The organism is Streptomyces sp. NPDC019531, assembly GCF_044903305.1.
Classification (GTDB): domain Bacteria; phylum Actinomycetota; class Actinomycetes; order Streptomycetales; family Streptomycetaceae; genus Streptomyces.
On record NZ_JBJDQL010000019.1, the window covers coordinates 57,672 to 154,294 of the forward strand.

The window sequence follows — 96,623 nt, forward strand, 5'->3', positions numbered from 1 at the left end:
TGCCCCCGGCCGACCTCAGGGTTTACGCCCGCCTCTGTGGCACCACCCTGGCCCGTGCCCACGCCCGCGGCGGCGACCGTATCGCCATCGCCGCGTATCTGGGCACTGCCGACACCTTCGACCAGGCCGTGGCCGACTTCGCCCTCACGTACACGACCCAGACCACGACCGACCACGCGACTCTGTCGGCGGCCATCGCGGCGGGGGTCGTCAGGGCGGCGCCGGGGGAGTAGGAGGGTGCAGGGGGAGTTGGAGGGCGCGCCCAGGCTCCGGTGACGTAGGCGTCCAGCAGCGCCCACGTCACCCGTACCGCTCCACCAGCCCCCGCACATAGGCCTCCAGCCGCCCGGCCAGTACCCCCGGTGTCAGCTCGGTCCTTCCGAGTTCGCGCCACGGTCCGGCCAACTTCGCCGCGTCGGGGCAGTAGGCGAGGGCGTCGAGGAGCCGCCAGTACAGGTGGTCCGGTCCGTCCGCGAGCCGGCGGCCGCCGTGTGCCTCGTACCGCTCCCGGAAGCCCAGGCCGTGTTCGGGGCCGTGCAGCAGGGCGAGGGCCGTCGAACAGTGGGCGACGTCGAGGTCGGCCGGCCCCCACGAGGTCTCCACCCAGTCGACCACCCCGCTGATCCGCAGCCCCTCGCCCGCCCCGGTGAACAGCACGTTGCCGGGGTGGAAGTCCCGGTGCAGGAAGCACCCCTCGTACGACGGCGGGTCCTGGCGGATCACGTCCACGGCACGCTCCCACAGCTCCCCTTGGACTCCCCGCACCCGCTCCGGACCCGTCCACGCCTGGTAGGTCCGCGGCCGTTCCTCGGGAACGACCCGGTGGATGCGTACGAGTTGGGCCGCCAGCAGGTCCAGGCGCCGTTCCAGGTCCTCCTCGTCGACCCGTACCCGCCCGGGCAGCCGGGACATCAACAGAGAGGGATGGTCGCAGTGTTCGGCCGTGGCGTCGAGGGCGACCGGTTCGGGGGCCGGAATGCCGTCATCGGCGGTGAGCAGACCGAGTACGGACGCCTCGCGGTTCAGCAGCCCGGGCGCGTGGTGCCGGAAGAAGGGCTTCACGAACGACCGCAGGACCAGCTCGGAGCCGTCGTCGAGGGTGAGCCGACGCATCTGGGAGCTCCAACCCCCGGACAGGAAACCGGTGTCGACGACCGAACGGCCCTCGGGCAGCTGCTTGGCCACCCAGCCCCGGGTCGCCGTCCAGCCCCGGTCGCCGAGCCCGGTCAGCAGCGCGATGACCAACGATCGTCGGGATTCCCCGTGATCGCGCAGCCAGGCCCCCAACTGGTGGTCGGCCTCCGGCAGTTCGAACCGCGTGAACTGGGACCGGAAGGCCAGCGCCTCCTGCACGGCCTCGGTCACCTCCGGCGGGATCACCGCGTCCGTACCCGGCACCGCGAGCACCGCCCGACCCTCGTACGCCCGCAGCACCTCAAGGGCCGGAGACCGCCGCCAGCTGGCCGGCTGCCGGATGATCCCGCTGAACTCCCCGTCGCCACGCCCGAACTGCATGTCCCAGGCCTCGGCCGCGTACACGGCGGGCGCACACAGCCCGAGGGCCGCGATCCGCTCGCCGTAGTGAAGGGCGAGGTCCGCCACGGTCTGCCCGCTCATGCTGAAACCGACCAGCACCAGCGACCCGTCCGCCGGAGCGTGCGCGTCGATCACCGAGACCGCCTGCTCGAACCGTCCGCGCAGGCTCAACTCGGCGAGTTCACCGGAGCTTTCGCCGTGCCCGGAGAAGTCGAAGGCGAGCGCGTGGCAGCCGTGCGCCACGAACTCGTCGAGCAGCGGCAGGAATCGCTCCTTGCCGCTGTTCCCGGCTCCGTGCAGCAGCACGGCGATCGGGGCCCCGGCCGGGCCGCCGCCGTACACGCCGCTGAGGCGCTCACCGTCGTGTTCGTGCGTGAAGGGCTCGGGCATGCCGTCGACTCCAGAGTGCGGGGAAAGAGCTTTGCGCAGGGCAGGCGTCACCCCGCCCCTCCGGGGCTACTCTTCTACACCACACCCACGCACACGGAGGCCCGTCATGGGCACCATCGTCATTTCCGGGACCGTCGTCCTGGTCGTCCTGGGCTTCGGAAACCACACCTGGTGGCTCGTCGCCGTCGCCCTGCTCTTTGTGTACATGCAGTACGGCCGGGGCGGCGCTTCGGCGTCCTCGTCGGGCGGGTCGTCCGGGGGTTCTTCGGGAGCCGGCAACTACCGGGCGTACCGCGACCGCCGGGACAAGCAGGCCAAGTGGGACCGGCGTTACCGCCGTGAGCGTCCTCTGGAGTCCCGTCGGCAGGCACACGAGGGGAAACAGTAGGAGCTCACAGACCCGGCGCACCCCACACCGGGAACCACCGGTTCAGATCCGGTTCGATCCGCAGATCGTCCGTGAGCGCGGCCTTCACCCGCAGTTCCAGCGGGTTGTCACGGCGCTGCTCCTCACCGGGCAGGGGCGCGAACGGGTAGAAGGAACCGCGCTTGTAGAGGTAGACCAGCGCGAGGGACCGGCCCTGGTCGTCCTGGAACCCGGCGAGCGAGCACAGCAGTTGCGGCCCGAAACCGTTGGCCTCCATCGAACTGTTCACCGCGTGCAGGTCGTTGACCAGCTGCGACAGCTGGTCCGGGGTGCGCTCGGAGACCAGCCAGGAGTAGCCGAAGCCGTCCCGCCGCAGCTCCACCGGCGGGCCGTCCCGGTCGGCGTCCGCGGTGAGCAGGGCCTGGACCTCCCGGTGCGTCTGCTCGAAGGCCGCCCCCTCGACCGTGGCGAAGCACACCGCCCCGCGTCCGGTCGGGGTGAACGAGGCGGCCGCCTCCAGCGTCACGGCCGCCGACGGCAGCGCGAAGAGCTGGTCGAGATCGGGCGCGACGGGCTTGGTGCGCCCGAGCAGGATGTCCAGCAGCCCCATACTCAGCCCGCCTCACCTTTCCCGGGCGTCGCCGCCTCCCCCAACTCCGCGGAGATCCGCCCCAGTTGCTCCAGCCGCTGTTCCAGGGACGGGTGGGTCGAGAAGTACCGCTCGATGCCGGGTTCCTTGCCGGTGGCCGGGGTGAAGTAGAAGGCGTTGAAGGCCTGGGCGGTACGCAGGTCCTTGGTGGGGATGCGGGCCAGCTCCCCGGAGACCTTGGTGAGCGCGGAGGCGAGCGCCGAGGGCCGGCCGGTGAGATGGGCCGCGGCCCGGTCCGCCGCCAGCTCCCGGTACCGGGACAGGGCTCTGATCAGCAGGAAGCTGAGCGCGTACACGGCCGCCGACACGCCCATCACGGCGGCGAAGATCACGGCGGTGTTCTGGTCCCGGCGCCCGCCGCCGAACAGCTGGCTGTAGAAGGCGAAACGCACGATCAGCCCCGCGATCACGCCCAGGAACGAGGCGATGGTGATCACGGCGACATCCTTGTGCGCCACATGCGACAGCTCGTGCGCGAGAACACCCTCCAGCTCGGCGGGGTCCAGCCGCCTGAGCAGCCCGGTCGTCACACACACCACGGCGTTGTTCGGATTGCGTCCGGTGGCGAACGCGTTCGGCATATCCATCGTGGACACCGCGACCACGGGCTTGGGCATGTCCGCGATGGCACACAACCGGTCGACCACGGCATGCAGTTCGGGATACTCCTCGCGCTCCACGACCCGCCCGCGCATCGCGAACATCGCGATCTTGTCGGAGAACCAGAACTGCGCCACGAACATCACGGCGATCAGTCCCACGACCAGAAGCCAGGACTTCAACAACACGATCAACGCGGCGAAGAACGCCACGTACAGGAGCCCGAGCAGGAACATGGTGACCGTCATCCGCACGGTCAGCCGCCGGTCGCTCCGGAAACGACTCCGCATCTGCATCACCCCGCAGTCAGGCACTCGCCCCACCGTCCAGTGTGCACCCGGCCCGACCCATGAAGCGGTCGCGATCAGCCCTGGGGCCGGCAAAGGTTCAGGCCTTGAGGCCGGCCTCCCACATACGCCTCTTCAGCACATAGTCACTGAACAGATGCCGCACCCGTCCCAGCAGCTCACCCACCTCGGCCGCCCCGGGCGGCACATCCGCCGTCGGGTGCCAGCGCTGCACGGACTGCCGGGCCCAGTGCCGCAGCCTGTCGTCCGGATCGTCGACCAGCGCGACCGCGGCCCGCAGCCGTACGAGCCCGCCGTGCGCGGTGAGCAGCCGGAACGCGGAGACCCGCGTCTGGCGGGCCCGCTCCACCGCCAGCCGCTCCAGCAGCCACCCGTCGTCCAGCATCCGCGCGGACGGCACCAGCGCCAGGGTCGCCTCCCGGACCACGCCGGGCGCGGGATCGTCGAGCAGCGCCCGCAGCCGCCGTACGTCCAGCACGTCCAGCGCCCGCAGTCCGCCCACGGCCCGCGCCCTGACCAGCGGATCCGGATGCGAGGTCAACGCCCACAGAGCCTCGGCGTCACTCCGGTCCCCGCACTCCGCGAGTCCGCTCACCACCCCCGCCGACAGCTCGGAGCCGGGATCGGCACACCGACGGCGGTACCACGCCACGGGATCGCCCCCGGACTGCCGTACGACATACCGCGCACAGGCCCGCACCACCCCGGCCCGGTCGCCGAGAAACCCGACCGCTCCCCGCGCCCGGCCCGCCGCAGCGCGGTCACCCCGGCCGACCGCACCCGCGGGTTCCGCGCGGTGAGCAGCGGTTCGAGTACGTCGTCGTCCGCGGCGTCCTCCGCCACGGTGGCCAGGGCGGCCTCCGCACAGAGGCCCTGGACGACCGTGTCGTCGTCCCGGGCAGCGCTGCGGGCCAGCTCGGCCGGAGAGAGGACCCCTTCCTCGACGGCGATCCGGTGGGCGAAGCGGCGTACGGTGCGGTCGGCGTGGGTGAGAAGCGGAAGGAGTGCCTCGCGATCCGCCGAGCGCAGCGCCTTGTCGACCAGGCCGACGGCGAAGTCCCCCCGGTGCCGGACGCCGATCCGCAGGACGAGCGGGGCCAGCGTGGCTGCGGTCTCCACGGTGACCGCCTCCGCCCACCGCAGTCGCGCCCGGTCCCGCACCGGTTCGGCCCAGTCCGCGCACCGCACCACCACCAGCGGCAACAACTCCGGCCGCCCCGCGACCTCCCCCAGCGCCCGCTTGCGGATCCGCCCGTCGCGGTGGCACAGGGCGAGCGCGAGCCGCGCGTCGGAGAGCGGTTCGCCACGCCGGAGGTCATCGGCCAGGGTGCGTCCGTGTTCGGTCCGCTGCCAGGCCGGCAGCCAGGTGCCGTCGGCCGGGGACCGGACGCTCTGCCGTACCGCTTCGTCCAGGGCGATCCAGACAGCCGGGTCGGCCGCACCGAACATGGCCTCCCGCAGGACGGCCCCTTCGGCGAGGCGTATCGCTGCCTGTGTCCCGTTCCAGATACTGCTGCGCACGTCCGCCCCCGGCCTGCCTCGATGTGTCCGGCGATCCTAGGCCGCCGTATCCCACCGGGTCGCGCGATTTACCTGCTCAGCCCGCGGGTCACGGACGGAAGCCGGCGTATCCCAGCAGCAGGATGAGCACCGCCACGGTCCCGAAAACCATCGCCGTCGACCGCCACGACGAGCGGCGTGGCGCCCTCGGCTCCGGGTCGGCGCGGAACGGCTGCGGCCGAGGCGGGTTCTCCTTCCAGCGGGCGGCGAGCATCCGGGCCCGGGCGGAGGGCTCCTTGAGCTCGGCCCCGTCGGCCCACTTGATGTCGAACTCCCGCTCGCTCTCGTCCTGCTCGGACATCCCCGCAACCCCCGTCAGCCTTCTCGAACAGCCGTACAAGAGGAGATTACGACGGCGCCCCCGCCCCTGAGAATCAGGAACGGGGGCGCCGCCGTACGGCTCACGCGTCGATCACACGTCGAAGTACAGCTCGAACTCGTGCGGGTGCGGGCGCAGCTGCAGCGGGGCGATCTCGTTCGTCCGCTTGAAGTCGATCCACGTCTCGATCAGGTCCGGCGTGAAGACGTCGCCCTGGAGGAGGAACTCGTGGTCGGCCTCAAGGCGGTCGAGGACGGCCGGGAGGGAGGTCGGGACCTGGGCGACGCCCGCGTGCTCCTCGGGGGCCAGCTCGTAGAGGTCCTTGTCGATCGGCTCGGCCGGCTCGATCTTGTTCTTGATGCCGTCGAGGCCCGCGAGCAGCAGGGCCGAGAAGGCCAGGTACGGGTTGCCGGAGGAGTCGGGCGCGCGGAACTCGACGCGCTTGGCCTTCGGGTTGGAGCCCGTGATCGGGATACGCATGGCCGCGGAGCGGTTGCGCTGCGAGTACACCAGGTTGATCGGCGCCTCGAAGCCCGGCACCAGACGGTGGTACGAGTTCACCGTCGGGTTGGTGAAGGCCAGCAGCGACGGGGCGTGCTTGAGGATGCCGCCGATGTAGTAGCGGGCGGTGTCCGACAGGCCCGCGTAGCCGGCCTCGTCGTAGAAGAGCGGCTGGCCGCCGGTCCACAGGGACTGGTGGACGTGCATGCCCGAGCCGTTGTCACCGAAGATCGGCTTCGGCATGAAGGTCGCGGTCTTGCCGTTGCGCCAGGCGACGTTCTTCACGATGTACTTGAAGAGCTGGAGGTCGTCGGCCGCGGCGAGCAGCGTGTTGAACTTGTAGTTGATCTCGGCCTGGCCGGCGGTGCCCACCTCGTGGTGCTGGCGCTCGACCTGGAGGCCGGACTTGGCCAGCTCCAGGGAGATCTCGGCACGCAGGTCGGCGAAGTGGTCGACCGGCGGGACCGGGAAGTAGCCGCCCTTGTAGCGGACCTTGTAACCGCGGTTGTCCTCCAGCGCACCGGTGTTCCAGGCGCCCGCCTCGGAGTCGATGTGGTAGAAGGACTCGTTCGACGAGGTGGCGAAGCGCACCGAGTCGAAGACGTAGAACTCCGCCTCGGGGCCGAAGTACGCGGTGTCGGCGATACCCGTCGACGCGAGGTAGGCCTCGGCCTTCTTCGCCACGTTCCGCGGGTCACGGCTGTACTGCTCGCCGGTGATCGGGTCGTGGATGAAGAAGTTGATGTTCAGCGTCTTGTCGCGGCGGAAGGAGTCGACCCGGGCGGTCGACAGGTCCGCGCGCAGCGCCATGTCGGACTCGTGGATGGCCTGGAAGCCACGGATCGACGAGCCGTCGAACGCGAGCTCCTCGTCCGGGTCGAACGCCTCGACGGGCAGCGTGAAGTGCTGCATGACGCCCGGCAGGTCGCAGAAGCGGACGTCGACGAACTTGACGTCCTCGTCCGCGATGAACTTCTTGGCCTCGTCGGCGTTCTGGAACATCCAGCTCCTCCTACTCCCGGCCCGTTCCGTGCCGGGGTGGTAGTTCGTTCGTGCGGCCAGTGCGGTGGCACACGCTGTCCACGACCCTAGGGACGGGTGGTTTCTCGGGCGTGACCCATTTGTTTCGCACAAGTTAACCGGACATCGTCGGCCCCGCCCCACCTGTCCGTATCCCGAAACGGTGGCAGTACCGTGGACGCGTGGACAAGAGGGATGCAATCGGATCGTGGCTCTCCGGCCCCCGCGCGGCCGCCGAGGATGCCGGTGTCGACTTCGGATACCGCGGACAGCAGCTCGGCCTGCCGGAGGAGGGGCCCGGGGCGATCGCCCGCCCCGGCCGACGGCTCGGCGCACTCGCCGTGGACTGGGCGATGAGCGTCCTGATTGCATCCCAGTTGATCACTCAGAGCTACGGCGATCCGTCGACCTCGAACTGGTCGCTGCTGGTCTTCTTCGTGATGGGCGTCCTCACGGTCGGCACCATCGGCTTCACCCCCGGCAAGCGCCTCTTCGGCCTGCGTGTGATCGCCCTCGACACCGGCCGCGTGAACCCGGTGCGCGCTCTGCTGCGCACGGTCCTGCTCTGTCTCGCCCTCCCGGCCCTGATCTGGGACCGCGACGGCCGGGGACTGCATGACCGGCTGGCGAAGACCGCGGAAGTACGCATCTGACGAGGTCCCGCGCCTTTGTCGGGTCCTGACAGCTTTGTCGGGTCCTGACAGCCGCCGCGTCGAACATGCGCGGCGGCTGACTATAAGTCAGTCGTTCCGGCTCCTAGCGTCGAGCACCCAAGCAACCTCCCCCGTTGCGAAGGGACGCGCCGGACCGATGAAGAGATCCGTCCTTGTCACCGCCCTCACCGCCGCTCTGCTGAGCGGCGGCCTCGTATCCCAGGCTCCCGTCACCGAGGCCACCGAGGCCACGTGCACCGCCGCCGACGCGGACGTCTACACACCCCCCGCCAGCGTGCCGTCCACCCCGGGCACCGTGCTGGCCTGCCGCCCGGTCACGCTCAGCCAGGTGCCGGGCGGCGTCGCCATGTCCGCCTGGAAAGTGCTCTACAGCTCCACCGACAACCAGGGCCGCCCCACCGCCGTCTCCGGCACCCTCGCCGTCCCGGCGGCACCCTGGACCGGCCCCGGTGCCCGCCCCGTCGTCGCCTTCCACCCCGGCACCCTCGGCCTCGGCCCTCAGTGCGCCTTCTCCAAGCAGCTCGCCGGGGCCTACCAGGACGAGTACGAGGGCGACAACATCGCCGCCCTGCTCAAGGCCGGGTACGCGGTCGCCGCGACCGACGGTCCCGGCTATCTCGACGGCCAGACGCACCGCTATGTCGCCGGCACCGACTCCGGCCACGCCCTGCTCGACATCGCGCGCGCCGCCCCCGCCGTGCCGGGCAGCGGTCTGTCCCGGCAGGCCCCGGTCGGACTGTGGGGCTACTCCGAGGGCGGCGCGGCCAGCCTCTGGGCGGCCCAGCTGGCGGCGCGCTACGCACCCGAGCTGAACGTCGTCGGGGACGCGTCGGGCGGCATCCCCGGTGATCTCAAGGAGGTGGCGGCCGGGCTCGACGGCGGCGCCTTCTCCGGCTTCCTCGCCGACGCGGCCATCGGCATCCAGGCCGCCTACCCGACCCTGCCCTTCGACTCGCTCCTGAACGACCTGGGCCGGGAGGCCGTGCAGACCGCCAAGTCCGTCTGCCTGGCCGGCACGGTCACCGGCCTCGCGGGCAAGAGCATCAAGGACTTCACCACGGCCGGCCTCACCCTCGACCAGCTCTACCAGCAGCGCGGCAGCGACGGCCGCACCTGGGGCCAGGTCCTGGACGCCCAGAAACTCGGCGGGGGCCTCGGCGGCTACGGCATCACCTTCCCCGTCCTCCAGTACCGCGGCGCCCTGGACGAGGTCATCCCCACCGCCACCGAGGACGCCGTCCGCACCGCCTACTGCGCCGCGGGCGTGAAGACCGCCTGGAAGATCTACCCCGGCGACCATCTGCTCACCGACAACCAGGCCGTCGGCGACGTCGTCTCCTGGCTCGGCGACCGGTTCGCGGGCCGGGCGGCTCAGGGCGACTGCTGATGCCCCACGTCTTTTACGACGATGAGGGCGCCCGGATCCCTCCGGGCGCCCTCATCGTCGTACGGGAGAAATCAGCGGGCCTTGCCGCCGCCCTTCGGCAGCTTCATGCCCTTGGGCATCGGGCCCTTCGGCAGCGGCATGTTGCTCATCAGGTCGCCCATCGCGCGCAGCCGGTCGTTGGTGGCGGTCACCTGAGGGCCGGTCAGGACGCGCGGCAGCTTGAGCATCGTGGTGCGGACCTTCTTGAGCTCGACCTGGCCCTCGCCCGTGCCGACGAGGATGTCGTGCACCGGCACGTCCGCGACGATGCGGTTCATCTTCCGCTTCTCGGCGGCCAGCAGGCTCTTGACCCGGTTCGGATTGCCCTCCGCGACCAGCACGATCCCGGCCTTGCCGACGGCCCGGTGCACCACGTCCTGGCTGCGGTTCATCGCCACCGCGGGGGTCGTCGTCCAGCCACGGCCGATGTTGTCCAGCACGGCCGCCGCGGCGCCCGGCTGCCCCTCCATCTGCCCGAACGCGGCCCGCTCGGCCCGGCGTCCGAAGATGATCGCCGTCCCGAGGAAGGCGAGCAGGAAGCCCAGGATGCCGAGGTAGACCGGGTGACCGATCAGGAAACCGATCGCGAGAAAGACACCGAGGATGAGGATGAAGACACCCGCGAGCACCAGGCCGATCTTCTTGTCGGCCTTGCGGGTCATCTTGTACGTCAGGGCGATCTGCTTCAGTCGCCCGGGGTTAGCGGCATCGGCCGCACTGTCACTTCTCGCCATGCCCCGAAGTCTACGTGGCCCCGGAGGCGCCGACGACGGCAGTGTCCGCCGTCGAAGAGGGAGGGCTCAGGAGCGGGCGCTGAACGTCCCGGCGGACGTCTGCTCCAGGACACGCTGCGCCTCGACCCTGTCCTTGGCGCGGCGGCGGTCCTCCAGGACGGACGTCCAGGCGTTGCGGCGGGCGGTCCGCTGACCGCTGCTCATGAGCACGGACTCGACGGCACGGAGTGCATCGGTGAACGACGGGATCGCGGTGGCGCGAACGGGCGCGGCCTGCATGATGGAGGTCCCCTCGGGAGCGGCGGCTCTGGTGAGTGGTGCACGGGCTGTACAGCCAGGGTCACTGAATGGTGTTACCAGGGCGTGACCGACCGGTCAAACGCCCATGAAGCCTGGGCGGTCGGCCCGAAAACACCGACGCGGCCCCGACAGGCCCCCTATCTGCGGGGACGTCCGGGACCGCGTCAATTGGCCACTACCGAGCGGTAGTTGCTTGTGCGCAGGTTCACACGAGCAAGGTGGCACTCCGTGCCATCAGACCGCCTGGGAAGCCACGTACGCGCCGCCCCGCTGCGGAGCAGCTGATTGACGCAGCTCCACGGCCATCTGGTAGAGCCGGCCGGCCCGGTAGGAGGACCGGACGAGGGGGCCCGACATCACACCGGAGAAGCCGATCTGATCGGCCTCCTCCTTCAGCTCCACGAACTCGTGCGGCTTGACCCAGCGCTCCACGGGGTGGTGGCGGACGCTCGGACGCAGGTACTGCGTGATGGTGACCAGCTCGCAGCCGGCGTCGTGCAGCTGCCGGAGCGCCTCGCTCACCTCCTCGCGCGTCTCGCCCATGCCGAGGATCAGGTTGGACTTGGTGACCAGGCCGAAGTCGCGGGCCTCGGTGATGACCTTCAGGGAGCGCTCGTAACGGAAGCCGGGGCGGATCCGCTTGAAGATCCGCGGGACCGTCTCGACGTTGTGCGCGAAGACCTCGGGGCGCGACTCGAAGACCTGCTGGAGCAGCTCCGGCACGGCGTTGAAGTCGGGGGCCAGCAGCTCGACCTTGGTGCGGCCGGCCTCACGAGAAGACGTCTGCTCGTGGATCTGCCGGACCGTCTCGGCGTACAGCCAGGCGCCGCCGTCCTCCAGGTCGTCGCGGGCGACGCCGGTGATGGTGGCGTAGTTCAGGTCCATGGTGACCACGGACTCACCGACGCGGCGCGGCTCGTCACGGTCCAGCGCCTCGGGCTTGCCGGTGTCGATCTGGCAGAAGTCGCAACGCCGGGTGCACTGGTCGCCACCGATGAGGAAGGTCGCCTCGCGGTCCTCCCAGCATTCGTAGATGTTGGGGCAGCCGGCTTCCTGGCAGACCGTGTGCAGACCCTCGCTCTTCACGAGCTTCTGCATCGCGGTGTACTCGGGACCCATTTTCGCCCGTGTCTTGATCCACTCGGGCTTGCGCTCGATGGGGGTCTGGGCGTTACGGACCTCCAGGCGCAGCATCTTGCGTCCGTCGGGGGCGACTGCGGACACGACCGGCTCCCTAGCGATTGATTCTTCGGCGTGCTCAAGGGTACGCCCGTTGATTTGAAAGCCTGCGGGGGTGTTCAGGCCGCCGGTGTCTTCTCGATCACCCTCGGCTTCAGGTCCGCGTTCTCCAGTACGACTTTCAGGTGCCGCTCCACAACGGGCAGCACCTCGGCGATGGTCACGTCCCGGCCGAGCTCGCCCGCCAGGGAGGCGACACCGGCGTCGCGGATGCCGCAGGGGATGATCCGGTCGAACCACTTGTTGTCCGGGTTCACGTTCAGCGCGAAGCCGTGCATCGTCACACCCTTGGCGACACGGATGCCGATCGCCGCGATCTTGCGGTCCTCGCGCCGCTGGCCCGCGTTGGACGGGGCGTACTCCGGGCCGTTCATACGGGGGTCGAACTCCTCGTCCGTGAGCCGGGGGTCGAAGTCCAGGGAGAGTCCGCCGATCGCCGGACGCCGCTCGACGGGGTCACCGAGGACCCACACCCCGCTGCGGCCCTCGACCCGGGTGGTCTCCACGCCGAACTCCGCGCAGGTGCGGATCAGGGCCTCCTCCAGGCGCCGTACGTGCGCCACCACGTCCACCGGACGCGGGAGCTTCTGGATCGGGTAGCCCACCAGCTGGCCCGGGCCGTGCCAGGTGATCTTGCCGCCGCGGTCGACGTCGACGACCGGGGTGCCGTCGAGGGGGCGCTCGCTGTCCGCGGTGCGCCGGCCCGCCGTGTACACAGGGGGGTGTTCGAGCAGCAGGACCGTGTCGGGGATCTCGTCCTCGAACCGCGCCGCGTGCACCCGGCGCTGCTCGTCCCACGCCACCTGGTACTCGACCGCGTCCGCACCGAACCCCATGCGGACGAACCGCAACCCACTCACGGCAAGCGCCTCCCTAGAAGGTCGTAAGGCACGAAGGGTGCCTACGCCACTGTACGTCCGGCCCGCAGGCGTCAGCTCCGGGGCCAATCCTCACACGATCGGATGAACGAACGTCGAAGTGTGCGATCGTCTGCTCACTCTCCGCTACATTCGCGCCGTTCGCAGAGGCCATAAGGGCTGCTCACAGGCAATCCGGGCCAGTCAACGGCCTGGAAGGCAGGAGACCGCACCGCAGATGACGGAACGACCCGCGCAGCGCACGCCCAACCGACAGCTCGCCGCGCTCATCGCAGAAGCGGGGTTCTCCAACGCGGGTCTCGCCCGACGCGTGGATCAGCTCGGACTCGAACACGGGCTGGATCTCAGATACGACAAGACATCCGTCACCCGGTGGCTGCGCGGGCAGCAGCCCCGGGGCACCACGCCCGCCCTCATCGCCGAGGTCTTCACCCGCCGTCTCGGCCGCCGGCTCTCCGCGCAGGACCTGGGCCTCGACGCCTGCGCGCCCGTCTACGCCGGACTGGAGTTCGCCGCGGGTCCCGAGGAGGCCGTCGACATCGTCAGCGGGCTGTGGCGCAAGGACTCCGGCAGCCACGCCGAGCTGCGCAAGATCGCCTTCACCCCGGCCGGCCTGGTCGTCCCCAGCCGCGACTGGCTGATCGGCCGCCCCGACGACGGGGTCGCCCGCGGTGAGCCCGCGGTCCGGGTCCCCCTCCCGGGCCGCCCGGTCCTGCCCCGGCAGCGGGGTCAGGCCGAGCGCGGGCCCGGCCAGAAGGTCACCGGGGGCGACATCGCCGCGCTCGGCTCGGTCGGCGAACTCTTCCGCACCCTCGACGACCAGTACGGCGGCGGGCACGCCCGGCAGGCGCTGGTGCGGTATCTGGAGCACGAGTGCGAGCCGATGCTGCGCGGCACGTACGGGGAGACGACCGGGCGCAGGCTGTTCGCCGCGGCGGCGGACCTGACCCGGCTCGCGGGCTGGACGTCGTACGACATCGCCGCGCACGGGCTCGCCCAGCGGTACTTCGTGCAGGCGCTGCGGCTCGCGCAGGCGGCCGGGGACCGGGCGTACGGGGCGTACGTCCTGGTCACGATGAGCCGGCAGGCCGTGTATCTGGGGCACGGCCGGGAGGCGATCCAGCTGGCCCGGGTGGCGCAGCAGGGGGTCGGCACGAACGCGCCACCGGTCGTGCAGGCGCTGCTGCACTCGGCGGAGGCGCGGGGGCACGGGGTGCTGGGGGAGGTGCGCGTGTGCACGGCGTCGCTGGTCCGCGCGGAGCGGGCGCTGGAGGCGGCGCGGCCCGGCGACGAAGTCCCGCACTGGGCGCGGTTCTTCGACGAGGCGCAGCTGGCGGACGAGTTCGGTCACTGTCACCGGGATCTGCAGCAGTTCCGGGCGGCGGCGCAGCACGCCGAGCGCTCGCTTCAGCTGCGGGCGCCCGCGTATGCGCGCAGCCGGCTGTTCTGCCGGGTGGTGCTTGCCTCCGCGCGTCTGGGGCTGGGTGAGCTGGACCAGGCCTGTGCATTGGCCGCGGAGGCTGCCGGACAGGCGGCGGAGATGCGGTCGGTGCGGGCGGTGGAGTATGTGCGGGACTTCGAGCGGCGGTTGGAGCCGTACAAGGATGCGGCGCCGGTGCGGAGTTATCGCGACAAGGTCGCCGCACTGCAGTAGGCCGTCTCGCCGTAACTCCGTACCGTTGTATGCCGAGTGCTGCGCCGTCGTGGCTTGTCGCGCCCGCGCGGCGGAGCCGCATATGGATACAGCCCCGCGCCCCTCAAGGGGCGCGGGTGACCGTCATGCTGCCTGAGCTGTTGGAGTCGGGTCTGCTCGGTGTGCTCCCAGGTCCGTCAGGATTGCCGTCGATGCCCGGTGCGCCGAGTGCAACGCCCCCTGCACCGTGCTCGTGTCGCGGTGGTCGCCGCAGACGTACAGGCCGGCCAGCAGGCGTACCGGGCGGCGCAGGTCGTGTGGGGGGCGCATGGAAGGGACCGCTTCTCGGGTGTGGTGGACCGCCAGCGTCTCCCAGCGGTGCGTCGGAGTGCCGTAGAGGCGGGCCAGGTGGGTGCGGACGGCCGTGTCCAGGTCCGGTGGCGGGTTTCCCAGGACCGTCGACGACACCAGCACCCGTCCCGCGGGGGCCCGGCTCGGGTCGACCTCGCTGATCACCGTTGTGTGGGCCACCGGGCCGCCCCGGTCCGCGTCCAGCAGCAACGCGGCACCTGTGCGCGGCGGTTCGTCCGTCGTGTGGTGGACGACCGTCACCGGGTGGAAGTCCGGCACCCGCAGACCGGGGAGCAGCTCGGCCGCCGCCCGTGCGTCCGTCGCCAGCAGCACCGCCCGGCACTGGATCTCGCCGTGCTCCGCCGTGGTCACCGATGTCGTCGCGACGGACGTGACCCGCACCCCCGTGTGCACGGTCCCCGTCGGCAAGGCCTGGGCGAGCAGCTCCGGAAGCATCTCGGCGCCGCCCTCCGGCACACACAGCCGCCCGCTCGCGAAGGATCGCAACGCGAGGTCCGCGCACCGGCTGGACGTCGTCAGCGCGGGGTCGCAGAGCAGGGCCGCGAGCAGTGGACGCAGGAAGCCGTCGATCGTGCGGGCCGGCAGCCCCCGGGTCGCGAGCGACTGCCCGGCGGGCAGTTCGGGACGGGCCAGGAGCCGTTCCACGGGCATGTTCGCGAGCCGGCTGAGCGCGGCCCCGAGCCGGGCCTGATCGACCGCGCCCCCGAGCGGCGCGACCCCGCGGGCGCCCCTGGCCCCGGCCGCCGACGCCGATCCCGGCACGGCTCCCCGAGGGGCGCTCGCCAGGGCGCGCACCGCGTGCAGCGCGCCCCTTGCGCTCCCCGCGCCCGCCGGAGCGTCCACCCGGTGGTGACGCCCGTCGCCGTGCAGCAGGACCGCCGGTGCGAAGGGGCGCAGCACGAGCCCGTCGAGCCCGGGGGTCAGCCGTAGTTCGGGGTACGCCGTGGACAGCAGCTGTCCGATCCGGTCGAGCCGGAAGCCGTCGACCTTCTCCGTCGCCATGCGGCCGCCCACACAGGGGGCGCCCTCCAGCACCGCGACGGTCATTCCTGCGCTGGTCAGCCGATGCGCCGCGGAGAGCCCGGCGACCCCGGCTCCCACGATCACGACATCCGCCTGGTACGCGGGCTCAAGCACGTGCCCCTCCTCGACGTTGCGCGGCAGGTGGGGACGTGATGCCCCCAACAGGCCCCGGGGATACCCGAGTTCGGGTCGAGGGTAGGGCCGTGATCGGTCAGGAACAGTCGCGCATCGACAGGGCACGGTCGCACACCGGTCGCATGTCGTCACAGACGGTCGCCAACGTCGTACGACATCACGCGCGGCCGTCACCGACGTCGGGCCGTGACCTCACGCCGCCGCCCGGATCGCGCCGTCGATGTCCGGGAACGCGAACGTGAACCCCGACTCCAGCAGCCGCGTCGGACGCACCCGCGCGCTGCCCAGCACGTCCCCGGCCATCTCGCCGAGCACGCCCCGCAGCACCGGCGCGGGCACCGTGAAGAGCGTGGGCCGGTGCAGTACCCGCCCCATCGCCTCGGTGATCTCACGGTTCGTCAGGGGGTGTGGCGCGGTGAGGTTGAACGGTCCGGACAGTCCGTCGGTCTCCAGGAGATGACGGATCGCGGCCACCTCGTCGTGCAGCGCGATGAACGACCAGTACTGCCGTCCGTCGCCCAGCCGGGCGCCGAGCCCCGCCTTGAACAGCGGGAACAGCCGGCCCCAGGCCCCGCCACCACGGCCCACCACCAGACCGGTGCGGGTGAACACGGTCCGTACGCCGGCCTGTTGGGCGGGCGCGGCCGCCCCCTCCCACTCCACGCACAGTTCGGGCAGGAAGCCCTCCCCGGCGGGCGAGTCCTCGTCGACGACCCGGTCGCCGGTCTCGCCGTAGTACCCCATCGCGCTGCCGTTCACGAAGACCCGCGGCGGCTCGTCCAGCGAGGCGACCGCCTCGGCGAGGGCCTTGGTGCCGAGCACCCGGCTGCACCGGATACGGGTCTTGTACGCATCCGTCCAGCGCCGCGAACCGACGCCCGCACCGGCGAGGTTGACCACGGCGTCGCACCCGGCGAGCCCGGCCGCGTCCACCTGTCCCGCCTCGGGGTCCCAGCGCACCTCGTCCTCGCCGCTTGGCTCCCGGCGCACCAGCCGCACCACCTCGTACCCGTCCGCGGTCAGCGACCGCACCAGAGCCGAGCCGATCAGTCCGGACGCCCCTGCCACCGCGATTCTTGAAAGTTGCATGACCTCATCCTGCCTGGTGGGTGCGTAAGAGCGATGTCTGGTTCCGGTACCCCAGTCATAGGGTGACGGTCATGTCCCAGCTGTCCATACGGTCCGCCCTGCCCGACGACGAAGAGGAGCTGGCCCGCCTCGACCGGGCCGAGTGGTCGCCCCTGCACGAGGTCCTGCCCCGGCAGCAGCCGCCGTACCGGCCCTTCTTCGACGAGCGCCACCTCCCCGACGACTGCCTGGTCGCCGAGGCCGACCGGCGCATCCTCGGATACGTCCGTCTCGGCTTCCCCACCGGGCTCGACGCGAACGCCCATGTGCGCCAGATCCAGGGCTTCGTCGTCAGCGCACAGGCCCGCGGCCGGGGCGTCGGCCGGGCCCTGATCCGCGCGATCACTCAGGAGGCCCGCCGCCGCGGCGCCCGCCGCCTCACCCTGCGCGTCCTCGGCCACAACATCCCGGCCCGCGCGCTCTACGAGTCCGAGGGCTTCGCGGTCGAGGGGATCCTGCCCGAGGAGTTCCTGCTGGCGGGGGAGTACGTCGACGACGTGCTCATGGGGCGCCGTCTCTGACGACCTGGTCGGCCGCGGCGGTCGTACGGCGTCTGCGCACCACCAGAAAGAGCGCGCACCCCGCCACGAGCAGTGAGACAAGGAAGAACACGGGCACGGGAGCCTCCACGAAACGACGAAAAGGGAACCGGCCCTCTCATCATCCGCGAGGCCGCCCCGCTAGGAGGTGACCAGCTCGCCCGTGTCCACCGGATCCGTCGAGTCCGCCGCCTTCTGGGCGTCGCCGGCGACCTCGTCGGCGGTCAGGACGTAGCCCGTCTCGTCGTCGGAGGTGGAGCGGGCGAAGACCACGCCGTAGACCTTGCCCGAGGTGGTCAGCAGCGGACCGCCGGAGTTGCCGGGGCGGACGGTCGAACGGATCGAGTAGATCTCGCGGGTGACGATGGCGTCGCTGTAGATGTTCTGCCCGTTCGCCTTCACCCGGCCCGCCACCGTGGCCGCCTGGAGGTTCAGATCGCCGTCCTGCGGATAGCCGGCGACGACCGCGGAGTCGCCCCGCGCCGCGCTGTCGTCGAAGCGCAGGACCGGCGCCCGGAGCTCCGGCACGTACAGCACGGCCACGTCCTTGTCCGGATCGAAGAGCACCACGCGTGCCTCGTACGCCTGCCCGACCCCGCCGATCCGCACGCTGGGCGCGTCGATACCGGCCACCACGTGGGCGTTGGTCATCACATGCTGCGGCGCGTACACGAAACCGCTGCCCTCGCGGCCCTGGGTGCCCGAGGCACCCTCGATCTTGACCGTGCTGAGCTTCGCCGCGTTGGTGGCGGCCGCCGTGACGCTGTCGCCGGTGGGCTTGGCGACCTCGGCCGTCGACTCGTTCTCGAACGGGTTGAAGACCTGCGGGAAGCCCGCCTCGGTGAGCGCGGAGGTGGCCCGCGAGAACCAGGAGGGAGTCGTGTCCGGCATCGAGTCCTGGACGGCGCCGAGCAGCGCCGAGTCCCGGATGGCCGTGGTGACCAGCGGGGACGAGGAGGCGCCCAGGACACTCGCGGCGACCCACGCCACGATCAGCACCGCCACCGAGTTGGCGACGGCCCCGCCGACCCCGTCGGCCACCCGCAGCGGCCCCTGGTCCAGTTCCCGGCGCAGCCTGAGCGCCAGCCGCCCCGCCAGCTCGTGTCCCACCGCCGCCGGGACCAGCACCGTCAGCACCGCGGTCACCGTCGCGGACGTGCTCCCCGGTGCCACCAGATCCATCATCCACGGCAGCACCCACACGCCCACGACCGCGCCGCCCACGAACCCGGCGAGCGAGACACAGCCGGCCACCAGGCCGCGCCGGTAGCCGGAGGCCGCGTAGGCGGCGGTCACCAGCAACAGCAGGATGTCGAGCAGGTCCACGTGGCCGCCTTTCTCTCAGATCCCTTAGTACGCGGGCGAGGGGCTCAGTGATCAGTCACGCGCGCGCGTGCCGCCCGGAACCGGCCACGCGCGCGTGCACCTGGGAAAACGCCGCGGACCAGGACGATGGTTCCACCGGGTGGCACACCACACATCGCGGACGGAGGAGATCCGGCCGACAGTGGAACCATGCGTGTCCGAAGATCGCGGGGGGCGCGAGGACGGCGGGCGGCCCGAATACGCCACGCGGTCCGCACAGGCCTCTCGGCCTCCGTGCGGCCCGCGACCTTCCTACGACGGTTCGCGGCACGGCCCCCGGGGCGTGCCACCCGGCTACCGCGCCCCCTCGTACTGCTGCTGGCCTGTGTGCCAGGACTCACCGCCGTCCTCGTCCTGGCACTGTGCGCCACCGGTGTCGAGCGCACGGCCGCGGCCGGACCCGCGCGGACCGCCGCGGCGGCCCGGCACGGACTCGCCCCGCACACCGCGGCCCGGCCGCACATCGTGCCGAGGCAGGTGTGGGCGAACGGCACCGGCGAGGCGAACAGCGCCGCCCGCACCCCGCCGCCCCCGCGCTACGACGACAAGGTGGTCGCGGTCTTCGTCCACCACACCGACTCGCCCAACGACTACGACTGTGCCGACGCGCCCCGCATCATCCGCTACCTGGCGGAGGGCCAGACCGGCACCCGGGACTGGGACGACATCGGCTACAACTTCCTCGTCGACCGCTGCGGCACCATCTACGAGGGCCGCGCGGGGGGCGTCGACCGTCCCGTCACCGGTGCCCACACCCAGGGCTTCAACCACCGCACGGCCGGCATCGCCGCCCTCGGCACCTTCACGGCCGGTGTCACCGTCCCACGGGAGATGACCGAGGCGATCGCCGCCCTGGCAGCCTGGAAACTGGGCCTCGCGGACATCGACCCGCGCGCCACCGTCCGGCTGACCTCCAGCAACAGCCTCAGCCGGTACGCCGCCGGCACCACCGCGGGCCTGCCCGCCCTCGCGGGCCACGACGACGGCTACACGACGACCTGCCCGGGCGCCGCCCTCAGCGCGCTGCTGCCACAGATCAGGGAACGAGCGGCCCGGTTGCAGGGCAGGACGTGACCCGCCGAGCCGGACGTCACCTGCGCCCGAGATAGACCCGCAACGCCCGCTGGAGCACCTTGCCCTGGATGCCCACCGGCCGTTCCCACTCCCCGAAGTACTCGACGACCCGGCCGCCCGCCCCCGTCTTGAAGCGGAGCCGGCCCAGCAGACGGTCCCCGGTGAGGGAGGGCGTGACGGAACGCAGGTCGTACGTCTCGCCGCCGGCCGCCCGCGCATCGCACAGCATCCGCCACAACAGCGCGCTGCTGGGCCGCAGTTCCCGCCCCCGGCGGCCGGACGCGGCGTAGGAGTGCCAGACCCGGGAGCCGACGTTGATCATCAGCGCGGCGGAGAGCACCTCGCCGTCGTACTCGGCGAGATAGAGCCGCAGCCGGTCGGAGTCCTCGGCGTTCAGCGCCTCCCACATGCGCCGGAAGTACTCCGGAGGCCGGGCCCGGAAGCCGTCGCGGGCGGCGGTCGCGGCGTAGAGGCGGTAGAAGTCGGGCAGGTCGGCGGCGGTGCCCCAGGAGACCCGGACGCCCGCCGACTCGGCCGTGCGCAGGGACTGCTCGAAGTGGGGTGCGAGAGCCTCCCGCAGTTCGTCCACCGAGCGGTTCGTGAGCGGTATGTGACAGCCGTAGCGCGGCTGGCCGGGGCCGAAGCCGCTGTCCTCGTTCTCCGCGCACCGCCGCCATCCGAGCTGCCGCAGCCGCTCTCCGGTGTCCAGGGCGTACCCGTCGACACCGGCGGCGGGCAGGTCGCGCAGATGACGGGCGTCGGGGTCGGCGAGGCCCGCCGTCACGGTGTCCGCGTCCCAGTGGCGCACGACGACCGGCGGCCCGATCCGGACCGAGAACGCCCCCTGCTGCTCCAGATGCGCGACCAGGGGATCCAGCAGGCGTTCCGGGCGCGGGGCGCGCCAGTCGATCGCGGGCCCGTCGGGGAGGTAGGCGAGAAAGCGCCGGGTGCCGGGCAGCGGCCGGTACAGCACGAGTGCCGTCGCGAGCATCGTCTCGCCCTCGAACCAGCCGACGCTCTCCGCGAGCCAGTCGGGCTTCACGTCGGCCCACTCGGGAATCTGGAGATGGCTCGCGTCGGGGTGCAGCCGCAGGTGGGCGAGATGGTCCTCGCGCGTGATCTCGCGCACGTACGGGCTGGTCATGGGCGGGGTGCTCCTGTTCGGGGCGGCCACGGTAAGCCGGGGGCCACGGCGCTGGTCAAGAGTCCGAGGCCTCACAGGTTTCTCGTAGGCCACTCAAGGATCACGCCGAAGCGGCCGCCCTATCGTCATGCACACGCACTGACTGGAGGTGGGGAAGAAATGAACAGCAGTCACACCGACACCACGGAGAAGACCACCGGCTGGACCGGGAGCGCCCGCGGTCCCTGGGCGGTCGTCTGCGCCGTCGCGGCCGTGCTCCTCGGCCCGGCCGCCGTCACCGCGAACGCCCTCGACCAGGCCAACGCGGCCCCGATGCACCACGCGGTGAGGGCCGACCAGACGCAGGCCTACATCCCGACGGACACAACCCGCCGCCGGTCCACGACGACGGCCTGAGCGGCGTGCGGGCGGCTGGGCCGGGCGCGTCCGACGGGCGGATGGTTCGGGCCGGGAGTGCCCGGCGCGCGGGCGGGTGGCCGGGCGGGGAGGTGTCCGACGGGCTGGTGGCCGGGCCGGTAGGCGTCCGGCTGACGGATGGTCGGGCCGGAATGTCCGGTGGGTGGGTGGCCGGGCGGGTCTCAGTCCCTGAACCGCTCCCACAGCTTGGGACAGCGCTCCGTCAGCACCCGGCGCTCTCCAGGTCGACCGGCCAGCGCCGAGTGGCTCGGAGGCCGCGGGCGGGATGCCCAGGTCGGGTGCGATGGTCTCGGTGAGCTGTTCGTAGGGCCTCGTCGGCCTGCAGGCGGGTGGCCGGGCCGGGAGTGTCCGCTAGGGCGGACGGCCGGACGCGGAGGTGTCTCGCGGATGGGTGGCCGGGCCGGGAGTTGTCCGGCTGACGGATGGTCGGGCCGGGAGTGTCATACGGACAGGCGGTCGGACGCGGAGGTGTCCCGCGGGCGGGCGGCCGGACGGGGAAGCCGACCGGCGGGCGGACGGCCGGACGCGGAGGTGGCGTGTGGGTGGTCCGGCCGGGTCTCAGCTTCTGAACCGCTCCCACAGTTTGGGATAGCGCTCCGCCAGTGCCTGGTCGCTCTCCAGGTCGACCGGCGTGCCGAGCGGCTCGGAGGCCGCGGGTGGGATGCCCAGGTCGGGTGCGACGGTCCCGGTGAGCTGTTCGTAGGCCTCGTCGGCCGAGTAGCCCAGTTCCTCGCCGTCGCCGTCGATCTCCTCGTCGAAGTCGGCCAGGATGTCGGCGAGCGAGTCGGGGTCGTGCACCGCGCCCTCGTACACCTCGCGGCCCTGGCCGATCAGCCAGCACCGGAAGAAGTCGAAGGCGTCGTCGCTCGCCCCGTCCAGCAGGATCCAGGCGGCGCCCCACAGGTCCCAGGTGTACGCGCGGTTGTAGCGGGCCTCGAAGTGACGGGCGAAGTCGAGGACCATGTCCGGGTCCAGCGCCAGGAGCCGGTCCACGAGCAGGTCGGCCTGCTCCTCGGGGTCACCCTCGGCGGCCTCGCGGGTGGCGTCCACCAGCTCCCAGAACTCCGTCTCGTCCATCACGGGTCCAGCATCGGGCCTCGCGCGGTGGGGCGCACGTGGAGTGCGGCGGATTGTTATGTCCCGTACAGACGGCCCAGTCGTGTCGCGTCGTCGACGAAACGCGCCCGCAGGCTCTCCGGCGCCAGCACCTCCACCTCCGGTCCGAGCCCCGTGAGCTGCGAGTGGGCGACCTTCTCGGACTCCACGGGGAGCGTCACGGTCAGCCATCCGTCCTCGTCCGGGGTGCCCGCCGCCGCCAGCGCCTCCCGGGCGGAGGCGGGATCGACGGCGTACGGCAGTCTCCGCACCCCGTCGCCGGAGAGCCGCACCACCGCCTCGGCCCGCAGGATCGACCTCGCGAACTGCTCGGCCCGCTCCGCCCAGAAGCCGGGCAGGTCGAACTCCTCGTCCCGTACGAAACGGTCGGCGCCGGCCTCCACCGCCGTGAACCGGTCGATCCGGTACACCCGGAAGGAACCGTTCTCCACGACCCGTGCGCACACGTACCAGACCCCCGCCTTGAGGACGAGCCCGTACGGCTCCAGCTCCCGCTCCACCTCGGCCTCCCGGCTCCGATAGCGCGCGGTGACCCGTCTGTCGTCCCACACCGCGTCCGCGACGGCGGGCAGCAGCCCGGGCACCTTGGGCTCGGTGAACCAGTTCGGCGCGTCGAGATGGAAGCGCTGAGCGGCCGTACGGGAGGCGTCGCCGAGGGAGGGCAGGAGAGCGGCCGACACCTTCAGCCGGGCGGCGGAGGCCGCGTCCTCCAACCCCATCTCGCGCAGCGCCCCCGGCACACCGGAGAGGAACAGCGCCTCTGCCTCGCCCCGCGCCAGCCCGGTCAGCCGCGTCCGATACCCGCCGATGAGCCGATACCCCCCGGCCCGCCCCCGGTCGGCGTACACCGGAACTCCCGCCTCCGACAACGCCTGCGCGTCCCGCGTCACCGTCCGCTCCGACACCTCCAGCTCCCGCGCCAGCTCGGCGCCGGTCATGGAGGACCGGGACTGCAGAAGCAGCACCATCTTGATCAGGCGGGCAGCGCGCATGGGGCCATGATGCCCGGGGCCACTGACAGCGAAGGGGTACGGCGGCCGCCGTACCCCTCCATCGAAGCTCAGGCCCTTACAGCCCGTACTTCTCGCGTGCTTCCTTCACCGCCGTCGCCTTGACCTCGCCGCGGCGGGCCAGCTGGGCCAGGGCCGCGACAACGACCGACTCGGCGTCGACGCCGAAGTGGCGGCGGGCGCCCTCGCGGGTGTCGGAGAGGCCGAAGCCGTCCGCGCCGAGCGAGGACCAGTCCTGCTCGACCCACTGCGCGATCTGGTCCGGGACCTGGCGCATGTAGTCGGAGACCGCGAGGACCGGGCCGTCCGCGCCGTGCAGTGCCTGGCGGACGTACGGCACCCGCTCCTCACCGCGCAGCAGGGCCGCGTCCGCCTCCAGGGCGTCCCGGCGCAGCTCCGTCCAGGAGGTGGCGGACCAGATGTCGGCCGCGACCCCCCACTCCTCGGCGAGCAGCCGCTGGGCCTCCAGGACCCAGTGGATCGCCGTACCGGAGGCGAGCAGCTGGATGCGCGGGGCGTTGGCCGCGGCCACGCTGATGCCCGCCGACTCGACCGTGTTGAAGCGGTACAGGCCCTTGACGATGCCCTCGTCGATGCCGGGCCCGGACGGCTTCGCCGGCTGCGGGATCGGCTCGTTGTAGACGGTCAGGTAGTAGAAGACGTTCGGGTCCTCACCGGGGGCCGCCTCGCCGTACATCCGGCGCAGACCGTCCTTGACGATCGTCGCGACCTCGTACGCGAACGCCGGGTCGTACGACAGCGCCGCCGGGTTGGTCGCCGCGATCACCGGCGAGTGACCGTCCGCGTGCTGCAGGCCCTCGCCCGTCAGCGTCGTACGGCCCGCGGTGGCGCCGACGAGGAAGCCTCGGCCGAGCTGGTCGCCGAGCTGCCACATCTGGTCGGCCGTGCGCTGCCAGCCGAACATCGAGTAGAAGATGTAGAACGGGATCATCGCCTCACCGTGCGTGGAGTACGCGGTGGACGCGGCGATGAAGTCGGCCATCGAACCGGCCTCGGTGATCCCCTCGTTGAGGATCTGGCCGTTCTCGGCCTCCTTGTAGTACATCAGCTGGTCACGGTCGACCGGCTCGTACGTCTGGCCCTTGGGGGAGTAGATGCCCAGGGACGGGAAGAGGCTCTCCATGCCGAAGGTGCGCGCCTCGTCCGGGACGATCGGCACCCAGCGCTTGCCCGTCTCCTTGTCGCGGACCAGGTCCTTGATCAGACGGACGAAGGCCATGGTGGTGGCCACGTTCTGGGAGCCGGAGCCCTTGTCGAAGGAGGCGAACGCCTTCTCGGCGGGGGCCGGCAACGGCGCCACCGGGTGGACCCGGCGGGCCGGGGCGGGACCACCGAGAGCGGCCCGGCGCTCCTGGAGGTAGCGCACCTCGGGGGAGTCGGCGCCCGGGTGGCCGTAGGGAACGACCCCGTCGACGAACTGGCTGTCCGAGATGGGCAGTTCGAGCAGGTCCCGCATCGTCCTGAACTCGTCCACCGTCAGCTTCTTCATCTGGTGGTTGGCGTTCTTCGACGCGAAGCCCTCGCCGAGGGTGTGGCCCTTGACCGTCTGGGCCAGGATCACGGTCGGCGCGCCCTTGAACTCGACTGCGGCCTTGTAGGCGGCGTACACCTTGCGCGCCTCGTGGCCACCGCGGGAGAGGTGGAAGCACTCCAGGATCTTGTCGTCGGACAGCAGCTTCGCCATCTCGACGAGCGCCGGGTCCTTGCCGAAGAAGTCCTGGCGGATGTAGGCGGCGTCGCGCGTCTGGTACGTCTGCACCTGCGCGTCGGGTACCTCGCGGAGCCGTCGTACGAGAGCGCCCGTGGTGTCGAGCCGGAACAGCTCGTCCCAGGCGTTGCCCCACAGCGTCTTGATGACGTTCCAGCCGGCGCCGCGGAACTGGGCCTCCAGCTCCTGCACGATCTTGAAGTTCGCGCGGACCGGGCCGTCGAGGCGCTGGAGGTTGCAGTTGATGACGAAGGTCAGGTTGTCGAGACCCTCGCGGGAGGCGAGCGCGAGTGCCGCCGTGGACTCCGGCTCGTCCATCTCGCCGTCGCCGAGGAAGGCCCAGACGTGCGAGGCGGAGACGTCCTTGATGCCGCGGTTGGTCAGGTAGCGGTTGAAGCGCGCCTGGTAGATCGCGGAGAGCGGGCCGAGGCCCATGGAGACCGTGGGGAACTCCCACAGCCAGGGGAGGCGGCGGGGGTGCGGGTACGACGGGAGGCCGTCCCCGCCGGACTCGCGGCGGAAGTGGTCGAGGTGATGCTCGTTCAGCCGGCCGTCGAGGAAGGCGCGGGCGTAGATGCCGGGGGAGGCGTGGCCCTGGATGTAGAGCTGGTCGCCGGACCCGTCGGCCTCCTTGCCCTTGAAGAAGTGGTTGAAGCCGGTCTCGTAGAGCCAGGCCGCGGAGGCGAAGGTGGCGATGTGGCCGCCGACGCCGTATTTGGAGCCGCGGGTGACCATCGCGGCCGCGTTCCAGCGGTTCCACGCGGTGATCTTCCGCTCCATCTCCTCGTCACCGGGCGCGGACGGCTCGGCGGCGGTGGGGATGGTGTTGACGTAGTCCGTTTCGAGGAGCTTCGGCAGCGCGATGCCGTTGCCCTCCGCCCTCTCCAGCGTGCGGCGCATCAGGTACGCGGCACGGTGCGGGCCGGCCGCCTTGGCGACCGCGTCCAGCGAGGCCTGCCATTCGGCGGTCTCCTCGGGGTCCCGGTCGGGGAGCTGGTCGAGCTCGCTCGGCTGGATGGCGTAGGGGTCGGTCATGTCGCCGCCTTCCTCAGTCGAAGGGGTTCCCTCAATCAGGCAGGGTTTCGGGGGTGCCCTTTGTCTTTGGCAGGACAGGGCGGAGGGCCCCGGTAAGGGCCCGTCGGCGACTCTAACCCCCTGATCGATGATCGATCAAAGGGTTGAAGGGCAAAACCTCTCTATTGCGAGAAAGTAGGCACGGGGTGTCTCCACGGAAGACACCGGGTGCCGTGTTTTCGAAGAGTTTTCGCAGGTGAGCATGGGTCTGCTCGGCTGCTCAGGCCCGCGGCGCGCAGCCCAGGACATGCGCCTTCACGATCTCCGGGATCCGCGGGTCCCGGCGCTTGAACGCCGCCACCAGCTCCTCGTGCTCCTCCGCGTACGACTGCTGGACCGTGCCCAGCCAGCGGATCGACAAGGCCGTGAAGACCTCGATGCCCAGACCCTCCCAGGTGTGCAGCAGCACGGAGTTGCCCGCCGCCCGCACCAGCTCACGGTGGAAACCCACGGTGTGCCGCACCTGCCCGGTCCCGTCCGACTCCCGGTCCGCCTCGTACAGCGCGAGAACATGCGGCTCCAGCGCCGAGCAGTCCTGCGCCAGCCGCTCCGCCGCCAGCTCCGCCGCGATCGCCTCCAGACCGGCCCGGACCGGGTAACTCTCCTCCAGGTCGGCCGCCGTCAGGTTCCGCACCCGTACGCCCTTGTTCGGCGCGGACTCGATCAGCCGCAGCGACTCCAGCTCGCGCAGCGCCTCCCGCACCGGCGTCTGACTGACCTCCAGCTCGGTGGCGATACGGCGCTCCACGATCCGCTCACCCGGCTGCCAGCGCCCGCTGACGATTCCCTCCACGATGTGCTCGCGGATCTGTTCGCGCAGCGAGTGGACGACGGGCGCGGTCATGAGGGCTCCTTAAGGGCGTTTGACGTTTAGACAATAAGGCCGAGGGCCCGTCCGGGAGGGGCGCACGGGGGCGCTTTCATGCAGGTGAGACGAGGCTTACACGCTCCCAGCCCCACGACTTCTGTCAAGAGACGGAACCCCGCGGCCCTGAGAAGTGTCGCGTTCCTCAGGGGTTCCCACGCGGGGCGCCCCTTCGCACCACAGGGGGACGCATGCACATCGGGGGACGACGGGGACTGGCCGTCGCGGCCGTGATCGGCGCGATCGTCGGCTTGGCCGGCTGCGGACAGCCGGCCGCACGGGCGACGGCCGAGGCGACACCGAGCCGCACCGAAGCGATCACCAACATGGCGGGTCCGACCCAGGGCGGCGGCGCCGCCTGTGTGTTCGTCAAACCCGACGGCGCCCAGAAGTTCGGCCATGTCGGCTGGGGCTTCAGGGTCCCGGGCACCGGCCGCTGGGTCTACGGCGCCGTCGAGAACCCCAGCGGCAAGTTGTACACCCCGCCGGGCGGCGACATCGGAGCCTGGCACGCCGAGGGGTCGTACAAACGCATGCTCAGCGAGATGTCCACGGACGCGCACTACCCCGGCACCTCCGAACACCCCTACAGCCGTTACCGCTGCACGAAGTCCTCGACGCACGCCGTGAACAACGCCCGAGCCATGATCCGTACGGTCGAGGCCCGCGGGTTCCTCGTCGGGGTCGACCCGAGGACCGGCAAGCTCACCTCGCGGGACTGCCTGGACGCGACGTACGACGTTCTGAAGGCCTACCGAACTTGGCATCTGACCCGCGCGCCCAAGCTGTCCGTCCCCAACGTGTGGGTGGAGGAGCTGTGGGGCTGGTCGGACAGGCCGTTGACACCCAGGTGAGGAAAGGCCGGTGCCCCCGACCGGAAACCGGACGGGGGCACCGTACGAGTGCCTTACAGACCGAGCTCGACCTCGAACTCGCCCGCCTCCAGGATCGCCTTGACCGCGGTCAGGTAACGGGCCGCGTCGGCGCCGTCCACCAGACGGTGGTCGTAGGAGAGGGTCAGGTAGGTCATGTCGCGGATGCCGATGACCGTGCCCTCCTCGGTCTCGATGACCGCCGGGCGCTTGACCGTGGCACCGATGCCGAGGATCGCGACCTGGCCCGGCGGCACGATGATCGTGTCGAAGAGCGCGCCGCGCGAACCGGTGTTGGAGATGGTGAAGGTCGCGCCGGACAGCTCGTCGGGCGTGATCTTGTTGGCGCGGACCTTGCCGGCCAGCTCCGCCGTGGCCTTCGCGATGCCGGCGAGGTTGAGGTCGCCCGCGTGCTTGATGACCGGGGTCATCAGGCCCTTCTCGGAGTCCACCGCGATACCGATGTTCTCGGTGTCGAAGTAGGTGATCGTGCCTTCGCCCTCGTTGATCTTGGCGTTGATGGGCGCGTGCGCCTTCAGCGCCTGGGCCGCGGCCTTGACGAAGAACGGCATCGGGGAGAGCTTGACGCCCTCGCGGGCCGCGAAGGAGTCCTTGGCCCGGCCGCGGAGCTTCATCAGACGCGTGACGTCGACCTCGACGACCGAGGACAGCTGCGCCTGCTCGTGCAGCGCCTTGACCATGTTGTCGCCGATGACCTTGCGGATGCGCGGCATCTTGACGGTCTGGCCACGGAGGGGGGAGGCCTCCAGGGTCGGCGCCTTCTTGGCGGCGGCGGCAGCCGGAGCGGCAGCGGCGGGAGCCGGAGCAGCTGCGGCGGCCTTCGCGGCCTCGGCGGCGGCGATGACGTCCTGCTTGCGGATACGGCCACCGACGCCGGTGCCGTTGACGGCGGCGAGGTCGACGCCGTGCTCGGCGGCGAGCTTGCGCACCAGCGGGGTCACGTAGGCGCCGTCGTCACCGGAGGTCGCGGCAGGAGCCGGGGCCGGGGTGACCGGGGCGGGCGCCGGGGCCGGAGCGGCGGGCGCCGGGTCGGGAGCCGGAGTCGTCTGCTGCTGCGGGGCCGGAGCCGAGGGCGCCTGCGGGGCCGGAGCCGGAGCCGGAGCCGGAGCGGGCGCCGGAGCCGCGGGGGCGGCCGGGGCGGGAGCCGGAGCGGGAGCCGGGGCCTCGGCAGCCGGAGCCGGAGCGGCGGGGGCCGGGGCAGCGGCCGGAGCCGCACCCGGAGCGCCGATGACGGCGAGCTTCGCGCCGACCTCGGCGGTCTCGTCCTCGCCGACCACGATCTCCAGCAGGACACCGGCGACCGGCGCCGGAATCTCGGTGTCCACCTTGTCGGTGGAGACCTCGAGCAGGGGCTCGTCCTCCGCGACCTCCTCGCCGACCTCCTTCAGCCACCGGGTCACGGTGCCCTCGGTGACGGACTCGCCGAGCGCGGGCAGGACGACGTCCGTGCCCTCGGCGGAGCCGCCGCCGGAGGCGGCCTCGGCGGTGGGAGCGGGCGCGGGGGCGGCCTGCTCGGTGGACGGGGCGGCCGCGGCCGGCTCGGGGGCGGGCTCGGCGACCGGCTCGGCGGCCGGAGCCGGGGCAGCGGCGGGGGCGCCGGTGCCGTCGTCGATCACGGCCAGCTCGGCGCCGACCTCGACCGTCTCGTCCTCGGCGACCTTGATGGAGGCGAGGACGCCGGCGGCGGGGGAGGGGATCTCGGTGTCGACCTTGTCGGTCGACACCTCCAGCAGGGGCTCGTCGGCCTCTACGCGCTCACCCTCGGCCTTGAGCCAGCGGGTGACAGTGCCCTCGGTGACGCTCTCGCCGAGCGCCGGAAGGGTTACGGAAACCGCCATGGTTTCGGTTGCTCCTTACGAATTGCGGAAGTCTGAGTACGTCGCTTCGTCGACCGAGGGTCAGTCGTGCGAGTGCAGCGGCTTGCCGGCCAGGGCCAGGTGGGCCTCGCCGAGCGCCTCGCTCTGCGTCGGGTGGGCGTGGATGAGCTGCGCGACCTCGGCGGGCAGCGCCTCCCAGTTGTAGATCAGCTGGGCTTCGCCGACCTGCTCGCCCATGCGGTCGCCGACCATGTGGACGCCGACCACGGCACCGTCCTTGACCTGGACGAGCTTGATCTCGCCCGAGGTGTTCAGGATCTTGCTCTTGCCGTTGCCCGCGAGGTTGTACTTCAGAGCGACGACCTTGTCCGCGCCGTAGATCTCCTTGGCCTTGGCCTCGGTGATGCCCACGGAGGCCACCTCGGGGTGGCAGTAGGTCACCCGCGGAACGCCGTCGTAGTCGATCGGAACGGTCTTCAGACCGGCCAGACGCTCCGCAACCAGGATGCCCTCGGCGAAGCCGACGTGCGCGAGCTGGAGGGTGGGGACCAGGTCACCGACGGCGGAGATGGTGGGCACGTTGGTGCGCATGTACTCGTCGACCAGAACGTAGCCGCGGTCCATGGCGACGCCCTGCTCCTCGTAGCCGAGACCGGCGGAGACGGGCCCGCGGCCGACGGCCACCAGCAGCAGCTCGGCCTCGAACTCCTTGCCGTCGGCGAGGGTGACCTTGACACCGTCCTGGGTGTACTCGGCCTTCGAGAAGAACGTGCCCAGGTTGAACTTGATGCCGCGCTTGCGGAACGCGCGCTCAAGAAGCTTGGAGGAGCTCTCGTCCTCAAGGGGGGCGAGGTGCTTGAGGCCCTCGATGATCGTGATGTCGGTCCCGAAGGACTTCCAGGCGGAGGCGAACTCGACGCCGATGACACCGCCGCCGAGGACGATCGCGGACTTCGGCACACGGTCCAGGACGAGGGCGTGGTCCGAGGAGATGATCCGGTTGCCGTCGATTTCCAGGCCCGGCAGCGACTTCGGTACTGAGCCGGTGGCGAGCAGGATGTGGCGGCCCTGAATGCGCTGGCCGTTGACATCGACCGACGTGGGGGAGGAGAGCCGCCCCTCACCCTCGATGTACGTCACCTTGCGGGAGGCGACAAGCCCCTGAAGCCCCTTGTACAGGCCGGAGATCACACCGTCCTTGTACTTGTGGACCCCCGCGATGTCGATGCCCTCGAAGGTGGTCTTCACACCGAACTGCTCGCTCTCGCGGGCCTGGTCGGCGATCTCGCCCGCGTGCAGCAGGGCCTTGGTGGGGATGCACCCTCGGTGCAGGCAGGTGCCGCCGACCTTGTCCTTCTCGATCAGGGCGACGTCCAGGCCCAGCTGCGCCCCGCGCAGGGCCGCGGCGTAACCGCCACTACCACCGCCGAGGATCACTAGGTCGAAAACGGTGCTGGCGTCGTTCGCCACGTCACGTCCTCCATGCATGTGCGCCGTACGCCGGTCTCCAGTGACCGCGCGGCGGCTGGTGTCCGGCCGCTCTTTCTTCGGCCCTGTGTGGGGGCCCTGTCCTGCCGAGCCCCATCTTCGCACTTGTCAGCACTGAACGAGACGCCGGGCCGGGGTGTGAGACACCACACGCTCACATGAGAAGGACAGCTCCGGTGAGACTTTCAACAGGGGCCACGGTGAGACACCCACGGGCGCGGGGCCATATCGATATGCGGCTCCGCGGCGTGGGCGCGATCAGCTCTCATGCTCGCAGTGGGACGAAGGCCGCGGTGAGACACCCACGGGCGCGGGGCCATATCGATATGCGGCTCCGCGGCGTGGGCGCGATCAGCTCTCATGCTCGCAGTGGGACGAAGGCCGCGGTCGGACACCCAGGGGCGCGGGGAACTGCGCGATCAGCCCCCACGCCCCTGCACCCGCCGTACGACCGATGGCACCGAGCTATCAGGCGGACGTCACCCCAGGTCCCCGGCGCCCACAAGCTCCGCCAGCCGCACCAACGTACGCACGGCAGACCCCGTCCCGCCCTTCGGCGTGTATCCGAACGGCCCCCCGTCGTTGAACGCCGGCCCCGCGATGTCGAGGTGCGCCCAGGTGATCCCCTCACCCACGAACTCCCGCAGGAAGAGCCCGGCGACCAGGCCACCGCCCATCCGCTCACCCATGTTCGCGATGTCGGCGGTGGGAGAGTCCATCCCCTTGCGCAGATGCTCCGGCAGCGGCATCGGCCAGGCAGGCTCCCCGACCTCCTCCGCGGCCTCGTACACCGCCGTACGGAACGCGTCGTCGTTGGACATGATCCCGAACGTCCGGTTCCCCAGCGCCAGCATCATCGCGCCGGTCAGCGTCGCCACATCCACGATCGCGTCCGGCTTCTCCGCCGACGCGGCCCACAGGGCGTCCGCCAGCACCAGCCGGCCCTCGGCGTCGGTGTTGAGCACCTCCACCGTCTTGCCGCTGTACATCCGCAGCACGTCACCGGGCCGCGTCGCCGAACCGGACGGCATGTTCTCGGCCAGCGCCAGCCACCCGGTCACATTGACCTCAAGGCCCAGACGCGCGGCGGAGACCACGGCCGCGAACACCGCCGCCGCCCCGCTCATGTCGCACTTCATCGTCTCGTTGTGGCCCGCCGGCTTCAGCGAGATACCGCCCGAGTCGTACGTGATCCCCTTGCCGACCAGCGCGAGATGCTTCTTCGCCTTGGACGAGGTGTACGACAGCTTCACCAGCCGCGGCCCCGACGTCGACCCCGCGCCGACGCCGAGGATGCCGCCGTAGCCGCCCTTCTCCAGGGCCTTCACGTCGAGCACCTGCACCTTGAGGCCGTGCTCCTTGCCCGCGGCCTGCACGATCGAGGCGAAGGCCTCGGGGTTCAGGTCGTTCGGCGGCATGTTGATGAGGTCGCGCGCGCGGTTGAGCTCCTCGGCGACCGCGACGGCCCGGGCGAGCGCGGCCTTGTACGCGGCGTCCCGCGGCTTGCCGCCCAGCAGTACGGCCTCGGCGAGCGGCGCCTTGCCGTTCTTGGCCTTGGCGGCGTTGTCCGAAGGCGCGGTCCCCTTGTAGGCGTCGAAGGAGTACGACCCGAGCAGTACGCCCTCGGCGACCGCGCCGACGTCGGCGGCGTCGCCCAGCGGCAGCACGAACGCCGCCTTCTTGGAGCCGGCCAGGGCGCGGGCGGCGATACCGGCGGCCTTGCGCAGCGCCTCCGCGGCGAAGGCGGAGTCCTTCTCGGGCTCGGCGCCCAGGCCCACCGCCACCACGAGGGGGGCCTTGAGGCCGGACGGCGCGGGCAGCTTCGTCACCTCGCCCTCGGCGCCGGAGGCACCGAGGGTCTCCAGGACGCCGGCGAGCCTGCCGTCGTAGGCCTTGTCCACGGCCTCGGCGCCGGGTGCCACGGCCGGGCCCTTCGCGCCCTTGGCGACACCGATCACGATCGCGTCGACCCGCAGGCCGGGCGCCGCGGAGGTGCTGAGAGTGAGAGCAGTCACGGTGGTGAATTCTCGCTTCCGATGTGAAGTTGCTGGGGTCGAAAAGGGTGGGTCGACCGGGCCCGACGGCCGACCCTGTTTCTTGTCGAATACGGATCCCGATCGGGGCCTTCACCCCTGCCGGCTACCACCCGGGACGAGCCTACGCTCGGGTCGGCCGTCGATCATTCCCGCCGGTGTTCACCTGCCGGTGGCAGCGTGGCCACTTCTCGATCCCCGTCCCCGGTGAGGTGGGTCACACTCGTCTGGTTCCGGCGAGCCTACCGCTCGCCTCTTTGCATCATTTCCACAGAACCCCCTTGCTTTGAGCGCAAGGGGGTGTTTTTTGGGGAGGGGACGACCCATGGCACACAGAAAGCGTTGGAGAACCACTGCCGCCTTGATGGCCGCCGCGGGGCTGATGGCCCTCGGAGCGGGCACTCCCGGAGCCTCGGCGGCCGAGGAGCCGCGCATCGACCTGAGAGTGCTGGTGGTGGACAACGGCGACAGCCCGGTCGAGGCCATCACCGCCCAACTGGACAGCACCGGCGTCCCGTACACCACGATCGACCTGAACGACACGACCCGCCCGACCGTCACCGCGGCCTTCCTCAGCGACACCGTCGACGGCACGCCGCGGGCGAAGTTCCAGGGCGTGGTGCTGCCCAACGAGGCCCCGTTCGGCACGGGTTCGGCCGAGCAGACCGCCCTGGAGGCGTACGAGACGACGTACGGCATCCCGCAGGTCGACGCCTACACCTGGGCGCACCCGGAGGTGGGCCTGGACTACAGCGCGTACGCCGGGACGCTGGACGGGCGGGAGGCGGACGTCACCGCGGCCGGCGGGGCGGGGTATTTCGGCTATCTCGACGGTGCTTTCGCCTTTGAGGACAACTCCGCCTCGGTACAGGAGAGTTACGGCTTCGTGGCGACGCCTCGAACCGGCTTCACCAGCTATGTCGACACCGCAGTGCCCGGCGGATCGGGCCGCGGCAGCCTGGTCGGTGAATACGCCCACGACGGGCGCCGCGAACTCGTCGTGACCTTCGCGTACAACCAGTACCAGGAACAGTTCCGGTTACTTGCCCGCGGCATTGTCGAATGGCTGACTCAGGGCGTACACCTCGGACAGAGCCGCAACTATCTTGCTGTGCATGTCGATGACGTCTTCGCGCCCGACAGTCGCTGGGACACCGAACGCAACTGCACACCCGGCGACTTCGACTGCGTGGGCGGTGACGGTGAGGGGACCACGCCGATCCGTATGACCGCGGCCGACGCCCAGTACGCGGCGCAGTGGCAGCAGGAGCACGGCTTCACGTTCGACATGGTCTTCAACGCCGGTTCCGGCGAGGAGTGGAAGGAGGAGAACGGCGGCACGGACGCCCTCGCCGACCAACTGCTCGCGGACAAGGCGCAGTACAGGTGGGTCAACCACACCTACACGCACCAGTACCTCGGCTGCGTCCAGGACACCACCACCGTGCCGTGGAGCTGTGCGAAGAACGCCGACGGCTCGACCCAGTACATGAGCCAGGCCGACATCTCGTCGGAGATCTCGAACAACTACGACTGGGCGCTCGCCCACGGACTTCCGGTCGACCGCTCCGAGCTGGTCACCGGCGAGCACTCGGGCCTGAGGAGCCTGCCCCAGCAGCCCGACGACAACCCGAACCTGGCCGGGGCGCTGGCTGCCAACGGTATCGAGTGGACCGCCTCGGACAACTCCCGTGAGCCCGCGCAGCGTTCGGTCGGCACCAGCACCCTGACCGTGCCGCGCTACCCGATGAACGTCTACTACAACACCGGCACCGACGCCGAGATGGTCGACGAGTACAACTGGATCTACACCTCGGCGGCCGACGGCGGCAGCGGCATCTGCGAGAACAACCCGACGTCCACCTGCCTCGACGACCCGCTCGACGCGGCCACCGGCTACGACGAGTACATCGTCCCGCAGGAGGCCCGCACCGCCCTCGGGCACGTCATCTCGAACGACCCGCGCCCGCACTACGCCCACCAGTCCAACCTGGCCGAGGACCGCATGCTGTACCCGGTCCTCGACACGGTGCTGGCCGACTACCAGGCGCTGTTCGCCGACAACACCCCGGTACAGAACCTCGCGCAGGCCGCCATCGGCACCGAGCTGCAACGCCGTGGCGCCTGGAAGGCAGCCGTCGACGGGGGGAACGTCACGGCGTACCGGATCGGAAACATCGTCACCGTCACCGCACCCTCCGGGACGCGGATCCCGGTGACCGCACCGGAAGGGACCACCCAGCAACTCCTTCTCGGCACCGCCGCGTTCGGGACGCCGTACGCGGGGCAGCGCTCGGCCTGGACCACGCCGGAGCTGCTTCAGGACGCTCTCACGCTGAACCTGCCTGCCTGAAGCACAGCGCAGCACAGCACGCACCCCGGTCCCCCACGGCCGGGGTGCGCTCCGAGCCGACGTTCCATTGGGGGGAACGCGCATGACGCGCAACGGCCGTCACGTCACCATGCTCACCGAAGGTACCTACCCGCATGTCCACGGCGGGGTCAGCACCTGGTGCGACCAGCTCGTCAAGGGCATGCCGGAGGTGGACTTCCACCTCGTCTCGCTCACCGGCAGCGGTCGCGAACCCGTGACCTGGGAGCTGCCGCCCAACGTCTACCGGCACACCTCCGTGCCGACCTGGGGCCCGCGCCCGGGACGCGCCCGCGCCCCGTACGGCAGGGCCCGTCGCCGTTTCGTCGACTCCTACGAGCGCTTCCTGCTCTCCTTCCTCGACCCGGAATCGCACTGCGACTTCGGCGAGGCCCTGTACGAGCTGGCTCAACTCGCCCGCGACGGGAGCCTGTCGGCGGCCCTGCGCACGGAGACCGCGCTGCGCTCGCTAATGTGGATCTGGACGATGCCGCATCTGCGCACAGCGGACGCACGCCCCACGGTCCACGACGCCCTCACCGCGACCGACCTTCTGGAACACGCCCTCAGGCCGCTGGGCGTCCGTATCCCCGAGGACTCGGTCGCGCACGCCGTCAGCAGCGGATTGGCGACGTTGCCCGCCCTCGCCGCTCACCACCTCGACGGCGTACCGTTCCTGCTTACCGAGCACGGCATCTACCTGCGCGAGCGCTACCTCGACCACCAGGGCGACACCCGGCGCTGGCCCGTGAAGGCCTTCATGCTCGGCTTCTACCGTGAACTCAATTCACACGGGTACAAGGCCGCCGACCTGATCACACCCTGCAACCAGTACAACCGCCGCTGGGAGGAGCGCGGCGGCGCCGACGCCGAGAAGATCCGCACGGTCTACAACGGCGTCGACCCCGCGGCCTTCCCGCACGCGGGCCCCGAGCCCGACGTCCCCACCCTCACCTGGTGCGGCCGTGTCGATCCCATCAAGGATCTCGAAACGCTGCTACGCGCGTACACCCTGGTCCGCGCCGAGATCCCCGAGACCCGTCTGCGGCTCTTCGGCCCGGTCCCGCCCGGCGGCGAGGCCTACCACACCCGCCTGGAGAAGCTCGCCGCCGAACTCGGCGTCCGCGACGGACTGACCTTCGAGGGCCGCATCAGCGAGGTCTGGCGGGCCTACGCGGCCGGCCATGTCGTCATGCTGTCGTCCATCTCCGAGGGCTTCCCGTTCTCCATCATCGAGGCCATGTCCTGCGGCCGTACGACGGTTTCGACCGATGTCGGCGGGGTCCGCGAGGCCGTCGGCGACACCGGTGTGGTGGTGCCACCGCGCGAGCCGGAGAAGATGGCGGCGGCCGCGCTGAGCCTCCTTCGCGACGACGAACGGCGCCGGAAACTGGGCGAGTTGTCCCGGCAGCGGGTCATCGACCGCTTCACGCTCCGCCGTTCCGTGGATGCTTTTCGGACGATCTACCAGGAGCTCGCGGGCCGGCCCGAGGTCTACGAGCCCACCCTGGAGACGGTCGCCGACTGGACCCTCGAACTGCGCGACCCCTGGTACGCGGCGGTCGCGACGGACGGAACCGACTGGTGAGCGGAAGCGTCCATCTGCCTCCGGGCGCCCGTCCGCAGGCCCCGCCGGCGATCCCCCGGCAGCGCACACCCAGCTGGGCCGGGCCCGATCCGCTCGACGAACTCGCCGAGCGCCTGCGCGACTTCGTGGCCGCGGCGGTCCACCCGGACGAGATAGCCGCCCTGCTGGAGTCCGACGGCCTCTCCGACGACCAGATACGCGAGCGGTACGGCGTGAAGAACTCCTTCGCGCTCGCCGAGGAACTCTACGAACGGGTCGACCGTGACTACCCCGAGCCCGAGGGCCCGGTCCACGACCCCTGGCAGGTGGGCCTGTTGGGCTGCCTTCTGCGCGGAGTCGTCTTCGCCCTCCCCGGCCTCGGCTACGTCCTCGGCGCCCCGCTCCTCGCCGGCCCCGAGGACGACCTGGGCCTCCCGGCGGGCACGGTCCCCCTCCTCGCGAGCGCCCTGTGCGGCTGGACCTGGAACCAGGGCCTGGCCCACCGGGCGTACTCCTGGCTGGGCCTGGGCGACACAGCGGCAGCCCGCCGCGCCCTGCTGACCGGCGCCCCGGCGGGCATGCTCCTGGGATCCCTGGTCGCGTGGGCTGTCGGAGTCAACGGGGGCGCCACCGCGGTGGCCTTCGCGGCCGGCCAGTCCGTCTATCTGGGCGCAGCCACGATCCTCCTGGTGATGGGCCGTGAACGAGCCTTGCTGGCAGCCCTGTTGCCGATGCCGGCAGGAACGGTCCTGGCCTGGGCCCACCCCGTACCCGCCACGGCAAGAGTCGCTCTGCTGCTGGGCTCGTTGGCGACGGTGGCGGTCCTCGCCTTCCTGGAAGTCGCCCCCGCTGCAGGCGCCCTTCAGGGGCGCGGGGCTGTATTCAATGTGCGGCTACCGCCGCGTGGGCGCGACAAGCCCCCACCGCCCCGCAGACGGCAACCAACCGCGGGCCCCCGACTCACCGCCTCCCTCCCCTACGCCCTCTTCGGACTCGGCAGCGGAGTCCTCGTAGTCCACGCCGCCCTCGGCGACGCCCCCGCCGCCGTCGTGCTCACCCTTAGCATGGGCCCGGCGGAATGGCTCCTGTACCGCTTCCGCAGCGGCAGCCTCACCGGCCTCCGCACCAGCAGCACGGCGACCGCGTTCTGGCGCCGCACGGCCGTCACCGTCGTCCAGTGCCTGACCGCCTACCTGCTGATCCTCCTCGCCCTCAGCCTCGCCACCTCCGCCCTGCGGCCGGAGGCCCCGCGCCTGGCCGGTCTCCTCCTCCTGGGCGTCCTGCTGTGGACGGCTCTGCTGCTCCAGTCCTTCGGCGCGGTCCGCGGTGCCACCGCGGTCCTGTGCGCCGCAGCCGTCGCCCGGACCCTCGCCCTCGTCACCCACGCGGCGAGCCCGCAGGTGGTCGGCCCGGTCGTGTACGGCACGGCGGCAGCCGTCCAAGCCGCCCTGGTCTGCGCCCTGTTGGGAAGGGCGACCGCCCACCGATGAGCGAACTGCTGGTCCCGTACTACGAGCACCCGTCCGTCCGCCCCGCCGAGTGGGCGGCGATCGTCGCGGCCGCCCCCCGTCTCCACGGGGTCGTCCTCAACCCCGCCAGCGGCCCCGGCGAACGCCCCGACAAGGCCTTCGCCGAGATCGCCGCCCGGCTCAGGGAGGCGGACGTCCGGGTGCTCGGCTACGCCGACACCGACTACGGCCGCCGCCCCCGCCCCGAGGTCGTCGCCGACCTCGCCCGACACCGCGACTGGTACGGCGTGGACGGCGCCTTCCTCGACCAAGTCGCCGTGGGTCGCGAGGAGTTCACCCACTACCAGCAGCTGGCCAAGGCCGCCTGGCGCATGGGCTGCGACACCCTGGTCCTCAACCACGGCACCCTGCCCGACCCCGCCTACGCCCGCATCGCCGACGTCCTGGTCACCTTCGAGGGCTCCTGGGCGTCGTACCGCCGCCTCGCCCCCCAGCCGTGGCGGGGCGGCACGAACGTCCGGCTCTGCCATCTCGTCCACGGCGTCCCGGCCGGCGTCGACCTGGCCGAACCGGCCCGCGCGCGAGGGGCCTCGGTGCACTGCGCGGTACCGGGCACAGGAGATCATCCCTGGGGTACGTTGCCGCACGCCCTGGAGCCCACTCCTTGAAACGCCCTCTCCTGCTCCTCACCCTGCTGCTCCTGGTGGCGGGATGCTCGACCACCCCCGACTCCGACTCCGGGCCCGGCGCCTCCCGGTGGCAGCCCCGCCCCGGCGTCGCCTGGCAGTGGCAGCTGACCGGCCGCATCGACACCTCCGTCGACGTGCCGGTGTACGACATCGACGGCTTCGACCAGTCCAAGGCGGTGGTGTCCGCACTGCACCGCGAGGGCCGCAAGGTCATCTGCTATCTCTCCACGGGCGCGTGGGAGGACTGGCGGCCCGACGCCGACAAGTTCCCCAAGTCGGTGATCGGACGCGGCAACGGCTGGGACGGGGAGCGCTGGCTCGACATCCGCCGCACGGACGTGCTGGAACCGCTGATGGCGGCCCGCTTCGACATGTGCCGCGAGAAGGGGTTCGACGCGGTCGAGCCCGACAACATGGACGGCTACAGGAACCGCACCGGCTTCAGGCTGACGGCGGCGGACCAGCTCCGCTACAACCGCCTGATCGCGAAGCTGGCCCATGCGCGCGGAATGTCGGTCGGCCTGAAGAACGACCTGGACCAGATCCCCCAGCTGGTCGACGACTTCGACTTCGCGGTCAACGAGCAGTGCGCGCAGTACGACGAGTGCGGGGACATGGAGCCGTTCGTCAAGGCGGACAAGGCGGTCTTCCACGTCGAGTACGAGCTCCCCACCAGCCGCTTCTGCGCAGAGTCCCGCCGCCTGAAGCTGAGTTCGATGCTGAAGAAGTCCGAACTCGGGGTATGGCGCAAGGCCTGCTAGAGGCTCATCGAGAGGACCACCAGCGCCGTCGTCGCCGCCGTCTCCGCCAGCCCCCCGAACACATCCCCGGTCACCCCGCCGAAACGGCGCGTGCAGTGCCGCAGGAGAAGTTCGGCCACCGCGACGGCGGCGGCGACCGCGAGGACCGTACGGGCGAGGTCGTACGACCCGAAGAGCGCCCCCGCTCCGGCCGCCCCCAGCGTCGCCGCGGCGGCCACCAGCACCGCGCCCCCGGCCGGCACGACACCCGCCACCGCCGCCCCGAGCCCCTCCGGACGCGCCGCCGGCACCCCGGTACGGGCCGCCAGGGTCAGGGCCAGACGTGCGGCCGTCGCCGAGACCACCGCCGCCACGGCGCCGCGGGCCCATGAGTCGCCGTACACCTGGGAGAGGGCCGCCACCTGGGCGAACAGGACGAAGAGGAGGGTGATGACCCCGAACGGGCCGATGTCCGACTGCTTCATGATCCGCAGCGCGTCCTCGGCGGGTTTGCCGCTGCCGAGGCCGTCGGCGGTGTCCGCGAGGCCGTCGAGGTGCAGGCCCCTGGTGAGGATCGCGGGTACCACCACCGTGGCGATCGCGGCGAGCAGGTCGGAGGCGCCCAGCAACAGGAACAGGAGGCCCACTGCGGCCGACAGACCGCCCAGCACCACCCCGACCAGCGGAGCGCACAGCATGCCGCCCCGTGCCGCCTCGCGGTCCCAGCGGGTCACCTTCACCGGGAGCACGCTGAGCGTGCCGAAGGCGAAGCGGAGGCCGTCGAGCGGAGGCGGGGTCATGGACACGTCCGCAGGGTAGCCCGGACGCCGTAACAGCCGGGCGACCCACCCCCGGCCCCGCGAGACTGAGGGCATGGGCCACTGGCTGCATCGCAACATCGTCGAACCCGGCAAGCTGCCGCTGCTCCTCGCTCTGACCGCGTTCGTGCTCACCTTCCTGATCACGCGGACCGTCACCCGGCTCATCCGGGCGGGCAAGGGGCCCTTCGGGAACATCAGCACCGGCGGGGTGCACATCCACCACGTCGTCCCCGGGGTGGTCCTCACGGTCATCGGCGGCTTCGGTGCCGTCGTGAGCGGACGGCACGGCTTCGGGGCGGCGGTGTGCGCGGTCGTGTTCGGGATCGGCGCGGGGCTCGTGCTGGACGAGTTCGCGCTGATCCTGCACCTCGACGACGTCTACTGGAGCGAGGAGGGCCGCCAGAGCGTCGAGGTGGTCGTCCTCACCGCCGCGGTGGTCGGTCTGGTGCTCGCGGGGTTCTCGCCGTTCGGCGTCAACGACGTGACACAGGAGGAGGCCCAGGATCGCGGGGGCGTCATCACCAGCGTGGTGGTCAACTTCCTCTTCGCGATGCTCGTCCTGCTCAAGGGCAAGACCCGGATGGCGATCTTCAGCGTGATCGTCCCGCTGGTCGGCCTCATCGGTGTGATCCGCCTCGCCCGCCCCGGCTCCCCCTGGGCCCGGCGCTTCTACACCCGCCGCCCGCGCGCCCGTGCCCGGTCCACCCTGCGCGCCTACCGCCGCGACAAACGCTGGTCGGGCCCCCGCCGAAGATTCCAGGACCTGATCGGCGGCAAGCCGGACCCGGCCCCGTCCTCGGAACGCCACTGACACGACAACGCACGGCGCGGACACCCACACACCCGGCTGCGGCCACGACCGTCGGCCCGGGACTCCGACGCCGGTGCCCGGTATCGGTCGGCAGCGAGCCGGAGTCGGCGTCTTCCTGGGAACGCCGCTGACACGACAACGCACGGCGCGGACACCCACACACCCGGCTGCGGCCACGACCGTCGGCCCGGGACTCTGGCGCCGGTGCCCGGTATCGGTCGGCAGCGAGCCGGAGTCGGCGTCTTCCTGGGAACGCCGCTGACACGACAACGCACGGCGCGGATACCCACACACCCGGCTGCGGCCACGACCGTCGGCCCGGGACTCCGGCGCCGGTGCCCGGTATCGGTCGGCGGCGAGCCGAAGTCGGCGCCTTCCTGGGAACGCCGCTGACACGCCGGCGGGACGGCGCGCGACGCGGGCGGCCTCGCACGTCCGTCCGTTGCGGCTGCCGCCGCCGACCGCGGGCGGCCGTCACCGCTATCGCCATCGCTGTCGGCCCGGACTCCGACGCCCGTCATCGGTCCGCGGTGAGCCGGACCCGGCCCGTTCCTCGGAACGCCGCTGACACGACGGCGTGCGGCCTCGCACGTCGCTCGCGGCTACCGTCGGCCCGGACTCCGGCGCAGGTGGCCCGTACCGGTGGGCCGTGAGCCGGAGGCGGTGGCTTGCTCGGAGTGTCGGTGACGCGCCGCGGAGAGTCCGCACAGCAACAGCATCACCGCGATCGCCGCCAGGTGTTCCCGGCCGGCGAGGTTCTCCTTCACCAGGACCTCGACCACCATCGCCGCGATCACGACACCCGCGGTGACCCGGGCGCCGTAGCGCAGGCCGACGAAGACGGCGAGGCCCACCACGGCCGCCGACGGGCCGGTGTCGACGACGTGGGCGTCCCAGGCATGCAGGCCGAGCGGGCTGTCCGGGCCCAGCCAGATGCCCACGCGCGCGTACAGCGTCCCGGCGAGCGTGGCCGCGTACGCCAGCGCGAGCGTCCGCCACCGCCCCAGACAGATCTCGGCGATCCCGAACACGAACAGGATCTGCGCGAGCGCGCCCCACACCGGCAGGTCCAGGGCGGGCACGAACAGGGAGAAGGGCGTGCGGAGCAGGGCGAGCCACAGCGGGTCCGCGGCGCGTACGGCGCCCACGTCCTGGACGAGGTCGTAGCCCCACGACTGGTTGTGCACGATGTGCAGGGCCGCCGTCAGACCCGCGGCGGCCAGGGACAGGGGGACCGCCCGCCACCTGCGCCGGAGCAGCGGCTCGCGTACGGTGTCGTACAGCGGCCCCCACTCCGCGCGGGCCCAGCGGGCGAGCGTCTTCATCCCGTCGTCCTCATCCGGCGGTCCTCATCTGTGCGTACTCAGGTGCTCCCGGCGCCGCAGCCACCCAGGCAGTCCCGGCACCTCCAGGAACCCCTCCGCGCGAGCCGAGGCGATGCCGATGCGCGGCAGGTCCGCGCTCTTCTCGAAGAGCAGGAAACGCGGCTCCCAGATGGGCCGGTACTTGGCGTTGGCCCGGTACAGCGACTCGATCTGCCACCAGCGGGAGAAGAAGCTGAGCAGCGACCGCCACAGCCGCAGCACCGGTCCGGCACCAAGACGCGCTCCACGTTCGAAGACCGAACGGAACATCGCGAAGTTGAGTGAGACCTGAGTGATCTGGATCTCCCGGGCCCGGCTCAGAAGCTCGATGACCATGAACTCCATGAGGCCGTTGTCGGAGTCGCGGTCCCGGCGCATCAGGTCGAGCGACAGCCCGTGCGGCCCCCACGGTACGAAGGAGAGCACCGCCTTCAGTTCGCCCTCGCCGTCACTGCACTCCAGCGCCACGCACCGGCCGTCCTCCGGGTCCCCGAGCCGCCCCAGCGCCATGCTGAACCCGCGCTCGGTGGCCCCGTCGCGCCAGTCGTCGGCCCGCCGTACGAGCGCCGCCATCTCCTCGGCCGGGATGTCCTCGTGGCGCCGGATCCGTACCGTGTACCCGGCCCGCTTGACCCGGTTGCAGGCCTGCCGGACGGTCCGCATCGCACGCCCCTCCAGAGTGAACTCGGCGACCTCGACGATCGCCTCGTCGCCCAGCTCCAGCGCGTCCAGGCCGTGCCGCGCGTACACCGTCCCCGCCTCCTCGCCGGCACCCATCACCGCGGGCAGCCACCCGTGCACCCGCGCCTCCGCGAGCCAGGGCTCGATCGCCCCCGGCCAGGCCTCCGGGTCGCCGATCGGATCGCCGGAGGCCAGCGACACCCCGCTGACGACCCGGTAGGTCACGGCCGCCTTCCCGGTCGGCGACCAGACGACGCTCTTCTCCCTCCGCAGCGCGAAGTACCCGAGGGAGTCCCGCTCGCCGTGCTTGTCCAGCAGTTCCCTCAGGCGCCGCTCGTCGTCCTCGGTGAGCGGGTCGACGGCACGCCGGGAGCGGAAGGCGGCGTAGAACACCGCCAGCACGAGGACCGTGCTGAGCACGTTGATGGCGACATTGACCCAGTTCGGCGTCGAGATCCCGTCGAAGCGGGAGTCGTCGGCGGCGACGGAGACCAGCCGCAGGGTGCCGTACCACCACCGCTCCGCGAAGCTCGACGCCCTCGACGCCTCGTTGGTGACGGTCACCAGCAGGGCGGCCAGCAGCGAGGACACGAGCAGTCCGCCCACGCCGACCGCGGCGGCGAGCCTCGGGTTGGAGCGGTCGCCCTTGGCGTAGAACTCCCGCCGCCCGACCAGCAGCGCGACGACGAACGCGGCGGTCAGGATCAGCGAGATCCAGTTCTGCGCGTACCGCCGGATCTCCGGGAACGCCATCGCGAGGACGAACAGCGCGAGGAACGCCCCGCAGAGCACCAGGTTCAGAATCCACGCCGCCCGTTTGCGGCGCCGCATGGTGATGGCGAGGAACGCCGTGAACACCCCGGACGCGAAGCCCGCCGTCAGCAGATACGGCGTGAAGTAGTCCTCCTGGTTGTGCCGCCGCACGTCCTGCCCCAGGGACACCCACACCGCGCTGAGAAAGTTGACGAACGCGACGACCCGCAGGTACCAGACGGCGAATCCGGCGGCGCGACGCGAAGTACCGGTGGACCGGACGTCCTGAACAGGTGCAACTCGGACATCTCCCATGAAGGGCGATCATGCCCTTTGCGCTGTCGTTTCTGTCGCAAGGGCACTCATCTGTCCTCGACTACTCCTCCTCGGACACCTTCTCCGGCTCCTCCTCGGACTTCTCGGACTCCTCGGGCCTCTCCGGCAGCTCGGCGGCCAGCGCCGCCGCGGCCTGCACCAGCGGCAGCGCCAGCAGCCCGCCCGCCCCCTCCCCGACCGTCACCCCGTGGTCGAGCAGCGGCTCCAGGGCCATCCGGTCCAGCGCCTTCGTCTGCCCCGGCTCCCCGCTGTTCTGCCCGGCCAGCCACCAGTCCGGCGCCCGGAACGCGATCCGCTGCCCCACCAGCGCACAGGCGGTCACGACCACCCCGTCCAGCACCACGGGCAGCTTCCGCACCGCGCTCTGCAGCAGAAAGCCCGTGATCGCGGCGAGATCGGCCCCGCCGACCGTCGCGAGCAACTGCAGCTGGTCCCCGAGCACCGGACGCGCCCGCCGCAGCGCGTCCCGGATCGCCGCACACTTCCGCATCCACGCGAGATCGTCGATCCCGGTCCCGCCCCGCCCGGTGACGACGGACGCGTCGGTCCCGCACAGCGCGGCGACCAGCACACCCGCGACCGTGGTCCCGCCCACGCTCACATCGCCGAGCACGACGAGATCCGTACCGGAGTCGGCCTCCTCGTCGGCCACCGCGACCCCGGCCCGGAAGGCGGCCTCCGCCTCCTCCGGGGTCAACGCGTCCTCGACGTCGATACGACCGCTCCCGCGCCGCACCCGATGCCGTACGACATCCTCCGGCAGCTCGGCCGGATCGCAGTCCAGCGCCATGTCGACGACCCGCACCGGCACGCCCAGCCGCCGCGCGAGGATCGACACCGGACGGCCGCCCTCCAGGACCTCCCGCACCAGCTCCGAGGCGCTGCCCGCGGGCCGTCCGGAGACGCCCTGTCCGGCGATCCCGTGGTCACCGGCGAAAAGAACGACCCGCGGCCTCTCCACGGGCCGTACCGGCACCGCCGACTGTGCGGCGGCCAGCCACTCGCCCAGGTCGTCGAGGCGACCCAGCGCCCCGGGCGGCACGATCTGACGCTCCCTGCGCGCCTCGGCGTCGCGACGCACCCCGCCGTCGGGGCGCTCGATCAGATCGGTGAAGTCGTCGAGATTAAGCGAGCTCATTCGCCGAACAGTACCGGCCCTGATCGAACACGGGGGCGCCACGTGGCCATGACGTCATTGCACCCAAGATCCGAATCCCATACGTTCCGTTTTGTAGCGAATTGCCGCGCGCCCCCGGGAGCCCTCATGACCGCAGCAACCGCCCCTTCCGTACGGCGTCTTCGCTCCACCGCCCGCGTGATGCTGCCGTTCCCCGAGCCGGAGAGCTGGCTGGACGTCGAGACGGGCGACGCGGACTTCCCGGAGGCGGCGCGAACCTTCTTCCCCTACACGGCCTTCGACGGCGTGGACCCCAGCCCCCGTGTACTGCACGCCCAGGCGGTCGAACGCCTGGAGGAAGGCCACGTCGGCCGTCTGACGGACCCGCAGATCACCGCCCGCCTCCGCGCCCGCTACGACGTGGTCAGCATGCTGAACCGCCATGCGGACCCCGACGAACTCCGGGCGGCCCTCGCCGTCCTGCGTCCCGGCGGCCACCTCCTCGTCGAATCCCCGGACGACCCCCGCGCCGAACTGGAGTCCCAGGGCTGCACGATCGTCGCCACCGCCCGCAGATCCGCGCACGTCCCGGACCGCGTGGCGACCCGCCTGCCCTGGACCCTGCCCGCGCTGCTCCCCACCGCACGGGTGCTGGACCACACGCTGGCCCTCCTCCTCGCCGGCACCCGCTTCGCGAGGACGTACCGGGTGATCGCCCGTAAAGCCCCCTCGGTCCCCTCAGCCCCGTAGCACCAGCGCCTGCCCCGCCACCACCAGCACCACCTGCTCGCACTCGCCCGCGAACGCCGCGTTCAGCCGCCCCAGCTCGTCCCGGTACCGGCGCCCGGACGCGGTGGCCGGCACGATCCCTGAGCCCACCTCGTTGGACACGGCGACCACGGTCCGCCGCGCGCCCCGTACCGCCTGCGTCAACTCCCGCACCCGCGCCCGCAGTTCCCGCTCCCCGCCGTCGGCCCACTCCGCGTCGTCCCAGGCCCCTACGGCGTCCATGGCATCCGTCAGCCACAGTGACAGACAGTCGATCAGCAGCGGCGCCCCGTCGTCCTTCAGCAGCGGCACCAGGTCGCAGGTCTCGGCCGTACGCCACGATCCCGGCCGCCGCTCCCGATGCGCAAAGACCCGGGAGGCCCACTCGGTGTCCCCGTTCCGCGACCCGCCGGTGGCGACGTACAGCACATCCGGAAACGCCTCAAGGCGCCGCTCGGCCTCCACCGACTTCCCGGACCGCGCCCCGCCCAGCACCAGCGTCCGCCGCGGCACCTCGGGTACGTCCTCGTAGGCGCCGACGGCCAGAGTCGTCCCGTCGGGCACGGCCCGCGCCCCGGCGGCGGCCAGCCTCCGTCGCAGCTCGGTCCCGGGCGGCACATCGTGGTCGACATGGACGGCGACGACGTCGGTCGTGGGCCCGACCGCCCCCACGGCCCGCAGCCGGGCCAGCGCGTCCGGCCGCCGAACGACATCGGCGAGCACCAGGTCGTACGACTCGACAGCACTCTCCTCCAGCCCGGCGGGCGCACCCCCGGGAGGCAGATACAACACCCGCTGTTCGTCGGGCCCGGTCACGGCGTACCCGGTCCCCGGCGCGTCCATCGCCACGGCCCGCACCCGATGCCCCGTCAACAAGGCCAACTCCCGCCCGTCCGGCACCCGCCCCGGCTGCGGAAGCCCGGCGGGCACCTCGACCGGGGGCCCGTCGTGGGGGTGCGACAGCAGAACCTGCCGTACGCCTGCGAGTGAATGCCCGGAACGGGCCGCGGCGAAGACGGCACCGGGGGTGAGATCGAGCAGAAGGGTCTCGTCGATGAGGACGGAGGTGGCGGCCCGCGCGTCCCCGCCGAGCGCGACGGCACAGGCAGCACATGGACAGGAGGGTTGAGGGAGGCCGGCGGGGCCACCGGTGCCGAGCAATGTCAGTTCCACGCAACGATTCTCTCCGGTGCCCGTTGATCCAGCGCGCGCAGAGACGCTTTTAAGGGGCGCGGGGCTGTGTCGATGTGCGGCTCCGCCGCGTGGGCACGAGCCCCCACCGGCCCGCATCCGACGCCGTACCGCTTAGGGTGCTCTTCGTAACGGCTCAAACACGGGAGGCTCACATGGCGACATGGACCTGGCGATTCGAGAAGTCCGACGGTGCGGAGACCGAGCCCGCGGTCGAGCCGGAGGAGTTCACGACCCAGGGAGACGCCGAGTCCTGGCTCGGTGAGTACTGGAAGGCCTTGCTCGCCGGCGGCGCGGAACAGGTGCGCCTGTTCGAGGACGCCACCGAGATCTACGGCCCGATGAGCCTGAGGGCGGCCGAGGAGGCCTAGCAAGGGGAGGGCGGGGGCTCCACAGCGAAACCCTCGCCCACCCGTCACCGCTAACCCCGCACACCGCACAGGTGCAGCAACGCCGCCACCCCCCGGTACGGATCCGTCCGCCCCGCCCGCTCCTCGCAGGCCAGCAGTCTCTCCACGTCGGCCGGGACCTCCGCCCCGTCCTCCACGGTGTCGGTGAAGACCCGTACGCCGTACCAGGCCTGGAGCGGTGCCCCGATACCGGCGAGCGTGGCGGTCAGCGTGCTCAGCCGGTCGGCCCGTACGTCCAGCCCCAGCCGGTTCGTGTACGACACGGAGTCGAAGGCGCCCAGCGCGCCGGCCCAGTCCGCGTGCAGGCCCGGCCGCATCGCCAACGCGTCCGCGTTGCGCACGAGCAGCGACAGCAGCCCGCCCGGCGCGAGCATCCGCGCCAGCCCCGCAAGCAGCGGATCGGGCTCCTCGACGTACATGAGCACTCCGTGGCACAGCACCACGTCGAAGCTGCCCGGCAGGAAGTGCACCCCGGTGTCCCGGCCGTCGCTCTGCACCAGCCGTACCCGCTCCCGGATCCCCTCCGGCTCGGCGGAGAGCGCCTCCCGGGCCGCGGAGATCATATTCGGGTCCTGTTCGACACCGGTCACCTGATGCCCGGCGCGGGCCAGCCGCAGGGCCTGCGTGCCCTGGCCCATCCCCACGTCGAGCACCCGCAGCCGCTGCCCGACCGGGTACCGGCCGACTATCTGCTCGTCGAGCTGCCGGGCCACCAGCTCCTGTCGTACGACGTTCCGCAGCCCGCCCAGCTTGTCCAGCCAGGCATCAGCCGCACCCCCGGAGAAAGACGTCGTACTCAGGGCCGCTCTCCGCGCTTGACCTGCGGCTTCGGCAGCCGGAGGCGACGCATCTGGAGGGAGCGCATGAGGGCGTAGGCGACCGCGCCCTTCCGGTTGTGGTCCGGGAAGCGCTCGGCGAGCTGCTTCTTCAGCCGGAAGCCGTTGAGGATCGCGTCCAGCACGATGAGCACGATCACGACGAGCCACAGCAGCAGGGCGATGCTCTGCAGCGCGCCCACCCGCACCATGCTCAGCACGAGGATGACCACGGCCATCGGCAGGAAGAACTCGGCGACGTTGAACCGCGAGTCGATGAAGTCGCGGGCGAACTTGCGGACCGGGCCCTTGTCGCGCGCGGGGAGGTACCGCTCGTCGCCGCCGGCCAGCGCCTGGCGCTGCTTGTCGAGGGCCGCACGACGATCATCGCGCTGGCGCTTGGAGGCCTCCTTGCGCGTCGTCGGCGTGTTGGCGACGCTGCGGCGCTGGGACTGGGCGTCACTGCGCTTGGGCGTGGGCCGACCCTTGGGGGCCTGCGGGTCACGGGTCTGCTTGGAGTCGGTCAGCGACGTCTGGTCGACGGCTGCCTTCTCGTCCTTGGTGGCACGGCTACGGAACACAAAACCCAAGGGTAAGGGGTGTCCGGGGTTGGGCCCCAGTCCCGTGGGGAACGATCCGGCAACACCAGTCGTCATGTAGGGGGACAGAGGGGACGTCCGGTGATCGGTTGCTCACCCTGAAGGTCACCTACTCCTTACGCCGGAGCAAGGGATTGGTCAGTCGTCCTTGGGGATGAGCGCATCCGTCCCGGAACAGTGCGTCAATGGATGCAGGGCCCGTACTGTGGGTTCTGTTGCAGAGCTGGAGCTGGAAGTCCGTCAGAAGGGGGCGCGCGAAGCCCATGAGCGGTGTCATGAAGCGTATGGGGATGATCTTCCGCGCGAAGGCGAACAAGGCCCTTGACCGGGCCGAGGACCCGCGCGAAACCCTCGATTACTCGTACCAGAAACAGCTGGAGCTGCTCCAGAAGGTGCGCCGGGGCGTGGCCGACGTGGCCACCTCGCGCAAGCGCCTGGAACTCCAGCTGAACCAGCTGCAGTCGCAGTCCTCGAAGCTGGAGGACCAGGGACGTAAGGCGCTCGCGCTGGGCCGGGAGGACCTGGCCCGCGAGGCCCTCTCCCGCCGCGCCGCGCTCCAGCAGCAGGTGACCGACCTGGAGACCCAGCACTCCACGCTGCAGGGCGAGGAGGAGAAGCTCACCCTTGCGGCCCAGCGCCTCCAGGCCAAGGTGGACGCCTTCCGCACGAAGAAGGAGACCATCAAGGCCACGTACACCGCGGCCCAGGCCCAGACCCGGATCGGCGAGGCCTTCTCCGGCATCTCCGAGGAGATGGGCGACGTGGGCCTGGCGATTCAGCGCGCCGAGGACAAGACGGCGCAGCTCCAGGCGCGGGCGGGCGCGATCGACGAACTGCTCGCCTCGGGTGCCCTCGACGATCAGTCCGGCATGCACAAGGACGACATCCAGGCCGAGCTGGACCGCCTCTCCGGTGGTACGGATGTAGAGCTGGAACTGCAGCGCATGAAGGCGGAGCTGGCGGGAGGTTCCTCGTCGCAGCAGGCGATCGAGGGCGGTACCGGCCAGTCGCAGTCCCAGCAGCAGGACACCCCACGCTTCGACAAGCAGTAGGGCCCACGCCGAGGAGGGCGACATGATCGTACGGATCATGGGGGAGGGTCAGGTGAGGCTGGCCGACAGCCACCTCGCCGACCTGAACAAACTGGACGACGAGCTGTTGGCCGAGATGGAGAACGGCGACGGCCCAGGCTTCCGCCGCACCCTCCAAGCCCTCCTCGCCCGAGTCCGAGAACTGGGCACCCCGCTCCCCGACGACTCGCTGGAACCCTCCGAACTGATCCTCCCGTCCGAGGACGCGACCCTGGAGGAAGTCCGGGACCTGCTGAGCGACGACGGGTTGATCCCGGGCTGACGGTGCCTTCCTGGTCATTGGCCCGCATCATCGGCCAGGCTGAGCCGTCCCGAGCCCCCACCCAGCTCCGGGGGGCTCGGCTTCTTCGGGCGCGCGTGCTCTCTCGATGCCGGTCCAGGACATTCCGGCCCGTCTGGGGGTGCCCCCCTGGGGGAGCTTGAGGAACGGTCGCCGCACGCCGGTCGCGCAACCGGATACGTACAGGTAGCCCCCGTTCCGCCCCCGGCAGGGCCCCCGTACTGTTCAGGAGTGAGCCGCACCGTCGACCGCGCCCACCACCACCTCAAGGCGCACCCCCTGGCCCTGGACGCCGTCCTCGCGGCGGGCGTCCTCGCCTGTATGGTGGCCGGCTCCTTCGTGGCACCCCACGAGAAGGACGCCGTCAGCTGGAGCCTCCGCACCCCGGCCCTCCTCAGCCTGGTCCTCATGGCCCTGGGCGCCATCGCCCTGGTCTTCCGCCGCCGAGCCCCTCTCACGGTCCTGGCCCTCACCGGCACCGTCTCCCTGATCGAGTCCGTCACCGGCGACCCCCGAGCCCCCGTCGCCATGTCCGCGGTCATCGCCCTCTTCACGGTCGCCTCCACCACCGACCGCCCCACCACCTGGCGGGTCGGCCTGCTCACCATGACCGTGCTCACCGGCGCCGCGATGCTCGCGGGACCACAGCCCTGGTACGCCCAGGAGAACCTCGGCATCTTCGCCTGGACCGGTATCGGCGCCACCGCCGGCGACGCCGTCCGCAGTCGCCGCGCCTTCGTCCGGGCCATCCGGGAGCGCGCCGAGAAGGCCGAACGCACCCGCGAGGAGGAGGCCCGTCGCCGCGTCGCCGAGGAACGCCTCCGGATCGCCCGCGACCTGCACGACGTCGTCGCCCACCACATCGCCCTGGTCAACGTGCAGGCGGGCGTGGCCGCGCACGTCATGGACAAGCGCCCCGACCAGGCCAAGGAGGCCCTCGCCCACGTACGCGAGGCCAGCCGCTCCGCGCTCAACGAACTCCGTGCCACGGTCGGCCTGTTGAGGCAGTCCGGCGACCCGGAGGCGCCCACCGAACCCGCCCCCGGCCTCGCCCGGCTCGACGAACTCGTCGGCACCTTCCGCAGCGCGGGCCAGCACGTCGAGGTCGCCCGCGCCGACCACGGCACCACCCTCCCCGCCGCCGTCGACCTGGCCGCCTACCGGGTCATCCAGGAAGCCCTCACCAACGTCCGGAAGCACGCCGGGGCGGAGGCGAAGGCCGAGGTCAGCGTCGTACGCGTGGGCCCCGACGTGGAGATCACGGTCCTCGACAACGGCACCGGCGAGGACGGCACCCCCGACAGCGGCGGCGGTCACGGCCTCCTCGGTATGCGCGAGCGCGTCACCGCCCTGCGCGGCACCCTCACCACCGGTCCCCGCTACGGAGGCGGTTTCCGCGTCCATGCGATCCTGCCGGTGAAGACCCGCACCGCAGCAAGGGACGAACCGGGGGACCCCGTATGACGATCCGTGTCCTGCTCGCCGACGACCAGGCGCTTCTGCGCAGCGCCTTCCGTGTGCTCGTCGACTCGGAGCCGGACATGGAGGTGGTCGGCGAGGCGTCCGACGGCGCCGAGGCCGTCCGGCTGACCAAGCAGGAGCGCGCCGACGTCGTCCTCATGGACATCCGGATGCCCGGCACGGACGGTCTCGCGGCCACCCGCATGATCAGTGCGGACTCTTCCCTCGCCCACGTACGCGTGGTCATCCTGACGACCTTCGAGGTCGACGACTACGTCGTGCAGTCCCTGCGTGCCGGCGCCTCCGGCTTCCTCGGCAAGGGCAGCGAGCCCGAGGAGCTGCTGAGTGCCATCCGGGTCGCGGCCGGCGGTGAGGCCCTGCTGTCCCCGGCCGCCACCAAGGGCCTGATCGCCCGCTTCCTCGCCCAGGGCGACGCGGGCGACGAGCACGACCCGGTCCGTTCCGAACGCCTCGCCGCCCTCACCCACCGCGAGCGCGAGGTCCTCGTCCAGGTCGCCGGCGGCCACTCCAACGACGAGATCGCCGAGCGTCTGGCGGTCAGCCCGCTCACCGTCAAGACACATGTCAACCGGGCCATGGCCAAGCTGGGCGCGCGGGACCGGGCCCAGCTCGTGGTGATCGCGTACGAGTCGGGGCTGGTACGTCCAAGGGTGGAGTGAGCTCGACCCTCCCGTACTGCGCCCGGAGTAGGCGCCGTATAAGGAAATGGTCCTGGGGGCTACGGATCACCTCACATGAGTGCCACAGGGTTGAGAGGCCATTCTGCCGCTCACGGAATTGAGAACCCTGACCCATGTCCTGGTTGTCCAGGTTCAGCCTCGCGCAACGGGCCCTGACAGGCCTGATGTCCCTCATCGCGATCGCGTTCGGCGCGATCGCGATCCCGCAGCTGAAACAGCAGCTCCTGCCCACCATCGAACTGCCGATGGTGTCGGTGATCGCGCCCTACCAGGGCGCCGCCCCCGACGTCGTCGAGAAGCAGGTCGTCGAGCCCATCGAGAACAACCTCGAAGCCGTCGACGGCATCTCCGGCGTGACCTCCACGGCGAGCGAGGGCAACGCCGTGATCATGGCGTCCTTCGACTACGGCAACGACACCAAGCAGCTCGTCGCCGACGTCCAGCTGGCCGTCAACCGGGCCCGGCTCCCGGACGACGTGGACCCGCAGGTCGTCGCCGGTTCCACGGACGACATGCCGACGGTCGTCCTCGCCGTCACCTCGGACAAGGACCAGCAGGCCCTCGCGGACCAGCTGGACCGGACCGTCGTACCGGATCTGAAGAACATCGAAGGCGTCGGCCAGGTCACCGTCAGCGGTGTCCGTGACCTCCAGGTCTCCGTCACCCCGGACGACGGGAAGCTCGCGGCCGCCGGGCTGACCACCCAGTCCCTCGCCCAGGCCCTCCAGGCGGGCGGCGCGACCGTCCCGGCCGGCTCATTCGACGAGGGCGGCGCCAACCGTACGGTCCAGGTGGGCGGTGGCTTCACCTCCGTCGAGCAGATCCGCGACCTCGTGATCACCGGCAAGAAGCCGGTCCGCCTGGGGGACCTCGCCACCGTCGAGCAGACGCAGGCCCCGGCCGACTCCATCACCCGCACCGACGGCAGGCCCAGCCTCTCCGTCGCGGTCACCATGGACCACGACGGCAGCGCGGTCGCCATCTCGGACGCGGTCGAGGACAAGCTGCCCGACCTGCGGGGGGATCTCGGCTCCGGCGCCACCATCACGGTCGTCAGTGACCAGGGCCCGGCCGTCTCGAAGGCCATCTCCGGCCTGACCACCGAGGGCGCGCTCGGCCTGCTTTTCGCGGTCCTGGTGATCCTGGTCTTCCTGGCCTCGGTCCGCTCGACGCTGGTGACGGCGGTCTCCATCCCGCTCTCCGTGCTCCTGGCCCTGATCGTCCTGTGGACCCGCGACCTGTCCCTCAACATGCTGACGCTGGGCGCGCTGACCATCGCCATCGGCCGGGTCGTCGACGACTCCATCGTCGTACTGGAGAACATCAAGCGGCACCTCGGCTACGGCGAGGAGCGCAGGTCCGCGATCCTCGACGCCGTCCGTGAAGTGGCCGGGGCGGTCACCTCCTCGACGCTCACCACGGTCGCCGTCTTCCTGCCGATCGGCCTGGTCGGCGGCATGGTGGGCGCGCTGTTCGGCGCGTTCAGCCTGACCGTCACGGCGGCCCTGCTGGCCTCGCTGCTGGTGTCCCTGACGGTCGTCCCGGTGCTGTCGTACTGGTTCCTGCGCGCCCCGAAGGGCACACCGGAGGACGCGGACGAGGCACGCCGGATGGCGGAGGAGAAGGAGGCGAGGAGCAGGCTCCAGCGCCTCTACGTCCCCGTCCTGCGCTTCGCGACGCGGCGCCGTCTGACCAGCGTGCTGCTGGCGGGCGTGATCCTGATCGGCACCTTCGGCATGGCCCCGCTCCTCAAGACCAACTTCTTCGACCAGGGCGAGCAGGAAGTCCTCACCGTCAAGCAGGAGTTGAAGCCCGGCACCAGTCTGGCGGCGACCGACGCCCAGGCGAGGAAGGTAGAGAAGCTGCTCGCCGGCACGAAGGGCGTCAAGGACTACCAGGTCACCATCGGCTCCTCCGGCTTCATGGCGGCCTTCGGCGGCGGCACGGACACCAACCAGGCGTCCTACCAGGTGATGCTGGCCGACTCGGCGACGTACGACGAGGTCCAGGACGCCATCGAGGCGGGCCTGAAGAAGCTCGACGGCATCGGTACGACGACCGTCGCGGCCGGTGACGGCTTCGGCAGCCAGGACCTCAGCGTGGTCGTGAAGGCGGCCGACGCGGGCGTTCTGCGCGAGGCGTCCGAGCAGGTGCGCAAGACGGTGGCCGGCCTGGACGACGTCACGGACGTCACCAGCGACCTGGCGCAGAGCGTGCCCCGGATCTCGGTGAAGGCGAACGACAAGGCCGCGGCGGAGGGCTTCGACGACCAGACTCTGGGCGCCGCGGTCACCCAGGCGGTCAAGGGCACCACGGCCGGCCAGGCGACCCTGGACGACACCGAGCGCGACATCGTCATCAGGTCGGCGAAGCCGGCGGCGACCCTGGACGAGCTGCGGAACCTGCGGCTCGGCCCGGTGAGGCTGGGGGACATCGCCACGGTGAAGCTGGTGGACGGCCCGGTGTCGATGACCAGGATCGACGGCCAGCGGGCCGCCACGATCACGGCGAAACCGACGGGCGACAACACCGGTGCGGTGAGCGCGGACCTCACGTCCGAGCTCGACGCGCTGAAGCTCCCGCAGGGTGCCACGGCCGCGATCGGCGGTGTCACCTCGGACCAGGACTCCGCGTTCAAGAACCTGGGCCTGGCGATGCTGGCGGCGATCGCGATCGTCTTCATGCTGCTGGTCGGGACCTTCCGCTCACTGGCCCAGCCACTGATCCTCCTGGTCTCGATCCCCTTCGCGGCGACGGGCGCGATCGGTCTCCTGATCGTCACCGGCACCCCGATGGGCGTCCCGGCGATGATCGGCATGCTGATGCTCATCGGCATCGTGGTGACCAACGCGATCGTGCTGATCGACCTGATCAACCAGTACCGGAAACAGGGGTACGGCGTCGTCGAGGCCGTGGTGGAAGGCGGTCGTCACCGCCTCCGCCCGATCCTGATGACAGCGCTGGCGACGATCTTCGCGCTCCTCCCGATGGCGTTGGGCGTCACAGGAGAAGGCGGCTTCATCGCCCAGCCGCTCGCGGTGGTCGTGATCGGCGGCCTGATCACCTCGACCCTCCTGACCCTTCTCCTGGTCCCGACGCTCTACACCATGCTGGAGCTCCGCAAGGAGCGCCGGGCGAAGAAGCGGGCGGCGAAGAAGGGCGGCCTTCCCGCACAGCCGACGCAGGCCGCGGAGGAACCTGAACCGGCGGGCGTATGACACCGCCGAACATTTTCTCGTGGCGATGTCGAGAACCCGTGCCCCGCTCCGTCCCGGTGGTGAGAGCGACCACAATGGGTCGCATCAGGACCGAGGAGAGACACCATGGCCAAGTACTTGCTGCTGAAGCACTACCGTGGCGCCCCGGCTGCGGCCAACGACGTGCCCATGGAGCAGTGGACGCAGGAGGAGATCTCGGCGCATGTGCAGTACATGCGGGACTTCGCGGACCGGCTGGAGAAGACCGGGGAGTACGTCGACGGGCAGGCGCTCGCTCCCGAGGGGGAGTGGGTCAGGTACGACGGTGAGGGGCGCCCTCCGGTCACCGACGGGCCGTTCGCCGAGACCAAGGACCTCATCGCCGGCTGGATGATCATCGACGTCGACAGCCACGAGCGGGCCGTCGAACTGGCCGGCGAGCTGTCGGCGGCCCCGGGGGCCGGCGGGAAGCCGATCCACGAGTGGCTGGAGCTGCGTCCGTTCCTCGCCGCGGCGCCCAACGTCGCGGACTGCCATGCCGGTGGATGAGGCACTCCTCAGGAGCCTCACACCGAGTGTGCTGACCGTCCTCGTCCGCCGCGGAGCAGACTTCGCGGCGGCCGAGGACGCCGTCCAGGACGCGCTCGTCGAGGCGGTCCGGGTCTGGCCGGCCGACCCACCGCGGGACGCGAAGGGCTGGCTGATCACCGTGGCCTGGCGGAAGTTCCTCGACCAGACCCGCGCGGACACCGCCCGCCGCCGACGTGAGGACCGTGTCGAGGAGGAGCCGGCGCCCGGTCCCACCCCTGCCGTTGACGACACGCTTCAGCTCTACTTCCTGTGCGCCCACCCCTCGCTCACCCCGTCCTCCGCCGTCGCCCTCACCCTGCGCGCCGTCGGCGGCCTCACCACCCGGCAGATCGCCCAGGCCTACCTGGTGCCCGAGGCGACCATGGCCCAGCGGATCAGCCGGGCCAAGCGCACGGTCTCCGGGGTGCGCTTCGACCGCCCCGGCGACGTCGCCACCGTGCTGCGCGTCCTCTACCTGGTCTTCAACGAGGGCTACTCCGGCGATGTCGACCTCGCCGCCGAGGCCATCCGCCTCACCCGGCAGCTCGCCGCCGTCATCGACCACCCCGAGGTCGCAGGCCTGCTCGCCCTCATGCTTCTCCACCACGCCCGACGGGCCTCCCGCACCTCCCCCGACGGCGGCCTGGTCCCGCTCGCCGACCAGGACCGCTCCCGCTGGGACACCGCGGCGATCGCCGAGGGTGTGGAGATCCTGCAGGGGGCGCTCGCCCGCGACCGGCTGGGCGAGTTCCAGGCCCAGGCCGCCATCGCCGCCCTGCACGCCGACGCGCGCACCGCCGAGGAGACCGACTGGGTGCAGATCGTCGAGTGGTACGACGAACTCGCCGCCCTGACCGACAGCCCCGTCGTCCGCCTCAACCGCGCGGTCGCCGTGGGCGAGGCCGACGGCCCCCGCGCGGGCCTGGCCGCGCTGGCCGCGATCGAGGACTCCGTGCCCCGCCGCACCGCGGTCGAGGCCCACCTCCGCGAACGCGACGGCGACCTGACGACCGCGGCACGCCTGTATGCCGAGGCCGCCCACAAGGCCCCCAACCTCGCCGAACGCGACTACCTGACCCGCCAGGCCGCCCGGCTCAACACCCACCTGAGCCGCTGACCTCCACCTCGGCGGAGCCCGTCACTCCCGTTACATATGCTGTGGCCTCGGACTGCCGTGCATCGGGAAGGGGATTCGGGCGTGCCGCTCCACAAGGACGACCCGAAGTCGGTCGGCGGGTACAAACTGGTCGACCGGCTCGGCGCCGGTGGCATGGGCATCGTCTACCGGGGCAGGTCCCGGTCCGGGCGCGAGGTCGCCGTGAAGGTCGTGCACGCCCAGCACGCCGAGAACAAGGTCTTCCGGGCCCGTTTCCGCCAGGAGATCGAGTCCGTCCGCAAGGTCAGCGGCGCCTTCACCGCACCGGTCGTGGACGCCGACCCCGAGGCGGTACGGCCCTGGATGGCCACCCAGTACGTACCCGGCCGCTCCCTCGCCGACCGGATCCGTGAGCGGGGCGAACTGAAGGACACCGAGCTGCGGCAGCTGGCCCTCGGGTTGGTGGAGGCGCTGCGGGACATCCACCGGGCCGGTGTCGTGCACCGCGACCTCAAGCCCGCCAACGTCCTGATGGCCGGGGACGGCCCCCGCGTCATCGACTTCGGCATCTCCCGCGCCGCCGAGAACCACAACACCCTCACCGAGACCGGGCAGATGATCGGCACCCCGCCCTTCATGTCCCCGGAACAGTTCACCGACGCCCGCACGGTCGGGCCCGCCTCGGACGTCTTCTCGCTCGGCGCGTTGCTGGTGTTCTCCACCACAGGACGCGGTCCTTTCGACACCGACAGCCCCTATCTGACCGCCTTCCGGGTCGTCCACGAGGCCCCCGTTCTCGACGGCGTGGCACAGCCGCTGCGCGCGATCCTGGAACGCTGTCTGGCCAAGGACCCCGCGGAACGTCCCGAACTCGAACAACTGGCGAAGGAGTTCGCGGACGTCCTGCCCGAACCCGACCCCGCCGACCCGGGCACCGTGACGCTGCGCCCGGATGCGCCGCGGGCCGTCGAGCAGACCTACGCCGGGGCCGACCCGGGAGCGGTGACGAAGTTCCCACGGTCCCGCCGCCGACGCCGCCGGGTCCGCCCACTGCTGCTGACGGCCGGCACGGCGGGCGCGGTGGCCCTGGGTCTGCTCTGGTACGTGCGCTTCGGACCGGGGTTCTCGGACAGCCCCCAGCCGGCGAGCGCCTCCCCGACCGCGGCGTCCCGGTGGGCGGCGGTCCCCACCGGCTGGCAGCCCTGGCAGACGACGATGTTCAAGACGGCACCACGCGGCGAGACCAAGCCCCTGGGGCAGGGGCCCGATTTCGGGAGCGACGCCACCTGCGGGACGTACGAGGACGCGGTCTACTGCGCGGGCCTCAACATCCTTCCGGTACGACTGGACGGCCGTACCGGCGAAACCGTCTGGCGTTCCCCCCTCGCCTCCGCCGACTCCGCCGGGACCGAGCAGAACAGCTTCACGCTCCTCGGCGTGCAGGACGGCGCGGTGCTCGTCCGGCAGGCCGTCTACAAGGGCGCGTCCGTGGCGGGGACCAGTTTCGTCGCCCTCGACGCGAAGAGCGGCGACCAGCTGTGGGCCCGCAAGGTGAACGACACGAGCGTCGAGCTGACCATGGCCGACGGTCTCGTCCTGACCACCGACAGTACCGGCCGGCTGGCGACGGCCCGCGACCTCCGCACCGGCACCGACCGCTGGACCGTGCAGCTGCCTGCCGAGGACTACTGCCAGTTCCTGGCGGTCGGCACCGGCCTGTACGAGTACTGCTTCCCGGACGACGAGTCCCAGGCGGCCGAGTTCGTGGAGCTGAACCGGACCGACGGGTCGGTGGTCCGGCGTCTGGAGACCCCGAACAGGAGCGGTCTGCTCGGCACCGTCGACGGCCGCCTGGTCTTCGTGGTCGCGGGCGCGGGCAGCGGTCCGGCGCGCCCCGAGGACGACCTGACATTCGGCGAGATCCTGCTGACCGACCCGAAAACCGGCGTCGCCACCACGAGGAAGCTGACGAAGAGCTACGAGGGCACGGTGACGCTGGCCGCCGACACCCTGTTGATCGCCGAGGCCGACGGCAAGGTGACCGCCCTGTCCCCGCTGACCGGCAAGGAGCTGTGGCAGACCGGCACCAGCGTCGAGGGCTCGGGACGGCTCACCTACGACTCCCGCACCCGCACCCTGTACCTGGCCAGCCCCAGCGGCCGGGTCGCGGCTCTCGACGCCCGCAAGGGCACGCTGCTGTGGGAGACGGGCGCACACGCCGAACACCTCGCCAGCAGCGAAACGGTCAGGGCTGAGGTGCTGCTGTACGGCGGCGCGCTGGTCGTGAGCACCCCGGACGGCACCGTCTTCAGCCTCGACCCGGCTCACCCCGGACAGAACCCGGGGTGAGCGGGCCGCACGGCGGTCCTACGGCAGCGCCAGCATCCGCTCCAGCGCCAGCTTCGCGAACGCCTCGGTCTCCCTGTCGACCTCGATCCGGTTGACGAGCTTGCCCTCGGCCAGCGACTCCAGGGCCCAGACCAGATGGGGCAGGTCGATGCGGTTCATGGTCGAGCAGAAGCAGACCGTCTTGTCCAGGAAGACGATCTCCTTGCCCTCGGGGGCGAAACGGTTCGCGAGCCGTCGTACGAGATTGAGCTCGGTGCCGATGGCCCACTTCGAGCCGGCCGGGGCCGCCTCCAGCGCCTTGATGATGTACTCGGTCGAGCCGACGTAGTCAGCCGCGGCCACGACCTCGTGCTTGCACTCCGGGTGCACGAGGACGTTCACGCCGGGGATCCGGGCCCGCACGTCCTCCACCGACTCCAGCGAGAAGCGGCCGTGCACCGAGCAGTGGCCGCGCCACAGGATCATCTTCGCGTCGCGCAGCTGCTCGGCGGTCAGGCCGCCGTTCGGCTTGTGCGGGTTGTAGACGACACAGTCCTCCAGGGACATCCCCATGTCGCGGACCGCGGTGTTGCGCCCGAGGTGCTGGTCGGGCAGGAAGAGGACCTTGTCGCCCTGCTCGAAGGCCCACTCCAGGGCACGTTTCGCGTTCGACGAGGTGCAGATCAGGCCGCCGTGCTTGCCCGTGAACGCCTTGATGTCCGCGGAGGAGTTCATGTACGACACCGGCACGACCTGCTCGGCTATGCCGGCCTCGGTGAGCGCGTCCCAGCACTCGGCGACCTGCTCGGCGGTGGCCATGTCGGCCATGGAGCACCCGGCGGCCAGATCCGGCAGCACGACCTTCTGGTCGTCGGAGGTGAGGATGTCCGCGGACTCGGCCATGAAGTGCACACCGCAGAACACGATGTACTCGGCCTCCGGGCGGGCGGCCGCGTCCCGGGCCAGCTTGAAGGAGTCGCCCGTGACGTCGGCGAACTGGATGACCTCGTCACGCTGGTAGTGGTGGCCGAGGACGAACACCTTCTCGCCGAGCTTCTCCTTGGCCGCGCGGGCGCGCTCGACCAGGTCGGGGTCGGACGGCGACGGCAGATCGCCGGGACACTCGACGCCCCGCTCACTCCTCGGGTCGGCCTCACGGCCGAGCAACAACAGGGCGAGCGGAGTCGGCTGTACGTCGAGCTCCGTGGTCTGGGCGGTGGTCACGACACGCACCCTTTCTACTTTTCGTCTAACTGACGTTATCTATCATAACCCGGTTCACGTCACTTTGACGATGGTCATAACGTCGATGTGACGTGAATCCCGAAACGGGGCGCACGGGGCCGGGATACGGCCTGGACGCGGCATTTTCTGCTCACCGCCGCATGTGCGAGCATGAAGAAGGCGCCGGAAAACCGGCGTCCGGCCCGGAATGAATCCGCGGCCTTGCCGGTTGCACCAGTCGGCAAGCAGTCTCCGTACAACCCGGGAGAGATGTAGATGTCCGTATCGGACGAGACCGGCACCGTCACCGACGGCATCATCCTGTCCGACGCCGCCGCGGCGAAGGTCAAGGCCCTGCTCGACCAGGAAGGCCGTGACGACCTGGCCCTGCGCGTCGCCGTTCAGCCCGGCGGCTGCTCCGGCCTGCGTTACCAGCTCTTCTTCGACGAGCGTTCCCTCGACGGCGACGTCGTCAAGGACTTCGGTGGCGTCAAGGTCGTCACCGACCGCATGAGCGCCCCGTACCTGGGCGGCGCGTCCATCGACTTCGTGGACACGATCGAGAAGCAGGGCTTCACGATCGACAACCCGAACGCGACCGGCTCCTGCGCCTGCGGCGACTCCTTCAGCTAAGAGGCCCCAAGCGCGAGAAGGCGGCGGCCCCCTCCGACAGGGCCGCCGCCTTCGCGCGTCTCCGGGGCTACCGGGCCCCGGAGGTCTCCGGCAGCCGCGCCGCGCCCGCCTTCTTCGGGATCTCCTTGCCGTCCGAGCCCACGACCTTGCGGTCACCGAGCGGCTCGTCCAGCGGCACGGTCTTCTGGATCTCCTTGGCGATCATGATGCAGACCTTGTCCGGCCACGGCGTATAGGTCACCGTGACCGCCACCTCGTCCGAGCTCTCGCTCGCCGACGCCGTGTAGTCCCCGCAGACCCCGCCCGTGAAGCTCACGGTCAGCTGGTCGCCGTCGGCCGTGTAGCCGTCCACCTTCACATCCCGCGTCTTCGGCGCGGAGGTCGGCTCCTCGGAGGGTGCCGTGGGCGTCGCGGAAGCCGAGGAGGCGATGTACTTCGGGTCGACCGCCGGATACGTCACCGTGAAGGCGTCCTTCGCGCCCGTCGCCCGCACCTCGAACAGCCAGGACGGCACGAGCGCCTGCCGGCCCTGCACGTAGTGCGACGCCAGCCCGAACACCGCCTTCTCGACGGTGAGCGTGCTGTTCGCCGGGCTCGCCGTCGACTCCCCGCAGGGCGCCTCAAGACGGTCCTTCAGCGGTACGGGACTGGCGCAGCCGCCGATGCCCATGCGGTGGTCGGTCGCGGGCACCTTGTTCAGCAGGCCGAGCGTCTTCTCTGCGCTCAGCACGGGATATGTGTCGCTCTTCACCGGCGCCTTCAACTGGCCGGTACCGCCGACCACTTCACCCTGCGCGTTCACGGTGATGCCGGTCGACCAGCCGTACGTGGGCAGCCCGCCGACCAGCGGATCGGCGTTCACGGCCCGCTGGGCGCCCATGACCTGGCTCGCGTCGAGCTTCGCGTCGTCCTGGCCCACCGCCTTCAGCACCGGCGCGGCGGCCTTCTCCGCGACCGCCTCGCTCACGGGAGCATCCGTGGAGGCCCCGCACTCGGTGGCGCTCGTGCAGTTGTCGATGACGGGGGAGTACCGCTGGAAGGTCCAGGCCCCCGGCGCCTGCCGGTTCACCGTGAGAGCCGGCCCCGAACCGTCCTTGGTCCCGACCCGCCAGACCTGCCCCTGCGCCACCGGCTTCCCCTCGACCCCGAGCGCCTCGGCGAGCCGCGTCACATCGTCCTCGGTGACCTGCCCCTCGGCCCGGTAGACGGGCGCCGAACCGGGCCCCTTGGGGAGACTCCCGTCGGCGCGATAGGTCACGCCGTACGGATTCGGCTCCCCGGGCGCGATGCCGTTGCCCTCCCCACCGCCCTGGCTGTACCCGTCGAGCGCGAGAGGCGGGGGAGTGTCGTCACCGGACGCACCGGACGTCGTGTCCTTGCCCGACCCTCCGGAGGCACTGGCCGCGAGGTACGCCCCACCGCCTCCGACCAGCAGTACGGCGGCGGCGACAGCGGCGATGGCGACGGGTGAGCGGCGCCGAGCGGGCCGGAGATCGTCGGCCTCCTCGTCCCGGGGGACCTCGGAGTCGGGGGCGGGGGCGGGGGGCTCGGAGGCCCCGGTCTCGTCCGGTTCGGTCGTGCCGTCGGCTTCCCGCGCCGGGCCGGTCACGCCGAGGTCCGTCTCCTCGTCACCGGAAACCTCGGAGCCCCGCTTCTCTTCCGCACCGCTCGACTCCGTACCGCTCGCCCCGTCCGCGTCAAGAGCCTCCGCAGCGCTCCCGTCCACGTCGCCGGAGGCGCCGGTGTCGTCGTTGTCGGGTCGCTCGGTGTTCACCGCATCGCTCCTTCTGCTGCGCAACTGTCTCCCGACCCTGACCCGACCCTGTCAAAAAGGTCGGCAAACGGGTCGTATCCCGCATCCCCTTTCCGGGGGACGGCGGTGAGACGCAGCGGGGGAGCGCGCGGTTCCCTCGAACGCGCCGACTCACGCCCTGTGACTCAGTCGCCGTACTCCGACATCGCCTCCAGCAGCCGGGCGGAGCCCTCCGGAACCGTCACGCCGTGGATCAGCGAGGGCGAGACCGGAAGGGAGACGACCGGGTCGGGAACCGCCCAGTGGGGAGCCATCCGGGCGCAGTCGCCGAGCAGCGAGGCGAGGTCGCCGTCCAGGTCGGCCGGGGCCGGGGCGTACAGCTCAAGGTTCGTCATGACGGAACCGTATGCACGTGGCAGGCCGCGAAGAAAGATCTACTATCGGGTAGTTTTACCTGCTTCAACGCGCCGTCGGCCACCTCGCAGTACTCCATACGGACCCGATAGCGTTAACCGTCAACACACCCTCCCTCAGGAGAGTCTCCGTCGTGCGCATCGCAGTCACCGGCTCCATCGCCACCGACCACCTCATGACCTTCCCCGGCCGCTTCGCCGACCAGTTCGTCGCGGACCAGCTGCACACGGTCTCGCTCTCCTTCCTGGTCGACAACCTCGACGTCCGCCGTGGCGGCGTCGGCGCGAACATCGCCTTCGGTATGGGCCAGCTCGGCACTCAGCCGATCCTGGTCGGCGCCGCGGGCTTCGACTTCGACGAGTACCGCGCCTGGCTGGACCGGCACGGCGTCGACACCGCGTCCGTCCGTATCTCCGAGACGCTGCACACCGCCCGCTTCGTGTGCACCACCGACGCCGACCACAACCAGATCGGCTCCTTCTACACGGGCGCGATGAGTGAGGCCCGCCAGATCGAGCTGAAGACGGTGGCCGACCGGGTCGGCGGACTCGACCTGGTCCTCATCGGCGCGGACGACCCGGAGGCGATGCTCCGCCACACCGAGGAGTGCCGCTCGCGCGGCATCCCGTTCGCCGCCGACTTCTCCCAGCAGATCGCCCGGATGAACGGCGACGAGATCCGGATCCTCCTGGACGGGGCGACGTACCTCTTCTCCAACGAGTACGAGAAGGGGCTCATCGAGTCCAAGACCGGCTGGTCGGACGCGGAGATCCTCGCGAAGGTGGGGCACCGGGTCACCACGCTGGGCGCGCAGGGCGTACGGGTCGACAGGGCCGGCGAGGAGCCGATCGTCGTCGGCTGTGCGGAGGAGGAGCGCAAGGCGGACCCCACGGGGGTCGGCGACGCCTTCCGCGCGGGGTTCCTGTCGGCCCTTTCCTGGGGTGTCTCGCTGGAGCGGGCGGCGCAGGTGGGCTGCATGCTCGCGACTCTCGTCATCGAGACCGTGGGGACGCAGGAGTACCGGTTGCGGCGCGGGCACTTCATGGAGCGGTTCACCAAGGCGTACGGGGACGAGGCGGCGGGCGAGGTTCAGGGGCATCTGGGCTGAGCGCCCCGAGCGGAGGGCTTTCAGCTGGTCCGGCGTACCACGTACGCCGTTCCTCTCTCCGCCGGTTCCTCTCCCACGTACTCCTGTTCCCGCATCTCGCACCACGCCGGGATGTCCAGGCGGGCCGCCTCGTCGTCCGACAGGACCCGGACGGTCCCGCCCACCGGCACGTCTCCGATCACCTTGGCCAGTTCGATGACCGGGATCGGGCACCGTTTGCCGAGGGCGTCCACGACGAGTGAGTCGTCCCGCACCACAGCCGCGGGCGTCGGCGCGCCCAGCTGCTCCCGTACCGCCGCCACCGCCCCCGGCAACACCTCCAGGAACCGGTCGACCTCCTCGGAGACCGCCCCGAACGGCAACGACACCCGCACATTCCCCTCACTCAGCACCCCCATCGCCTTCAGCACATGGCTGGGCGTCAGCGTGCTGCTCGTGCAGGACGAACCGGATGAGACGGAGAAACCCGCCCGGTCCAGCTCGTGCAGAAGTGTCTCCCCGTCGACATAGAGACAGGAAAAGGTGACGATCCCCGGCAGTCGCCGCTCGGGATCGCCGACCACGTCCACGTCCGGCACCAGCTGAGGCACCCGAGCCCGGATCCGCGCCGTCAGCTCCCGCAGCCGTACGGCCTCTTGCGCAGCCTCGGCCCGCACCGCCCGCAGCGAGGCCGCCGCCGCGACGATCGCCGGCAGGTTCTCGAACCCGGGCGCCCGCCCCGCCTCCCGCTCGTCGGCGGGCCCTTGGGGCGAGAACCGGACACCCTTTCGTACGACGAGCAGGCCGACCCCCGACGGGCCACCCCACTTGTGCGCACTCGCCGTCAGCAGCGACCACGCCCCCTCGACGGGTCCCCACCCGAGCGACTGGGCTGCATCCACGAGCAACGGCACCCCTGCCTCCCGGCATACCGCGGCCACGTCCGCCACCGGCTGCACGGTCCCCACCTCATGGTTCGCCGACTGAAGACACGCGAGCGCGGTGTCCGGGCGAACAGCGTCGCCGTACGACTGCGCGCTCACCGCTCCCGTACGGTCCACCGGAACCTCGGTCACCTCGAACAGCTCTGCCGAATGAAGCACCGAGGAGTGTTCGACAGCAGACACGATCAGGTGACGTCCGATCCGCCGCCGCCCGGCAAGCGCTCCGGCGACACCGGTGTGCACGGCACGGGTACCGGACGAGGTAAACACCAGCTCGTCGGGACGACAGCCGACCGCCTCCGCTGCGGCCTCCCGAGCGGCGTCGAGCAGCATCCGCGCCCGCCGCCCTTCCCGATAGAGCCGGGAGGGATCAGCCCACCCTTCGTCAAGGGCGGCCAACAGCGCCTGACGAGCAACGGGATGGAGTGGAGCACTGGAAGCAGCGTCGAAATAAGACACACAGCCACGCTAACCCCCCAGGGGCGCGGGGAACTGCGCGACCAGCCACAACGCACCCGCAGCCGCCAATCCAGCGAACCCCCAACCCAGTAGGCACCCCTCCCCGCGAACCCTCGGAGAGCGTCGGCTAGGGTTTGCTCCGCATAAACATCCAAACCCCTGCCCGACGCAGGGCGGCGACCGACCACCGAAGAAGGCAGGCCGCAGCCAATCCGCGCGGGCGAGACTCTCGGGAAGGCGCTACGTGAGTCCCAACGGCTCCGACCGCTCGCCGCGGCGCCCGATGCGGCGGAAGCTGCTGCAGGCAATGACCGCGGGCCTGGTCCTGGCGACCGCCACCGGTTGCACATACAAGGACTTCCCCCGCCTTGGTATGCCCACCCCCACCACCGAAGAGGCTCCGCGGATCCTCTCCCTGTGGCAGGGTTCCTGGGCAGCCGCGCTGGCCACCGGCGTGCTGGTGTGGGCCTTGATTCTGTGGAGCACGATCTTCCACCGGCGCAGCCGGACCAAGGTCGAGGTTCCTCCGCAGACCCGGTACAACATGCCCATCGAGGCGCTGTACACGGTGGTTCCGCTCGTCATCGTCTCGGTCCTGTTCTACTTCACGGCCCGTGACGAGTCGAAGCTCCTCAGCCTCAAGAAGGAGCCCGACGTCACCATCAACGTCGTGGGCTACCAGTGGAGCTGGGCCTTCAACTACATCGAGCCCGTCGCGGGCTCCACGGGCGACGCGAAGACCGACAAGAACCTGGACGCGATTCCGACCCGGTTCAAGGAGGACTTCCCGGCGAACGCCGGCGGTGTCTACGACTTCGGCACGCCCGCCACGAAGAACCCGCAGACCGGCAACCCCGGCCCGACCCTCTGGCTCCCCAAGGGCAAGACGGTCCGCTTCGTCCTCACCTCGCGTGACGTCATCCACTCCTTCTGGGTGGTGCCGTTCCTGATGAAGCAGGACGTCATCCCGGGCCACACCAACGCCTTCGAGGTGACCCCCAACAAGGAGGGCACCTTCCTCGGCAAGTGCGCCGAGCTCTGCGGCGTCGACCACTCCCGGATGCTGTTCAACGTGAAGGTCGTCTCCCCCGAGCGCTACGAGCAGCACCTCAAGGACCTCGCGAAGAAGGGGCAGACCGGTTACGTTCCCGCGGGCATCGAGCAGACCGCCCACGAGAAGGACCGGGAGACGACGAACCTGTGAGCATCCTCAACGAACCCCAGGGTGCCGCCGAAGCAGGGTCCCACTACGCGGACGAACTGCCGGTCCGGCGCCAGACCCGCGGGAGTGTGGTCATCAAGTGGCTCACCACCACTGACCACAAGACGATCGGCACGATGTACCTGGCCACGTCGTTCGCGTTCTTCCTGATCGGCGGCGTGATGGCGCTCTTCATGCGCGCCGAGCTGGCCCGGCCGGGTCTGCAGATCATGTCGAACGAGCAGTTCAACCAGGCGTTCACGATGCACGGCACGATCATGCTGCTGATGTTCGCGACGCCGCTGTTCGCCGGCTTCACCAACTGGATCATGCCGCTGCAGATCGGCGCGCCCGACGTGGCGTTCCCGCGGCTGAACATGTTCGCCTACTGGCTCTACCTGTTCGGCTCGACGATCGCGGTGGGCGGCTTCCTCACCCCGCAGGGTGCGGCCGACTTCGGCTGGTTCGCCTACTCCCCGCTGTCGGACGCGGTCCGCTCGCCGGGCATCGGCGCCGACCTGTGGATCATGGGTCTGGCCTTCTCCGGCTTCGGCACGATCCTCGGTGCGGTCAACTTCATCACCACGATCATCTGCATGCGCGCGCCCGGCATGACCATGTTCCGCATGCCGATCTTCGTGTGGAACGTGCTGCTGACCGCGGTGCTGGTCCTGCTCGCCTTCCCCGTTCTCGCCGCCGCGCTGTTCGCGCTGGAGGCGGATCGGAAATTCGGGGCACACGTCTTCGACGCCGCGAACGGCGGAGCGTTGCTCTGGCAACACCTCTTCTGGTTCTTCGGCCACCCAGAGGTGTACATCATCGCCCTGCCGTTCTTCGGCATCATCTCCGAGGTCATCCCGGTCTTCTCCCGTAAGCCGATGTTCGGCTACATGGGTCTGATCGCGGCGACCATCGCGATCGCGGGTCTGTCCGTGACGGTGTGGGCGCACCACATGTACGTCACCGGCGGTGTACTCCTGCCGTTCTTCTCCTTCATGACGTTCCTCATCGCCGTACCCACCGGTGTGAAGTTCTTCAACTGGATCGGAACGATGTGGAAGGGGTCCCTCAGTTTCGAGACCCCGATGCTCTGGGCCACCGGCTTCCTGATCACCTTCACCTTCGGTGGTCTGACCGGTGTCATCCTGGCCTCGCCGCCGCTGGACTTCCACGTCTCGGACTCGTACTTCGTGGTGGCGCACTTCCACTACGTCGTCTTCGGCACCGTCGTCTTCGCCATGTTCTCCGGCTTCCACTTCTGGTGGCCGAAGTTCACCGGCAAGATGCTCGACGAGCGCCTCGGCAAGATCACGTTCTGGACGCTGTTCATCGGCTTCCACGGCACCTTCCTGGTCCAGCACTGGCTGGGCGCCGAGGGCATGCCGCGTCGTTACGCCGACTATCTGGCGGCCGACGGCTTCACCGCCCTGAACACGATCTCGACGATCAGCTCGTTCGTGCTCGGCCTGTCGATACTGCCGTTCCTCTACAACGTGTGGAAGACGGCCAAGTACGGCAAGCCGGTCGGCGTCGACGACCCGTGGGGCTACGGCCGCTCCCTGGAGTGGGCGACCTCCTGCCCGCCGCCTCGCCACAACTTCCTCACCCTGCCGCGGATCCGCAGCGAATCCCCGGCGTTCGACCTTCACCACCCGGAGATCGCCGCTCTCGACCAGCTTGAGAACGCCGGTCACGGTGAGAAGGCCCTCTCGGGCGGCAAGGAGGCCGGCAAGTGAAGATCCAAGGACGGATGTTCATCTGGCTGAGCGTCTTCATCCTCGTCATGGCGATCGTCTATGGCGTGTGGTCGAAGGAGCCGGCCGGCACCACCGCGCTCTTCCTGGCCTTCGGCCTGTCCATCATGATCGGCTTCTACCTGGGCTTCACGGCCAAGCGGGTGGACGCCGGTGCGCAGGACAACAAGGAGGCCGACGTCGCGGACGACGCCGGCGAGGTCGGGTTCTTCAGCCCGCACAGCTGGCAGCCGCTCGCCCTCGGCTTCGGCGGCGCCCTGGCCTTCCTGTCGGTCGCGATCGGCTGGTGGCTGCTGTACTTCTCGGTGCCCGTGATCATGGTCGGCCTGTACGGCTGGGTCTTCGAGTACTACCGCGGTGAGAACCGCACGCAATAGCACGAGCGGAGCTCATCAGGAGCCCGGACACTCCGTCAGGAGCGTCCGGGCTCCTGCGTTTGCCGCAAGACTTATCACTCGTACGAGTCACTCGGCGTGCCAGAGTTGACTTCGCTTCCTAGCGTGAAGTCATGAACCACACACCGCGAACCCGCACCGTCGTCAGCTGCACCCTGCTGGTGATCGCGCTCGGCGCGAGTGCCTCCGCCTGCGGGTCCGACGGGAACCCGCTGGCGGCCACGCCGTACGACGCGGCGGACCAGATCGCCTTCAACGCCCCCTCGGGCGACGGCAAGAAGAAGGCCGACCCGGGCAAGCCCCTGGAGGTCACCGCCGAGGACGACGACGGCCGCATCACCGACGTCACGGCCACGGACGCCACAGGGCGCTATGTGGCGGGCGAACTCTCCGCCGACGGCAGCCGCTGGCGCAGCACCTCCCCGCTGGCCGCGAACGCCCACTACACGGTCCGGGTGAGCACCGAGGACGACGACGGGGCGCCCGGCCGCAAGGTCCTCGACTTCGACACCAGCAAGCCCCTCGGCAAGAAGCGCCTGAACGTCACCTTCGGCCCCAAGTCGGGCACGTACGGTGTCGGCCAGCCCATCACCGCCAAACTGGACAAGCCGGTCAAGGACAAGGCACAGCGCGCGGTCGTCGAACGCGCTCTCAGGGTCGACTCCACGCCCGCCGTGGCGGGCGCCTGGCACTGGGTGGACGACAAGGAACTGCACTACCGCCCCAAGGAGTACTGGCCCGCCCACGCCACGATCCAGGTCCGCAGCGACCTGGAGGGCATCAAGATCGGCGACCGGCTCTGGGGCGGCAAGGCCAAGCCCGTGAAGCTGACCACCGGCGACCGCATCATCGCCGTGACGGACGCCTCGTCACACTCGATGACGGTGTACAAGAACAACGAGGTCATAAAGGAGCTCCCGGTCACCACCGGAAAGCCCGGCTTCGACACCCGCAACGGTGTCAAGGTCGTACTGGGCAAGGAGTACTTCGTACGTATGCGCGGCACCAGCATCGGTATCGCCGAGGGCTCCTCGGAGTCGTACGACCTGCCGGTCTACTACGCCACCCGCGTCACCTGGAGCGGCGAGTACGTCCACGCCGCCCCCTGGTCGGTCGGCTCCCAGGGCTACGCCAACGTCAGCCACGGCTGCACCGGTATGAGCACCTCGAACGCCGCGTGGTTCTTCGACACCGTCCACGAGGGCGACGTGGTGACGGTCGTCAACTCGAACGGCAACACGATGGAACCCTTCGGCAACGGCTTCGGCGACTGGAACCTCGCCTGGAAGAAGTGGCGCGACGGCAGCGCGCTGGTGGCCGGCACTCCGGACGCCCCGAGCGCAGACCAGACGGCAAGGCTGAGGCCACAGAGCGTTTAGAGACACCTCAGGGGCAGCACACCCAGGGGCGCGGGGAACTGCGCGACCAGCCACAACGGCCCCGCAGCCGCCCTACCCCAGGCCCGACCGAGCTCCTAGGCGCTCAAAGCCTTCCGATCCCGCAACAAAGAAGCCAGCGCGGAGGCGAACTCCACCGGATCCACCGGCAGGGTCACCGCCGCCTCGGCCCGGCTCCACGTCGCCAGCCAGGCGTCCTGCGGCCGCCCCATCAGCACCAGCACCGGCGGACAGTTGAACACCTCGTCCTTGATCTGCCGGCACACCCCCATGCCGCCCATCGGCACGGCCTCCCCGTCCAGCACACAGACGTCGATCCCGCCCTTGTCCAGCTCCTTCAGCACCGCCGCAGGCGTGGCGCACTCCAGGAACTCGACCAACGGGACATCGGGAGCAGGTCGCCGACCGGAGGCGAGCCGTACCTGTTCGCGGGTGTTGGAATCGTCGCTGTAGACCAGCACCGTGGCGGTCGGCTGCATTGTTCCTCCGTGACGTCAGCGTCGTAAGGACAGGCCCGTTGGCCCGGATGCTACTCCCTTGAACACCACGTCAACACTGGTATGAAGCAGGGAGACACTCCGAACGGCACCCCCCGGGGTGAGGGCGGGATAAGCGACCGACATAATGTCGGTCGTGGCGACAGCAACGACAGTAGAAACCGGGCACGCGCACCCGTCGGTCAACCGGCCGAACCTCACCAGCGTCGGAACCATCATCTGGCTGAGTTCCGAGCTGATGTTCTTCGCGGCCCTCTTCGCGATGTACTTCACCCTGCGATCGGTGACGGGTCCCGATCACTGGAAGGAAATGGCGTCCAGCCTGAACTTCCCGTTCTCGGCGACGAACACCACGATCCTGGTGCTCTCCTCGCTCACCTGCCAGCTCGGTGTCTTCGCCGCCGAGCGCGGTGACGTGAAGAAGCTCCGGGGCTGGTTCATCATCACCTTCATCATGGGCGCGATCTTCATCGGCGGTCAGATCTTCGAGTACACGGAGCTGGTGAAGAAGGACGGGCTCTCGCTCTCCTCCGACCCGTACGGCTCGGTGTTCTACCTGACCACCGGCTTCCACGGCATGCACGTGACGGGCGGCCTCATCGCGTTCCTGTTCGTTCTCGGGCGTACCTACGCGGCCAAGAGGTTCACCCACGAACAGGCGACCGCGGCGATCGTCGTGTCCTACTACTGGCACTTCGTCGACGTCGTCTGGATCGGCCTCTTCGCCACGATCTACATGATCAAGTAGCCGGGCCCGCTCCCGACATCGCAAGCATCGACGCAGAAGATCCTGACACCGGGGTAATCCGTGAAAAAGCTCTCCGCACGACGACGCCACCCGCTGGCGGCGCTCGTCGTCCTACTCCTCGCGCTGGCATGCACCGGGGGGCTGTACGCCGTGTTCGCCCCCGCGGACAAGGCGAAGGCAGATGAAACCGCCCAGTCCCTGGCCATCGACGAGGGCAAGAAGCTCTTCGCCGTAGGCTGCGCCAGCTGCCACGGCAGGGGAGGCGAGGGCTCTTCCGACGGTCCGAGCCTCGTGGGCGTGGGCGCCGCGGCCGTCGACTTCCAGGTCGGCACCGGCCGTATGCCGGCCCAGCAGCCGGGCGCGCAGGTTCCGCGCAAGAAGGTCATCTACACGCAGGCCGAGATCGACCAGCTGGCCGCGTACATCTCCTCGCTGGGCGCGGGTCCGAGCATCCCGACCGAGGCGCAGTACGGCCCCGACGGTGCCGACATCGCCAAGGGCGGCGAGCTGTTCCGCGACAACTGCACGCAGTGCCACAACTTCACCGGCAAGGGTGGTGCGCTGACGCACGGCAAGTTCGCGCCGAGCCTTGAGGGCGTCGACCCGAAGCACATCTACGAGGCCATGCAGACCGGCCCGCAGAACATGCCTTCGTTCCCCGACACCACGCTGTCGGAGCAGAACAAGAAGGACATCATCGCGTACCTGAACGCGGTCAACGGCGACGACACCGTGAGCCCCGGCGGCCTTGAGCTGGGCGGTCTCGGCCCGGTCTCCGAAGGCCTGTTCGCCTGGATCTTCGGCCTCGGCGCGCTGATCGCAGTCGCCGTCTGGGTCGCCGCTCGGACCGCAAAGGCCAAGAAGTCATGAGTAGCCAAGACATTCCAGAAGAGAACCTGCCCGCAGAGCAGGACGCGCACGGCGCGGTAGGCGTCGCGGACGAGAAGAACCCGTTCGCGGACCCCGGTCTGCCGCCCCACGAGCACCGGGTGCAGGACATCGACGAGCGGGCCGCCAGGCGGTCCGAGCGCACGGTGGCCATGCTGTTCACGGTGTCGATGCTGGCCACCGTCGGGTTCATCGCCTCGTACGTGGGCATCCCCCACGACAAGTCGGTCTACGTCTTCCCGATCGGGCACATCAACGCGCTGAACTTCGCGCTGGGCCTGACCCTCGGTCTCGCCCTCTTCGCGATCGGCGCGGGCGCGGTCCACTGGGCCCGCACCCTGATGTCCGACGAGGAGATCGCCGACGAGCGTCACCCGATCGAGGCGTCCCCCGAGGTCCGCGAGAAGGTCCACGCGGACTTCAAGCAGGGCGCCAAGGAGTCGGCACTCGGCCGTCGCAAGCTGATCCGCAACACGATGTTCGGCGCGCTGGCCCTGTTCCCGCTCTCCGGCGTCATGCTGCTGCGCGACCTCGGTCCGCTGCCGGGCACCAAGCTCCGCCACACGATGTGGCGCAAGGGGCTGCTGCTCGTCAACATGAACACCGACCAGCCGCTGCGTCCCTCCGACGTCGCGGTCGGCTCCCTCACCTTCGCCAAGCCCGAGGGCCTGGAGGACCACGACGAGGAGTTCCAGACCGAGATCGCCAAGGCCGCCCTGATGATCGTCCGGATCCAGCCGGACAACATCAAGGACAAGCGCGAGCTCGAGTGGTCGCACGAGGGAATCGTCGCGTACTCGAAGATCTGCACCCACGTCGGTTGCCCGATCTCCCTGTACGAGCAGCAGACGCACCACGTGCTCTGCCCCTGCCACCAGTCCACCTTCGACCTCTCCGACGGTGCCCGGGTGATCTTCGGCCCCGCCGGTCACGCCCTGCCGCAACTGCGCATCGGTGTGAACGACGAGGGCTACCTTCAAGCGCTCGGCGACTTCGAGGAGCCCGTCGGTCCTGCATTCTGGGAGCGCGGATGAGCACTACAGAGTCCACCGAGTCCCGCGCCCGCGGGAAGGCACCGGCCGGCGAGCGCGTCGCCGACTGGGCCGACGGACGGCTTGGGATCTACTCCCTGGCCAAGTCCAACATGCGCAAGATCTTCCCCGACCACTGGTCGTTCATGTTGGGTGAGGTCTGCCTCTACAGCTTCATCATCATCATCCTCACGGGTGTGTATCTGACGCTGTTCTTTCACCCGTCGATGAACGAGGTGGAGTACCACGGCAGCTACGTCCCGCTGCAGGGACAGCTGATGTCCGAGGCGTTCAACTCGACCATGCACATCTCCTTCGATGTGCGCGGTGGTCTGCTGATCCGGCAGATCCACCACTGGGCGGCGCTGATCTTCCTTGCCGGCATGTTCGTGCACATGATGCGCGTGTTCTTCACGGGCGCGTTCCGCAAGCCGCGTGAGGTCAACTGGCTGTTCGGCTTCCTGCTGTTCGTCCTGGGCATGTTCACCGGCTTCACCGGTTACTCGCTCCCGGACGACCTGCTCTCCGGCACCGGTGTCCGCTTCATGGAGGGCGCGATCCTGTCCGTGCCGATCGTCGGCACGTACATGTCGTTCTTCCTGTTCGGCGGAGAGTTCCCGGGCGGCGACTTCGTGGCCCGCTTCTACTCGATCCACGTCCTGCTGCTGCCGGGCATCATGCTCGGTCTGGTGGTCGGCCACCTGATCCTGGTCTTCTACCACAAGCACACGCAGTTCGCGGGCCCCGGCAAGTCCAACAACAACGTCGTCGGCATGCCGCTGCTGCCGGTCTACATGGCCAAGGCCGGAGGCTTCTTCTTCCTGGTCTTCGGTGTCATCGCGGCCATCGCGGCGATCGCCTCCATCAACCCGATCTGGTCGATGGGCCCCTACCGTCCCGACCAGGTGTCCACGGGCGCCCAGCCGGACTGGTACATGGGCTTCTCCGAAGGCCTGATCCGTGTCATGCCGGGCTGGGAGATCAACTTCTGGGGTCACACGCTCGTCCTGGGCGTGTTCATCCCGCTGGTCGTCTTCCCGCTGGTCCTGGTCGCGATCGCGGTCTACCCGTTCATCGAGTCCTGGGTCACCGGCGACAAGCGCGAGCACCACATCCTGGACCGCCCGCGCAACGCCCCGACGCGTACGGCCTTCGGCGTCGCGTGGATCACCTGGTACATGGTGCTGCTGATCGGTGGTGGAAACGACCTCTGGGCCACCCACTTCCACCTGTCGATCAACGCCATCACCTGGTTCGTCCGGGTCGCGTTCTTCGCCGCCCCGGTCCTCGCGTTCGTCGCCACCAAGCGGATCTGCCTCGGCCTCCAGCGCCGCGACAAGGACAAGGTGCTGCACGGCCGCGAGTCCGGCATCATCAAGCGCCTGCCGCACGGTGAGTTCATCGAGGTGCACGAGCCGCTCAGCCAGGAGCAGCTGCACACGCTCACGGCGCACGACCAGTACGAGCCGGCCCAGATCGGCCCCGCGGTCGACGAGAACGGCGTCGAGCGCAAGATCAAGGGCTCCGAGAAGCTGCGCGCCAAGCTCAGCGAGTCGTACTACGGCGAGGAGTCCCAGATCGCCAAGCCCACCGTCGAGGAGTACAAGGAGATCACGAGCGGCCACGGCCACCACTGATCGCTGCGCTCGCCACGCGCGGTAGAAGGGCCCGTCCGACACACCGGACGGGCCCTTCGCCGTGCCGTGGAGTGCGGGCTCGGTGGGGGCGGGCGTTTTTGCGCAGTTCCCCGCGCCCCTGATGCCTGCGGCGGCCTGTGCGGCCTCGGTGGGGGCTTGCGTAGCGCGTGTGGTGTGGTTTGGAGTCGGGGGCGGGGGGGGGGGGGGGGGGGGGGGGGGGGGGGGGGGGGGGGGGGGGGGGGGGGGGGGGGGGGGTGGGGGGGGGGGGGGGGGGGGGGGGGGCGCCCCCCCCGGGGCGGGGGGGTGGGTTGTTCACGATGTGCTGGATAACGGACGCCGGCCGCTGCGGGCGGACACCCCCCACCCCGGCCCCTGCTCGCCGTCGGCGGCTTGCGGTCCTCAGGCGCAGGGCCCCGTCCGAACACCGGACGGGGCCCTGCGCCGTGCTGCGGGCTGGATAGGGTGTGGGCACACTTTTCTACGACATCTGGAGCGGCCCCATGAGCGCTGTGACCCCCGCTGGAGGCGACATCGCGGCGGGCCGTTCCTGGCCCGAGGTGCTGAACGGTCTGCTGTCCGGCCGTGACCAGGAGGCCGACGCCACGTTCTGGGCGCTGGACCGGATCATGCGCGGCGAGGCCACCGACGCCCAGATCGCCGGGTTCGTGGTGGCGCTGCGGGCCAAGGGCGAGACCGTCGAGGAGATCACCGGTCTGGTCCGGGCGATGTACGAGCACGCGAACGTGATCGAGGTGTCGGGCCCGACCGTCGACATCGTCGGCACCGGCGGCGACGGCGCGAAGACGGTGAACATCTCCACGATGTCCTCGATCGTCATCGCCGGCACCGGCGCCAAGGTCGTCAAGCACGGCAACCGGGCCGCCTCCTCGGCCTCCGGTGCCTCGGACGTCCTGGAGAAGCTCGGCGTCAACCTGGAGCTGACCCCGCAGCGGGTGGCCGAGGTGGCCGATGAGGCCGGGATCACCTTCTGTTTCGCGATCAAGTTCCACCCGGCGCTACGTCATGTGGGCGCCGCTCGCGGCCAGTTGGGCATCCGTACGGTGTTCAACGTCCTCGGTCCGCTGACCAATCCGGCCCGGGTCCGGGCCCAGGCGGTCGGGGTGGCCGATCCCCGCATGGCACCGATCGTCGCGGGCGTCTTCGCCGAGCGCGGCAACTCCTCCCTGGTCTTCCGCGGTGACGACGGCCTCGACGAGCTGACGACCACGTCGACCTCCCGGGTCTGGATCGTCCGCGACGGCAAGGTCACCGAGGAGAGCTTCGACCCCAGGGACGTCGGCATCGAACTGGTGCCGGTGGAGGCGCTGCGGGGCGGTGACCCCGCGTACAACGCCGAGGTCGCGCGGCGGCTCCTGGACGGCGAGACGGGCCCGGTGCGGGACGCCGTACTCCTGAACTCGGCGGCCGCGCTGGTCGCCCTGGACCCCGGCACCGGGACGCTGGCCGAGCAGCTGCGGGCCGGTATGGCCAGGGCCGCGGAGTCGATCGACTCGGGGTCGGCGAAGCGGGCGCTGGCGCGCTGGGTGGCCGCGAGCAACGCGTAGCAGGCGGTCGCGGTCCCGCAGTTCGGACACGAGTTGCGGGACCGCGATCACTTCACGTACGTTCCTGTACCAGGTCATGAGTGACAGTCATGAGGCCCCGGCCGACTGTCCGGCAACCCTCCGTCCGTGGCGGGGTGCCCCGGGTGAAGACCAGGCCGTGAGCAGCGAGGTTCACGGCAAGCGCGGGCCCCTCTCGAAACCAGGGGTCCTGGTCGTTCGAGGGAGTCTTCCGTGAGCAAGCGAATGCGATAGGGCGCCGAGCCCCGCCTCCGCACACCCTTCTTCTCTTTCACCTGAGTGCCTTCACGGGAGCCCCCCCATGTCTGTCTCCACTGCTGCCTCCGCCCAGACCATTTGTGCCCACCTGCCCGTTCTGGGCCGGGATGTCACCGTCCCGCTCGTCACCGGCGGCGAGGTCACCTACGCGGCCCTCGACTACGCGGCCAGCGCCCCCGCCCTCCAGCGCGTCTGGGACGACGTGGCGGCCTATGCGCCCTACTACGGCAGCGTCCACCGCGGGGCCGGCTACCTCTCTCAGCTGTCGACCGACCTCTTCGAGAACGCCCGCAGGACCGTCACCGAGTTCCTCGACTGCCGGGACGACGACCAGCTGATCTTCACCCGGTCGACCACCGACGCGCTGAACCTTCTCGCCGCCGCCCTCCCCGCCGACTGCCAGGTCTTCGTCTTCGAGACCGAGCATCACGCGAGCCTGCTGCCCTGGCAGGACGCCAGGGTCACCTACCTCGACGCCCCGCGCACCCCGCGCCAGGCCGTCGAGACCCTGGAGAAGGCCCTCGCCGACCGTGACCCCCAGGGCCCGGCCCTGGTCTGCGTCACCGGCGCCTCCAACGTCACCGGAGAGCTGTGGCCGGTCCGCGAACTGTCGGCGGCGGCCCACGCGCACGGCGCCCGGATCGTCCTCGACGCGGCCCAGCTCGCCCCGCACCACCCGGTGAGCGTCCGTGACCTCGATGTCGACTGGGTCGCCTTCTCGGGCCACAAGCTCTACGCCCCCTTCGGCTCCGGCGTCCTGGCCGGCCGCGCCGACTGGCTGCGCCAGGCTCAGCCGTACTTGGCGGGCGGAGGCGCCAGCCGCAAGGTCACGCGGCGCGAGGACGGGGGAGTGGACGTGGAGTGGCACGACAGCGCCGCACGCCACGAGGCCGGTTCCCCCAACGTCATCGGCGCCTACTCCATCGCCTCCGCCTGCAAGGCCCTCACCGAGGCGGGCTTCGACACCCTGGTCGCCCGCGAGCGGCACCTGATCTCCAAGGTCCGCGAAGGCCTCGCGGAGGTCCCCGAGGTCCGCGTCCTGTCCCTCTTCGGCGACGACGCCCCCCGCGTCGGCGTGATCTCCTTCGTCGTCGAGGGCTGGAACAGCTCCCACTTCGCCGCCGCGCTCTCCGCCGAGTACGGCATCGGCGTCCGCGACGGCCTGTTCTGCGCCCACCCCCTCGTCCGCACCCTGCTCGGCAGCGACCCGCAGTCCCAGGGCGAGTGCGGCGCACCCGAGGCCGCGCCCGGCGAGAAGTCCCTCAACGCGATCCGGGTGAGCTTCGGCGCGGGCACGCCGGACGAGCACGTCGAGCGGTTCGTGCGGGCCGTGAAGGAACTGGTCGCGGACGGTGCGAAGTGGACGTACCGCACCGAGGACGGCCGCTGCGTCCCGGCCGTCTGACGTACCGACGTCCACCCCGCGTATACGCTCGATCCCGGCAGCCGTACGGAGGCAGGGGGGAACACGGGGTGCAGGAGCTGCGCGAGACGGACCCGCGGACCATCGGGCCGTACGAGGTCCTGGGCAGACTCGGGTCCGGCGGGATGGGCGAGGTGTATCTCGCCGAGGCGCGGGGCGGGCTGCGGCTGGCCGTGAAGGTCGTACGGGCCGAGCACGCCGAGGACCGCACCTTCCGCGCCCGGTTCCGGCACGAGGTACGGGCCGCGCAGACCGTCGGCGGGGCCGGGACGTACACCGCGCGGGTCGTGGACGCGGACACCGAGGCCGCGCGGCCGTGGATGGCCAGCGAGTTCGTGGCGGGCCCCAACCTGCGGGACGCGGTGCTCGACCGGGGCCCGCTGTCCGCGGACGCGGTACGGCTGCTGGCCGCCGCGCTCGCCGAGGCGCTCGCCGCGATCCATGCCAAGGGACTGGTCCACCGGGACCTCAAGCCCTCCAACATCCTGCTCGCGCCGGACGGGCCCCGGGTCATCGACTTCGGGATCGTCAGGGCCCTGGAAGGCACCGCGCTCACCCGGACCGGGGTGGTCGTCGGGTCGGTCGGCTATCTCTCGCCCGAGCAGATCCGCAACGGCGCCCAGGTGGTGCCGTCCAGTGACGTGTTCTCACTGGGGGCGGTCCTCGCGTACGCGTCCGGCGGGAAGGAACCGTTCGGCGAGGGGCAGGACTCGGTCGTACTGCTGCGGATCCTGACCGGGGACGTCGACCTGTCCGCTGTACCGAAGGAACAGCTGGCGCTGGTGGAGGCGTGTCTGCGGGACGACCCCGGGGCGCGGCCGACGCCCGCCGAACTGGTCGCGGCCGTGGGACACACCGCGGGCTCGCTCCGTGAAGGACTGCGCGAGGGGTGGTTCTCCGGAGGGACGCCGACCGTGGCCGTCGGTGGCGACGCGCGCTGGGTGCCGGAACACGGGTCGGGGGAGCGGCTCAGCGGGGTGGAGTACATGGCGCCCATGACGGTCACCGACGTGCCCGCGGCCGCCGTCGCCGCCCCGCCTCCGCAGCCCTCGCGGCGGCGGATCCTGGCCGCCTGGGTCGGCGGTGCGGGGGCGATGGGCGCCGGTGGTCTGGGCTGGTGGCTGCTGCGGGGCACCTCAGCTTCCTCCGCTTCCTCCACCGGTCCGGGACGGGCCGTGCAGGGACCGACCGGCTCGACCGCGAGCGGGGCGTCCGCGACGGCCGAGGTGGGCTGGAAGTACGAGGTGGAGGGGCTCGGCGGACGGCGCGGCCCTTGCGCCGCCGTCTCGCCCGACGGCACGCGGGTGTACGTCGGCGGCGCGGACGGCTCGCTGCACGCCCTGGACCTGGACGGGCGGACCGTCTGGCGGACCGCGCTGGGCGCCGAGGCCATGTCCCCGCTCGCCACCGTCGACGGCGTGTACTGCCTGCTGGAGGACGGCCAGGAGGGCGCCTCCAAGCTGTGCGCGCTGGGCCCGCGCGGCAAGGTCCGCTGGACGAAGGCGTTCGCCGCGAACAGCCAGTTCCTGGTGGCCTCGGGACGACTGGTCCTGGTGTCCTACGGCAACGGCTCGGACGCGGGCGGGGTGCGGGCCTACGCCCCCGACGGCAGCGTGCGCTGGTCCACGCCGACCGGGGCGGCACCCACCAGTGAGCCCCTGGTGTCGGGCGGGGTGGTGTACGTCGGCACCTTCGGGGACCAGGTGCAGGCCCTGGACGCCAAGACCGGCAAGCGGCTCTGGGCGACCCCGGCCGGTCTCGACACCGGGCGGCCCGCGCCGGTCGGTGACACCCTGATCGTCGGATCGGGCGGCGAGCGGATGCTGCACGGCATCAGCCGCGCGGGCAAGCGGCTGTGGGACTCGACCAACGACAAGGTGTACGGCAGCCGTTACTTCACCTGCGTGGCCTTCGGCGGCCTCGGCGTCACCGCGTCCGACTACGAACTCGTCGCCCTGGACCCCGTCGACGGATCGACGGCGTGGTCCTTCCAGTTCACCGACGAGGGAAGCCAGTACAGCGACCCGGTGATCTCCGGCGACACCGCCTACGTACGCCGTGGCTCGACGCTCTACGGCGTGAACCGCAAGGGCAAACAGGTGTGGCAGAAGCGCGTCGAGGGCGGTGCGTCCGTCGGCACCCATTCCCCGGTCGTGCGGGGCGGCCGGGTGTACGTGGCGACCGCCGACGGCATCACGGTGCTCGCCCTCGACTCCTAGGGCCGCTCAGCTGTCGAGGCCGATCGCGAACGCGGCCTCCAGGTCGTGCTGGGAGTACGTGCGGAACGCCACGTGGGTGTCCGTGCCCTCCACGCCCGGGATCTTGCTGATGCTGCCGGGGATCACCTCGGCGAGGTCCTCGTGCTGCTTGACCCGGACCATGGCGATCAGGTCGTACGTGCCCGTGACGGAGAAGACCTCGCTCACGGACTCCAGCGCGGCGATCCGCTCCGCGATCTCGGGGATCCGGTCCACGCTGGTCTTGATGAGGACGATCGCGGTGATCACGGCTGGTTCTCTCCCTCGGGGGCCGGAGCTGGGGCGGCCTTCACTCTAGTCGCAGGGCCGAACCGTACCCAGGCGAAGACCAGGCCCAGGCCGAAGCCCACGATGTGCGCCAGATAGGCCACCCCCGGCCCGTCGCTCGCCCGGCCCGCCGCCAGCCACTGCAGGGCCGCCCAGAAGGGCAGGACGACCCAGGCGGGGAAGCGCAGGGGCAGGAAGAAGAGGAACGGCAGGAGACTGGTCACGCGGGCCCGGGGGAACAGGTACAGCAACGCTCCGAGCACTGCGGAGATCGCCCCGGACGCGCCGACCAGGGACTGACCGGAGTCGGCGTTGGCGGCCGCGTAGCCCAGCAGGGCGAGGTAGCCGCAGCCGACGTAGAAAAGGAGGAACTGCATCCGCCCCATCCGTTCCTCGGTCATCACCCCGAAGACATAGAGGAAGAGCATGTTGCCCAGCAGATGCACCCAGCTGCCGTGGACGAACAGCGCGGTGGCCGGGGTGAGGGCGGCGCCGGGTGAGCCCTCGAAGAGCTCCGCGGGGACCACTCCCCAGCGGTGGAAGTAGGCCCGCTGGGCGGCCTGCAGCGCGTCGCCGGAGCCGTACGCCGGATTGAGGCCCGAGGCGGGGCCGACCAGGAAGACCAGACCGCACAGGGCGATCAGACCGTAGGTGACCGGTGCCGGCCCCCACCGCGACCTGTTTCCTCCACCGACCGTCACCCTCCAGTTGCTGATCATGAACACAAAGCATGGCGTAACGGGACGCAGCAGCACAGACCGCCTCGCCGCCGTGGACGCCCGAGCGGCGAGTACCCGCCAGGCCTTAGGGTTACGAGCCACACGCACCGGGACGCCGGTGTGTCACTGACAATGGCTAGTAGGAAAGAGCACAGTCACGATGACGGTTCCCCTCCCGACCGCCTCGACGCGGTGGCGCTGCACCCTCTGCGGCAACCTCACGCGCTTCGATGTGACCCGCTCGTCGAAGGTGGTCGAGTACGTCCACCTCGACCTGGCCGGAGAGCCCAAGGTCGAGGAGCGCGACGTGGTCAGTGAGACCATCGAGTCGGTGCGGTGCCGCTGGTGCAACGCCGTGGATCAGGTGGAACTCGTGGACAGGCCGGGCGCCGACTCCTGAGCGGAGCGGCCCACAGGTAATGGGGTGTGACGGATGGCGGAGACCACGGGCGGGGGGCCGGGCGACGGCGCCGCCGAGGTGCTCGACCGTCCGCTGCCCGACGGTGTGCGGCGCAGGGTCGTACACATCGTCTCGGAGGGCTTCGGCGGGCTGACCGTCGGCGAACTGCCCGCCCAGCTGCGGCAGTACGCGCGCTTCGCCCCCAACCGGCGGGCCAAGTTCGCGGGCAACGCGATGGCGGCCGCGCTGGAGACCGACCCGCTGTTCCGTCAGCGCATCGGGGAGAAGTTCAGAGAGGTCCAGCCGGAGCTGTCCGGCGCCCTCGACTCCGGTGCGCCGCCCCCGGCCGCGGATCCGCTCGACGTGGCGGCCGCGGCCTATGTTCTACGGCCCACCGGCTGGGTCAAGCTGGTCACCGCGGCCGGCGAGGAGGCCCAGCGGGCGGACGCCGAGCGGGCCGACGAGGAGAACCGCGCCGAGCTGGAGCGGCTGCGCGAGGAGCTCACCGCCGCCCGCGACCAGACGCGCGCCGAGACCGAGCGGCTGCGCACCGAGCTGGAATCGGCCAAGAAGGAAGCCGAATCGCTTCACCGCAAGCTCCGGGCGGCCCTCAGTGACGTCAAGCGCGGCGAGGCGGCCCTGCGCAAGCTGCAGGGCGAGATGGAGACCGTACGCACCGAAGGGCAGGCCCAGGTGTCCGCCGCCGAGAGCGAGTCCCGGCGCCTGAAGTCCCGCCTCGGTGAGGTGGAGGCCGCCCTGGAGGCCACGCGCAGAGCGGCCCGGGAGGGGCGCAGTGTCGAGGACATGCGCGTACGGCTGCTTCTGGACACCGTCCTGGACGCAGCCCAAGGGCTGCGCAGGGAGCTGGCGTTGCCGCCCGTCTCCGTACGGCCCGCCGAGACCGTCGACGCGGTCGAACCGGGCCGTATGACCCCGAAGGACATCGCCGCGCGGGCGCTGTCCGAGAACGACCCCGCGATCCTGGACCAGCTTCTCGCGCTGCCCCAGGCGCACTTGGTGGTCGACGGCTACAACGTCACCAAGACCGGCTATCCCCAGATGCCCCTGGAGAAGCAGCGCCTGAGACTGCTCGGCCAGCTCTCGCAGCTCGCGGCACAAACCGGGGCAGAAGTGACCTGTGTCTTCGACGGGGCCGAGCTGGCCGCGCCGGTGCTGCTCGCGCCGCCGCGTGGGGTGCGGGTGCTGTTCTCCAAGCCGGGTGTCACCGCCGACGAGTTGATCCGCCAGCTGGTGCGCGCGGAGCCGCCCGGGCGTCCGGTGATCGTCGCCTCGACCGATCGCGAGGTCGCCGACGGCATCGCCAAGGCGGGGGCGCGGCCGGTGGCTTCTGCGGTGCTTCTGAAGCGGCTGTCCTAAACATCAAAGTCCAGGTTTAATGCCCGAATTAGCCAGTTCGTCACGCAACGTAGCGTCAAGCGCGCATCACTGCATGTGAGTTATGTGTAAAGAATGCATGGCGTGACGAGATTTTGCTCCTGAGGATTTGAACTGATCACAGGAAGGTCACTAGGGTCTGGGCTCGAACCTCCGAGCGGGTGATCACTCAAAAGAAGGAGTTCACCTCCGTGGCGTCCCATCGTCGACCCAAGCAGCCGAGCCGTACGCGCGTGACCGTGCTCACGACCGCAGCCGCTGCCGCAGTGGCCCTCAGTGCCAATGCCGCCAACGCCGCCCCGAGCGAGAAGCCGAGCAAGGACGAGGTCAAGGCGAAGGTCGACGCGCTGTACGAGCAGGCCGAGCAGGCGACGGAGAAGCTCAACGGCGCCAAGGAGAAGCAGGAGAAGCTCCAGAAGGAGATCTCCACCATCCAGGACAACGTGGCCCGCGGCCAGGACGACCTGAACGAACTCCGGGACTCCATGGGCCTCGCGGCCGCCGCGCAGTACCGCACCGGCTCCATAGACTCCTCGCTCCAGCTCTTCCTGTCGTCGAACCCGGACGACTACCTGGACAAGGCGTCCACCGCGGACCAGCTCAGCTCCCAGCAGGTCGAGGCGCTGAAGAAGATCCAGGAGAAGCAGCGCGAGCTGGCCCAGGACCGTGCCGAGGCCTCCGAGAAGCTCAAGGACCTCGCGAGCACCCGCACCGAACTGGCCAAGCAGAAGAAGTCCGTTCAGGGCAAGCTCGCCGAGGCGCAGAAGCTCCTCAACACGCTGACGGCCGCCGAGAAGGCCGCCCTCGCCGCCGCCGACGCCCGCGCCAGCCGCTCCGCGAGCGACCGCGTGGACCTCGGTGACGCCACCGCGGCCTCCGGCCGGGCCCAGGCGGCCTTCAACGCCGCCCAGACCCAGCTCGGCAAGCCGTACGTCTACGGCGCCACCGGCACCGCCTCCTACGACTGCTCGGGCCTGACCTCCTGGGCCTATGCCCAGGCCGGCATCACCATCCCGCGCACCTCGCAGGCGCAGGCCAACGCCGGCACCCGCATCTACAGCATGAGCGACCTCAAGGTCGGCGACCTGGTCATCTTCTACGGCGACCTGCACCACGTCGCCCTGTACGCGGGCAACGGCCAGGTCATCCACGCCCCCCGCACCGGCACCGTCGTCCGCTACGAGTCGATCAACAACATGCCGTTCCAGTTCGGCGTGCGGATCTGACGCGTAACGCCGCACCGCCCGAACGGGCGAATTACGGCAACCCCAGCTGACCCCACACCCCGCCCATGACCTGCGTCAGTGGCGGGGTGTCACGTTTTGTGCGCACCGAGGTCTTTGGAGACGCCCCTTCCTCAGGGCTACTGTCGGCCGCGTTTCCCTGTCCTCCAGTGGAAGGAGCGCGGCTTCCCGTGGGGTCCCATCGCCGCCTTGCCCAGACGTCCGGGTTCAACCGGGGCGCCGGTGCCGCCCTGTGCGTGCTGTCCGCGGCGTCCGCCGCGTTCGGCGCGGTACCGGCCTTTGCCGCCCCGTCCGACGACACCCGGGCCGAGGTGGACCGCCTCTATGAACAGGCCGAGCAGGCCACCGAGGCCTACAACAAGGCCGACGAGCGCGCCGATTCGCTGCGCGAGGAGGTCTCCACCGCGCAGGACGGCATCGCGCGCCAGCAGGAGCGCATCAACTCCATGCGGGAGGCGCTCGGTTCGCAGGCCGGCGCCCAGTACCGCTCCGGCGGCCTCGACCCCTCCCTCGCGCTGCTGTTCTCCGACGACCCGGACGACTACCTCGACAAGGCCTCCGTCCTGGACCGGATCAGCCTCCACCAGGCGGGCGAGCTCAAGGACCTCCAGGAGGCCATGCGTGAACTCGCCCAGGAGCGCACCGAGGCGGCGCGGAAACTCGGCGAACTGGAGAAGAGCCGCAAGGCCGTCGCCGCCCACAAACGCACGGTGGAGAGGAAGCTCGCCAGGGCCCGCGGGCTGCTCAACTCCCTGCCGTCCGACGAGCGCGCCGCCTACGACCGGGCCTCCCGCTCCGGTCGCGCCGAGTTGCCCGACGTCTCGGGTGCGGTGGCGCCCTCGGGCCGGGCGGCCGCCGCAGTGGCCGCCGCGCAGTCCGCGCTCGGCAAGCCGTATGTGTGGGGCGCCAACGGGCCCAGCGGCTTCGACTGTTCGGGCCTGATGCAGTGGTCGTACGCCCAGGCCGGCGTCTCCCTCCCGCGCACCTCGCAGGCCCAGCGCTACGCCGGCCGCCAAGTCCCGCTCTCCCAGGCCCAGCCCGGCGACCTGGTCACCTACCGCGGCGACGCCAGCCACGTCGGCATGTACGTCGGCAACGGCCAGGTCATCCACGCCCCTTACCCCGGGGCCCCGGTCCGCTACGACCCGGTGGGCATGATGCCGGGGGCGACGGTCACGCGCCCCTGACCGCACGGCCGTCGGCACCGTACGATCGGGAAACATGGCTGGTCGAAGGCAGGCGTCGAAACACGGTGTCGTGGTGGTGTGCCTGTTGTTGGCCTCCCTGGTGGCGTGCGGCGGGAGGCCGACAGCCGCCGACGCCGCCAGGGCCGACGTCCAGCGCATCCTCGACCAGCGAGCCACAGCAGTCCTCGACCGAGACAAGGCGGCCATAGCGAAGACCGGCACCGCGGACTGGTTCGAGGACGTCAGTGCGGTGCCGCTCGCCTCCTGGTCCTACAAGGTCACGGCGGTGCACCGCACCGGCTCCACCGCCACCGCCGACGCCGAACTCCACTACCAGGTCCAGGGCTACGACAGCGCCCCCGTCACCGTCGCCCGCACCCTGGCCCTCTCCCTGGACGCGTCCGACCACTGGTACGTCGCCAGTGAGAAGCCCGCCGAGAAGGCCCCGCAGCAACTGTGGGACCAGGGCCAGGTGACCGTCGTGCGCGGAACGCACAGCATGGTCCTGGGCGTCGGTCACTCCGTCGAGAAACTGCACTCCTTCGCGGACCTGGCCGACCGCGCCGTACCCGCCGTGTCGGACGCCTGGGGCACCAAGTGGTCCCGCCACGTCGTCGTGCTCGTACCGAAGTCCCTGGAGGGAATGGCGGGTCTGCTCGGCTCGCCCGCCTCCTCGTACCGCGGGATCGCCGCCGTCACCACCGGCGAGACGGGCGCCCCGGCACAGGCGCCGGCGGACCGGATCATCGTCAACCCGGACGCGTACGCCCTCCTCGGCATCCTGGGCAGACAGGTCGTGCTCACCCACGAGACCACCCATGTCGCCACCCGTGCCGAGACCACCGCGGCGACCCCGCTGTGGCTGTCCGAGGGGTACGCGGACTGGGTCGGCTACCGCGACACCGGCCGCACCCCGACCGAGGCCGCGCCGGAGCTGTCGGAGGCCGTCACCGGGGGCCGGGTGCCGGCGGCGTTGCCGTCCGACGCGGACTTCGGCTTCGGGGGCAGTGCGACCGGGCTGGCGCTGTCCTACGAGAGCGGCTGGATGGCCTGCCGGATGATCGCGGAGCGCTGGAGCGAGGCGAAGCTGGGCGAGTTCTACCGGTCCGTGGGCGCGCGCAAGAAGCGGCTGGGGGCGGTCGAGGAGGCCCTGCGGAGGGTGCTCGACACCGACCTGAAGACCTTCACCGCCGAGTGGCAGGAGTACCTACGGGATCAGCTCGACTGATCCTGCAGTTCTGCGGGGCGTCGGCCAGGACGCGCGGCGGGCTGTTCCTGCGCTGTGTCGGGCCGTACCTGCTGCTGATGGGCTGCTTCATCGCGCTGGGCGGGGTCTTCGAGGGCAGTGGGGGAGCGCCGGCGCTGCCGCGGGTGACGGTGCTCGGGACGGCGGTGCGGCTGGCGCCGGCGTACGGCTGCGCGGGTCTCGGGCTGCCCGGTGTGTGCCTGGCGATGGCGTGGGCCATGGCGGTGCAGTACGGGGTCGTGCTGGTGTTGTTCCGGCGGGCGCACCGGCATTCAGGAGGAGGCGGAGGCCTCCTGGGCGGGGGCCTCGGTCCGATCCGGCACCGGGGCCGTCGGCGCCTGCTTGGGGACCGACTCGCGCCACAGCTCGCGCATGCCGATGACGGTGGCCAGGACCAGCAGGCCGTTGCGTACGAGGAGGAGGCCGATGCCGAGCGGGGTGCTGCCCACGACGTCCGCGAACCAGATCGGGAACTCCAGGACCGTCACGAAGCACGCCACCAGCACCAGCACGGCCGGCACACCCATCCGGCTGGCGCGGAAGCACAGACAGGCCGCGGCGAGGCCGATCAGCCACACCATGTACTGCGGGCTGATCACCCGGCTGGTGGTGGTGAACATCAGCACCGCCACCAGCGCCGCGTCGGCCGCCGTGTGCGCCTCGAACTCGGTGGCCGTGAGCCGCCACAGCAGCAGCACTCCGAAGGCCATGCCGGTCAGTGTGATGGCGGCCGTGCTGACGGTGGTCACCCAGGGGCCGAGGAACTCCACCGAGCCGTAGTTGAGCAGGACCGAGCCGTCCCAGCCGTAATGGCGGGCGATGTGGAAGACCAGCGAGCCCAGCGACTCCACCTCGGTGCCCCGCTCCCGCTGGAAGGTCAGGAAGGCGAACGCCCCGGGCATGGCCACCGAGAACAGCCCGGCGATCACCACGGCCGTCACCGCCGCCGAGGCCCAGACGCTGCGCCTGCGGATCCCGATCAGGATCAGCGCTGGCCACACCTTCAGCATCGCTCCGAAGCCCACCAGCGCTCCCGCCACCTTCGGATGCCGGGCCGCCGCGAGCACGGCCGCGACCGCCACCGCGGTCACCATCACGTCGTAGCGGGAGTAGACGGTCGGGCCGAGCAGAGGTACGCCCGCCACCCACACCCAGGCCCCCCGCAGCCGTCGTCCGGGACGCAGCCCCGCGTACAGCAACAGGAGGAGGACGGCCAGGTCCGCGGCGAAGGCCATGACGAAGAAGGCCTGGGTGTACTCCAGGAAGGGCAGCAGCGCCGGGGAGAGGATCGCCAGGGCCGCGGCGGGCGGATACTGCCAGGTCACGTCGGACTGCGGGAACGTTCCGGTGCGCAGGACGTCGTACCAGCCCTGGTAGATGACCGACACGTCACTGGTGACGTCCGGGCCGGGGAAGAGGTACACCTTGAAGACCCACAGCAGCAGCAACAGCCTGGTCACGCCCCAGGTCAGCAGCAGTCCGGTCAGGGACCGCCGCCAGGCCTTCGTCTCCACGTGATCCCCTGCCGTTCTCTTGCGACCTTGAGGAGAACATGATGTCCCGCTCTCCTGTGAGGGTGCCATAAAGGTGACCGTGCCAGGCTGTGAGCAGCCGGTTCGGTAGGGTCTGCGGCGATGCACAAGACCCTGATCGTGACGAACGACTTCCCGCCCCGCCCCGGTGGCATCCAGGCGTTCCTGCACAACATGGCGCTGCGGCTGGACCCCGAGCGCCTGGTCGTCTACGCGTCCACCTGGAAGCGCAGCCGGGAGGGGATCGAGGCCACCGCCGCCTTCGACGCCGAGCAGCCCTTCACCGTCGTACGCGACTCCACGACCATGCTGCTGCCGACGCCCGGGGCGACCCGGAAGGCCGTCGGGCTGCTGCGGGAACACGGCTGTACGTCGGTGTGGTTCGGGGCGGCCGCGCCGCTCGGGCTCATGGCGCCCGCGCTCAGGAGGGCCGGTGCCGGGCGGCTGGTGGCCACGACCCATGGGCACGAGGCAGGGTGGGCCCAACTGCCCGCCGCGCGGCAGCTGTTGGGGCGGATCGGGGAGTCGACCGACACCATCACCTACCTCGGCGAGTACACGCGGTCGCGGATCGCCGCCGCGCTGTCTCCGGAGGCCGCGGGGCGGATGGTGCAGCTGCCGCCGGGGGTCGACGAGAAGACCTTCCATCCCGGGTCGGGCGGCGACGCCGTACGTGCGCGGCTGGGGCTGACGGACCGGCCGGTGGTGGTGTGTGTCTCGCGGCTGGTTCCACGAAAGGGGCAGGACACGCTCATCCTCGCCATGCCGCGGATCCTGGCCGAGGAGCCCGACGCCGTTCTGCTGATCGTCGGCGGCGGGCCCTACGAGAAGGAGCTGCGCAAGCTCGCCCACGAGACCCGGGTCGCCGACTCCGTGCGCTTCACCGGGGCCGTGCCCTGGGCCGAGCTGCCCGCGCACTACGGCGCCGGAGACGTCTTCGCCATGCCGTGCCGGACCCGGCGGGGCGGGCTCGACGTCGAGGGGCTCGGGATCGTCTATCTGGAGGCCTCCGCGACCGGGCTGCCCGTCGTCGCCGGGGACTCGGGCGGCGCCCCGGACGCCGTGCTCGACGGCGAGACCGGCTGGGTCGTGCGCGGCGGTTCCGTCGAAGAGGCGGCCGAGCGGATCGTCGTCCTCCTCGGTGACGCGGAACTGCGGAGCCGCATGGGGGAGCGGGGGCGGGAGTGGGTCGAAGAGAAGTGGCGGTGGGATTTGTTGGCAGAAAAGTTGAAGACGTTGCTATAGCCGGAGGCGAATAATCCGCCGATGCTGCGCGCATGACAGCAAAACTGATGCAGCATCAGCTGACTAGACGTCAGATTCTTGGTATGGCCGCCCTCCAGACGGCGGCCACTCTCGGCTTCACCCGCGTCGGGCTCCAGTCGGCCCGGGCGGACGAGCCCGCCGCGGTCGAGTCCGCGCCCGCGATCGTCGTCGGCTCCGGCTACGGTGCCGCCGTCGCCGCCCTCCGCCTCGGCCAGGCCGGCATCCGCACCCTCGTCATCGAGATGGGCCGGCTGTGGAACACCGCCGGTGCCGACGGCAAGGTCTTCTGCAACACCGCCAACCCCGACCAGCGCTCCATGTGGTTCCGCACCCGCACCGAGGCCCCGCTGGCCACCTTCCTGTGGCTGGACGTCGTCAACAAGGACATCAACCCCTACCCCGGGGTCCTGGACCGGGTGCACTTCACCGACATGTCCGTCTTCGTGGGCCGCGGGGTCGGCGGCGGCTCCCTGGTCAACGGCTCGATGGCGGTCACCCCGCTCCAGTCCTACTTCGCCGAGCAGTTCCCGACCGTGGACGCGACGGAGATGTACTCGACGTACTTCCCGCGCGCCCGCGCCATGCTCGGCGTCAACACCATCGACCCCGCCTGGTTCGAGTCGACCGAGTGGTACCGGTTCACCCGGATCTCCCGGAAGCACGCCACCAACACCGGTCTCAAGACCACCTTCGTGCCCAGCGTCTACGACTTCGGCTACATGCAGCGCGAGGCCGCCGGCACCGCCACCAAGTCGGCCCTCGGCCAGGAGGTCATCTACGGGAACAACTACGGCAAGAAGAGCCTCGACAAGACGTATCTGGCGTCCGCGCTCGGCACCGGCAACGTCACCATCCACACCATGGAGAAGGTCACCGGCATCAGCCGGGCGAGCGACGGCAGTTGGGTACTGAGCGCCGACCGCATCGACTACACGGGCGCGGTCGTCGAGACCAAGCAGTACGGCTGCACCTATCTGTTCCTCGGTGGCGGCAGCCTGGGGACGAGTGAACTCCTGCTGCGCTCACGGCAGTCGGGGACGCTGCCGGCGCTGGACGCGAGCGTCGGGGCCGGCTGGGGGCCCAACGGCAACGTGATGCTCGGGCGGGCCAACCACCTGTGGGACACCGTCGGCGCCAACCAGTCGACCATGCCGGTCATGGGCATCGACGACTGGGCCAACACCGACAACCCCGTCTTCGCCGAGATCGCGCCTCTACCCACGGGACTCGAGCACTGGGTCAGCCTCTATCTGGCGATCACCAAGAACCCGCAGCGCGCCAAATTCTCGTACGGGAGTGGGGGGTTGGGGCTCGACTGGAGCACCGCGCAGAGCTCGGTCTCCTCCGGTATGGCCAAGAAGCTCTTCGACCGGGTCAACTCAGCCAACTCGACCATCTACCGGTACGACCTCTTCGGCTCCGGCAACAAGGTCTTCGCCGACGACTTCACCTACCACCCGCTGGGCGGCTGTGTGCTGGGCAAGGCCACCGACAACTACGGCCGGGTGAAGGGCTATTCAAAGCTGTACGTCACCGACGGCTCGCTGATCCCCGGCAACATCGGGGTGAACCCGTTCGTCACCATCACCGCGCTCGCCGAACGCACGATGGCGCGGGTCCTCGTGGAGGACACCGCGCCATGACGCTCCCTCAGCAGGCGTACTACTTCGCGTAGATCGCCTCGACGTCGTCCGCGTAGTCCTTCGCCACCACGTTCCGCTTGAGCTTCAGCGACGGCGTCAGGTGGCCCGACTCCTCCGTGAACTGGGAGGACAGAATGCGGAACTTCCGCACCGATTCCGCCTTCGACACCGCGGCGTTGCCGTCGTCGATCGCGGCCTGGATCGCCGCGTTCAGGTCCGCGTCCCCGGCCAGCGATGCCGCGGTGGAACCCGCCGGCTTGCCGTGCTCCTCGGCCCAACGGCCCAGGAACTCCTCGTCGATGGTGATCAGCGCGCCCACGAACGGCCGCCCGTCGCCCACCACCATGCACTCCGCGACCAGCGCGTGCGCCCGGATGCGGTCCTCGATCACGGCCGGGGCGACGTTCTTGCCGCCCGCGGTGACGATGATCTCCTTCTTGCGACCGGTGATCCTGAGGTAGCCGTCCTCGTCGAGGGTGCCGATGTCACCGGTGTGGAACCAGCCGTCGGTCAGCGCCTCGGCGGTCGCTGCCTCGTTGTTCCAGTAGCCCTTGAACAGGTGCTCACCGTGCAGCAGCACCTCGCCGTCGTCCGCGATCCGGATCACCGAGCCCGGCAGCGGCTGCCCGACCGTGCCGATCTTGGTGCGGTCCCAGGGGTTGAAGGCGGTCGCGGCACAGGACTCGGTCAGGCCGTAGCCCTCCAGGACCGTGAAGCCGATGCCGCGGAAGAAGTGCCCGAGACGCTCGCCGAGCGGGGCGCCGCCGGAGATGGCGTACTCGCCCTTGCCACCGAGGACCGCGCGCAGCTTGCTGTAGACGAGTTTGTCGAAGGTCCTGTATTTGATCTTCAGGCCGAGGGACGGGCCCGACGGGGTGTCCAGGGCCTTGCTGTAGGCGATCGCCGTGTCGGCGGCCTTGTCGAAGATCTTGCCCTTGCCGTCCGCCTGCGCCTTGGCGCGCGCCGAGTTGTAGACCTTCTCGAAGACGCGCGGGACGCCCAGGATCAGCGTCGGCCGGAAGGACGCCAGCTCGTCGGTGAGCTGCTTGATGTCCGGGACCATGCCCAGCTTGATCGGCGCCATCATCGGCGCGATCTGCACGAGTCTGCCGAAGACGTGCGCGAGCGGCAGGAAGAGCAGGACCGAGCACTCACCGGTGCGGAACAGCGGGCGCAGCCGCTCCACGATGTTGCCGCACTCCGCGAAGAAGCTGCGGTGGGTGAGCACACAGCCCTTGGGGCGGCCGGTGGTGCCACTGGTGTACACGATGGTCGCCGGGTCGTCGGCCTTCGCCAGCGAGCTGCGCTCCTCGACGGCCGCGTCGCTGATGTCCTTGCCGGTGCGGACCAGCTCCTCGACCCCGCCGCCCTCGATCTGCCAGATGTGCTTGAGGGCGGGCAGGCGGTCGCGCACCGACTCGACGGCCGCGGTGTGACCGTCCAGCTCCACGACGCAGGCGGTCGCGCCCGAGTCGGAGAGGATCCACTGGATCTGCTCCGGCGAACTGGTCTCGTACACCGGCACGGTGACAGCGCCCGCGCTCCAGATCGCGAAGTCGAGCAGCGTCCACTCGTAGCGGGTGCGGGACATCAGACCGACCCGGTCGCCCGGCTGGACGCCGGAGGCGATGAGTCCCTTGGCGGTGGCGTGCACCTCGGCAAGGAAGGCCGTGGCCGTCACGTCCTGCCACTGGCCGCCCACCTTGCGGGCGATGACGGCGACGTCGGGATGCTGCGCGGCGTTTCTCCGGACGATGTCGGTGAGATTGCCGTCCGCAGGGACCTCGTACAAAGCCGGGAGGCTGAACTCGCGCAAGACTGCTGCTCCTAATAAGGCGCCGGCGCCACGACGTTGTGTGATGCGACGGTGCGGTCCAAGGCTCGGGCAGGCGCTCGGGTTCCCCGGTGGTTTTCGGCCACTGGTTGAAACCTGAGCACGACTGGACTGCCCGGACGTTACCCGCCGGTATCGCTTCTTCGACAGGGGGTCCCGGCGAGATGTTCGCTGCGTCACACGGATTGGGGGGGTTCTCTCGCGCAGAGTAGTCCACCTGCTTGCCGACTGGCCAGTAACCGCAGGTCCCGTCGCCACTGTTCACGTATGCCCCACACGCTTACCCTTGATCGTCATGGCACCCACACCGGCCGGAAACAGCAGAACTCGTGTTCATGTGGTCAGTGACGTCCACGGCAACGCCCGTGACCTGGCCAGAGCCGGCGAAGGGGCCGACGCCCTGATCTGTCTGGGTGACCTGGTGCTGTTCCTGGACTACGCCGACCACTCGCGCGGGATCTTCCCCGACCTGTTCGGGGTGGAGAACGCCGACCTGATCGTGGAACTGCGCACCGCCCGCCGTTTCGAGGAGGCGCGCGCACTCGGGGCCCGGCTGTGGGGCGGGGTCGGCGCCGACCGGGCCTCCGTGATCGAGAAGGCGGTGCGCAAGCAGTACGCCGAGATGTTCGCGGCCTTTCCGACTCCGACGTACGCGACGTACGGCAATGTCGATATGCCGCAGCTCTGGCCGGAGTACGCCGGGCCTGGCACCACCGTGCTGGACGGTGAGCGGGTGGAGATCGGGGGCCGGGTCTTCGGCTTCGTCGGCGGCGGCCTGAGAACGCCGATGCGCACGCCGTACGAGATCAGCGACGAGGAGTACGCGGCGAAGATCGAGGCGGTCGGCGAGGTCGACGTGCTCTGCACACACATCCCGCCGGAGGTCCCGGAGTTGGTGTACGACACGGTGGCGCGACGCTTCGAGCGGGGGAGCCGGGCGTTGCTGTCGGCGATCCGGCGCACCCGTCCCCGGTATTCGTTGTTCGGCCATGTTCACCAGCCTTTGGCACGACGGATGCGGATCGGGGCGACCGAGTGCGTGAACGTGGGGCACTTCGCGGGGAGCGGGAAGCCGTGGGCGCTGGAATGGTGAGTCCCTGCGCGCGGTAGCCTTCACGCTGCACAGACGTGCGTACCACCCTTCCTCACCGGACCTTATCTGGAGGATCCACGGCGATGGCGGAACACACCAGTTCGAGCATCACGATCGAAGCTGCGCCGGCCGACGTCATGGCCGTGATCGCCGACTTCGCCCGCTACCCGGACTGGACGGGCGAGGTGAAGCAGGCGGAGGTCCTCTCGACGGACGCGTCCGGGCGGGCCGAGCAGGTGCGGCTGGTCATGGACGCGGGGGCGATCAAGGACGACCAGGTGCTGGGGTACACGTGGACCGGGTCCAACGAGGTGTCGTGGACGTTGGTGAAGTCCCAGATGCTGCGGTCGCTGGACGGGTCGTATGTGCTGAAGCCGGCGGGGGCGGGATCGACCGAGGTCACGTATCTGCTGACGGTGGACGTCAAGATCCCGATGCTGGGGATGATCAAGCGCAAGGCGGAGAAGGTCATCATCGACCGGGCGCTGGCGGGGTTGAAGAAGCGGGTGGAGTCGGGGCAGTAGGGGTCGTGTCGCGGCTGCGGATCCGTCGTGGCTGGTCGCGCAGTTCCCCGCGCCCCTAGGTGGGTACAGCTGGGCATGCGGTGACTGCACCCACTCAGGGGCGCGGG

General features: G+C 70.5%; 85 protein-coding genes, 1 pseudogene and 1 riboswitch (1 of these 87 only partly in view). Of the genes and pseudogenes, 48 read left to right on the forward strand and 38 right to left on the reverse strand.

Features of this window, described 5'->3' with window-relative positions:
* On the forward strand, positions 1-233 hold the 3' end of the coding sequence (locus tag ACI2L1_RS22415; RefSeq protein ID WP_404741103.1) for a DUF2252 domain-containing protein. It extends 1,123 nt beyond the left edge of the window; 233 of the gene's 1,356 nt are visible here — the last part of the coding sequence; its start codon lies beyond the left edge, outside the window; it ends in the stop codon at positions 231-233.
* Positions 234-300: 67 nt separating this feature from the next.
* Here the strand turns inward: ACI2L1_RS22415 and ACI2L1_RS22420 are convergent, their stop codons facing one another.
* Positions 301-1,926, reverse strand: coding sequence for an alpha/beta fold hydrolase (locus ACI2L1_RS22420; RefSeq protein ID WP_404741104.1), 1,626 nt, complete (start codon positions 1,924-1,926; stop codon positions 301-303).
* A 106-nt stretch (positions 1,927-2,032) separates the two neighbouring features.
* Here ACI2L1_RS22420 and ACI2L1_RS22425 point away from each other — a divergent pair, with 106 nt between their 5' ends.
* Positions 2,033-2,314, forward strand: a complete 282-nt coding sequence (locus ACI2L1_RS22425; protein ID WP_404741105.1) for a hypothetical protein — start codon at positions 2,033-2,035, stop codon at positions 2,312-2,314.
* A gap of 4 nt (positions 2,315-2,318) precedes the next feature.
* On the opposite strand, the gene ACI2L1_RS22430 is transcribed toward ACI2L1_RS22425, so the two are convergent.
* From ACI2L1_RS22430 to glnA, 6 genes are all read right to left on the reverse strand, one after another.
* Entirely contained in the window at positions 2,319-2,903 is a 585-nt protein-coding gene (locus ACI2L1_RS22430; RefSeq protein ID WP_404741106.1) for a hypothetical protein, read from the reverse strand.
* A gap of 2 nt (positions 2,904-2,905) precedes the next feature.
* Entirely contained in the window at positions 2,906-3,832 is a 927-nt protein-coding gene (gene htpX, locus ACI2L1_RS22435; RefSeq protein ID WP_404741107.1) for a zinc metalloprotease HtpX, read from the reverse strand.
* 97 nt (positions 3,833-3,929) lie between these two features.
* The gene (locus ACI2L1_RS22440) at positions 3,930-4,445 is read right to left on the reverse strand and encodes a hypothetical protein (protein ID WP_404741108.1); all 516 of its coding nucleotides are present in this window, start codon (positions 4,443-4,445) and stop codon (positions 3,930-3,932) included.
* Positions 4,442-5,371: a hypothetical protein gene (locus tag ACI2L1_RS22445; RefSeq protein WP_404741109.1), complete on the reverse strand. Its 930-nt coding sequence runs from the start codon at positions 5,369-5,371 to the stop codon at positions 4,442-4,444. Before ACI2L1_RS22445 ends, ACI2L1_RS22440 begins: the two co-directional genes overlap by 4 nt.
* Before the next feature lie 88 nt (positions 5,372-5,459).
* Positions 5,460-5,711 carry a hypothetical protein gene (locus ACI2L1_RS22450; protein ID WP_404741110.1) on the reverse strand — a complete coding sequence of 84 codons (252 nt, stop codon included), beginning with the start codon at positions 5,709-5,711 and terminating at the stop codon, positions 5,460-5,462.
* Positions 5,712-5,822: 111 nt separating this feature from the next.
* The gene (glnA, locus tag ACI2L1_RS22455; RefSeq protein WP_306982546.1) at positions 5,823-7,232 is read right to left on the reverse strand and encodes a type I glutamate--ammonia ligase; all 1,410 of its coding nucleotides are present in this window, start codon (positions 7,230-7,232) and stop codon (positions 5,823-5,825) included.
* A 200-nt stretch (positions 7,233-7,432) separates the two neighbouring features.
* On the opposite strand from glnA, the gene ACI2L1_RS22460 reads away from it, so the two are divergent.
* Together ACI2L1_RS22460 and ACI2L1_RS22465 are read left to right on the forward strand one after the other, a co-directional pair.
* Positions 7,433-7,903: an RDD family protein gene (locus ACI2L1_RS22460; RefSeq protein ID WP_404741111.1), complete on the forward strand. Its 471-nt coding sequence runs from the start codon at positions 7,433-7,435 to the stop codon at positions 7,901-7,903.
* A 157-nt stretch (positions 7,904-8,060) separates the two neighbouring features.
* A complete protein-coding gene (locus tag ACI2L1_RS22465; protein ID WP_404741112.1) occupies positions 8,061-9,311 on the forward strand; it encodes a lipase family protein in 1,251 nt (416 codons plus the stop codon).
* Positions 9,312-9,382: 71 nt separating this feature from the next.
* Here ACI2L1_RS22465 and ACI2L1_RS22470 read toward each other — a convergent pair whose 3' ends face one another.
* The 4 genes from ACI2L1_RS22470 to lipB form a co-directional block, all read right to left on the reverse strand.
* Entirely contained in the window at positions 9,383-10,084 is a 702-nt protein-coding gene (locus ACI2L1_RS22470) for a DUF4191 domain-containing protein (protein ID WP_404741113.1), read from the reverse strand.
* 66 nt (positions 10,085-10,150) lie between these two features.
* Positions 10,151-10,363: a hypothetical protein gene (locus ACI2L1_RS22475; protein ID WP_404741114.1), complete on the reverse strand. Its 213-nt coding sequence runs from the start codon at positions 10,361-10,363 to the stop codon at positions 10,151-10,153.
* Positions 10,364-10,618: 255 nt separating this feature from the next.
* Positions 10,619-11,608 carry a lipoyl synthase gene (lipA, locus tag ACI2L1_RS22480; RefSeq protein WP_404741115.1) on the reverse strand — a complete coding sequence of 330 codons (990 nt, stop codon included), beginning with the start codon at positions 11,606-11,608 and terminating at the stop codon, positions 10,619-10,621.
* A 74-nt stretch (positions 11,609-11,682) separates the two neighbouring features.
* Positions 11,683-12,483, reverse strand: a complete 801-nt coding sequence (gene lipB, locus ACI2L1_RS22485; RefSeq protein WP_404741116.1) for a lipoyl(octanoyl) transferase LipB — start codon at positions 12,481-12,483, stop codon at positions 11,683-11,685.
* 235 nt (positions 12,484-12,718) lie between these two features.
* On the opposite strand from lipB, the gene ACI2L1_RS22490 reads away from it, so the two are divergent.
* Positions 12,719-14,155 (forward strand): regulator, encoded by a 1,437-nt coding sequence (locus ACI2L1_RS22490; protein ID WP_404741117.1) that lies wholly within the window; start codon positions 12,719-12,721, stop codon positions 14,153-14,155.
* A 123-nt stretch (positions 14,156-14,278) separates the two neighbouring features.
* Here ACI2L1_RS22490 and ACI2L1_RS22495 read toward each other — a convergent pair whose 3' ends face one another.
* Both ACI2L1_RS22495 and ACI2L1_RS22500 read right to left on the reverse strand, forming a co-directional pair.
* On the reverse strand, positions 14,279-15,643 hold the full coding sequence (locus ACI2L1_RS22495; RefSeq protein ID WP_404741118.1) for an NAD(P)/FAD-dependent oxidoreductase: 1,365 nt from the start codon (positions 15,641-15,643) through the stop codon (positions 14,279-14,281).
* Positions 15,644-15,856: 213 nt separating this feature from the next.
* A complete protein-coding gene (locus ACI2L1_RS22500) occupies positions 15,857-16,753 on the reverse strand; it encodes a TIGR01777 family oxidoreductase (protein WP_404741119.1) in 897 nt (298 codons plus the stop codon).
* 71 nt (positions 16,754-16,824) lie between these two features.
* Here ACI2L1_RS22500 and ACI2L1_RS22505 point away from each other — a divergent pair, with 71 nt between their 5' ends.
* Complete coding sequence (locus ACI2L1_RS22505; protein WP_404741120.1) at positions 16,825-17,313, forward strand: GNAT family N-acetyltransferase; 489 nt, start codon at positions 16,825-16,827, stop codon at positions 17,311-17,313.
* A gap of 159 nt (positions 17,314-17,472) precedes the next feature.
* Here the strand turns inward: ACI2L1_RS22505 and ACI2L1_RS22510 are convergent, their stop codons facing one another.
* A complete protein-coding gene (locus ACI2L1_RS22510) occupies positions 17,473-18,657 on the reverse strand; it encodes a MarP family serine protease (protein WP_404741121.1) in 1,185 nt (394 codons plus the stop codon).
* Positions 18,658-18,783: 126 nt separating this feature from the next.
* Between ACI2L1_RS22510 and ACI2L1_RS22515 the strand changes: the two genes are divergently transcribed.
* Positions 18,784-19,770 carry a peptidoglycan recognition protein gene (locus ACI2L1_RS22515; RefSeq protein ID WP_404741122.1) on the forward strand — a complete coding sequence of 329 codons (987 nt, stop codon included), beginning with the start codon at positions 18,784-18,786 and terminating at the stop codon, positions 19,768-19,770.
* 16 nt (positions 19,771-19,786) lie between these two features.
* Here the strand turns inward: ACI2L1_RS22515 and ACI2L1_RS22520 are convergent, their stop codons facing one another.
* Complete coding sequence (locus ACI2L1_RS22520) at positions 19,787-20,914, reverse strand: lipid II:glycine glycyltransferase FemX (protein WP_404741123.1); 1,128 nt, start codon at positions 20,912-20,914, stop codon at positions 19,787-19,789.
* 159 nt (positions 20,915-21,073) lie between these two features.
* Between ACI2L1_RS22520 and ACI2L1_RS22525 the strand changes: the two genes are divergently transcribed.
* Positions 21,074-21,310, forward strand: a complete 237-nt coding sequence (locus ACI2L1_RS22525) for a hypothetical protein (protein WP_404741124.1) — start codon at positions 21,074-21,076, stop codon at positions 21,308-21,310.
* Positions 21,311-21,889: 579 nt separating this feature from the next.
* Here ACI2L1_RS22525 and ACI2L1_RS22530 read toward each other — a convergent pair.
* The 4 genes from ACI2L1_RS22530 to ACI2L1_RS22545 all read right to left on the reverse strand — a co-directional run bounded on the left by ACI2L1_RS22530 (position 21,890) and on the right by ACI2L1_RS22545 (position 27,104).
* On the reverse strand, positions 21,890-22,408 hold the full coding sequence (locus tag ACI2L1_RS22530) for a DUF4240 domain-containing protein (RefSeq protein WP_404741181.1): 519 nt from the start codon (positions 22,406-22,408) through the stop codon (positions 21,890-21,892).
* Between the two features lie 56 nt (positions 22,409-22,464).
* A complete protein-coding gene (locus ACI2L1_RS22535) occupies positions 22,465-23,439 on the reverse strand; it encodes a helix-turn-helix transcriptional regulator (RefSeq protein WP_404741125.1) in 975 nt (324 codons plus the stop codon).
* 76 nt (positions 23,440-23,515) lie between these two features.
* Entirely contained in the window at positions 23,516-26,221 is a 2,706-nt protein-coding gene (gene aceE / locus ACI2L1_RS22540; RefSeq protein ID WP_404741126.1) for a pyruvate dehydrogenase (acetyl-transferring), homodimeric type, read from the reverse strand.
* A gap of 259 nt (positions 26,222-26,480) precedes the next feature.
* Positions 26,481-27,104: a GntR family transcriptional regulator gene (locus tag ACI2L1_RS22545; RefSeq protein WP_404741127.1), complete on the reverse strand. Its 624-nt coding sequence runs from the start codon at positions 27,102-27,104 to the stop codon at positions 26,481-26,483.
* A gap of 212 nt (positions 27,105-27,316) precedes the next feature.
* Between ACI2L1_RS22545 and ACI2L1_RS22550 the strand changes: the two genes are divergently transcribed.
* Entirely contained in the window at positions 27,317-27,979 is a 663-nt protein-coding gene (locus ACI2L1_RS22550) for a hypothetical protein (protein ID WP_404741128.1), read from the forward strand.
* A gap of 53 nt (positions 27,980-28,032) precedes the next feature.
* Here ACI2L1_RS22550 and sucB read toward each other — a convergent pair whose 3' ends face one another.
* The 3 genes from sucB to ACI2L1_RS22565 form a co-directional block, all read right to left on the reverse strand.
* On the reverse strand, positions 28,033-29,856 hold the full coding sequence (sucB, locus tag ACI2L1_RS22555; protein ID WP_404741129.1) for a 2-oxoglutarate dehydrogenase, E2 component, dihydrolipoamide succinyltransferase: 1,824 nt from the start codon (positions 29,854-29,856) through the stop codon (positions 28,033-28,035).
* Positions 29,857-29,916: 60 nt separating this feature from the next.
* Positions 29,917-31,305 (reverse strand): dihydrolipoyl dehydrogenase, encoded by a 1,389-nt coding sequence (gene lpdA / locus ACI2L1_RS22560; protein WP_404741130.1) that lies wholly within the window; start codon positions 31,303-31,305, stop codon positions 29,917-29,919.
* A gap of 497 nt (positions 31,306-31,802) precedes the next feature.
* Positions 31,803-33,338 carry a leucyl aminopeptidase gene (locus tag ACI2L1_RS22565; RefSeq protein WP_404741131.1) on the reverse strand — a complete coding sequence of 512 codons (1,536 nt, stop codon included), beginning with the start codon at positions 33,336-33,338 and terminating at the stop codon, positions 31,803-31,805.
* A 343-nt stretch (positions 33,339-33,681) separates the two neighbouring features.
* Here ACI2L1_RS22565 and ACI2L1_RS22570 point away from each other — a divergent pair, with 343 nt between their 5' ends.
* From ACI2L1_RS22570 to ACI2L1_RS22590, 5 genes are all read left to right on the forward strand, one after another.
* Entirely contained in the window at positions 33,682-35,709 is a 2,028-nt protein-coding gene (locus ACI2L1_RS22570) for a hypothetical protein (protein WP_404741132.1), read from the forward strand.
* 82 nt (positions 35,710-35,791) lie between these two features.
* Positions 35,792-37,315, forward strand: coding sequence for a GT4 family glycosyltransferase PelF (pelF, locus tag ACI2L1_RS22575; RefSeq protein ID WP_404741133.1), 1,524 nt, complete (start codon positions 35,792-35,794; stop codon positions 37,313-37,315).
* Positions 37,312-38,784 (forward strand): hypothetical protein, encoded by a 1,473-nt coding sequence (locus ACI2L1_RS22580; protein ID WP_404741134.1) that lies wholly within the window; start codon positions 37,312-37,314, stop codon positions 38,782-38,784. Before pelF ends, ACI2L1_RS22580 begins: the two co-directional genes overlap by 4 nt.
* Positions 38,781-39,431, forward strand: coding sequence for a spherulation-specific family 4 protein (locus tag ACI2L1_RS22585; protein ID WP_404741135.1), 651 nt, complete (start codon positions 38,781-38,783; stop codon positions 39,429-39,431). The genes ACI2L1_RS22580 and ACI2L1_RS22585 overlap by 4 nt, the downstream gene beginning before the upstream one ends.
* Positions 39,428-40,213: an endo alpha-1,4 polygalactosaminidase gene (locus tag ACI2L1_RS22590; protein ID WP_404741136.1), complete on the forward strand. Its 786-nt coding sequence runs from the start codon at positions 39,428-39,430 to the stop codon at positions 40,211-40,213. The genes ACI2L1_RS22585 and ACI2L1_RS22590 overlap by 4 nt, the downstream gene beginning before the upstream one ends.
* On the opposite strand, the gene ACI2L1_RS22595 is transcribed toward ACI2L1_RS22590, so the two are convergent.
* Complete coding sequence (locus tag ACI2L1_RS22595; protein WP_404741182.1) at positions 40,210-40,992, reverse strand: adenosylcobinamide-GDP ribazoletransferase; 783 nt, start codon at positions 40,990-40,992, stop codon at positions 40,210-40,212. The two genes, ACI2L1_RS22590 and ACI2L1_RS22595, sit on opposite strands and share 4 nt — an antisense overlap.
* A gap of 73 nt (positions 40,993-41,065) precedes the next feature.
* On the opposite strand from ACI2L1_RS22595, the gene ACI2L1_RS22600 reads away from it, so the two are divergent.
* On the forward strand, positions 41,066-41,824 hold the full coding sequence (locus ACI2L1_RS22600) for a hypothetical protein (RefSeq protein ID WP_404741137.1): 759 nt from the start codon (positions 41,066-41,068) through the stop codon (positions 41,822-41,824).
* Positions 41,825-42,426: 602 nt separating this feature from the next.
* On the opposite strand, the gene ACI2L1_RS22605 is transcribed toward ACI2L1_RS22600, so the two are convergent.
* From ACI2L1_RS22605 to cobT, 3 genes are all read right to left on the reverse strand, one after another.
* Positions 42,427-43,149 carry a hypothetical protein gene (locus tag ACI2L1_RS22605; protein ID WP_404741138.1) on the reverse strand — a complete coding sequence of 241 codons (723 nt, stop codon included), beginning with the start codon at positions 43,147-43,149 and terminating at the stop codon, positions 42,427-42,429.
* A gap of 24 nt (positions 43,150-43,173) precedes the next feature.
* A complete protein-coding gene (locus ACI2L1_RS22610; RefSeq protein ID WP_404741139.1) occupies positions 43,174-44,937 on the reverse strand; it encodes a phosphatidylglycerol lysyltransferase domain-containing protein in 1,764 nt (587 codons plus the stop codon).
* Positions 44,938-44,998: 61 nt separating this feature from the next.
* Positions 44,999-46,096 (reverse strand): nicotinate-nucleotide--dimethylbenzimidazole phosphoribosyltransferase, encoded by a 1,098-nt coding sequence (cobT, locus tag ACI2L1_RS22615; protein WP_404741140.1) that lies wholly within the window; start codon positions 46,094-46,096, stop codon positions 44,999-45,001.
* A gap of 126 nt (positions 46,097-46,222) precedes the next feature.
* Between cobT and ACI2L1_RS22620 the strand changes: the two genes are divergently transcribed.
* Entirely contained in the window at positions 46,223-46,825 is a 603-nt protein-coding gene (locus ACI2L1_RS22620) for a methyltransferase domain-containing protein (protein WP_404741141.1), read from the forward strand.
* Here ACI2L1_RS22620 and ACI2L1_RS22625 read toward each other — a convergent pair.
* Complete coding sequence (locus tag ACI2L1_RS22625; RefSeq protein WP_404741142.1) at positions 46,814-48,016, reverse strand: bifunctional adenosylcobinamide kinase/adenosylcobinamide-phosphate guanylyltransferase; 1,203 nt, start codon at positions 48,014-48,016, stop codon at positions 46,814-46,816. The two genes, ACI2L1_RS22620 and ACI2L1_RS22625, sit on opposite strands and share 12 nt — an antisense overlap.
* 173 nt (positions 48,017-48,189) lie before the next feature.
* On the opposite strand from ACI2L1_RS22625, the gene ACI2L1_RS22630 reads away from it, so the two are divergent.
* On the forward strand, positions 48,190-48,405 hold the full coding sequence (locus ACI2L1_RS22630; RefSeq protein ID WP_404741143.1) for a hypothetical protein: 216 nt from the start codon (positions 48,190-48,192) through the stop codon (positions 48,403-48,405).
* 50 nt (positions 48,406-48,455) lie between these two features.
* Here the strand turns inward: ACI2L1_RS22630 and ACI2L1_RS22635 are convergent, their stop codons facing one another.
* Positions 48,456-49,157 carry a class I SAM-dependent methyltransferase gene (locus ACI2L1_RS22635; protein ID WP_404741144.1) on the reverse strand — a complete coding sequence of 234 codons (702 nt, stop codon included), beginning with the start codon at positions 49,155-49,157 and terminating at the stop codon, positions 48,456-48,458.
* Positions 49,158-49,240: 83 nt separating this feature from the next.
* Positions 49,241-49,915 carry a DUF3043 domain-containing protein gene (locus tag ACI2L1_RS22640; protein WP_404741145.1) on the reverse strand — a complete coding sequence of 225 codons (675 nt, stop codon included), beginning with the start codon at positions 49,913-49,915 and terminating at the stop codon, positions 49,241-49,243.
* A gap of 218 nt (positions 49,916-50,133) precedes the next feature.
* Here ACI2L1_RS22640 and ACI2L1_RS22645 point away from each other — a divergent pair, with 218 nt between their 5' ends.
* From ACI2L1_RS22645 to ACI2L1_RS22680, 8 genes are all read left to right on the forward strand, one after another.
* On the forward strand, positions 50,134-50,910 hold the full coding sequence (locus ACI2L1_RS22645; RefSeq protein ID WP_404741146.1) for a PspA/IM30 family protein: 777 nt from the start codon (positions 50,134-50,136) through the stop codon (positions 50,908-50,910).
* 22 nt (positions 50,911-50,932) lie between these two features.
* Positions 50,933-51,211, forward strand: coding sequence for a hypothetical protein (locus tag ACI2L1_RS22650; protein ID WP_362661902.1), 279 nt, complete (start codon positions 50,933-50,935; stop codon positions 51,209-51,211).
* Positions 51,212-51,460: 249 nt separating this feature from the next.
* Positions 51,461-52,693, forward strand: coding sequence for a sensor histidine kinase (locus tag ACI2L1_RS22655; RefSeq protein ID WP_404741147.1), 1,233 nt, complete (start codon positions 51,461-51,463; stop codon positions 52,691-52,693).
* Positions 52,690-53,370 (forward strand): response regulator, encoded by a 681-nt coding sequence (locus ACI2L1_RS22660; RefSeq protein ID WP_404741148.1) that lies wholly within the window; start codon positions 52,690-52,692, stop codon positions 53,368-53,370. Before ACI2L1_RS22655 ends, ACI2L1_RS22660 begins: the two co-directional genes overlap by 4 nt.
* Positions 53,371-53,504: 134 nt before the next feature.
* Positions 53,505-56,609, forward strand: coding sequence for an efflux RND transporter permease subunit (locus tag ACI2L1_RS22665; protein ID WP_404741149.1), 3,105 nt, complete (start codon positions 53,505-53,507; stop codon positions 56,607-56,609).
* A gap of 105 nt (positions 56,610-56,714) precedes the next feature.
* Positions 56,715-57,137 (forward strand): YciI family protein, encoded by a 423-nt coding sequence (locus tag ACI2L1_RS22670; RefSeq protein WP_404741150.1) that lies wholly within the window; start codon positions 56,715-56,717, stop codon positions 57,135-57,137.
* Entirely contained in the window at positions 57,130-58,275 is a 1,146-nt protein-coding gene (locus ACI2L1_RS22675) for an RNA polymerase sigma factor (protein WP_404741151.1), read from the forward strand. The genes ACI2L1_RS22670 and ACI2L1_RS22675 overlap by 8 nt, the downstream gene beginning before the upstream one ends.
* An 81-nt stretch (positions 58,276-58,356) precedes the next feature.
* Positions 58,357-60,603 (forward strand): protein kinase, encoded by a 2,247-nt coding sequence (locus ACI2L1_RS22680; protein ID WP_404741152.1) that lies wholly within the window; start codon positions 58,357-58,359, stop codon positions 60,601-60,603.
* Positions 60,604-60,621: 18 nt separating this feature from the next.
* On the opposite strand, the gene nadA is transcribed toward ACI2L1_RS22680, so the two are convergent.
* Complete coding sequence (gene nadA, locus ACI2L1_RS22685) at positions 60,622-61,806, reverse strand: quinolinate synthase NadA (protein ID WP_404741153.1); 1,185 nt, start codon at positions 61,804-61,806, stop codon at positions 60,622-60,624.
* 276 nt (positions 61,807-62,082) lie between these two features.
* Here nadA and ACI2L1_RS22690 point away from each other — a divergent pair, with 276 nt between their 5' ends.
* The gene (locus tag ACI2L1_RS22690) at positions 62,083-62,439 is read left to right on the forward strand and encodes an iron-sulfur cluster assembly accessory protein (RefSeq protein WP_020137379.1); all 357 of its coding nucleotides are present in this window, start codon (positions 62,083-62,085) and stop codon (positions 62,437-62,439) included.
* A 67-nt stretch (positions 62,440-62,506) separates the two neighbouring features.
* Here ACI2L1_RS22690 and ACI2L1_RS22695 read toward each other — a convergent pair whose 3' ends face one another.
* Both ACI2L1_RS22695 and ACI2L1_RS22700 read right to left on the reverse strand, forming a co-directional pair.
* The gene (locus tag ACI2L1_RS22695; RefSeq protein WP_404741154.1) at positions 62,507-64,213 is read right to left on the reverse strand and encodes a hypothetical protein; all 1,707 of its coding nucleotides are present in this window, start codon (positions 64,211-64,213) and stop codon (positions 62,507-62,509) included.
* A 164-nt stretch (positions 64,214-64,377) separates the two neighbouring features.
* Positions 64,378-64,587: a hypothetical protein gene (locus ACI2L1_RS22700; protein ID WP_404741155.1), complete on the reverse strand. Its 210-nt coding sequence runs from the start codon at positions 64,585-64,587 to the stop codon at positions 64,378-64,380.
* Positions 64,588-64,739: 152 nt separating this feature from the next.
* Between ACI2L1_RS22700 and ACI2L1_RS22705 the strand changes: the two genes are divergently transcribed.
* A complete protein-coding gene (locus ACI2L1_RS22705) occupies positions 64,740-65,714 on the forward strand; it encodes a carbohydrate kinase family protein (RefSeq protein WP_404741156.1) in 975 nt (324 codons plus the stop codon).
* A 20-nt stretch (positions 65,715-65,734) separates the two neighbouring features.
* Here ACI2L1_RS22705 and ACI2L1_RS22710 read toward each other — a convergent pair whose 3' ends face one another.
* Complete coding sequence (locus tag ACI2L1_RS22710; protein WP_404741157.1) at positions 65,735-67,096, reverse strand: cysteine desulfurase/sulfurtransferase TusA family protein; 1,362 nt, start codon at positions 67,094-67,096, stop codon at positions 65,735-65,737.
* 244 nt (positions 67,097-67,340) lie between these two features.
* On the opposite strand from ACI2L1_RS22710, the gene coxB reads away from it, so the two are divergent.
* The 4 genes from coxB to ACI2L1_RS22730 all read left to right on the forward strand — a co-directional run bounded on the left by coxB (position 67,341) and on the right by ACI2L1_RS22730 (position 71,825).
* Complete coding sequence (gene coxB / locus ACI2L1_RS22715; RefSeq protein ID WP_404741158.1) at positions 67,341-68,300, forward strand: cytochrome c oxidase subunit II; 960 nt, start codon at positions 67,341-67,343, stop codon at positions 68,298-68,300.
* Complete coding sequence (gene ctaD, locus ACI2L1_RS22720; RefSeq protein ID WP_404741159.1) at positions 68,297-70,033, forward strand: cytochrome c oxidase subunit I; 1,737 nt, start codon at positions 68,297-68,299, stop codon at positions 70,031-70,033. The genes coxB and ctaD overlap by 4 nt, the downstream gene beginning before the upstream one ends.
* Positions 70,030-70,428, forward strand: a complete 399-nt coding sequence (locus ACI2L1_RS22725) for a cytochrome c oxidase subunit 4 (RefSeq protein ID WP_404741160.1) — start codon at positions 70,030-70,032, stop codon at positions 70,426-70,428. The genes ctaD and ACI2L1_RS22725 overlap by 4 nt, the downstream gene beginning before the upstream one ends.
* A 131-nt stretch (positions 70,429-70,559) precedes the next feature.
* The gene (locus ACI2L1_RS22730; RefSeq protein ID WP_404741161.1) at positions 70,560-71,825 is read left to right on the forward strand and encodes an Ig-like domain-containing protein; all 1,266 of its coding nucleotides are present in this window, start codon (positions 70,560-70,562) and stop codon (positions 71,823-71,825) included.
* A gap of 95 nt (positions 71,826-71,920) precedes the next feature.
* Here ACI2L1_RS22730 and ACI2L1_RS22735 read toward each other — a convergent pair whose 3' ends face one another.
* On the reverse strand, positions 71,921-72,322 hold the full coding sequence (locus ACI2L1_RS22735) for a hypothetical protein (protein WP_404741162.1): 402 nt from the start codon (positions 72,320-72,322) through the stop codon (positions 71,921-71,923).
* Between the two features lie 145 nt (positions 72,323-72,467).
* Here ACI2L1_RS22735 and ACI2L1_RS22740 point away from each other — a divergent pair, with 145 nt between their 5' ends.
* The 7 genes from ACI2L1_RS22740 (at position 72,468) to ACI2L1_RS22770 (ending at position 82,127) form a co-directional block, all read left to right on the forward strand.
* A complete protein-coding gene (locus ACI2L1_RS22740) occupies positions 72,468-73,088 on the forward strand; it encodes a heme-copper oxidase subunit III (protein WP_266565888.1) in 621 nt (206 codons plus the stop codon).
* A 60-nt stretch (positions 73,089-73,148) separates the two neighbouring features.
* Positions 73,149-73,958 (forward strand): c-type cytochrome, encoded by an 810-nt coding sequence (locus ACI2L1_RS22745; RefSeq protein ID WP_123988653.1) that lies wholly within the window; start codon positions 73,149-73,151, stop codon positions 73,956-73,958.
* Positions 73,955-75,010, forward strand: coding sequence for a Rieske 2Fe-2S domain-containing protein (locus tag ACI2L1_RS22750; protein ID WP_404741163.1), 1,056 nt, complete (start codon positions 73,955-73,957; stop codon positions 75,008-75,010). Before ACI2L1_RS22745 ends, ACI2L1_RS22750 begins: the two co-directional genes overlap by 4 nt.
* Entirely contained in the window at positions 75,007-76,644 is a 1,638-nt protein-coding gene (locus ACI2L1_RS22755) for a cytochrome bc complex cytochrome b subunit (protein ID WP_404741164.1), read from the forward strand. Before ACI2L1_RS22750 ends, ACI2L1_RS22755 begins: the two co-directional genes overlap by 4 nt.
* 500 nt (positions 76,645-77,144) lie before the next feature.
* Positions 77,145-78,209, forward strand: coding sequence for an anthranilate phosphoribosyltransferase (gene trpD / locus ACI2L1_RS22760; RefSeq protein ID WP_404741165.1), 1,065 nt, complete (start codon positions 77,145-77,147; stop codon positions 78,207-78,209).
* Positions 78,210-78,281: 72 nt separating this feature from the next.
* A riboswitch (SAM riboswitch) is annotated at positions 78,282-78,398 on the forward strand.
* A 130-nt stretch (positions 78,399-78,528) separates the two neighbouring features.
* The gene (locus ACI2L1_RS22765) at positions 78,529-79,890 is read left to right on the forward strand and encodes an aminotransferase class V-fold PLP-dependent enzyme (protein WP_404741166.1); all 1,362 of its coding nucleotides are present in this window, start codon (positions 78,529-78,531) and stop codon (positions 79,888-79,890) included.
* 68 nt (positions 79,891-79,958) lie between these two features.
* The gene (locus ACI2L1_RS22770; RefSeq protein ID WP_404741167.1) at positions 79,959-82,127 is read left to right on the forward strand and encodes a PQQ-binding-like beta-propeller repeat protein; all 2,169 of its coding nucleotides are present in this window, start codon (positions 79,959-79,961) and stop codon (positions 82,125-82,127) included.
* Between the two features lie 6 nt (positions 82,128-82,133).
* On the opposite strand, the gene ACI2L1_RS22775 is transcribed toward ACI2L1_RS22770, so the two are convergent.
* Positions 82,134-82,415 carry an Lrp/AsnC family transcriptional regulator gene (locus tag ACI2L1_RS22775; protein WP_020115829.1) on the reverse strand — a complete coding sequence of 94 codons (282 nt, stop codon included), beginning with the start codon at positions 82,413-82,415 and terminating at the stop codon, positions 82,134-82,136.
* Complete coding sequence (locus tag ACI2L1_RS22780) at positions 82,412-83,152, reverse strand: rhomboid family intramembrane serine protease (RefSeq protein WP_404741168.1); 741 nt, start codon at positions 83,150-83,152, stop codon at positions 82,412-82,414. The genes ACI2L1_RS22775 and ACI2L1_RS22780 overlap by 4 nt, the downstream gene beginning before the upstream one ends.
* A gap of 160 nt (positions 83,153-83,312) precedes the next feature.
* On the opposite strand from ACI2L1_RS22780, the gene ACI2L1_RS22785 reads away from it, so the two are divergent.
* The 6 genes and pseudogenes from ACI2L1_RS22785 to ACI2L1_RS22810 all read left to right on the forward strand — a co-directional run.
* Positions 83,313-83,552 carry a hypothetical protein gene (locus ACI2L1_RS22785; RefSeq protein WP_108013339.1) on the forward strand — a complete coding sequence of 80 codons (240 nt, stop codon included), beginning with the start codon at positions 83,313-83,315 and terminating at the stop codon, positions 83,550-83,552.
* Between the two features lie 33 nt (positions 83,553-83,585).
* Positions 83,586-84,929 (forward strand): NYN domain-containing protein, encoded by a 1,344-nt coding sequence (locus ACI2L1_RS22790; RefSeq protein ID WP_404741169.1) that lies wholly within the window; start codon positions 83,586-83,588, stop codon positions 84,927-84,929.
* A 209-nt stretch (positions 84,930-85,138) separates the two neighbouring features.
* Positions 85,139-86,173 carry an NlpC/P60 family protein gene (locus ACI2L1_RS22795; RefSeq protein ID WP_404741170.1) on the forward strand — a complete coding sequence of 345 codons (1,035 nt, stop codon included), beginning with the start codon at positions 85,139-85,141 and terminating at the stop codon, positions 86,171-86,173.
* Positions 86,174-86,361: 188 nt separating this feature from the next.
* Entirely contained in the window at positions 86,362-87,378 is a 1,017-nt protein-coding gene (locus ACI2L1_RS22800; protein WP_404741171.1) for an NlpC/P60 family protein, read from the forward strand.
* Between the two features lie 34 nt (positions 87,379-87,412).
* Positions 87,413-88,606, forward strand: coding sequence for a hypothetical protein (locus tag ACI2L1_RS22805; protein WP_404741172.1), 1,194 nt, complete (start codon positions 87,413-87,415; stop codon positions 88,604-88,606).
* 35 nt (positions 88,607-88,641) lie between these two features.
* Positions 88,642-88,884 (forward strand): annotated as a pseudogene (locus ACI2L1_RS22810) (MATE family efflux transporter); the annotation flags it as partial.
* 12 nt (positions 88,885-88,896) lie between these two features.
* On the opposite strand, the gene ACI2L1_RS22815 reads toward ACI2L1_RS22810, so the two are convergent.
* Positions 88,897-90,138, reverse strand: a complete 1,242-nt coding sequence (locus ACI2L1_RS22815; protein ID WP_404741173.1) for a glycosyltransferase 87 family protein — start codon at positions 90,136-90,138, stop codon at positions 88,897-88,899.
* Positions 90,139-90,258: 120 nt separating this feature from the next.
* Here ACI2L1_RS22815 and ACI2L1_RS22820 point away from each other — a divergent pair, with 120 nt between their 5' ends.
* Entirely contained in the window at positions 90,259-91,401 is a 1,143-nt protein-coding gene (locus ACI2L1_RS22820; RefSeq protein WP_404741174.1) for a glycosyltransferase family 4 protein, read from the forward strand.
* Positions 91,402-91,484: 83 nt separating this feature from the next.
* Positions 91,485-93,065 (forward strand): GMC oxidoreductase, encoded by a 1,581-nt coding sequence (locus tag ACI2L1_RS22825; protein WP_404741175.1) that lies wholly within the window; start codon positions 91,485-91,487, stop codon positions 93,063-93,065.
* A gap of 19 nt (positions 93,066-93,084) precedes the next feature.
* On the opposite strand, the gene ACI2L1_RS22830 is transcribed toward ACI2L1_RS22825, so the two are convergent.
* On the reverse strand, positions 93,085-94,881 hold the full coding sequence (locus ACI2L1_RS22830) for an AMP-dependent synthetase/ligase (RefSeq protein ID WP_404741176.1): 1,797 nt from the start codon (positions 94,879-94,881) through the stop codon (positions 93,085-93,087).
* Positions 94,882-95,236: 355 nt separating this feature from the next.
* Here ACI2L1_RS22830 and ACI2L1_RS22835 point away from each other — a divergent pair, with 355 nt between their 5' ends.
* Both ACI2L1_RS22835 and ACI2L1_RS22840 read left to right on the forward strand, forming a co-directional pair.
* Positions 95,237-95,992, forward strand: a complete 756-nt coding sequence (locus ACI2L1_RS22835) for a metallophosphoesterase (protein WP_404741183.1) — start codon at positions 95,237-95,239, stop codon at positions 95,990-95,992.
* Between the two features lie 83 nt (positions 95,993-96,075).
* Positions 96,076-96,516, forward strand: coding sequence for an SRPBCC family protein (locus ACI2L1_RS22840; RefSeq protein ID WP_404741177.1), 441 nt, complete (start codon positions 96,076-96,078; stop codon positions 96,514-96,516).
* The last annotated feature ends 107 nt before the right edge of the window (positions 96,517-96,623 follow it).

Coding starts and splice junctions, on each gene's coding strand:
- ACI2L1_RS22620 (WP_404741141.1), top strand. CDS start 46,223: ATGACCGCAGCAACCGCCCCTTCCGTACGGCGTCTTCGCTCCACCGCC.
- ACI2L1_RS22790 (WP_404741169.1), top strand. CDS start 83,586: ATGGCGGAGACCACGGGCGGGGGGCCGGGCGACGGCGCCGCCGAGGTG.
- ACI2L1_RS22595 (WP_404741182.1), bottom strand. CDS start 40,992: ATGACCCCGCCTCCGCTCGACGGCCTCCGCTTCGCCTTCGGCACGCTC.
- ACI2L1_RS22780 (WP_404741168.1), bottom strand. CDS start 83,152: ATGATCAGCAACTGGAGGGTGACGGTCGGTGGAGGAAACAGGTCGCGG.
- pelF (WP_404741133.1), top strand. CDS start 35,792: ATGACGCGCAACGGCCGTCACGTCACCATGCTCACCGAAGGTACCTAC.
- ACI2L1_RS22740 (WP_266565888.1), top strand. CDS start 72,468: ATGTCGGTCGTGGCGACAGCAACGACAGTAGAAACCGGGCACGCGCAC.
- ACI2L1_RS22785 (WP_108013339.1), top strand. CDS start 83,313: ATGACGGTTCCCCTCCCGACCGCCTCGACGCGGTGGCGCTGCACCCTC.
- ACI2L1_RS22505 (WP_404741120.1), top strand. CDS start 16,825: ATGTCCCAGCTGTCCATACGGTCCGCCCTGCCCGACGACGAAGAGGAG.
- ACI2L1_RS22690 (WP_020137379.1), top strand. CDS start 62,083: ATGTCCGTATCGGACGAGACCGGCACCGTCACCGACGGCATCATCCTG.
- ACI2L1_RS22765 (WP_404741166.1), top strand. CDS start 78,529: ATGTCTGTCTCCACTGCTGCCTCCGCCCAGACCATTTGTGCCCACCTG.
- ACI2L1_RS22535 (WP_404741125.1), bottom strand. CDS start 23,439: ATGCGCGCTGCCCGCCTGATCAAGATGGTGCTGCTTCTGCAGTCCCGG.
- ACI2L1_RS22755 (WP_404741164.1), top strand. CDS start 75,007: ATGAGCACTACAGAGTCCACCGAGTCCCGCGCCCGCGGGAAGGCACCG.
- cobT (WP_404741140.1), bottom strand. CDS start 46,096: ATGAGCTCGCTTAATCTCGACGACTTCACCGATCTGATCGAGCGCCCC.
- ACI2L1_RS22820 (WP_404741174.1), top strand. CDS start 90,259: ATGCACAAGACCCTGATCGTGACGAACGACTTCCCGCCCCGCCCCGGT.
- ACI2L1_RS22735 (WP_404741162.1), bottom strand. CDS start 72,322: ATGCAGCCGACCGCCACGGTGCTGGTCTACAGCGACGATTCCAACACC.
- ACI2L1_RS22840 (WP_404741177.1), top strand. CDS start 96,076: ATGGCGGAACACACCAGTTCGAGCATCACGATCGAAGCTGCGCCGGCC.
- ACI2L1_RS22700 (WP_404741155.1), bottom strand. CDS start 64,587: ATGACGAACCTTGAGCTGTACGCCCCGGCCCCGGCCGACCTGGACGGC.
- ACI2L1_RS22640 (WP_404741145.1), bottom strand. CDS start 49,915: ATGACGACTGGTGTTGCCGGATCGTTCCCCACGGGACTGGGGCCCAAC.
- ACI2L1_RS22805 (WP_404741172.1), top strand. CDS start 87,413: ATGGCTGGTCGAAGGCAGGCGTCGAAACACGGTGTCGTGGTGGTGTGC.
- ACI2L1_RS22730 (WP_404741161.1), top strand. CDS start 70,560: ATGAACCACACACCGCGAACCCGCACCGTCGTCAGCTGCACCCTGCTG.
- ACI2L1_RS22490 (WP_404741117.1), top strand. CDS start 12,719: ATGACGGAACGACCCGCGCAGCGCACGCCCAACCGACAGCTCGCCGCG.
- ACI2L1_RS22605 (WP_404741138.1), bottom strand. CDS start 43,149: ATGAAGACGCTCGCCCGCTGGGCCCGCGCGGAGTGGGGGCCGCTGTAC.
- trpD (WP_404741165.1), top strand. CDS start 77,145: ATGAGCGCTGTGACCCCCGCTGGAGGCGACATCGCGGCGGGCCGTTCC.
- ACI2L1_RS22545 (WP_404741127.1), bottom strand. CDS start 27,104: ATGACCGCGCCCGTCGTCCACTCGCTGCGCGAACAGATCCGCGAGCAC.
- ACI2L1_RS22500 (WP_404741119.1), bottom strand. CDS start 16,753: ATGCAACTTTCAAGAATCGCGGTGGCAGGGGCGTCCGGACTGATCGGC.
- ACI2L1_RS22750 (WP_404741163.1), top strand. CDS start 73,955: ATGAGTAGCCAAGACATTCCAGAAGAGAACCTGCCCGCAGAGCAGGAC.
- sucB (WP_404741129.1), bottom strand. CDS start 29,856: ATGGCGGTTTCCGTAACCCTTCCGGCGCTCGGCGAGAGCGTCACCGAG.
- ACI2L1_RS22470 (WP_404741113.1), bottom strand. CDS start 10,084: ATGGCGAGAAGTGACAGTGCGGCCGATGCCGCTAACCCCGGGCGACTG.
- ACI2L1_RS22660 (WP_404741148.1), top strand. CDS start 52,690: ATGACGATCCGTGTCCTGCTCGCCGACGACCAGGCGCTTCTGCGCAGC.
- ACI2L1_RS22670 (WP_404741150.1), top strand. CDS start 56,715: ATGGCCAAGTACTTGCTGCTGAAGCACTACCGTGGCGCCCCGGCTGCG.
- ACI2L1_RS22600 (WP_404741137.1), top strand. CDS start 41,066: ATGGGCCACTGGCTGCATCGCAACATCGTCGAACCCGGCAAGCTGCCG.
- ACI2L1_RS22645 (WP_404741146.1), top strand. CDS start 50,134: ATGAAGCGTATGGGGATGATCTTCCGCGCGAAGGCGAACAAGGCCCTT.
- ACI2L1_RS22610 (WP_404741139.1), bottom strand. CDS start 44,937: ATGGGAGATGTCCGAGTTGCACCTGTTCAGGACGTCCGGTCCACCGGT.
- ACI2L1_RS22475 (WP_404741114.1), bottom strand. CDS start 10,363: ATGCAGGCCGCGCCCGTTCGCGCCACCGCGATCCCGTCGTTCACCGAT.
- ACI2L1_RS22450 (WP_404741110.1), bottom strand. CDS start 5,711: ATGTCCGAGCAGGACGAGAGCGAGCGGGAGTTCGACATCAAGTGGGCC.
- ACI2L1_RS22465 (WP_404741112.1), top strand. CDS start 8,061: ATGAAGAGATCCGTCCTTGTCACCGCCCTCACCGCCGCTCTGCTGAGC.
- glnA (WP_306982546.1), bottom strand. CDS start 7,232: ATGTTCCAGAACGCCGACGAGGCCAAGAAGTTCATCGCGGACGAGGAC.
- ACI2L1_RS22420 (WP_404741104.1), bottom strand. CDS start 1,926: ATGCCCGAGCCCTTCACGCACGAACACGACGGTGAGCGCCTCAGCGGC.
- ACI2L1_RS22425 (WP_404741105.1), top strand. CDS start 2,033: ATGGGCACCATCGTCATTTCCGGGACCGTCGTCCTGGTCGTCCTGGGC.
- ACI2L1_RS22550 (WP_404741128.1), top strand. CDS start 27,317: ATGCACATCGGGGGACGACGGGGACTGGCCGTCGCGGCCGTGATCGGC.
- htpX (WP_404741107.1), bottom strand. CDS start 3,832: ATGCGGAGTCGTTTCCGGAGCGACCGGCGGCTGACCGTGCGGATGACG.
- ACI2L1_RS22515 (WP_404741122.1), top strand. CDS start 18,784: ATGGTTCCACCGGGTGGCACACCACACATCGCGGACGGAGGAGATCCG.
- aceE (WP_404741126.1), bottom strand. CDS start 26,221: ATGACCGACCCCTACGCCATCCAGCCGAGCGAGCTCGACCAGCTCCCC.
- ACI2L1_RS22650 (WP_362661902.1), top strand. CDS start 50,933: ATGATCGTACGGATCATGGGGGAGGGTCAGGTGAGGCTGGCCGACAGC.
- ACI2L1_RS22430 (WP_404741106.1), bottom strand. CDS start 2,903: ATGGGGCTGCTGGACATCCTGCTCGGGCGCACCAAGCCCGTCGCGCCC.
- ACI2L1_RS22665 (WP_404741149.1), top strand. CDS start 53,505: ATGTCCTGGTTGTCCAGGTTCAGCCTCGCGCAACGGGCCCTGACAGGC.
- ACI2L1_RS22520 (WP_404741123.1), bottom strand. CDS start 20,914: ATGACCAGCCCGTACGTGCGCGAGATCACGCGCGAGGACCATCTCGCC.
- ACI2L1_RS22630 (WP_404741143.1), top strand. CDS start 48,190: ATGGCGACATGGACCTGGCGATTCGAGAAGTCCGACGGTGCGGAGACC.
- ACI2L1_RS22525 (WP_404741124.1), top strand. CDS start 21,074: ATGAACAGCAGTCACACCGACACCACGGAGAAGACCACCGGCTGGACC.
- ACI2L1_RS22585 (WP_404741135.1), top strand. CDS start 38,781: ATGAGCGAACTGCTGGTCCCGTACTACGAGCACCCGTCCGTCCGCCCC.
- ACI2L1_RS22570 (WP_404741132.1), top strand. CDS start 33,682: ATGGCACACAGAAAGCGTTGGAGAACCACTGCCGCCTTGATGGCCGCC.
- ACI2L1_RS22825 (WP_404741175.1), top strand. CDS start 91,485: ATGGCCGCCCTCCAGACGGCGGCCACTCTCGGCTTCACCCGCGTCGGG.
- ACI2L1_RS22530 (WP_404741181.1), bottom strand. CDS start 22,408: ATGGACGAGACGGAGTTCTGGGAGCTGGTGGACGCCACCCGCGAGGCC.